The following is a 115343-nucleotide window of genomic DNA, read 5'->3' on the forward strand; positions in this document are numbered from 1 at the left end:
AAACTTGAGCGTTTCTGCATGGTTTTGTGACTATTAACACAAGCCAAACTCAATAAAATCTATGGTCAGCCAGAACTTTGCAAGCACAATTTACTGATGAATAATGACTTTGAAGCCTTGCTCTAATCTATTCGGATTCTGTTGGACTCAATAGCCCGATCCTTGATGTGAGCCGCTCCTGACGATCCTTAAAAAGCCCACAGTCTCATGGACTGTTTTTATTGCCAGGTTAGTCGTCAGGCCGTGGGGCCGCTTGTCTTCATCAGTGTCTGTCTTGCGCAAAGGCAGGCTTCACTCACCGCCGGTTCTGCCGGCGGTTTGTTTTTCATGCAAGGTCCGCGGGTGCGGGTGATACTCGTCCCCTGTGGCGAGGATCGCCCACACCACGCGGGCCAATTTGTTGGCGACCGCACACGCCACTACATTGCCGTGTCGCCGCACCATCAATTCTCGCGTCCATTCGGCGATCGCACTGTTCCAGCGTGTCGCGTTGAGCATGATCACGTGCGCGCACTGCACTAACAATCGTCGCAACGACTTGTCACCTCGTCTGCTGATGCCCAATAGTTTGGCTTTGCCGCCCGTCGAATGCTGCCGCGGCACGAGGCCAAGTGAGGCAGCAAAATCCCGTGCTTTGCCATATCCTTTGGCGTTGCCCGCATCGGCGGCGAGTTGGCTGGCGGTGATCGGACCGATGCCGGGTATCGTCATTAAACGTGTGGCGACATCATTGCTGCGTGCCTCAGTGGCAATCTGCTGGTCGAGCACCTGAATCAGGCGTTCCAGCAACAGCACGTGCTCGAACTGCTGCAACAAGATCTGCCGCACCATCACCGGCAAATCATCGGATGGTGTGGCGAGCAAGGTGGGCACTTGCCGGATACCACGCATGCCTAGCGGCAATGTGATGCCAAATTCCAGTAGCAAAGCATGGATCTGATTGGTGGTTTGAATCCGCTCGGCCATGCGGGCTTCGCGCATTCGATGCAAGCTCGAAACAGCTTGTTGTTGCATTGATTTGATCGCGACATAGCGCATTGAAGGACGACAAGCGGCTTCGCAGATGGCGTGTGCGTCGATGAAGTCGTTCTTGTTGCCTGTGACGAAGGGGCGAATGTACTGAGGGGCAATCAGCTGGGCGTGATGTCCGAATTCGATGAGTTTGCGCGCCAGCCAGTGCGCACCGGCGCACGCTTCCATCACAATACGGCAAGGTGGATGCGTCGCAAGAAACTCGATCAAGCCTGTGCGGGTGAATTGGCGCTTGTAGAGAACGTGCCCTGCCACATCCTGTGCGACAGCGTGAAAAGTGTGTTTGCCAATATCAAGCCCAATCAAAGTTGCAGTTGCCATGATGATCTCCTCGCCAGAAAAGAAAACAGCCCCTACAGCTTACGCCTGCAGGGGCTGGTTCTGGCTGACCATCACATTAAGCCCCTTGCGGGGCTTTTTATTGGTCGATCAATTAATTATTGACCATATGTTTCTTTGTATTCACGACCGTAGAAGCTATCGAGCAATACCTGTTTCAACTCAGTGATCAATGGGAAGCGTGGGTTAGCACCGGTACATTGGTCATCAAACGCTTCTTCCGCAATGCGATCAACTTTAGCCAAGAAGTCAGCCTCGTTCACGCCAGCATCTTTAATTGAAGCTGGAATATTCAACGTCGCTTTCAGCTCATCAACCCAAGCAATCAACGCTGCAACTTTCTGGTCGTCATTTTTGCCTTGCAGGCCCAAATGTTCGGCGATGTCAGCATAACGGCATTTAGCTTGTGGGCGATCGTATTGGCTAAACGCTGTTTGTTTAGTCGGGATATCAACCGCGTTGTAGCGAATCACGTTGCTGATCAGCAAGGCATTGGCCAAGCCGTGCGCCAAGTGGAACTCGGCACCGATTTTGTGCGCCATTGAGTGACACACACCCAAGAAGGCATTGGCAAACGCCACGCCAGCGATCGTTGCTGCATTGTGCACACCTTCACGTGCAGCAGGGTCTTTCGCGCCATTGATGTAAGCAGAAGGCAAGTGCTCTTTCAGTAATTTCAAGGCTTGCAGCGCTTGTGGATCGCTAAATTCATTCGCCAATACCGACACATAAGCTTCTAGTGCGTGTGTTACCGCATCGATACCACCAAAGGCAGTTAGCGATTTTGGCATATTCATCACCAGATTCGGATCGACAATCGCCATATTTGGCGTCAATTCGTAATCGGCGATTGGGTATTTCATGCCTGTTTTTTCGTCGGTCACTACCGCAAATGGCGTTACTTCTGACCCGGTACCTGAAGTGGTTGGAATTGCGACCAATTCAGCTTTTACGCCCATTTTCGGGAATTTATAAATCCGTTTACGGATATCCATAAAGCGCAATGCCAAGTCTTCAAACGCTACATCTGGGTGCTCGTACATCACCCACATGATTTTCGCCGCATCCATTGGCGAACCACCGCCCAGAGCAATGATCACGTCTGGTTTGAAGCTATTGAGCATCGCCACGCCTTTACGCACCACGGCCAGCGTTGGATCGGCTTCAACTTCGTGGAAAACTTCAACTTCCAAGCCGTTTTGTTTTAGGATTCGGATGGTTTCGTCGACGTAACCATTGTTGAACAAGTAACGGTCGGTCACGATCGCAGCGCGTTTTTTGTTTGACAGCTCTTCAAGAGCAACTGACAAACTGCCACGGCGGAAGTAAATACTTTTTGGAAGTTTATGCCACAACATATTTTCAGCCCGTTTAGCGACAGTTTTCTTGTTGATCAAGTGTTTTGGACCCACGTTCTCAGAAATTGAGTTGCCGCCCCATGAACCACAACCCAAAGTCAGAGAAGGTGCCAGTTTGAAGTTGTACAAGTCACCGATACCGCCTTGTGAAGACGGAGTATTGATCAAAATACGTGCCGTTTTCATTTTGTCGCCAAAGTAAGCAATGCGCTCGCCTTGCAAATCTTGGTCGGTATACAGTGATGAAGTGTGGCCAATGCCGCCCAATGCCACCAGCGCTTCGGCTTTGTGAACCGCATCAAAGAAGTCTTTGGCGCGATACATCGCCAGAGTAGGGGAGAGCTTCTCGTGCGCAAATGCTTCTTCTTCGCCCACCGAGCTCACTTCACCGATCAACACTTTGGTGTAAGGCGGCACTTTAATGCCTGCCATATCTGCGATTTTCAGTGCAGACTGACCAACGATATTGGCGTTCAAATTACCGTCTTTCAAAATTACTTTACGTACGGCTTCGGTTTCTTTCTTGTTCAGAATGTAGCCGCCGTTTGCGTTAAAGCGCTCTTTCACTTGATCGTAAATGCTATCAACGATAATCACGGATTGCTCAGAAGCACACACCACGCCGTTATCGAATGTTTTTGACATCAGAATCGATGCAACCGCGCGTTTGATATCGGCAGTTTCATCGATAACAACTGGGGTATTGCCCGCACCGACACCAATAGCTGGCTTGCCGGAGCTATACGCTGCCTTAACCATGCCAGGGCCGCCAGTTGCCAAGATCAGATTCAGGTCTGGGTGTTTCATGAGGTGGTTAGACAATTCAACAGTAGGCTCGTCGATCCAGCCAATAATATCGCGTGGCGCGCCAGCAGAAACCGCGGCTTCCAGCACCAAACGTGCCGCTTCGCAAGTTGATTTACGTGCACGTGGGTGTGGGCTAAAAATAATGCCGTTACGAGTTTTCAGTGCGATCAGTGCTTTGAAGATCGCCGTTGAAGTTGGATTGGTCGTAGGAACAATGCCGCAAATAATGCCGATTGGCTCAGCGATGGTCATCGTGCCAAACGCATCATCCACCGACAAAATACCGCACGTTTTTTCATTCTTGTATGCGTTGTAAATGTATTCAGAAGCAAAATGATTTTTGATGACTTTGTCTTCAACAATACCCATGCCAGTTTCGGCAACGGCCATTTTAGACAATGGCAAGCGAGCATCAGCCGCAGCCAATGCTGCCACACGGAAAATCTCGTCAACTTGCTCTTGAGAAAAAGTAGAGAACAGTTGCTGTGCTTTTTTTACACGAGCAACCAGTGCGTCGAGTTCTTGTACATTAGTAACAGCCATTTTATTGCTCCTGACTTGCAATGTGAGTATCAGTGGTTGAGATGCTTGCCTGACGTTGATTTTTTTCAAACTGAATTTAATCGTCATCACGATGATAACTAAATCCAGAGAGAGTGTGACTACAGGCTGCAATCTTTTTCGATGTATGCATATTAAATGTACCTTAGCCGACTTTGTTTGATATTTCTCATGTTTTGGAACCTTCTTATACATAACATCGCATAATGTATATTATGTAAAGCTAAATACATAACCAGATGCACATTTACGAGCAATCACTCTACTTGATTAAGCCCAGCCCCCACCGCCTTATGTTCGACTCAATTCTCTCCGCAGCAAAATCGCCTTGAGTATTTATTTATTATGTAACTTACTTAGGCGTGCACATAAATCTTGTATGTGTTCAGGGGTTTCAAATAAATCGTGCAGATGTCGCTGCTCCAACTCAAGCAGGCGTGATTGCAGCGCTGAGATCAAAACATGAACGTCGGTACGATCTAGTTCCATGGCTTCAATGCCATAGAGTTTTTTTCTTCGACGATATGCCGCCTGCTTTTGTGCAGGGGTCATTGCTTTGCCCGTCTTTGGCCTGCCCCGTTTTTTTGGGAATGGCAGCAGATCTAGCGTGTGATTGTCTTCGAGTTGACGGGCCATGACGTGTGTGAAATTTGAAGCGGGCGGCATTTTAACAAAATTTGCGTAACAGTGTCTAAATACCCACGGCACCGCCCAAGCCAAAACAAGGTAAAATCTGGCACCTTTGACCCAAACGAACCAATTGATGACCGCGATTGATTTTGCCGCCTTGCAACTGCAGCGCTACCCAAGTAAACACGCCAAAGAATTACGCGCATGGGATGCCGCTGATGAATATTTGAGTGAGTTTTTGCCTGAAAATGACTCGGTTATTCTGTTAAATGATGCATTTGGCGCTCTGCATTGCGCAGCCGAAGCAAAGAATTCAGCAGAGATTTGGCACATCAATGACTCATGGTGTGCACGCAAAGCAATTGGTCAAAACTTGCAGTCCATTCAGTATCAGGATTTTGCCGGCCAATCAGCTTCGCTCGGTCTAGTTAAAATTCCAAAATCCATTTCACTGCTGCAAGCTCAAATGCTATCGCTGGCCAGTCAGATCACTACACCCATAACGTTATATTGTTCTGGCATGCAAAAGCACGTTAGCAATGGTCATCTTGATGTATTCAAAGCGTGTTGCGACGGAGTTGAATATCTCCCCACGAGCAAAAAGGCGCGCATGTATCGTGCCCTGCTAGCGCCGCAAAATAATCCAACCAATCTGCAAACCGTACCCGTACCAGAGTTAGGCATAGAACTTAAGAATATTGCTGGCGTGTTTGCCGAGCAAAAGATTGATATTGGTTCACGCTTTTTTATTGAGCATTTTCATTTGCTCCCCAAAGCCAGTAAGGTCGCAGATGTGGGTTGTGGCAATGGCTTACTCTCCTTAGCCTATCATCGCCTTCATCCTGACGCACAATTGTTTTTATATGACGAATCAATGGCTGCCGTGCAATCGGCGCAACTGAGCTTTGCGCACAATTTCCCCCAAGCTACCGTAACTATCCAGCACAACGATGGCCTATTGGATGTCAAAGAGCAATTTGAGCTGATTTTAATTAACCCGCCGTTTCATCAGCAAAATACCGTCACCACCGATATTGCCCTTAGCATGTTTGAACAAGCCAGCCACTCTCTAGTCCCTGGCGGCGCAGTTTGGATTGTTGCAAATCGCCATTTGGATTATTGGCAAGCACTACGGCGACGTTTTGCACGTGTCGATACGGTGGCGCAAAACGATAAATTTGTGATTTTACGTGCTAGTTTGCTTTAATATATTCGTGACAAGTCTCTAAATAATCGCAAAAATGGAAGATCAAACACCTAAACGCCGTGGGCGCCCTGCCCTGGGCTCAACTGCAATGTCGGTCGCCGAGCGCAAACGGCGTTCTCGCGCCTTGCAAGTCACCCGCGCCACCAAGGACCACAACGCGCGATTGCCCAAAGCCCTGTCGGTCGAAATCGACGCCAGCTTGCATCAACGCTTTCGTGATTACTGCCAGCAGCATGAATTAACACAAGCGCAGGGCTTGGAGCAATTGATCGCCAAACTTTGTAGTTAGGGGTATTTGCCTGTAGCTCTTATTTGAATTGATCCAAAAACACATACCCATTGTTTTTATTGACCAAATACTAGAGCGGGAAAGCCTGCTTCGATGTCTTCTTTGGTATTTAAGGTGCGAATCTGTTGAAACAGCACATCGGCTTCCGGGTAGTGGCGGCGCAGGTAATTCAGCCATTGCTTTAGGCGTCCGGCCTGATATTTTGGATAGCAATGCAGTAAAACCTGCTGCCAGAATACGACGAACAGTGGCGTTAATTCATCCCATGTAAGTTTTTTGCCGGTTTTAGCCTCGAGCGCCAAGCCGGGATTCGAAACAATGCCCCGCCCCAGCATAATGTCGTCGCAGTTTGAAATCTCGCGACAGCGATTAAACTCCTCCACCGTCCAAATTTCGCCATTGGCGACTACATTAAATTTCACGTTTTCTTTGATCGTCGCAATCCACTCCCAGTACGCTGGTGGTTTATAGCCATCCGTTTTTGTTCGCGCATGCACTACCACTTCGGCTGCACCAGCCGCTTCAATCGCCTGTGCACAAGCAATCGCGGGTGAGGTGTCGGTGTAGCCTAGGCGCATTTTGGCGGTAACCGGAATATGCGCAGGAACAGCGTCGCGTACCGCTTTTACAATCTGGTAAATCAATTCTGGCTCTTGCAATAGCACCGCACCACCGCGGTGGCGGTTGACGGTCTTGGCAGGGCAACCAAAATTCAAATCAATGCCATTCGGATTAAACGTCGCTAAACGGGCGGCATTTTCGGCTAGACATACCGGATCGGAACCGAGTAATTGCACACGCACTGGCACACCGGTTGCCGTTTTGCTCTCGGTTAGGATTTCAGGCGCGATACGTTCGAATGTACGGCTCGGTAATAGCGTACTGGTGACGCGAATAAATTCGGTGACGCACAAATCAATACCGCCAGCGCGCGTAATGACATCGCGCAACACGCAATCGAGCAGACCTTCCATCGGGGCTAATAAAATTCTCACGCCGCACTACCAATTCTGAGCAAAACGGCATTTTATCAGAGCCGCAATTTTGCTGCGCAAAGCAAAGCAGCTATTGACAAGGGAACGATCGTTCAATACGCTAACAGAACGAATGTTCAGCAAGGTAAAATCATGGCCAACCCCAATCGCGATCATGAATATTTAGGCAAACTGCAAGATTATTACGCCGATTATCGCAGCCTCCCCTCCTATGCCGTGATTGGCGAACTACTGGGTATGGCGTCCAAATCGGCCGTCTCTGCCTTGGTGAAGCGCCTAACACTGGCCGGATTTGTCGAAATGACCCCCGACAAACGCCTCGCACCGACCAAACGATTTTTTGAGCGCGAACTCGCAGACTTTAACCTGCCAGCTGGCTTACCTGCAGCAGCCAATGACGCGATGAGCGAATCGATTTCGCTCGATGAATTTTTAATGCCTCGCCCCTCTACGTCGATCATTATTAAAGTCCGCGGTGACTCAATGATGGATGCGGGCGTGTTTGATGGCGATTTAGCCGTCGTTGAGAAACGGCACGCCGCCAATGTGGGTGACTTTGTCGTGGCGATCATTGATGGCGAATACACGCTGAAAGAGCTGGGTCGCGACAAGCAAGGCTACTACCTCATTCCGCACAATCCCGACTTTAATATTATTCGCCCGAGCGAAAGCTTAGAAATCTACGGCGTGGTCGTGGGCTTGATGCGTAAATATCGCTAATGAGGTGAGCGAACTGCGCGGCAAAGGCTGAGGGTACTGCCGCATTGCGGTAGAATAAAGTCACCATAAGATAAACCACGAGACACCACCGTGACTGATACTCTCAACGCCGCGCAAGCCTCTCCACTAGGTAAAACGGTCAGCTACATTACCGAGTACGATCCAAGCCTATTATTTCCGATTGCCCGCCAGGGCAAGCGCGATGAAATCGGCATTGGTGCACAATTGCCCTTTATGGGCTTAGATATTTGGAATGGTTATGAAGTCTCATGGCTTAATCTTCGTGGCAAGCCGCAGATTGCGCTAGTTACCTTCCAAATCCCTGCCGACAGCCCCAATATTGTCGAATCAAAATCCTTTAAGCTATATCTCAATAGCTTTAATCAAACCAAAGTTGAATCAATCGACAAATTGGCCGAGATTTTACGCGCTGATATTGGCGCTGCCGTGGGTGCTGTGGTGCAAGTTAAGATCAGTGAGCCCGAGCAATTTGGCGCACTGAAGTTTGGTGAACTCAAAGGCTATTGCATCGACAATTTAGATATCGAGGTTGATCAATACTCGCCGCAGCCCGACATTTTGTTCTGCGATGAATCGGATGGCACGACGACCGAAATGCTCACATCCAACCTGTTAAAATCCAATTGTTTAGTTACAGGGCAACCTGATTGGGCTAGCGTGCAGATTCAATACGTTGGCAAACCGATTAACCGCGAAAGCCTGCTGCGCTATTTGATTTCATTTCGCAACCACAATGAATTTCATGAGCAGTGCGTTGAGCGCATTTTTGTCGACATCATGCGCGCGTGCAGCCCAATGAAATTGGCGGTTTACGCGCGCTACACGCGGCGCGGCGGCTTGGATATCAACCCATTCCGTAGCAATTTCAACGCCGAATTCCCAAGCAATTTGCGCGGTGCGCGCCAATAAGGACTAAACATGACTGAAATTGCAACTTTGGCTGGCGGCTGCTTCTGGTGTTTAGAAGCTATTTACCAACAGATTCGCGGCGTAAAATTGGTTCGATCAGGTTACATGGGCGGGCATGTCTCGCAACCTCAATACCGACAAGTCTGCGAGGGCAATACTGGGCACGCGGAAGTGGTGCAGATTGAGTTCGACCCGACGATTGTTGCTTATGCTGATTTATTAACCGTCTTTTTCGCCATTCACAACCCCACCACACTCAATCGGCAAGGTAATGATGTTGGGCCGCAATATCGCTCGGCGATTTTTTATCATTCGGATGAACAAAAGTTAGCGGCCGAACTAGCCATCAATGTGGCGAAACAGGATTGGCCAATGCCAATCGTTACTCAGCTCGAATCAGCCGCCACTTTCTGGCCCGCCGAGGCCGAGCATGATAATTATTACAACCTGCATCCATCGCAGCCGTATTGCATGGCGGTGGTTGGGCCTAAAGTACGCAAGTTTATGGATCACTTTGGTGATTTACTGGCTCAGCCTTAAACACGTACCAAACGAGTCATTGAAATTAGCGGAGCCACGCCTTGCTTGGCTCCGCAGAGCCAAAAAATAGCGGTATAATTAGCGTTTTCCCCTAGCAGACCGTGACATGTCGCCACGCCTAGAGCTCTTACACCCCTACCCGTTTCAAAAGTTGCGCCAACTATTCAGTGATCTAAGCCCCAATCCCGCGCTGAATCACATCAATCTATCAATTGGCGAGCCCAAGCACCCGGCCCCGCAATTGGTTAAAGATGCTCTAATGGACAATTTGGCGGGCCTATCTAGTTACCCTGCCACTTTAGGCTCTGACGAATTGCGCCAAAGCATTAGCCAGTGGATTGCGCAGCGCTACAATATTGCCGCACCAAATCCTGCGACCGAAATCCTACCTGTGAACGGCAGTCGCGAAGCTTTGTTTGCGTTTGCGCAAGCTGTGATTGACCCAAGTGCGGATAATCCGGTCGTTCTCTCGCCAAATCCGTTTTACCAGATTTACGAAGGTGCAGCGTTACTAGCGGGCGCTGAGCCATGGTATGTGAACTGCCTAGCGGAAAATCGTTTTCAGCCCGACTGGGATAGCGTACCCACCGAAGTATGGGCGCGCACGCAGCTAGTGTTTGTGTGCTCACCGGGTAATCCAACCGGCGCGGTGGCGTCGTTAGCCGATTGGGAAAGATTGTTTGCACTATCTGATCAATACGGCTTTGTGATCGCATCGGACGAGTGCTACTCAGAAATTTATTTCGGCGAAGAGCGACCACTCGGTGGCTTAGAAGCTGCGATTAAGTTGGGTCGCGACTTTACGCGCTTGGTGATGTTCTCGTCACTGTCAAAACGCTCCAATGTGCCTGGCATGCGTTCGGGCTTTGTAGCGGGTGACGCAGCGATCATGGCTAAATTTTTGCTCTACCGCACTTACCACGGCTGCGCGATGAGTCCAATGGTGATGGCGGCCAGTGCCGCGGCATGGCAAGATGAGGCGCATGTTGTTGAAAATCGCGCGCAATACACGGCAAAATTTAACGCGGTAACTCAGAAATTGGCTAGCGTTCTAGATGTTGCCTTGCCTGATGCAGCGTTCTATTTGTGGGCCAAAATTCCGACACGATTTTCTTCTGATGAAGAATTTGCTCGCCAATTGTATGCGCAAGAGCACGTCACCGTATTGCCTGGCTCTTATTTGGCGCGTGAGGCGCACGGTGTTAATCCGGGGCAAGGTTACATCCGAGTCGCGCTGGTTGCGCCGCTGGAAGAGTGCGTAGCAGCCGCTGATCGTATTATTCGTTTCTGTAATTCCCATTAATGGGTTTATGTTTTTCTATTGGAGTGATTATGAGTAATTTGCAAAACATCATCGAAACCGCATTTGAAAACCGTGCCGATATCACGCCAAGCAATGTATCTGCGGAATTGCGCGACGCCATCAACGAAGTAATCAACGCACTGGATAAAGGCCAACTGCGCGTAGCAGAAAAAACCAGCGGCCAATGGATGACGAATCAGTGGGTTAAAAAGGCTGTTTTGCTGTCATTCCGCATCAACGATAACGTGGTAATGGACGGCGGCTGCACTAACTACTTCGATAAAGTGCCTAGCAAATTTGGCGACTACACCGAAGCAGATTTTCGCGCTGGCGGTTTCCGTGTGGTGCCTAACGCAATTGCGCGTAAAGGCTCGTTCATCGGCAAAAACGTCGTACTGATGCCTTCTTACGTGAATATCGGTGCTTTCGTTGACGAAGGCACGATGGTTGATACTTGGGCGACTGTAGGCTCATGCGCGCAAATCGGTAAAAACGTTCACCTCTCTGGTGGCGTGGGCATTGGTGGCGTGTTGGAGCCACTGCAAGCAGGCCCAACGATTATTGAAGACAACTGCTTTATCGGCGCACGCTCTGAAGTAGTTGAAGGCGTAATCGTTGAAGAAGGCTCGGTCATTTCAATGGGCGTTTACATCGGCCAATCTACCCGCATTTACGATCGCGAAACCGGCGAAGTAACCTACGGTCGCATTCCAGCAGGTTCTGTTGTGGTGTCAGGTAATCTGCCATCGGCTGACGGCAAGTACAGTCTGTACTGCGCAGTGATCGTGAAAAAAGTGGATGCGAAAACACGCTCTAAAGTCGGTATTAACGAACTGTTGCGCGGCATCTAATGGGTATGTGGCTGCAGCTTAATTCAGTTAAGCTCTTCAGCCATATACCAACAAAAAGCCAGTCATTATGACTGGCTTTTTGTTTGACTTTAATTATTGGGAGGCGGTGATTAAAGTACTACGTCACGAGTGACGCCATAACGGCGCAAGATTCGGCGTAATTGATCCAGCGCTTCGATTTGGATTTGGCGTACGCGTTCACGCGTTAAATTCAAATTTGCGGCCAGATCTTCCAAGGTACAGATCTCGTAACCATTGAGCCCGTAGCGACGCTCGATCACCATGCGTTGTTTTTCGTTGAGTTGCTTCATCCACTCACGCACATAACGCTCCACTTCAGCATTTTGCAGTGTCGAATCCGGCCCTTCATGTTGCTCGTCTGGAATTGATTCGCCAATCGTTAGCATTGGATCGATATCGAGCGGTGCATCGAGTGACGCCACTCGTTCATTCAGACCCATCACGCGGCGAACGTCTTCGACATCTTTGCCAACCAAGTGCGCAATGTCTTCTAGGCTTGGGTCATGGCCGAGTGAGGCCTCTAGGTGGCGCTGTGCACGCAGATAGACGTTTAGCTCTTTGATTACGTGTACCGGCAGGCGTATGGTGCGCGACTGATTCATGATGGCCCGCTCAATGCTTTGTCGTATCCACCAGGTAGCGTAGGTGGAAAAACGAAAACCACGCTCGGGGTCAAATTTTTCCAGTGCATGCATCAAACCAATATTGCCTTCCTCGATCAAGTCCAGCAAGGTCATGCCACGATTGATGTAGTGTTTTGCTATGTTCACAACCAGACGCAGGTTGTGCTCAATCATTTTTTGTCGAGCATTGAAATCGCCTTGCACCACAAGGCGAGAAAGTGCTCGCTCTTCATCGGGTGTCAATAACTTGCACTGGCCAATTTCATTTAGGTAGATCTGGGTTACATCGCCCGTGCTTTCGCTGGTGTATCGTTCAGAATCTTCTTTTGCATCAGCCTCTATGTCATCAGATTCTTCGTCAGTATCTGCATCCGCTTCCAAAACTTCAATTTCATCTACGATGAGGTCTTGCTCAATGATTGGTTCGCTCATGATTTTATTCTGTCGCGATGAATTTCTCCGGATCTACTGGCTTGCCGCCTTTGCGCACTTCGAAGTGTAACTTCACATGATCTGCATCGGTTTTGCCCATCTCGGCGATTTTTTCACCTTTTTTAACGACATCTCCCTCTTTGACTAGCAATTTATCATTATGTGCATAAGCGGTGAGGTATCCATTGCTGTGCTGCAATATAACCATCTTGCCGTATCCGCGCAAACCCGCGCCAGCATAGACTACCTTTCCTTGTGCTGACGCAACAATAGATTGCCCATGTTTCCCTGTAATATCAACGCCTTTACTCTCTTCGCTAAATTTACGTGTAATTTTTCCAGCGGTTGGCATGCCAAACTCTACAGCGCTGGTATTCTTTGTAGTTGGTGATGATGCCACTACAGCCCCCGCTTTATTAGGGTTTGGCGATGTTGTTGCTGTGGCGATTGGGGTAACTGGTTTGACTGAAGATGCTGTCGTATAGCTTGCATTGGCTTGTTGCTTAATTGCAACTTCACTAGCCACTTTCGCTGTCGAAACAGTTTTAAACCCTTCAGAATAGACTTGTTTGCTGGCCTTTGGCGATGTAATGGTTCTTATTTCATTGGTAGTTGAACTTGCTGTGGGGCCATTCTCATCTTTTAGTGGTGTTATCGTTACGCCATTTACACCGAGCGGAGCAGCGACGCGCAGTGACTGTCCAATCTTGATATTGCTGTCCACAAGTTGGTTCCATGCCATTAGGTTTTGCGGCGAAACCTTAAATTCAGTGGCTATGCGATAGAGCGTGTCACCTTTTTTAACAGTGTAGACATCAATAGGAGTGGCACTTGCTGCTGGCGGCGTCGCCGCTGGTTGAGGACTGGCTATTGCGTGACCATCGATGATTGGTGCGGGCGTGGTGCGACTACTTGAGCAGGCCGAGAGTAGAATAGCCAACATCAAAAGAGGGTAATGATAAGCACGCACGCCAAACTCCTATTGCAAACTAAATGAATATTGATCGCGTCGCTACATATGACGCACAGCAATAGTTTACACGGGAAGTTGGGGTTATTAAGGTAAAAATTAATACCAGCAATACGGTTTAGCTTAGGCCTGGCAATAAGGGGACGAAATTAACTTTTTCGAGCCTACTTTCCAGGAAATCTTCACCATGGCGCTCAATCATTCTTAATTCTTGCTCTTGCGTACCCACAGGAAAGATGAGTCGGCCGCGATCAGCGAGTTGATCGATCAAACTTTCTGGCACGATAGGCGCTGCAGCGGTAATTAAAATTACGTTAAATGGCGAAAGCTCTTTCAGCCCATGGCTACCATCAGCGTGGCGCAATCGAGCATTATGAATACCAAGACGGCCCAATCGTTCGCGCGTATTTCTAAGCAAGCCCCCAACCCGCTCAATGGTATGGACGGTCTTAAATAATTTTGCCAAAACTGCTGTTTGATAACCACACCCGGTACCGATCTCAAGCGCACTTAGGCGTTCAGGAACCCCTGCTGCCAGCTCGCTCATGCGAGCAACAATATACGGTTGCGAGATAGTCTGCCCAAAGCCGATGGGCAAGGATGTGTCATCGTAGGCTTTATGGGAAAGCGCTTCATCAATGAATTCATGCCGTGGGATTGCCCCCATAACATTTAGCACCTCTTCATTGCTGATCCCCTGGGCGCGCAATCGTTCTACCAGTCGCGCCCTTGTTCTTGCGGAGGTCATTCCAGAGCCGAGACTTATCATGATTTGATCCATTCAGAAACAAATTCAAGCTGTGGATAGGCAGTCAGATCGACAGATAGTGGTGTAATAGAAACGTAGCCGCGCTCTATGGCATCAAAATCTGTGCCTTCGCTTGCATCCGCAATATCACCGATTGGACCTACCCACCAAATAGTGTCGCCACGAGGGTTTTGACTTCGGATCACAGATGCTGATTTGTGGCGCCGTCCCAGTCTGGTGATTAAAGTGCCTTTTAACTCTTCATAGGGTAGATCTGGCACATTTACATTCAACAATACCGCGCCACGAAACGGCTCACGCTTAAATCTTTGCACCAGTTCGCGAGCGATACGAGCTGCCGTCTCAAAATGTGTCGGATTACGGGATGCTAAAGAAATTGCTATCGATGGAATTCCAAGCAAAAAACCTTCCGTAGCGGCTGCTACGGTGCCAGAGTAGATTGTGTCATCACCCATATTGGCACCATGATTAATGCCCGAGACCACCATATCAGGTGGGGTTGGCATTAAACCAGTGGCGGCCAAATGTACGCAATCTGTCGGAGTGCCATTCACATAGTGAAATCCAGATGGCGAGGTGCGTACTTGCAAAGGACGATCAAGCGTTAAGGAGTTACTTGCTCCGCTGCGATCACGCTCTGGTGCGCACACCAAAGCCTCACCCTCCTCGCCAAGTGCCATTGCCAAAGCAGCAATACCAGGGGCGAAGTAACCATCGTCATTACTAATCAAAAAGCGCATGTTTTTCTCCGATAACGCATTCTATCTGGAACGGCTGACTCGGCAAATATGCAAGTTAACTACGTTGTACGCGCGTAGCACCCGCCCAGATCCCGGCCGTAGCGATGAGTACCATCCCAAATAGTGACAATTGCGATATTTGATTGCCCCAAATTAGCCAGGTAAATACCGTTGAAAACAAAACAGTTAAGTAAGCCAAGCTAACAATCACCAATGATCGACCCTTGCGATAGGCGCGGGTCATGCTCAGTTGCGCAACAGTGGCCGCAGCACCCATGCCAATCACCACGAGCCAATCGCGCGCACTAGGGGCATGTAGCGCAGCTTGCTGCAATAGCATCCATAACCCTGCACCTAGCGTGGAAACCAGAGAAAAATAAAACACCGTTCGCCACTCAGGCTCCCCTGCCTTGCCCAATTCACTGACATTTAAATAAGCAATGCTCGCTAGAACTCCGGACCCTAACCCTAAGACGCCAGCAAACCATTGTTCGCCAGTTAACGTTGGCTTAAGCAATAGAACAACGCCGATAAAGCCTAAAATCACGCTGCAAATTTGAGTGAGCTGCGGCCATCGCCTCTGATGCATAGTGGTGACGAGCACAAAAAAAATGGGGGACGTATAGTTCAGTGTGACTGCGGTGGCCAAGGGTAGATGGCTAATTGCATAAAAATACAGCATTAGTGCTATAAAGCCAGAAACACTCCGGCTCAGGTGCAGTTTTAAGCTGGCGCGACTAACTGCCAAAGACTTACCTTGTGGCAAAACAATGCACGCAATGCCGATCAAACCGGCTGCGCAGCGGTAAAAAACTAATTCAGCCGTTGAAAACGGCTCGCTTCCCAACTTAACAAATACGCCCATCACGGCAAAAGCCAATCCTGCCATAATCATCCAAAAGGGGCCCGATTGTTTGCAGTGCTCAATCCAATTATTCATCAATACCCTTATTGGTATAACCCTGTAACTTATATTCAACAGAACCTACAGAGCAATACCCAAAAATAAGAAAGGCGACTTACGTCGCCTTCTGCTTACGATTCTAGTGATTCAATCGCAGACCCTAATTCTCTACGCAAGAACTGGTGAAAGTGCCGCATGCCGTCTTCCATCGGGCTTTGATACGGCCCAACCTCGTTACGCCCTGCTTTATACAGCGCAGCACGCCCTTGTTCCATGCGATTTATAATTTCAACATCCTCTACCGCTGTTTCGTCATACGCTGCTTGCTCAGCGGCAACAAAATCCGGCTCAAAGTATGCAATGTCCTCTGGATAGTAAAACTCGACGACATTTTTATAACTACGCGGCCCTGTTGGGATAATCGTAGAAATGACCAAGGTATGTGGATACCACTCAACGGTGATATTCGGATAGTAAGTCAACCAAATCGCGCCGTACTTAGGTAGCTTGCCCTGATCGTAGCGCTTTACTTGCTCCGACCATGCTTCATAAGTTTTTGAGCCAGGACGCGCCAAAGCATTATGCACACCGACGGTCTGCACCGAATACCAATCGCCAAATTCCCAATTCAGATCGTTGCATTCAACGAATTTACCCAAGCCAGGGTGGAATGGCACCACATGGTAGTCTTCGAGGTAAACCTCGATAAACGTTTTCCAATTACCTTGGTACTCATCGACTTTAACGCTGTGCAGTACATATTTAGAAAAATCGAGGTCTTTTCGTACACCTAGATTTTTCAGATCGCCCTCAATATCACGGCCGTTATTCTCAAACAGCAGACCATTCCATTGAGTTAGCTCTGTTTCTGGTAAATGCAGACAGGGGTTGGCTGGAAAATGCGGCGCCCCCATGAGTTGGCCGTGTTGATCGTAAGTCCAGCGATGCAATGGGCACACAGTATGCGCAGCGTTGCCGCGCCCAGTAAGCATACTGGCTTGGCGATGACGACAAATATTCGAGAAAACTTTAACGCCCTGATCGGTGCGTTTTAGGTAGCGCGCGCCATTTTCCGCTTCGAGCACATGATAGTCGCCCTGATTGGGCACCATCAGTTCATGGCCGATATAGCGTGGGCCTTTGGCGAATAACTGCTCAAGCTCTAGCTGATACAGTTTTTCATCAAAATAGGCGGCGACAGGTAGTGGTGTTGTTAAATCCAGCGTCAGAATTTGTTCAAATGCTTCTGTTGCTGTAGCCAGATTGGACATAATCCAATACCCCCTGGGCTAGAAGGTCTTGCCACTTTGTACGCAATGTCCCGCGCAACGATGGGTGGGCAAGCCATCAAAACTGAAAATACCAGCACAAAAGGCTGGCCCGAAAAAGCCGAGCATTATTGCAGAGCCTTAGATTTTAGGCAATATTGACGCCAATTTCTTATTCTTTTTAATGGCTTATCGATGAGAAGCTATTTGATCCAGCCGATAGATTTTGCGGTCTCTGCCCCAATCAACACCGACGATAAGGACTTAGGAATTTGCGCCTCAGTCTCACTTATAGGAATACGCCCCGCCATAATTTCAGCAAATTGCTGTGGATAGCGCGGTTCTCGCTCTGCCTCGGCGTAGCCCTGTGGGAAAATTGGTAAGTTAGTGCGTGCATCATACAAATCATCCGCGCCATAAATATGCAATAACTCATGCGCTACAACCACTTGGTTGCTGCCGTGCATTTGATTGCTGGCAAAAATATGCGCCAAGCCTAATCTGGCTTTGGCAATCCCAATTGAATGTGGGAGTGCGACATTATTCTGAAGCGGGTGATAGAGCACATAAATCCGCGCATCAGGCTTGACCTTGGTTTCTGGCGTATGGCTCCAGGCCCACCAACGTAATTGCAGGCTCCACCACATCACACCCAAGGTGCCAGCGCCATTTGCTAGTTGCGGTGGTGCCTCCGTGACTTTAGGGCCCCAATAGACGCGAACCGGGCTGGTGAGATTAACACCATATTGCTCAGCTTCACGATTAAAAAACTGTTCAATATCGCGCCAATCTTCGGTGCTAACCTTTTCAGTGTATGCCAGGGTATTGGCATCCAAGCTAGCTACTATGGGGTATATGTAAATATACTGGCTACTCTTCCAAGCTTGTGCTTTGCTGTCTGTTCGCAGGGCATCGAGCGCCACCCACAGCAAAATCAACAACAAAACCACAATTCGTATTTTTTTAAACATTGGCATCTGCAATAAAAAAGCCCAACCTTAGGTTGGGCTATCGAGACAAACCCGCTTAAACGCTGGCCACCGGAATTTTACCGATTTTAGCTTGCCACTCTTTGGGTGCGATTGCGTGAACTGAGGTGCCGGTCGAATCCACCGCAACGGTCACCGGCATATCAACCACATCAAACTCGTAAATCGCTTCCATGCCCAAGTCTTCAAAGCCCACCACACGGCTACCTTTGATCGCTTTGGATACCAGATACGCCGCACCACCAACGGCCATCAAATACACCGATTGATGTTTTTTGATCGACTCACACGCAGCCGGGCCACGCTCTGCTTTACCGATCATACCGAGCAAACCGGTTTGCTCAAGTACTTGCTCGGTAAATTTATCCATCCGCGTTGCGGTGGTTGGGCCTGCTGGGCCAACCACTTCTTCACGTACTGGATCAACTGGACCCACGTAGTAGATAAAGCGGCCATTGAAATCAACTGGCAGTTTTTCGCCTTTATTGAGCATTTCCACCATGCGTTTATGCGCCGCATCGCGGCCGGTCAGCATTTTGCCGTTGAGTAATAATGTCTGACCTGGTTTCCAACTCGCTACATCTTCACGCGTTACATTGTTCAAATCAACGCGCGTTGCCGCTGCTGAAGGTGTCCAAGTTACTTCTGGCCAGTCTTCGAGTTTTGGCACTTCCAATTGTGCAGGGCCAGAACCATCGAGTGTGAAATGCACGTGGCGCGTTGCCGCACAGTTTGGAATCATCGCGACTGGCAAGCTCGCGGCGTGCGTTGGGTAGTCTTTGATCTTTACATCCAATACCGTTGCCAAGCCACCCAAGCCTTGTGCGCCGATACCAAGTGCATTTACTTTTTCGTACAGCTCGATGCGCAGTTCTTCAACGCGATTTTGCGGGCCACGCGCGATCAGATCGTGAATGTCGATTTCTTCCATCAAGGCTTCTTTGGCCATCACCATCGCTTTTTCAGCGGTGCCACCGATACCGATGCCGAGCATACCTGGAGGGCACCAGCCCGCGCCCATCAGCGGTACAGTTTTTAGCACCCAATCAACAATCGAATCGGATGGGTTAAGCATCACGAATTTGGTTTTGTTTTCCGAGCCGCCGCCTTTGGCTGCGATATCGATATCAACCGTACAGCCCGGTACGATTTCGTAATGAATCACCGCTGGCGTATTGTCTTTGGTGTTTTTACGACCGCCCGCAGGGTCCATCAGGATCGATGCGCGCAGTTTATTGTCTGGGTGCAGATAAGCACGACGTACGCCTTCGTTGATCATGTCGGTGACCGACATCGTCGCACCTTCCCACTGCACATCCATGCCCACGCGAACAAAGACCGTCACGATGCCGGTATCTTGGCAAATCGGGCGATGACCTTCGGCGCACATGCGGCTATTGGTCAAAATTTGCGCAATCGCGTCTTTGGCCGCAGGGCTTTCTTCAAGCTCATACGCTTTACCCAAGGCTTGGATATAATCTTTTGGATGGTAGTAGCTAATGTATTGCAGGCTGTCTGCAATGCTGGCGATTAGATCGTCTTGGCGAATCTTAGTCATGATCGAGCTCCGTGGCAGTAATGCTTATTGTCCCGCGATTGTAGCAAAATTAAGCGCCCTACCGCAGCTTGAACCATTTGAATGCAAGGTTTTGATCCATTTATGTCCAACTTCTGCGATTTAGCCAACCAATACCTCACCACTCTGCCCATTTTTAAGTCGCAAGGTTTGCTACGCCTTGCGATCAATGAGCGCGAAGCGGGCTGGCTGGAGCCAGATACGGCACGAGTTTTAACGCAATTAAACCCTGCGTTCGAGATGAGCGAGAGCCGCGTCACTTTGCGCGCAAAACCAGACACAATAGAAGCGCAAATGAGCGCAGCCGCTCTGCACTTACGTGAAGTTGGATTAATTAAAGTGTGGCGCAATGAGTGCTACGCTGTTCACCCACAAAATGCTCATGGCGAGCCTGATTTAACTTGTTCTTTGTTTAAACTTGAGCGCGGCGCATTTCGCCGCTTTGGTCTAACAAGCCAAGCCGCGCATATTAATGGCATTTGCACAGATGGCACGCTATGGATAGCCAGACGATCTTCCACCAAGGGTATAGACCCCAATAGATTAGATAATCTAGCCGCCGGCGGCATACCCTACAATGAATCGCCTTTTGACTGCGCCATTCGCGAATTGGCCGAAGAAGCTGGCTTATCTGACTTTACCAAAAGCCAGCTGCAATTAACTGGGCAAGTACACACGCGGCGCAACGAAATCGATGGCACGCACGATGAGATTTTGCACTGCTACGATCTAACGCTGTCGCCAAATGTGCAACCCGTAAACCAAGATGGTGAAGTTGCTGAATTTCTAAAACTGTCACCGCTAGAAGCCGCTCAAAGACTTTCCGAAATGACTTGGGATGCTGGTTTGGTGACGGCCAACTACCTTTTGCGCCAAAAACCACATATTTCATAGGGAAATTTTTGGTGGTGGCTAGTTTTTCGCCCTGCTGATTTGTTATAATCGCGCTAACCTATTGATCTAATGGCAAACAATTTGCCAGCCAACCTCGCCGATGTTTGCGGGGTTTTTTATTTGGAAACAACGATGTTAAAAGCCCCTGAACTTCTTTTACCTGCAGGCACGCTCGATCGGATGCGCGCCGCTTATGATTTTGGCGCCGACGCGGTGTATGCCGGTCAGCCGCGCTACAGCTTGCGTGCGCGTAATAATGATTTTGGCTTGGCTGAAATTGCACTTGGTATTGAAGAAGCACACGCGCGCGGCAAGAAATTCTTTGTCGCTAGCAATATCTTGCCGCACAACTCCAAGGTAAAAACCTATCTGGCCGACATGGAGCCGGTGATCGCAATGAAGCCGGACGCGCTGATTATGGCCGACCCGGGCCTAATTATGATGGTGCGCGAAAAATGGCCTGAGCAAGTGATTCACTTATCGGTACAAGCTAATACCGTGAATTATGCCGGCGTAAAATTTTGGAAGTCGCTTGGTCTTGAGCGCGTGATTTTGTCGCGCGAATTGAGCTTGGATGAGATCGAAGAAATTCGCCAATTGTGCCCAGATACTGAGCTTGAAGTGTTTGTCCACGGCGCGCTCTGTATTGCCTACTCAGGCCGCTGCCTCTTGTCTGGCTACTTTAATCATCGCGATCCAAACCAAGGCACATGCACCAACGCTTGCCGCTGGGACTACAAAACGCATGACACCGTTGAAGACGACGCAGGCGACGTGCAGCAAAAAGCGCAGGTCATTCAGTTTGACTTCAACAAAGCCATGTCTGAAGGCAATCAGAACTTTGCTGCCTGTGGCGGCGCTGAGCGCCACCCATTAGCCGACAAGACTTACCTGATCGAAGAAGGCAATCGCCCGGGCGAATTAATGCCGATCATGGAAGACGAGCACGGCACTTATATTATGAACAGCAAGGATTTACGCGCTGTTCAGCATATCGAGCGCCTAGTTAAAATGGGCGTGGATTCGCTGAAAATCGAAGGCCGCACCAAATCGCTGTATTACGTAGCACGAACTGCACAAGTGTATCGCCAAGCGATCGACGACGCCGTTACAGGTCGCCCGTTCAACCCAGCCCTACTCGCAGATTTGGATGGCCTTGCTAACCGTGGCTATACCGATGGCTTCTACCAGCGCCACTACACGCACGAAGCGCAAAACTATCTCGATGGTCACTCTAAAGCCAAGCGCAGCCAGTTTGTCGGCGAGATTATTGCCAACGAGGCGGGTTGGGCTCGCATTGAGGTGAAAAACAAATTCTCACTCGGCGACACGCTGGAAGTGATTCACCCTAGTGGCAATATCGAAGTCAAAATTGAAGCGATGCGCGACAAAAACGGCAAAGAAATAAGTGTTGCACCAGGCAATGGCATCCAAGTGCAAATCCCACTGGCCGCTCAGTACGATAAAGCGTTATTAGCTCGCTTGTTCTAAGTAAGACACACAGCAAAAAGCCATCCAAAAGGATGGCTTTTTTATACCCTACTGCGTATTACCCTGAAAACTATGTGGATGCTAAGTTTTTGGGCAATACTACATGCACGATCAAGCCGTGCGGTACGGCATCGAGGAGCTCAACCGTGCCGCTGTGCCGTTCAACAATTTCACGCACAATCGCCATTCCCAAGCCGCAACCATTGCCAGTTTGCTCACGACGGAAGAAGCGCTCGAACACGCGCGGCTTATCCACATCGGGAATGCCGTCACCGTTATCTTCAACGTCAACAATATACTGCGTGACGTTTTCGGTTAAGCGCACCGTGACGCTGCCGTCACGGGGAATATATTTAATCGCATTCTCAACCAAATTAATAAACAACTCTCGTAGTAGAGCCGAATTACCTTCGATCCATGCCTCCTGCACCAGACAGTCACAGCCCAAATCAATGCGCGCGGCCAAGGCTCGTGGAACTAATTCACTGGTTAAATCGCGGACCAAGCGCGCGAGATCCATTTTGACCTTGGGAATGCCATTAATACTACCCGGCTCTGAGCGTGCCAGTGTGAGCAATTGATTAACTAAGTGAATACTGCGTGTAGCACTGGTATGCACCATATTTAATCGTTCACGTAACCCTTCGGGGCTACTCTCTCGCATGGCAAGTTCAGTTTGCGATTTGAGTCCAGCCAAAGGCGTTCTAAGTTGATGCGCGGCATCTGCAATAAATCGGCGTTGACGACTAATACTTTCTTCAGTACTGGCTAGCAGTTGATTTAAAGCGCTAGATAATGCATCAATTTCTTCTGGCGCATTATCAAGTGATAACGGCGAGAGATCTTGCGCCTGGCGAGTCTCTACCATTTGCTTTAGAGCCAGCAACGGCCTAAGGGTGTTTTTGACACCATAGCCAATCAAGACGCTAGTGATTAGCATCATCAGCATTAAAGGCAGCGCCATGCGATATAGAAAGGCCCGGAGGGAGTTCGCCTGTTCATGCAGCTCTTTGCTGATTTCAATCCAGACACCGGGTGTGTTTTTGGTGGTGTTGGCTGGTAAATACAGCTTCAGAATTCGGTAGGATTTTCCGTTGCGCTCAATCGTCGCGAATGATTTAACCGCCTCAACGCTATTTAATTGCAGGTTGAACGCTTCTAAAGGTTTGCCGTGATTAAGAATGCCATTGCTGGTATCTATCGCATAACTCATTCGACCACTAGGGGCTGTCTTAAACAGCAGGCGAATTATTCCGTCTAATTCGGCTTCCGAGAGCGGCCGCTTATCGGCATTACTTTCGGCAACGGTTTGTTCAAGAACTTGGGCGATACGATTTAGATTTGCGTCGTTATTGTCATTAATGTAGTGAAATGTAACCACATAAATGACAGCTGCCCCTGCCAACCAAAGAGTCAACAAGGGCAACACTGTCCATAGCAGAATTTGACGCTGTAGTGAGCGCTTAGTTATTTGCATCCGCTGCCAATGGTTGTTGTTTTTCAAGCAAATAACCCAAGCCGCGAATAGTGCGGATTACCACTCCGCATGGCTCAAGTTTCTTGCGCAGACGGTGAACGTAAACTTCAATTGCATTCAAACCGACTTCAGCGTTCTCGTTACCCAATTCGCTCACGATTTGCTCTTTAGTCACAACACGGTCAATGTTAGACATTAAGATTTCTAATACGGTTAATTCACGGGCTGACAAGTCTAGTGGAGAATCGTTGCACCACGCACGTTGACCAGCACGATCTAAACGCAAATTGCCCAATTGCTGAACCGATTGAGGCAAAATTTGGCTGCGACGCAATAGTGCACGCAAGCGTGCTTCTAATTCTGAAAATTCGAAAGGCTTAGTTAAGTAATCATCCGCCCCCGCATCCAGACCAGCCACTCGCTCGTCAAGACCATCTAGCGCTGTCAAAATTAAAATCGGCAATGAAGGTTTGTGTTGACGCACGTTGCGCAATACAGTCAAACCATCCATGTTTGGCAGGCCAATATCAAGAACTACAGCATCGTAGTCATTGTGCAATAAAATTTGCAATGCAAGTGCACCGTCATTGACGCAATCACACTGAAACTCAGCTTGCGATAGGCTGGTTTTAAGTGCGTCCGCAAGGATTAAATCATCTTCAGCTAAGAATAGACGAGTCGCCATAGGGGTTCCCCTTTTTTGTAAGATTAAACTTACCGCAGAGTGTAGCGTTAATTTCTACAAACCCCAAGTTCATTTTTGTAAGAAAAAAGACTTGAATCGCATATCTCTTTGTTCCAAAAGGGAATTATTGTTTTTGTTACATTTACCGTTTGTCAGCCAGCCTGTCAGCTCGTGCTCAATAAAGTCAGAAAAGCCCGAAATCCATATTGATTTGTCATTTAGACAGGAAATATAGCGGTAGGATCTCCCGCCTGCGGCGATAAAATCATCCCGCCCCTCTAGCGCGATTTCTTCCAGTGTCTCCAAGCAATCGGCCACAAAGCCAGGGCAAATAACATCCAGCGTTTTAACGTTTTGTGTTGGCAGCTTATGAAGCACTTCAGAAGTGTATGGTTTTAACCACTCTGCTTTTCCGAAGCGCGATTGAAAGGCAACCGTATATTCCCCCTTCTCCAAAGCTAACGCTTCCCCCAATAAACGCCCTGTTTTTTGTGCATGACAGAAATATGGGTCACCTTTGTCAAGGGTGTACTTAGGCACACCATGAAAACTCATTAATAGGTGATCAGCCCTGCCATTGATTTGCCAATGATCTCGCACGCTTTGTGCTAAAGCTTGAATGTAAAAGTCTTCATCATAAAATGGCGGGGCCATACGCAAAGTCGGTTGAAAGCGTGTTTTTTGCAATACACGACTAACTTCGTCAAAGACACTTGCAGTCGTGCTGGCCGCATATTGTGGGTAAAGTGGCACCACAAGTAGATGCTGGCAATTCTGTGCTTTAAATTTCAGTATTTGTGACTCAATCGATGGGTTGCCATACCGCATTGCATAATCAACACTAATCTCGCCACGATATCGATCACCTAGCGTCCCCTTTACCAATTTGGTCAATTTGTCAGTCCAAACACGTAATGGAGAGCCGTCTTTGGTCCAAATGCTCGCATATTTCGCTGCGCTCTTTTTGGGGCGAATATTCAAAATGATGCCGTTCAAAATCACCCACCAAATGGGTCTTGGGATTTCTACCACTCGTGGGTCTGATAAAAATTGCTTCAAGTATGGCCGTACTGCTTTAGCTGTCGGCGCATCAGGGGACCCTAAATTGACCAACAATATGCCTATCCGACTTGGTGAACGATGTTCGAACTGGGGCTCTGCATAATAACGTGACATGTCACAAACCAATTAAATATTATTGGACCCAATCATAGTGCAATTAGCCCTGTTGTGAAAAATACTACTTAATCACACTCAAACAGTGCATAAACTTTAATCCGCGTCAGCTTCATTTCATAAAGACACGGTACAATTAGCCTTTGTTCAAACCACGTAATTGGGAAACCTATGGCCAAGCTATTTATTGAAGACCTCGATCTCGCAGGTAAACGTGTATTGATTCGTGTTGACTTTAACGTGCCAGTTAAAAATGGCGTGGTAGAGAGCGACAAGCGTATTCGCGCTGCGCTGCCAACCATTCGCTACGCGCTAGCGCAAGGGGCTTCAGTAGTTCTGATGTCACACTTGGGCCGCCCTAACGGCCAAAAAGTTGAAAAATACAGCTTGGCGCCGGTTGCAACACGTTTAGCCGAATTGCTCGGCAGCCCAGTTACCTTCTTGAACGACTGCGTTGGTGCTGAAGTAGAAGCTGCATGCGCGAACTTGGCTGCAGGACAAGTCGTTCTGCTCGAGAACGTGCGTTTCCACATTGAAGAAGAAGGCAAAGCCAAAGACGCGGATGGCAATTCAGTCAAAGCTGATCCAGCCAAAGTTGCGGCCTTCCGCGCTAGCTTGTCTAAACTGGGCGATGTATTTGTTAACGATGCATTCGGCACTGCGCACCGCGCACACTCTTCAATGGTTGGTGTAGATTTGCCACGCGCAGCAGGCTATTTGCTGAAAAAAGAACTCGACTTCTTGGGTGAAGCTGTAAATAAACCAGTTCGTCCACTGGTTGCCATCATCGGCGGCTCTAAAATCTCTGGCAAAATCGACGTTATTCAGGCTTTACTGCCAAAAGTTGACAAGTTGATTATCGGTGGCGGCATGGCGTTTACCTTCTTGAAAGCGCAAGGCTTTGAAATCGGTAAATCACTGTGCGAAAACGACAAAGTTGAATTGGCGCGTGAGTTGATGGCACAAGCGGGCGATAAATTGGTCTTGCCAAGCGACACCATGGTAACGCGCGCTTTGAATTTTGATGCTCGCACGCTCGATGGCTTGGTTGAAGTAGCATCCACTGCGATTCCTGCCGATCAAGAAGGCGTAGACATCGGCTCTAAAACTCGTGCCGCTTATGCAGAAATCATCAAATCAGCCAAAACCGTTTTATGGAACGGCCCAATGGGCGTGTTTGAAATCGACGAATCTGCGCAAGGTACTTTCGCTGTAGCACACGCTTTGGTTGACGCAACTGCTAACGGCGCGATTACTGTGGTCGGCGGTGGCGATTCAGTGGCTGCGGTGGAAAAAGCTGGTTTGGAAGATAAAGTAAGCCACGTTTCGACTGGCGGTGGCGCTTCACTTGAATTCCTTGAAGGCAAGGCATTGCCAGGCGTTGAAGCTTTAAGCGATAAATAATCTTAGGATTGGTTAGATGGTAAAAAAACCTCGCCACGGCGAGGTTTTTTGTTGGGTATTCACTTAAAAACCAATTGAGAATTACCTTGCAGGGCTATACCCATTTAACAGCAGAATATCCCTTTGGCGCGGAATTGCTCACGTACGCGGTGTACAACTTCGGTGCTCGGTGGCTTGGTTTCGCCTAGCTCGTATTTCAAGCCCAGTTCTTCCCACTTGTTCTCACCCATTTTATGAAACGGTAGCACTTCGATTCGCTCGAGCACGTCAGGGTAAGAGCGATTCATCTGATCAAGGTAATCAGCCAGTAATTGCACATCGGCTTCGTCATCTGACCACCCTGGTACCAGCACATAGCGCAACCAGATCTTTTTGCCCATTTTGAACAGTCGCTCGGCAAAATCGAGCGTTGGCTGCAATGGTTTGCCCGTTAGCGCTTCATAACGCTCAGGGTTCATTTGCTTAATATCGAGCAAGACCAAATCGATATTGTCGAAATATTCATCGGGCAAATGTGCAGCTAAAAAACCTTGCGTATCGAGCGCAGTATGAATGCGTAAATCGTGCTTAGCGCGGCGGAAAATCTCGCCGATAAAGTGCGCCTGCATCAAGGGCTCGCCACCCGAAATGGTTAAGCCCCCTGCCACACGTAAAAAGCTCGCGTACTTACCAATCTCGGCCACAATCGCGTCTACCGTCCACGCCTTGCCCGCGTGCAGCTTCCATGTATCTGGGTTGTGGCAATACAGGCAACGAAACTGACAACCACTGACAAACAGCGCGAAGCGCATTCCAGGGCCATCAACGGCAGCACCCGTTTCAATCGAGTGGATATAGCCAATTTGATTGCCATCTGCATCAAACGCAGCAGGAACGATCTCGCCAGCTGGTTTCGCTTGTTCTTGAGCCATGCTCGAATCCAAAAGAGTTAAAAGTGTTTAAAGCAATATCAAGATAATACCTTGCCACATAGAAAAACGGACCGCTGGCAAGGCCTTGCGATCCGTTTTTTATCCGTACAAAGGCAATTTAGCACTTATCGTGGAAGGTCCGATTAATCACATCAAGCTGCTGCTCACGCGTCAATTTAACAAAATTAACGGCATAGCCAGATACGCGAACGGTCAATTGCGGATATTTATCCGGATTTTCCATCGCGTCTTCTAGCGTTTCTTTGTTAAGCACATTCATATTCAGGTGAAATAACTGAGCCATGATTAATCCTTGTGGGTATATGACTATAGGACTCTATTTGACTGACCTACCCAGCAATACCCTTTTGGAGTATTGCTGGGCTTTAGCCTGTTAGCACTTCGCGTGGAAAGTACGGTTGATCACGTCCATTTGCTGCTCACGCGTCAACTTAACAAAGTTAACCGCGTAGCCTGAGACACGAATCGTTAATTGCGGATAGTTTTCTGGGTGCTCCATCGCGTCCAGCAAAGTATCTTTGTTCAAGACGTTCATGTTCAGATGGAACAATTGATCTGGACCTTCTTCCAGCTCAGCCAGTTTTTGATCCACTTTGTCACGGCTTTCGCACATGCTGCAATCTTCACCGTGCGGTCCAAACAAACCGTCAATCGACGCTGCCAGCGTTTTCACGCGATCCGCTGCATTGTGACCCAGTGCGTCTGGCGTCATCGACGCAGTCCAAGACACGCCGTCCAGCGCTGATTCATACGGAATCTTCGATACCGAAAAGCCAGCGGCAACGAAACCATTGGTGTCACGACCATTCATTGGGTTTGCACCTGGCGAGAATGGCGCGCCTGAGCGACGACCGTCTGGCGTGTTACCCGTTTTCTTACCGTAAACCACGTTCGACGTGATCGTCAGCACTGATTGCGTTGGCATTGAATCACGGTAGAACACAGGCTGCGCTTTGATTTTTTCCATAAACGCAGTCGACAACCACACCGCGATGTCATCCGCGCGATCATCATTATTGCCATACGCTGGGTATTCGCCGTCAATCACATAATCCACCGCCAAGCCCGCCTCATTGCGTTTGATATGCACTTTGGCGTGTTTCACGGCCGACAAAGAGTCCGCAGCGACTGACAAGCCAGCGATACCACACGCCATCGTGCGCAAGATGTCACGATCGTGCAGTGCCATCTCGATACGCTCGTACGCGTATTTATCGTGCATGTAGTGAATTGAATTGAGCGCAGTCACGTAGGTTTTTGCGAGCCAATCGAGCATTTTGTCGTATTTGGCCATCAATTCGTCGTACTCAAGTACGTCGCCTTTGATCGGCTCAAAGCCTTTGGCAACCAATTTGCCGGTTTTCTCGTCCACACCACCATTGATGGCGTAAAGCATGGCTTTGGCCAAATTCACACGAGCACCAAAGAACTGCATTTGTTTACCCACGCGCATGGCGGATACACAACAAGCGATGGCGTAATCGTCACCCCATTTCGGGCGCATCAAATCGTCGTTTTCGTACTGAATCGCTGAGGTGTCGATCGACACTTTCGCGCAGAACTCTTTAAAGCCTTGTGGGAATGAAGTTGACCACAGCACAGTCAAGTTTGGCTCAGGCGCAGGTCCCAAGTTGTACAGTGTGTTTAGTACGCGGAAGCTTGATTTGGTCACCAAAGTGCGGCCATCTTCACCCATGCCACCGATCGATTCAGTCACCCAAGTTGGATCACCTGAGAACAAATCATCGTATTCTGGTGTACGCAAGAAGCGCACAATACGCAGCTTCATTACGAGGTGGTCGATGTATTCTTGAGCTTGCGCTTCAGTGATGCGGCCTTCTTTGATATCGCGCTCGAAATAAATATCGAGGAAAGTCGAAATCCGGCCAATCGACATCGCAGCGCCGTTTTGCTCTTTTACCGCAGCCAAGTAGCCAAAGTACAGCCACTGCACTGCTTCTTGCGCGGTTGCCGCTGGGCGACTGATGTCAAAGCCATATTTTTTGGCCATGACTTTCAATTCGTTCAGCGCTTTGATTTGCTCAGCCAACTCTTCACGCAGACGAATGACGCTTTCAGTGAAAGCAACGTCGTCAAGTTCAGCTTTCTCGCGTTTTTTATCGGCAATCAAGAAATCGATGCCGTACAGCGCAACACGACGGTAGTCACCGATAATACGGCCACGGCCATAAGAGTCTGGCAGACCAGTAATTACACCTGAGCTACGGCAGGCCATGATTTCTGGCGTGTATGCATCAAACACGGCGTTGTTATGGTCTTTACGGTATTTGGTGTAAATCTCTTCGATTTGTGGATTCATTTCGAAGTGATAGGCCGCCAAACCGTTTTGCACCATACGCAAACCGCCATTCGGCATAATCGCGCGACGCAAAGGTGCATCGGTTTGCAGACCAACAATCGTCTCAAGATCTTTGTTGATATAACCCGCATCGTGCGCGGTAATGGTCGAGCCAAACTGAGCCGAAACTTCCAGCACGCCACGTTTACGCTCTTCTTTGAGTAAAACCGACAACTCGTTCCACAATTGGGTAGTGCGCTCAGTTGGGCCAGCCAAGAAACTGTCATCGCCTAAGTAAGGGGTGTAGTTCGCTTGGATAAAGTCACGGACTTCAACTTTGGATTGCCACTCGCCGGCGGCAAAACCACGCCAAGCGTCTAGTTGAGATTGATCCAAAGATTTATCGATGGGGGCGTTCATGTGAATCTCCTTGTGGCGATGTCGGCTGGACATCATGAGCCAAAACAGCTTTTGGCGTGTTTTACTGTGTATCGCTCTTATTTGATTGGCCTAGAGCGATATTAATAATGACATCAAACTATCGTAGCAACTTGCCTTGAAATAAAGTTGATATAAGTCAGTATTCCAGATTTGTTGCGATTGAATTTGCACTACAAATTTGATCAAGCCTATGGGCGGCGAATATGTAAACTCGTAGCGATTCGTAATCACGCTGAAGTTATCATACCCTTTGTTTTCAAACGACGAAATGCAAAAATAAGTACTTTATAAGGCAAATAATTACGTCATCGGCATAATCAATTTGAGTCCCCTAGTCATCCATATCCTGATGCTCGTAAACACCTTTGCCGACATAAACAATATGATCTTCAGCATGAAGTTGGTTGTATAGCTCTTCTAACTGTTCGGGCTTTAGTTGATCTAAGAGTTTGGCAATCGCGACTTTGACCTGCTCAGCATTCATTGACATGAGACTCTCCTATCACTTGGATAAAAGAATTATAGAAATTTCACGCCGCTAGCGATAAGAATCCGACAAACTAGCAGACCGATGAGCGCACCCAGTCCGTTGGCCACCATATCGAGCACATCAAAGCTGCGCCAACTTGTCAGGGACTGCGCTAGCTCGACTGTGACCCCCATGCCAGCAGCAAATAACCAAACGCGTAGTAAACCTGGTTTTAAACGGAAAGCAAAAAATGCCAATATGGCGTAAGCAAAGAAATGCTGGAATTTATCGCCATTCTCAACCGTTGGGGGTGGCGATGGCATAAGTGAACCTATCCAAATTGCCAGCGCCCAGACAATTAAGCAAACCCTTTTGAATTTGGCGTCGTTGACAAAATTCATAAATGTTTTTTCCTTGATTTAAGTAATACTAGTACCGCGCCAGAACAACCCTGCGTCGGATTGGCTTGTGTAAAAGCAAGCACTTCCTCGCGTTGTGCCAGCCAGTTTTTTAGCTTTAGTTTTAAGATTGGCACACCCTCTTTCGAACTCAGTCCTTTGCCGTGGATGATGCGCACACAGCGATATTGTTGCTCAATTGCTTGCGCTAAAAAATGAACCACTTTATGTCGTGCAGAATCGACTGTTTCTCCATGCAAATCTAATTGGTCATCGATTGACCATTGACCTTTTTTGAGTTTCTTTAATACATCCAAGCGTAAGCCAGGCTTCATGAACATTAATTGTTCTCCCGGCCCCAGTTCATCCCAGGGCCAAAAATCACTCATGTTTTCATGCGTCTCGATGTGCTGCATAATTTGTTTGCGTGGCCACGGGCTAATAGGATCTAGGACGTGAGTTGCCTCTCGCGTAGCTTTCAATAGGGGCGTAACACCGTGCATCGCTTGTAAAAACAAATCGTGCTCACTAATTTGCCTTGCCGACGGCTTCAAGGTTTTTTTGAGTTTTGACGTTTCAGTCAGGCCCTTGCGAAACTGTTTCAACATGCTGAGCGATTTTTTATCCATAGGTAGAAACCGTGCAGGTGAGGATAATGTGGAAAATTGGAGTGAGAATTGGCTGAAAAAGTACGTCTAGATAAATGGCTGTGGGCGGCTCGATTTTTTAAAACACGCTCTATTGCCATCGCAGCTATTGATGCGGGCCATATTAACCTGAATGGCGAGCGTGTTAAACCCGCACGCGGGGTAACCGTGGGGGATAGTCTAAGAATCCATGCCCCACACGGCAATTTTGAAGTAGAAGTTCTTGGGTTGAGCGAACAGCGCCGATCTGCAGAGCTTGCTCGCAGCCTCTATAGTGAAACAGAAAGAAGTGCTGAAAAACGCAAGCTAGATCAATTTGCAAAAGCACTTGAACCACAATTTGATCATCCGCATGTCCGCGGTCGACCAACAAAAAAATGGCGAAGAAAATTAGATGCGCTAGACGTTCACAATCCGAACAATAGCTAAAGGAAAATATGTCTATTTTTGCTAAAAAGCTGGTCTATTTCGTCTCCCCGAAACTGGAGCTGTTTCAAGAATTAGCTCGGCAACTGCAGTTTTTCGGATTTGATTTTCGTGCCTTTGATCGTAACAGCTCATTATTGGCTGCCCTGTATACCGATAAGCCATCGATCATCATGCTTGACGAATCTGGCACGTCTGATGTTACGGCAAGTCAATGTCTACCCTTATTGACGAAGCTATTTAAAGGCCCAATTTTCTTAGCTAACTATGGGTTTGATCTCGCCAAGCAGTTAGAATATTTGCGTCTTGGTGTCACTGATTTTGTTTCTCACCCTATAAGCCTGCAATCGCTGATTGATCGGCTTGATCAGCAAGAAGAAAAAGAGCTCGTTCGCCCCTACAAAGTGCTCTTGGTCGACGATTCGGAGACCGTGGCAAAGTGGGCTCATTCTGTTCTGAATGGTGCCGGAATGCTCTTTAAACACCTTACCGACCCGCTTCGCGTCATAGATTCACTAGAGAGTTTTCAACCCGATATTCTGCTACTCGACGTATACATGCCCCAATGCAAAGGGGATGAAATCGCTAAATTAATTCGCCAGCGCCCTCAATTTGATTCAATCCCCATTGTATTTCTATCGACTGAAACGCATCGCGGTCGCCAGTTGATGGCCCGTAGCATGGGAGGAGATGATTTTTTAGTGAAAAATATGGAGGCGGATGAGTTAATTGCCGCGGTGGGCATTATTGCCGAACGTTACCGTACATTAAGACGCTGGATGACGCGTGATAGCCTTACAGGGCTACTAAATCACACCAATATTGTTGAATCACTGAGCCGTGAAGTTACACGTGCACACAAAGAGTCACGCCAACTGGCCTATGCAATGATCGACATTGATTTCTTCAAGCAAATCAATGACAAATATGGCCATCCGGTCGGAGACAGGGTTATTAAAAGTTTATCTCGACTCCTCAAAGCCTCGATGCCAAATCCCGATGCAGTGGGTCGCTATGGCGGTGAAGAATTTGCTTTAATTTGGACCGATCATACTCAAATTCGAGCTGCGCAGCGCACAGACGAGTTGCGTATTCTGTTTCATGAACTTGCACACTCGAATGAAAACGGCCATTTTAATGCCTCATTCAGTGCGGGTGTGGCGCAACTAGAAGATGGCATGACAGCACAAGACTTAATTGATGCAGCAGACAAAGCCCTATACCAGGCAAAAGCCGCGGGTCGAAACCAAGTAGGTCTAGCCTCCAAACAACCTTAACAATTTCATACTTATGTCAATTTATTATCAAATTTCAATATTAGATGCTGCCACACACCGCTTTGCAGTCAAACTCACGATCAACAACCCTGATCGCAACGGCCAACAATTACAGCTACCCGTCTGGATTCCTGGTAGCTATTTGATTCGTGAGTTTGCACGTCATATCGTGCAGCTAACTGCTACTTCAGTCGGAAAGAAACTTCAGGTTACAAAAGTAAATAAATCGACTTGGCAAGTATCGCCAAGTGAGCACCCAATTGTGGTTGAGTATGAGGTTTATGCCTTTGATTTATCAGTGCGCGGCGCCTATCTTGACCAGACTCGGGCGTTTTTTAATGGCACAAGCGTGTTTCTTGCGGTACAAGGTCAATTAGATAGCCCTTGTGAGGTATCTATTTGCGCCGCCGATTTTTACAGCGAGTTGGATTGGAAAGTGGCTACCGGCATGACCGCCATAACTGTTGACTCGTCAGGGTTTGGTCTTTACCGCGCAGGAAATTACGACGAATTGATTGATTGTCCTGTTGAAGTGAGTGATTTTTCTTTGCTGGAATTTGAAGCATGTGGCGTTCCTCATAAAATGGTTATTTCAGGCCGTCATACTGCTGATTTGGAGCGACTGGTTAAAGATCTCAAGCCCATTTGCGAATATCAAATTCGTCTATTTGGTGAGCCTGCACCATTTAAACACTACCTATTTATGACCGTAGCAGTTGGTGATGGCTATGGTGGGCTTGAGCATCGCAATTCCACGGCCCTAATATGTAGCCGGAATGACTTACCACAACGAGGCGACCCCGCACTGAGTGCTGGTTATCGTCAATTTTTGGGCTTATGTAGCCACGAGTACTTTCATAGCTGGAATGTAAAAAGAATCAAACCGGCTGCCTTTGCGCCCTACGATTTACAGCAAGAAAACTACTCCACATTATTATGGGCCTTTGAGGGGGTCACTTCGTATTACGATGACCTTTGCCTACTGCGCGCGGGAATAATTAATATCGATGAGTATCTTGAATTGCTAGCTCAAACCGCCACCGCAGTTCAGAGGGGGTATGGGCGCATAAGGCAGACACTAAATGACTCAAGCATTGATACGTGGGTTAAGTATTATCGGCAAGATGAAAACAGTCCGAATGAACTAGTAAGCTATTACACAAAGGGTGCACTCGTAGCGCTATGTTTAGATCTCTACATTCGGACTGAAACTCAAAATCAAAAAGGGCTTGATGATGTCATGCAAGCGCTTTGGTTACGTTTTGGCAAAGACTTCGACCAGTATGGCAAGGGGGTTGGCGAGCAAGAGTGGGAATTGATCGCAAGCGAAGTGAGTGGCCTAGATTTGCGAGCATTTTTTGATTTGGCCATTCGTTCCACGCAAGACTTGCCAGTCGCACAATTACTACAAAAAATTGGAGTTGAAACTCAACTACGACCAAGTGCTGGGGCAAACGACAAAGGTGGTTGGATGGATACACTACCAAAACCTTGTTCAAGTTTTGGCATGCGCTATCAGTCAGAGCCTGCAGGGCTAAAAATCACCCATGTATTAGCTGGACAAGCCGCAGCCCAAGCAGGTTTAGCCGCTGGCGATTTGATTCTAGCAATTGATGGGTTGCGAGCCACTTCTGCGAGCCTAGAAAAAATCACTGCGCAAACTTCTTTCAACGAACCACTCCAAATTCACGTGTTTCGACGCGATGAATTAATGAGTTTTAATTTATCCCCCTTACCTAGTCCGTGTGATACCTATGGATTTAGACTGCAGAAAGATTGCAAAGAATTAAAATTCGTTTTGCTGGCTTAATGTTTACATGTAAATTGCGCATCGCACAATATTGGACTAAAACTAACTGTCGGCTCATCAGGTGCACAGTTGGTAATGGCTTCCCGCCTCGCAAAATTTAGCATTCACATGATCCGCAGCACCCGCGCCAAGGTGCTGCTGATCTTGCTGCTTATTAATTTCCTCATCTGCCTTGCATTGACTGCTAGCATTTACCGAGAACTATCGACTGCTCTTTTTGCAGAAATTGATGGGCGATTAAAAACGGCGGCAAGTGCGATCCCTTACATTTTGCCTAATCAATACATCGAACAGGCTTTAGCTAAACAACCCATTCTACTTGGGGATTACATCGAAAATACACGGCGCCTTGATCAATTTGCCCGCCGCAGTGGTTTGCGCTATTTGTATGTCTTGGCGTTGCACCATGATGAAGTCATTTACTTGGCCGACTCTGCATCTGAAACCGAAATTGCCTCGAATAAATTTGGCCATTTTTATCAGCCTTATCATGATGAGGCCGGCTATACCTACGCCGCACTGCAAAGCGGAGAAAGCCGTTACGGTGCTCTCAATGATGAGTATGGACAATTTCGTTCGCTATCTTTGATTGAGCAAACTGACTCAAAGCAGAAATATCTACTAGGGGCAGATATAGACGCGAATCATGTGCAACAAGAGTTGCGGGATGTTTTTTTGCAAACGCTCTGGTTGGGTTTAGCTTTGCTACTTTTTGGTTCTATTGTCTCTTGGATCTTGGCCGCCAAACTGACTAATCCGCTGCGCCGTTTTAGTCATGCAGTTCAGAGATTTACTCTAGGTGAGTTTGATTTGCGCATGCCAGTTAAATCGCATGATGAACTTGGAAATTTGGCGACCGCTTTTAACGCAATGGGGGATGCACTTAAAGCTCGGGAGCAATTATTGCGGCAACTGGCGTTTGTCGATCGGGTGACTGGTTTACCTAATCGAGCCAGATTTTTAGAACTTGTTGATCAATTCATTCAAAAAGAAAACCGTACTTTTGCGGTCGCGATGATGAATATTGCGGATTTTCACTATGTGAATGACTGCTTTGGCTTTGCCGAAGGCGATAATGTACTGCGCTGCGTTGCGGATCGTTTGAGCCAACTTCAGCCGCATCTTTTGCACGCAGTGGCACGAGTATCGGGTAATGCTTTTTTATTATTAATTCCCTTTGATTCGGATAAGCAGCTCAGCGAACTCATCCGACAAGTAGAGGCGGAAACATCGAATGTGATTGCCATTGATGATCACAAGATTAATCTGGCTGTCCGATTTGGCTTAAGCTGCTTTCCCGCGCATGGATACGATGCGGATTCTTTGCTCAGGCAGGCAGAAATTAGTATTTTTGCGGCGAAGGAAGAGTGTCAATTTTGCGTAGTCTATGACCCAGTGCGTGAAGTTGATCGCCAAAATCAATTTACACTGATGGGCGATTTACGGGAAGCAATCGAACAGAATCAACTGATTGTGCAGTACCAGCCTAAAATTTTGCTGGCTGATTTGAATGTTCATAGTGCCGAAGCCCTTGTGCGCTGGCAGCACCCAACTCGAGGTTGGATTTCACCAAACCTATTTATCACCTTTGCCGAACAATCTGGAAAACTACGCGCGATTACTGAATGGGTGATTCGGGATGTATTAAGACAGCAGTTGATTTGGCAGGCGAACGGTATTCATCTCTGTATTTCGGTGAATGTGGGAGTGGGTGATGTTGAAGATAGCGAATTTGTAGAATTCATCGCCCAACAAATCAGAGATTATCCTGGCCAAGTAAATCTATGTCTTGAAATCACAGAAACTGGGGTTATGCGCCAGCCCGACTTAATGCTCAAAAATCTCAACCGTTTGCGTCAACTTAATATCAAATTATCCATCGATGATTTTGGCACAGGATATTCATCTTTTTCCTATTTGGCTAAGATGCCGATCAATGAACTGAAAATAGATCAAACATTCGTCATGGCGATGAATAGCACTTTTGAAAGTATCTCTATCGTCCGATCCATGATTGAATTAGGCCATATCTTAGGCTTAACTGTGGTGGCTGAAGGCGTAGAAACTTTGGCTTGCTGGCAGGCATTGTCGGTAATGGGATGTGACGAAATTCAGGGCTACTTTATCGCTAAGCCGATGAATACCCATGAATTTACTACCTGGTTACAGCATGGCGTACAGCTACTACAGCTAAGCAGCTTGCCAAATATGGCTAACCGGCTCTAGAAACTGCTTACTGCAAAGCCACAAGCCAGTTAATTACGAAGCCGTTTGTAATTGATTACTTTATACTGCCAGCCATTCAATCAAAGATTAGAGGTACTCATGCGCGCATTCGATCGCACACCGCAGCAACTTCGCAAGATCCAATTGACACGTCGGTATACATGCCATGCGGAAGGTAGCGTACTCGTTGAGTTTGGCAATACCAAGGTTATTTGCACGGCCAGTGTAGAGGAGAAAGTTCCTCCTTTTTTGAAAGGTAAAGGTGAAGGCTGGGTTACCGCAGAATATGGCATGCTCCCTCGTTCAACCGGCTCACGAATGAAACGTGAGGCAGCCGCGGGTAAACAAAGTGGTCGCACACAAGAAATTCAGCGCTTGATTGGGCGTAGCCTGCGTGCGGTGGTTGATCTTGCCGCACTGGGAGAGCGACAAATTACAATCGACTGCGATGTTATTCAAGCAGATGGTGGCACCCGTACTGCAAGTATCACAGGGGCGTTTGTTGCGTTAACTGATGCAATTAATGGCTTAGTTGCCCAAGGAAAACTCACTAGTTCGCCAATTAAAGAGGCGGTCGCGGCTGTTTCAGTCGGGATTGTAGAGAAAGTACCATTGCTAGATCTTGATTATGAAGAAGACTCTGGCTGTGAAACCGATATGAATGTGGTAATGACAGCCAGTGGCAAATTCATAGAAATTCAAGGCACAGCAGAAGGCGAGGCTTTCAGTCGCGCAGAAATGAATGAACTCCTCGATTTAGCGCAACTTGGCATTGAGCAATTGATTGAGCTGCAACACCAAGCCTTAGCGCAGTAAACCAGACAGGCGATTACTACAAGCGATATTGATCTAGTAAAATATTCAAGCGCCCAATTGCCTCTTGCATCAGGGCGCTTGAGCAGCCGAAATTAATTCGTATCCAGCCAGGCAAACCAAAGTCCGCTCCCTCCGATACGCCTAAGCCGTAGCTTTCAAAAACGGCAGCGGGCTGGTGTGGGTGGACTGCCCGTGCATCGACCCAAGCTAAATAGGTGGCCTCAGCAGTGCTGAGGTGTAATTGGGTGTTTGCGAAGGCGTTAACTAGTAGTTTACGATTATTTCGTAGAGTTGAAATTAGATTCTTGTGCCAATCACTCGCATCGCGGTAGGCGGCCTCTGCTGCAACATACCCCAAAACATTCACAGCAGGCACTAAGCCACTCATTTCTCGGCGAAAGCGTGCTCTCAATTCGGGGTTGGGTATCACGGCAAAGGCACAACCCAACCCCGGTAAGTTCCAAGTTTTTGATGGGGCAAACAAGCTAATTGTTCGCTCGAGAAAATCCGGATCTAAATTGGCAAATGGCAGATGTTTCAAGGTGTCATCAAGCAATAAATCGCAATGTATCTCGTCTGAGCACACAACCAGATTATGACTCTTGGCGATGCCTAGCAGGGTATTTAACTCATCTCGTGACCAAGCTCTGCCAACTGGATTGTGAGGATGACAGAGCAATAACAAGCGGGTAGCCGGTGTAATCGCCGCCTCGAGCATCTTAAAGTCCCACATCCATCGACCGCCCTGCTCTATCAGTGGAACGGTAATTAAGCTTCGCCCCGCTAAGCTAGGTGCGCGCAAAAATGGGGGGTAAACGGGGGTGGCGGTAATGACTGCATCGCCCTGCTGCCCCACAGCTCGACAAGCAAGATTCAGACCTTGCACTAAACCTGGCAACCAAACAATCCAATTAGCGTGAATTTCCCATTGATAGGTTTGTTGAGCGTAATGCAAAACAGCATCAATTAAAGAATCAGGGGGATTGGTATAGCCAAAAACCCCATGCTTGATTCTTTTATGCAGAGCCAATAAAACAGAATCTGGAGCTGCAAAATCCATATCTGCCACCCAAAGCGGTAAAATATCTTGCCCACGATATTTATCCCACTTCAAACTGCTAGTGCACTGTCGATTAATTATCGTCGAAAAGTTCATCAAATATTCCTATTGGGGTAAATTTAGCTGCTTCTGTTAGGGGTACCACTGACTGACTGCCTTAATTTTGCAATCTTATTTCAAATCCACAGCAATTATTCCTAGTTATATAAAATCGAATCAAAAAAAGCGTCATTACAGAGTTTTGTTAATGGAATGGACGCCCCTTCCTAAACCGGGGATGCCGGTGCCAGACTGAGAGCGGCAACGTACAACTCTAGAGGGGTGACATCATGAACATCGCGACCATCGGGCTGGATCTAGCCAAGCAAGTTTTTCAACTTCACGGTGTGCGCACTTCTGGACAAGAAAGCTAGAATCGTTTGGCCATATAGTGAAGCTGATGGCGCCTCAGTTTGTGAAGCCCTATGTTAAAGGCAGTAAAACAGATATGGCCGATGCAGAGGCGATTTGCGAAGCAGTAACTCGGCCAAATATGCGTTTTGTGGCAATCAAATTGCCCGAGCAACAAGCCATGCTCGCAGTACATCGGACTCGTGCCAGTTTTGTCAAAGCCAGAACTGCTCAAACCAATCAAATGCGAGGGTTGTTGGCTGAATTCGGCATTGTGATGCCGCTGGGGTTATCCACATTGCGCCGCCGTATTCCCGAAATACTTGAGGATGCCGAAAACGGCTTACCTGCAATGGTGCGCGACTTAATCCAGCGACTTTTCAATCACTTGAATGAATTGGATCAACAAGTACTTGAATACGATAAGGTTATTTTGCAGTGGCATCGTCTGAACGAATCATCGCTACGGATTGCAGCACTGCCAGGCGTGGGTCCCATTACCGCAACAGCGATTGTTGCGAGCGTCGCCGACGCGAAATCATTTGAAAATGGTCGGCAGTTGGCTGCTTGGCTTGGCCTCGTTCCACGACAGCATTCCAGTGGCGGTAAACCGGTATTGCTGGGCATAAGTAAACGGGGTGATGTTTATCTTCGCACCTTGCTCATTCACGGTGCTCGCGCCATCATCGCGCATTTTGAACGTCAACGCGAACGAGCTGACCCGTGGCTGCAACGCATGCTTGGGCGCTGTCATCATAATGTTACTGTCGTTGCGCTCGCCAATAAGAATGCTCGGATCATTTGAGCCCTGCTAGCCAAAGATCGTCGGTATGAGGCCGATTACCATGCGGTTTCACCCGTCGCAACACATTAGGCTAGGCTAAACACCGTCTACAAGAAAAACCGTTTCCTTCGATTGCACAGGCAATCATGACATTGACGGCGATATAGGTCAGACCGTGATTGAGCGAACCTGATTTGTGCTTGGCACTTCGAGTGCGCTTTGTTGTTTAGGACTCAATCAGCGGAAATCCATCAGGGACAGAGGCAATGCCTCGTTAAAGTCCGGATATATGGCTGCAATCGACTTTGTATCTCATCGATGAATTGAATGCTTGGCAAAGTGGGGGCGTCCATATATGCACAAATCAGCAGCGCAATGCTGCTGGTAAAATAGCAACATGAGCCCCCCCCCCATCCAACAAGTACAAAACCACCAACTGGTCGTCTTATCACGCTGCGTTAAAGTCACGTGGCGCATTGATGATTTGGCTCGATCCAACCCTGAAATGGGCTGCCGAGCCCACTGGCAAACGCGGAAGAAACCTCACTTTCAGCGACGTTGCCATTCAATTTTGCCTCACTATCAAATGCCTATTCGGTCTAGCATTACGCCAAACTACCGGCATGGTGGAAAGCCTGCTTCGACTCGCCAACTTAGATTGGATCGTCGCCGATTCGAGTACAATCTCTCGTCGACAAAAAACACTCAAAGTCATTATTTCTGCCCGTCAAAGCCAAGGCGGTTTGCATTTATTAGTCGATAGCACGGGTATCAAAATGCTCGGTGAAGGCGAATGGAAAACCAAGAAACATGGTGCCGAATATCGTCGGCAATGGCGCAAAGCTCACCTCGGCATTGATGCTGAAACCCTTGAAATTCGTGCCATTGAGGTCACCGACAATAAAACCGGCGATGCATCTATGCTACCGGAATTGTTGAATCAGATTCCCTAGTCTGAACAGATTGCTGCGATTTACGGTGATGGCGCCTACGACACCAAAGAATGCCACAATGCCATTGCGGCTCGTGGTGCGGCTGCGATTATTCCAACGCGCAAGAATGCTCAGTTTCGGAAAGAAAATACGGCGGGTGCACGAGCTCGCAATGCGATTTTGCATGCGACCAAGTACTTGGGGCGGGCGATCTGGAAAAAGTGGTCGGGCTACCATCGACGCAGCTTGGTGGAAACCAAAATACGTTGTTTTAAATTATTAGGTGAGCGGGTGATGGCGCGGGACTTTGATCGTCAGGTGGCGGAGTTGCAAGTGCGTGCTGCGATCTTAAATCGCTTCACGCAACTGGGTAGGCCGACGATGGTGAGTGCGGGATAAATCCATATGGTTTTTGGGGTAAATCGCTTTCAGGCTGATTTGTGCAACAAAGCCACCGAAAGGCAGAATTACCACAAAAACATGACTTCCTGAACTATTGCAGCGAGCTTCTTGACCGGTCAATAGAATTGCCTGGGTACCAATTTCTGTTTCTATGCGATGAAATCGCATCCATGCTGCAAATGGTACACTAGGAATGGGCATAAACAAAAAAGCCCTGAAAAATCAGGACTTTAATATAAATTCTTGGCGGAAAGAGGGGGATTCGAACCCCCGATAGGCTATTAACCTATACACGCTTTCCAGGCGTGCGACTTAAACCACTCATCCATCTTTCCGCGAGGAGGTCGAATCATACGCATTGCTGTCATACTTGACAAGCCTCGCCCTACCCTCGTGCACCCTAATACATAAAACGGGTTTGCATTTCTTCCAAGTTTAATTCTGCCAAAATCTGCGTCATACGCTCTTTTGCTTGCTTTTTGGGTGCATTCGGAGACTTGCTAGCGATGATTAATTCATTTTTCATCGAATGCTCCCAGCCGACCAATTCAGTAACGGTAACTTGATAGCCTTTCGATTGAAGCAGTAAGCAACGTAGCACATTAGTAATTTGGCTTCCAAATTCACGAGTATGAATGGGGTGGCGCCATAGTTCGGCCAATGGCGTTTTGGCCAGCGATTGGCTTTTATGTTTACGCAGCACGCTAGCTACCTCAGCCTGACAGCACGGCACCAACACCATGTGTCGCGCATTTTTATCTAAGCCAAAACGAATTGCGTCGTCGGTAGCGGTATCACAGGCATGCAAAGCCGTTACGACATCAATTTGGGCAGGCATTTCTTTGGCGCTCGCGGCCTGCTCGACCAGCATATCGAGGAAGGTCATCCGCTCAAACCCACATTGCTGCGCTAAGTCACGTGATTTTTTGACTAATTCGGCCCGAAACTCAGTTCCATAGATGTGGCCGGCATTTTTAGTTTTGAAAAACAGGTCGTAAATAATAAAACCGAGATAGGACTTTCCCGCACCATGATCGGCGAGCGTGACATTCTCATGCTGCGACAAAACGTCATTGAGTAAGGGCTCGATAAAATTGAACAGGTGATAAACCTGCTTCAACTTGCGCCGACTATCCTGGTTTAATTTGCCATCACGGGTCAAAATATGCAGTGCTTTAAGCAATTCAATTGATTGCCCTTCGCGAATTTCTGGAATCTGATTCATAGGCCACTTTCAGAGGTATATGTCGCAAAGCTTTATTTCGATTAGCCTACGACCAAATACTTAAGATAAAGAAGTGAATAACCACTGCTACGCAGCAGTTAACGCTTAAAATATGTAAAAAATACCATCGGTAAATTAGCACTCGTTCGTTAAAGTGCGCACGGATGTCTTGATGCTGTGGAATATAGCATTATGGCGCCTAGCGCTGCGATACGTGAACATTAGCTAGACTCTGCCGCCAAAGCCTTAAAAGAAGGGTAAGCCATTGTTAGATAATGGAAATTTGCCATCGCAACTTTTTCTGTTAGTCTAGCGCCAAGCCGAATTAGAGATACAGTATGTCGCACATTTTACCGCAAAGCCCTACCGAGCAAGGGCAAAATTTAGCCAGCAAAACTAAGCCTTCACAGTTTGCCAGCTGGCAACGCCAGCACCTGCAATGGCTGGCGGCGGCCTTGATTTTACCAATGGGCATGACACTCACGGCTTACGGCGTAGTGGAATTTGGCCCGCAGCTCAAAGCAGACGTTCGCACCGTTACTGAAACGTTACCCACCCCAACACTCAGCGATTCAAGCGGGCAAAGCCAACACAGTCGCCTTGAAGTCATCCGCAGCGGTGACACCGTAGGACGTGTACTCGCACGGATGGGTATCGTCGATAATACTTTGCAGCAATTCATTAAAGATGATGATACTGCACGCAAATTATTCGATCTGAATCCTGGACGACTGCTGCACGCCCATAGCGACGCCAATGGCGATGTAACGCAACTTAGCTACGTCAACAACAACGGCGAAGAGGTAAAAATCAGCCGACAGGATAATCAACTGCACGCCAGCGCGGGGCCTGTTGCCACCCAAAAACAAACATTCATGAAATCCGGGGTCATTAATAGCTCCTTTTTTGCAGCCACAGATGCCGCAGATCTACCCGAGGCGATCACCCAGCAATTAATTGATCTATTTTCAAGTCGGGTCGACTTTCATCACCGACTACAAAAGGGTGACCAATTCTCTGTCATCTATGAGGCGGAAACACACCAAGGCACTTTGGTAAAACCCGGAAAAATCATTGCGGCCAAATTCATCAACAAAGGAATTACGCACGAAGCCATGTGGTTTCAGGATGGAAGCGAAACTGGCAACTATTACGCCTTTGATGGCACTAGCCTTAAACAAGGGTTTATTAACAACCCGGTGAAATTTTCCCGTGTAAGCTCTGGTTTTGCGATGCGCTTTCACCCGGTACTTTTTACTTGGCGCCAACATCGAGGCGTAGATTATGCAGCACCAATCGGTACCGACATTCAAGCGACAGCAGATGGCGTTATCACCAAAATGGCGCATGAATCCGGTTACGGCAAAGTGATTGAAATCAAGCATGATGGCAAATACAGTACGCTATACGCCCATATGTCAGCTTTTGCCAAAGACTTAAAACCAGGATCAAGCATAAAACAAGGGCAAGTGATTGGTGCGGTTGGTGCGACGGGCCGCGTCACAGGGCCGCACTTGCACTATGAATTTAAGATTAATGGCGTGCAAGTTGATCCAACCACCATCGCCATGCCGCAGGGTAAAAAACTAACGGCACAACAAATTAATGCGTTCACGCCGCTGGCCAGCGCCATGAAACGTCAACTTTCTTTAGCAGGACAGGTAGAATTAGCGCAACTTGACTAAGACATCGACGGTGATTCCGCATGAATGACTACGCCCTGCCCGCTTATTACATCGGTTTAATGACGGGCACCAGCCTAGATGGCATCGATGCGGTTCTCGTTGATTTTGTCGGCACCAAGCCACAACTCGTCGCCAGCCATACCGCAGCTATGCCAGCGCCGCTGCGCGAGCAGCTTATGCGCTTGCAAGCGGCGTCGGATGATGAACTACATCTAGCGCAATTGGCGGCCAACGCCCATAGCATGGCCTGCGCCGACGTTGTCAATCAACTACTCGCCCAAGCGAAAATCAAACCCGAGCAGGTCGTCGCGATTGGCAATCATGGCCAAACTATTCGTCACCGCCCTGAGCTGGGGTATACACTGCAAATCGGCAACCATGCTTTATTGGCGGAACATACTGGCATTACTGTGATTGGAGATTTTCGCTCCCGCGATGTGGCGGCCGGCGGGCAAGGCGCTCCGCTGGTGCCCGCTTTTCATCAGGCACTGTTTGCCAAGCCCGCAGAAAATCGCGTTTTACTGAATATTGGCGGCATCGCCAATTTAAGCTGGCTAGCCGCCGACGGCCAAGTGTTAGGTTTTGATAGCGGCCCAGGCAATGTGCTGATGGATTTGTGGATTCAGCGGCATTGCGGGCTAGCCTACGATGCCGACGGCAACTGGGCGCGCAGCGGCCGCCCGCACCCTACTTTGCTGGCAGCGTTGTTATCTGAGCCCTATTTTGCGATGCCCGCGCCCAAATCAACCGGCCGCGATTTATTTCATCAGGCGTGGCTAAACGCGCATTTGCAGTCGCTTAGCGAAGCCATTACCCCGGCGGACGTACAAGCCACTTTATTGGAACTGAGCGCGCGCAGCATCAGTTCTGCGATCTTGCTGCAAGGAGAGCCAAGCGAGATTTTTGTCTGCGGCGGCGGCGCGTATAATTCATTGCTGCTTGAACGCATTGCCGATCTAAGTGGTACACCAGTAAACACCACAAGCGAACTAGGCGTAGAGCCAAACTGGGTCGAAGCTTATGCTTTTGCATGGCTAGCAATGCGCTGCATGACGGGCCAAACAGGCAATCTGCCCACCGTAACCGGCGCCAAGGGGGCGCGCATTTTAGGCGCGATTTACCCGCACTAAATTACTAGTAAATTTCCCCAGGCGTTCTTCATCTTTGCAATACATTCAACCAAGTGCCGCCTGGCGACTATTCCTGCTTTTTGCCCGAAAAATAGTAAATATTTGTCACGATAATGAAACCTTTCCGGCTTAGCTACGCCTAAGCCGCTTCGCAGTCAAAATCTCATTAGTTGACAATATGAATCACAAACAAATCGACACCATCCACAAGGCGGCCAATTCGGGTCGTGTTGAGCTGATCCGGCTCGGCATCGCCTTGCTCTTTATTGTGGGCATCGTGCTCTACACCGCAGCACGCGGTACCACTCCTAGCTTAATGTTGATCGTTGCCGCCGTCGTTGGCGCATACATGGCGATGAATATTGGCGCCAATGACGTAGCCAATAACGTTGGCCCAGCGGTAGGCTCCAAAGCTCTCACCATGGGTGGCGCACTGGTTATTGCCGCTATTTTTGAGGCAGCAGGCGCCATTATTGCCGGCGGCGACGTGGTTTCCACCATACGCAGCGGCATTATTGACCCGACACTGATTCCAGACAAACAAACCTTTGTCTGGATTATGCTGGCTGCGCTATTAGCAGGCGCTTTGTGGCTCAATGTGGCCACTGCCATTGGCGCGCCGGTTTCAACCACACATTCAATTGTCGGCGCTATTTTGGGCTCTGGCGTTGCCGCCGGCGGCATGAGCATTGCCGATTGGGCACAAGTCGGTACCATTGCCGCTAGCTGGGTGATTTCGCCACTACTTGGCGGTATTTTTGCGGCGCTATTTTTATACCTCATCAAACGCACGATCACGTATCAAGAAAACATGATCGCTGCCGCAGCGAAAATGGTGCCCTTGCTCGTTGGCTTAATGGCGTGGACGTTCACTACTTACTTAATGCTAAAAGGCCTAAACCGCATCTGGAAAATCGAATTCTGGACCGCCACTGGCGTAGGTTTAGTCGTTGGTATTGCCGTTTGCTTGATCCTAAAACCAGTGATTAAATCTCGCGCTAGTTTGGTTGAAAACACCAAACAAAGCGTTAACAACTTCTTTACCATCCCACTGATTTTTGCGGCAGCCCTACTGAGCTTTGCGCACGGCGCAAACGACGTGGCCAACGCTATCGGCCCATTGGCAGCGATTAACGATACGCTGATGAGTAGCGATGCATCGCTACACGATAAAGCCAGCATCCCAATGTGGATCATGATTATTGGTGCGATCGGTATTTCTTTGGGTCTAGCGCTCTACGGCCCCAAAGTAATTCAAACCGTGGGTTCGGAAATTACCGAACTCGATCAAATGCGCGCTTTCTGTATCGCTCTAGCGGCAACGATTACCGTTATCGTCGCCAGCCAGATGGGCCTGCCAGTGAGCTCAACTCATATTGCAGTGGGTGGCGTATTCGGCGTTGGCTTCTTGCGTGAATACCTCAAAGCCAATCACGCACGCATGCTCGATGAAATCAAAGCGCACCATCCTGAAGGCGATCAAGCTGCAATTGATGCGTTTATGGTTCGCTTTAATAAAGCCAGCGCGACTGAAAAAGGTGTGATGCTGCAAGAGCTGAAAACGCGCGCCAAGCAACAGCTAGATCCCGCGCACTTCTCGAAGATGGAGCTAAAAGGCTTGAAGAAAGTGTATCGCCAAGAACTAGTAAAACGCTCTCAGATTATGAAAATTGCCGCAGCTTGGGTCGTTACCGTTCCGATCTCTGCGATTTTGTCTGCCATGATCTACTTTATGTTGCGTGGCATGCTGTTACCAGCTTAAACACAATCCCGTATGTAAAAGGCCTTTGCTATGCAAAGGCCTTTTTTCTTGCCGCTTACTTGCTTGCTAGCCAGGATATTCTTCCTCAGGACCAATAGTTTAGATTTCAACCGAGAGCTGTTGATATAAGAAAACCAAGGCTCGCGCCAAATCTTGCGCTATTTCCTGCTGACTAGTTTGTCCCATATGGCCACCAACTTGTGACTCACAAAACCACACCACATGCCCAGCATTAGCGAGTTTGGCCGCCATTTTGCGGGCGTGCGCAGGATGTACACGATCATCATTTGCTGCCGTGGTGAGCAATACACTGGGGTAGTGTTGCTCACTAGCTGTCTTGATGTTGTGGTACGGCGAATATACCCCGAGGATATCTGCGTGCTTGACTGGATCGCCGTATTCCGCCATCCAACTGGCACCAGCGCCTAGCTCATGGTAGCGCAGCATATCGAGCAAAGGCACTTCGCAAACAACGGCGGCGAATAATTCAGGGCGCTGTAACATGCTAGCGGCAACCAACAGCCCGCCATTGCTACCTCCTTGAATCGCCAGCTTTTGCGGTCGCGTTACACCTCGTGCGATTAAGTCTTCCGCCACCGCGATAAAATCATCAAAACTATTTTGCCGGCGCTCGCCCCGCGCTGCTTCATGCCAGGAGGGACCAAACTCGCCGCCGCCACGCACATTCGCCACAATATAGGCGCAGCCTTGTTGTAGCCAATGCTGGCCTAAATTATCCAAGTAATTAGGCAGCAAGGGCACAGCAAACCCACCGTAGCCATACAATAAACAAGGGGTATTACCATCTAAAGCAATATCTTTGCTGGCTACCATAAAATACGGCACCTGAGTACCATCTTTAGACTTGGCAAAAAACTGCTGCACTTGCAATGTATCGGCGCAAAATGCAGGCGGTTGGCTACGAAGCAACTCAGACGTTTGGTGATTGCCTAAGGTAGTGCGGCACAATTGTGCGGGCTGTAAAAAGTGATGAAAAAGGTAAAACAGCTCGTCGCTTTGCCAAGGTTGCGCGACAAAATCAATTACGCCATCGCGCGGCAAGGTATTGCTGCTTGGCTGCCAAGCACCGTGGCAATGCTCGAACGTCAAAACGCGACTTGTCACATTATCTAACGCCAGCACAAATAACCCGTTTAAATTGGCCTCCAGCATCTGCACCGACTGCGTTGCCGTTGGCGCAAATAACAACTGTGAGCGTCCCAGCTCGCCGGTGTGGGCATCGCACGCGATCGCCAGCAAACTGCCGGCCTTAAAGTCTTGCTGCTGATCTGCTTGCCGATAAACCCAATCAACGTCAATTTTGATGATTAAATCGCCGTGCGTATACGCTTCCAGCGTACAGCGCAGCGGCAAACGCAAATGAATGGGCTCAGCGGCCTCGCCTAAACGCGCGTCCAGCAAGAAATAACTGCGGCGATAAAAATCCTGCGCCGCTTCAATGACATCGAAAGCCGTGCCATCCCCATCCAGAAATCGCCATGCCGAGGCTTTTAAAATATTGGCAGGTAACACAATCATCGATGCGGCATCACCCCAGGCTTGGCCGCGGCGATACAGCACCACCTCGGCCGAATAACCGACTTCAGTGATCTGATCTTCATCCCACGCCGGGCAAACAAAAACGCTATCGGGGTCGCGCCAGCTGACTTGGCTTTTGCTATAGGGAAACTCAAATCCAGCGGCGACAAATTGGCGCTGCTGCAAATCATATTCGCGAATCACGCAGCGATCACCGCCACCGATACTCAGGCTAAGTAGGCAGCGAGATGGCATCAGCGTGCAATGCTCAACACCGCTTAAATACCAATCAACCTGCTCCGCCTCGGCCAAAGCGTCCAAATCCAGCAAAACCTGCCATTCGGTGGCGGCTTGGCGATAACTGTCTAACGTTGTTGAACGATAAACGCCGCGCGGATGCTGCTGATTTTGGAAAAAATTGTATAAAACACCGTCATGCACTGAAAACAGTGGGATTTGGGCACTGTTTTGAATGTTATTTAGAATATCTTGGCTAAGCGGGGCAAAGCGCGGATCGGCATCAAGCTGAAGTTGCGTTTTTTTATTTTGCGCCGTAACCCATGCGCACGTTTGCGCCGAGGTCGAATCTTCCAGCCAGAGATAAGGGTCGTGCGAGGTTAGCGCCATAGGTTCAAGCTCAGTAACACCACGCTGCGTGGCATTATAATTTTTCGAGCGCGGATTATAGCGCCCTGCAACGAAGCGGCTGACTTATTCTGTTTTGATTTTGAAGTCGACGCCCTGCGCCAGCGGGAGCTGCGCGCCGTAATTAATGGTATTGGTGCTGCGGCGCATATAGTTTTTCCACGCATCCGAGCCCGACTCACGCCCTCCGCCCGTTGCCTTTTCGCCGCCAAATGCGCCGCCAATCTCAGCGCCACTAGTGCCCACATTGACGTTGGCCAAGCCGCAATCTGACCCAAGCGCACTAATAAATATCGCCGCCTCGCGCTGATCTTGCGTAAAAATCGCCGACGATAAGCCTTGAGGTACCGCGTTATTGAGTGCAATGGCTTCATCTAGAGTTCGATAGCTCAACACAAACAACAGCGGCGCAAAGGTTTCTTCCATCATTACTCGCGTTTGGCGCGGCATTTGAATAATGGCGGGCTGTACATAATGCCCAACAGGCACGCCAACACGCACCTGCCCGCCAGTCAGCAAAACACCCCCATCGAGTATAGCCTCCTCAATCTTATTCTTCATATTCTGCAGCGCAATACCATCGATCAATGGCCCGACTAATGTGGCTGCATCGCGCGGATCGCCAATCACCAGCGTTGAATAAATTTGGCATAATTGTTGGCAGACCTGCTCAATTAGACTGTGATGCACAATTAAGCGGCGCAAACTGGTACAGCGCTGACCGCACGTACCAACAGCCGAAAAGACAATCGCAGGCAAGGCCAACGATAAATCAGCGCTCGGCGCAACGATAAGTGCGTTATTGCCACCTAGCTCAAGAAGGCTACGGCCAAAGCGTGCTGCAACTTGGGGGGCAATAGCTTGCCCCATCCGCGTAGAGCCGGTTGCCGAAACCAGTGGCACCAATGGGTTTTGCACCAAAGCCTGCCCTACCGTGGCATCACCTTGCACCACGCTCAACAAACCAACTGGCGCGCCGTGTTGTTGCAATACTTGGCTCACTAAATGCACACAGGCCAAAGCACACAATGGTGTTTTTTCAGATGGCTTCCAGACCACCGCATTACCGCAAATTAAGGCCAACATCGCGTTCCACGCCCAAACAGCAATGGGAAAATTAAATGCAGTAATTACGCCCACGACACCCAGCGGATGCCATTGCTCGAGCAAATTATGCGATTCACGCTCGCTGGCGATCACCAAACCATGCAATTGCCGCGACTGCCCCAGCGCAAAATCACACAGATCAATCCACTCTTGCACCTCACCGCAGGCCTCGGTTTCGATTTTGCCGGCCTCAAGCACAATCAGGCGCGCCAATGCATGCTTCTGGGCTGCGACCTGCTGCGCTATCGCCTTGATGACCAATCCTCTTTTTGGCGCCGGCCAAGTGCGCCAAGCCAAGAATGCCTCATGCGCAGCTGTAACAGCAGCGTTCACTTCGACGGTACAGGCCAATCCCAAATGTCCATGCGATACGCAATCAATTGGCGATGAAACAGCAAGGTAATGGCTGACATTGTGACGGGCGTGCCCTGCAATATAAGCAGCCGGCCAAAACTCCTCGCGCTGAAACTGATCAATATGCAAATCGCTGGCGACTTGATTGAGCCTATACCCAGTATTTTGTGCACTCATACTGGCACCTCTTGCGCGAAGCGATCAACTGCATAGTACTGCCCGAAGCGATTGCTCAGTAACGCATGCAGTGCAATAGAATCCTGACTCACAAAACCGCGGCTCGGTAACTGCCCAGTTAGATGTAGATCGATCGCCGTTGCCGCAGCCGCTGCGGTTGTCAGCTGTATTGCGCTCCAGACTTCGCCATGGATGGTTTGATGATAAATTTTTCTGGCATCAGTAATTTGGCGGAACTGCCCCTGTATATAGCCTGTGGCAGTTACAAAAATCAGTACGACATCTTGCAAGGTAATCGGCAGTGCATCTTCTAAAATGTGTTTTAGCTGCCGACGTTTTTCTGGTGTAGCACCCATCCGCAAATCGTTAATCACAAAATCCATTAAATCACGGTGACCAATGTACCGGACCGTTTTGTAATCCATATTATTGACCTGCCCAGCCCAAGTTTCGCACAAAGTACCCAGCCCACCGGAGGTGTTAAAGGCTTCGTACTCCAAGCCATCGAGCGCAAAATGCTCTAGCCCCTCTAGCGCTTGCAGATTGATCGAGCGCCCATGATGAATCGCCTCACAGGGGTTGCAATATTCATTAATCAAGCCATCGGTAGACCACGTTAGATTGTATTTCAGCGCATTGCTTGGGTATTGCGGCAAAGCGCCGACGCGCATTTTGACCGTATCTACTTGCTCAAATCGCCGCGCAATATCGTGCGCCAAAATACCGATAAAACCTGGGGCTAAACCGCATTGCGGCATAAATATTTGCCCGTCAGTGGCGCCCTGCGCGATTTTACGTACCGCCCGGGTGGTGGCGACATCTTCCGTTAAGTCAAAATAACTTGCACCCGCGGCCAAGGCTGCGCGGGCAATATGGTGGTTTTGATCAAATGCAGTGGCAGCCATTACGGCTTGCTGCCCCTGCAAAAAAGGCAGCAGATCGTCATCCGCCTTGATTTGCCGTGTTATTACTCGCACTTTTCCATTTAGTGCGGCGAGAGCACGCTCATTGGTATCGAGCACAGAAACCTGATAATCAGGGAAATTAGCCAGTAATTTGGCAATACTGCCGCCAATTTTTCCAGCTCCAACGATGGTAACTTGATTCAGCGCTCGCATAATGTACTCCAGAATTGCAATTAGCTCATCGCATTGGTGGATTCGAAAATGCGGCTAGCACTAGCGGCAACAAAACCCTGGTACAGTTGCCCATCTTGCTTGTAAAAACGTTCGGCAAATTCGTAATAGCAGCCTGGCACGGCGTACTGCTGAACATCGGCCAAATCAATCTTGACGTTTTTCGCCATAGTTGATGCCTGCATCAGCAATTCTTTTTCACTTCCCTTGATTAGCCCACCAGCAGAATTGAGTACGTATCCCATTGAACTCAGCTTATCTACGACATTGGCAAGAGATACCCCAAGTGAATGAACTGCAATTGTAAAGTGGTTAGCATGAAAACCATGTACGGCTAGCCACGCAGCATATTCACTACAGCTAGCCAGTGCTTGATATTGCGTCAAGCTTGGCGCGGGCCATAATCGACCAGAGTAGAAAACCTCTGCTCCATGTACGCTTGGCGAAGGTAAATCGTGCAACAATTCATTCAATATTCCTTGCGCTTGCTCCGGCAATTGCTGGATGTGCAATTGGCTAAGAAAAATCAAGGGATCGCTTAATCTTGCCGGCACGTAACCCCAGGCGCTAAGGTGTTTATCCGCAAACTGATATGGCGTGTCACGTCGATACCCCAACTCCAACAAAGGCTGCTCTAGGACCGACAAATTAATAGCCGGATGATCAAAGGTGCGAAAAGCAACATGGTCGTTTTGTACACTGGCACCACCGAATAAACCACGAATCGCGTCAGCCTCTGGCGCCAAAAGACAATAATCATCCCATAGCGCAGCAAAAAAAGTATCGATATCCATGATGGCACCTTACAAATCGTACTTACTGCAACATAGAGGTTATAGCTGGTGTGCGACTGCAACAAGCCGACTAGCGGTGATAAATACCTTGCTTTTTTGCCGTTGATACTGATAAATCCATGTCGCAATACACGATTTCAATTAGACTTTGCCTACCTCAAAACACAGAGCGCCAAGAATGAGCCAGCAGCATCAGGACAACCAATTCGATTTATTCAAGCAACGTCGTTTTATGCCCTTGTTTGTTACCCAATTTATGGGCGCATTTAACGATAATTTATTTAAAAATGCTTTTTTGGTTTTGGTGACATTTCATGGTCTGTCGATGATGGGCATGAATGCGCAAACCATTGTGAACCTCAGCGCAGGCATCTTTATGTTGCCGTTCTTTTTGTTTTCCGCGCTGGCAGGACAGCTGGCAGAAAAGTACGACAAAGCCGTTTTAGCTCGCTGGATTAAGATTTTAGAAGTTTGGATTATGCTCGCAGCGGGCGCTGGTTTTATATGGCATAACGCCTCTTTATTGATGTTCTGCTTATTTTTAATGGGTGTGCATTCAGCGTTATTTGGGCCGCTAAAATACTCAGTACTACCACAATATCTAAAAGAACAAGAACTATTAGGTGGCAACGGTCTAATTGAAATGGGCACATTTATTGCCATTCTGCTTGGGCAAATTGCTGGCACCATGATCGTTCAAACTGGTGATCATGGCGAAAAACTCATTGTATTTGCATGCGTCGGCGTGGCTATCGCTGGCTATTTAAGCAGTCGAGCCATGCCCAGCGCCCCTCCGACCGCGCCAGACATTAAAATCAATTGGAATGTCTTTGCCGAAACCATGTTGATTATTCGCCATGTAAAACACAACAAAACTGTATTTAATTGTTTATTAGGCATTTCTTGGTTTTGGTTTTTTGGCGCAGTTTATCTAACGCAATTCCCCGATTTCGCCAAATCGGTCCTGCACGGCAACGCCGATATTTATACCCTACTGATGGCCATTTTCTCGCTAGGCGTTGGCATCGGCTCAATGTTGTGTGAAAAACTATCAGGTCGCCAAATCGAACTAGGCTTGGTGCCATTTGGCTCGATTGGTTTATCTGTGTTTGGCGTGGATTTGTATTTTGCCACCGCTAATTTGGTGCAAACTCAATATACACTAAGCACCTTTATGGTGGAGATCCAGCATTGGCGAGTCCTTGCAGATTTACTTTTAATTGGTGTGTTTGGCGGTTTTTTTATTGTGCCGTTGTATGCTCTGATTCAAGCTCGTACAGAGCGTGAATTCACCTCGCGCGCAATCGCAGCAAATAACATTCTGAATTCACTATTCATGGTAGTCGCTTCTATTATGAGTATTGCCTTACTCAGTATGGGTGTAGAACTCCGTGAGCTACTGCTGATTGTGGCCGTAATGAATATTATTGTTGCGATTTATATTTATTCGCTCATCCCTGAATTTTTAATGCGCTTCTTGGTATGGATTTTAACACATACACTTTATCGTGTTAAAAAACAAGGTTTAGAACATATCCCGAATGAGGGTCCCGCTGTATTGGTTTGCAATCATGTGAGCTATATGGATGCTTTGGTGATTGCAGGCTCTATACGCCGCCCGATTCGGTTTGTTATGGACTACCAAATTTATAAATTGCCCGTACTCAATTTCATTTTCAGAACAGCAGGCACCATTCCGATTGGTACCGCCAAAGAAAATCCAGAAATAAAAGATGCAGCATTTGCACTAATTGCTCAAGCACTTAATAGCGGCGATTTAGTTTTGATTTTCCCTGAGGGGCGTATCACCCGCAACGGGGAAATAAATCGTTTTATGCCTGGCATCGAGCGGATATTGAAAGAAACCCCCGTTCCTGTGATCCCAATGGCGCTACAGGGACTTTGGGGTAGCTTTTTTAGCCGTAAAGATGGCGCCGCGATGATGAAATGGCCGCGCGGTTTGTTTAGCAAAATTGGCATTATCGTCGATCAAGCCATCGGCGCGAACGAGGCAGACCGACAGGCACTCGAAGACAAGGTGCGAGAACTACGCGGCAACAAGCTCTAGTCATAAAAAAGGGAGCGCATCGCTCCCTTTTTCTTCGACAAGAATCATTTATTTACAGTTCTTCTCTATGAAAGCCTGTTTCTCCGCAATTTCTTGGCGTTTTTTATCAGTCTCTAGAAACTCTACCGAGCCTTTTTCGTTGATTTCTTTAAACAGCTTGGCGTTAAGCAAGAAAGACAGGCGCTTCTGCGCCGCGCCACAAGCCGCCTCATCACGCGGAGGGTTCACCACCGCTTGCGCCGGCGTGCTGGCTGCAGGGTTGGGGACAACAGCAGATGCAGCTGATGCATCACCCCGCTTCTGTGTTGCCACACTGGTGACCGCCGTATCGCGAACATTTACTTTTTTTGATTTCGCAACACCTGCCGGTGGCGGTTGATCGGAATACACGACGCGGCCCGTTGAATCAACCCATTTATAAACTTCAGCCTGAGCCGCCATCGATAAACAAGCTGCTGCAATGATGATACTTGTGCTTATACGCATTATTCCAATCTCACCGAATCTAACTTACTCACAATAACACATCCTGCCTATTTTGCTCTGTGAGCGCCTTCTCGACAGAAGGCGCTTTGCCGCTTGATTAACGCTGACAGAGCAGGCTTTCAACGTAGCGTTTCACGCCCTGCTCGACGGTCAAGAATTTTTCTTGGTATCCCGCTTCGCGTAGTAGCGTTAAATCAGCCTCGGTAAAGCATTGATACTTGCCTTTTAGAGCTTCTGGAAATTCGGTGTACTCCAAAATGCCCTGCGCCAGCATCTCGTCCAATGTCAGGACTGGCTTACCTTCGGCAATACGGCACGTGTTGACTGCAGTAATCGCGATATCGTTAAACGGCTGTGAATGACCGGTGCCCACGTTGTAAATTCCGCACACTTCTGGGTTTTCGAGGAACCATAAATTCACTTTAACAATATCTTCCACAGACACGAAATCGCGCGTGTGGCCACCAGCAGGATAGCCGCCATACTCGCCAAACAATTTCACCTTGCCTGTGGCTTGGTATTGATTGAAATGGTGAAAAGCAACCGATGCCATTCGTTCTTTATGCCATTCACGAGGGCCGTAAACATTGAAATAGCGAAAACCAGCTACTTGCGCCGTAATTTCGCCTGAAGCAATGCGTTGGCGTAGCACTTGATCGAACAATAGCTTTGAGTAGCCATATACATTCAACGGCTTTTCGCAATCTGGCGTTTCAATAAAGCCGTTATCACCATTGCCATAGGTTGCCGCTGATGAAGCGTATAAAAACTGTGCCTCTTCGGCCTGGCACCACTCAAACAAGCTCAAGGTGTACTGATAGTTATTATCCATCATGTACTTACCGTTGTGCTCCATCGTGTCCGAACATGCACCTTGGTGCAAGACCGCAGTCACCATGCCATCGAATGTGCCGGACGAAAGCTCTTCGATAAAATCGTGCTTATCGAGGTAATGCGCAATCTGCAAATCCGCTAAATTGCGAAATTTATCGCCGCGCGTCAAATTATCGACAGCGATGATGTCGGTTTCGCCGCGCTCGTTCAACGCCTTGACTAGATTCGAACCAATAAAGCCCGCTGCGCCAGTTACGATAATTGCCATTTTTTACCCCTTATTGATTCAAACTTGCCGTTGTCGCGATACGTGTGCACAGCGCTAAATAAAGCCAAGCTGCGTGCGGCATCCATTGTTCGGTCCAGCGCCAGCTATTGGCCATCGTTGCCACTTCGGATGGACGAAAATCGATATCGCTTTCGTCATCAAGCCCACTGGTAATGCCGTTACAAACACCGCCAGCAGCGTTAAAAAAGCCCGGCTCGTAACGTGGATTGTTGCGACCCCAACCTTGCAGCATACACGCATCGTATGGGTTATTGCCCAATACCCAATCGAGCGCAGCTTGCTCGTATTTTTTTAGTTGCGCGACAAATTCAGCGTCGCCGCTAAATAGTTTTTGCGCGCGAGATGCCGCCGCGGCGATCGACCCCAAGCGGGCATTTTCACCCTGCCACCAGTAGCCAGTACCATTATCGTGCGGAACAAAGAACTGGGTATTGCCCGCAGAGCTATTATTCTGAACGTATTGGCGCGGATACCCAAAGGGGTTATTCACTTCAGCAAAGGTAATCTTTAACTCATAATCGTACGCTTTACGCAAAGCTGCCTTAATCTCGGGCAGCAAGGCATGCTGCGGAGCCACTTCAATAAAGCGCATCAGCGCGATATACGGTAAACCGGCTTCGGCGGCGTGAAAGAAGCTACGCTGGCCCAGATGGTCGGCCATAAACCAGCCTTCAGATTGCTGGCGTGCAAGTAGCGCTGTAACACGACGCTCTGCCGCCGCCAAATACACCGTATCAGGCGCAACTGCGTACAACTCACACGCCGCAAGCAAGGCGCAGTAGTCATCGATAATATTTTCTACGCTGTCTTCGAGGTAAGAAATATTATTGGCCTCAAGATCGCTAAACCCTTTTTTCGCCGCTGCCAAATAGTCGGCGCGGCTGAAATCGCCATCGCGACCGAGAGTTGACGCACGCGCCAATGCCGCAATCGCTGAACCGCCACCTTGGCGATACGCCGATTGATACGTCGCGTATTTATCGCCTTTATTGGTTTTATATTCACACAATGAACGACGCGCTGGGTCTTTACTCCATTGATCAAACTGCGTCATATAGAAAAAGCCCTGCTCGTCTTGCATGCGCACTAAAAAGTCCGCGCCATGACAAGCTTCATCGGTGATACGCTCGTAAAACCATTTGTTAAAGAACGCAACGCGCTCGTCTTCGTTTGGAATCAGGCCCAAAGCAATGTGGTCTTCGATCCAGACTGGGCGCGCTGGAAATTGTCGCAAACCATCGATCAGATTCCACACGATTTGTGGTGTTTGCTGTGGGTTCATGTATTGCGCAAACGACAGGTGCGACATGTATTTCGACGTATCGCCGGAAGCGTCATACCAGCCGCCGTGTACATCACGCACTTGATCCGACTCAACCACCGGCGCAGCACGATCGGCTTGATCGAAAATCCCCGTGCAACGCTGGCCCTTAATGTAATGAACAATATCTGAAATCAATAATTCACCAAGCAAATGCTCGGCAATTTTAAAGGTGTGCGACACAAGCGGCGGCTGCACATCATCCACCACTAAAAAATATTCGCCGATTTGGGTTAACTCAGAAAAGTCAGCCTGCCAGTAGTGGCGTTTTTTGCCTTCAGACGTCCAATTAGCAACTGAGCCTTGAGCCAAAACCGCACCACGACATACCGCTTGGCGCGTTTTCGCGTGATATACCGTGAACGATTTGCCAGTTAATTGATCTGGTGCTGCCTCAATTGTTGCCAACTTTTGATTTGCAGGCTCGAAACCTAAATGGTTAAAAATAATTTTCAAAATTTACTCTCTAAATTCAATAATTAAATGCTGTGCTCAGCAGTCGCCAACTCACTCGCAGTGACCTACGATGAGCGATAGGTATTGAGCCAATTTTTAACCGCCCCAATCATGCCAGCATGATTGCCCGCACTAGCTAAAACGACTTCGCTCATATTTTTGAAATCGGGCAACAGGACAGCCTGTAAAGCTTGTTGCAACTGAGTGAGAAAAACCTCCCCTCGCGCAGTAATGCCGCCACCAATCACCAACCGCTCTGGGTTGATGGCGTATATCAAATTTGCCAAGCCTGTTGCCAGTAAGCGAAACCAATGTTCAACAACTAGCTTAATTTGCTCGTCGCCTTGATCATAGCGCGCAAAAATAGCTCGACCATCTAAGACAGCATCTGCCTGTAGGTGTGCGGCCGCAGCTTGCAGTCCACGCATTGATGCGTGATCTTCCCAAATCACACCATCAACGAGCATATAACCCCACTCACCCGCCGCCGCACGGTGGCCGCGGTAAATCCGATTATTGATAACGACCCCACCGCCAATGCCGGTGCCGATGGCAACGGCAATATAGTTTTCAACGCCCTGCGCGGCGCCGCGCCAACCTTCGGCAATCGCTACGCAATTTACATCGTTATCTATTGCCACTGGCAATAGCAACGCAGTTTCAAGCTCTAGCTTCACATTCGTGCCGGTGTAACCTGCGATGGCTTCAGCAGCGCCCAACACAATACCCGTTTTCGCATCAATCAGGCCAAAACTACTAATGGCGATACCCGCAGGTTGATACTGTGTAATTAAAGGCTGAGCCAAAGTAATCAATACTTTGATCAAACCTGAGCCACCTTCGAGCTTGGGTGTATCGCACAACTGAGCGCTCAATACCTGCCCCGCCTCATCAACGATGCCGTACTTAATTTGTGTTCCGCCAATATCAAAAGCAATTAAATTCATTGAAATTCCAGCGTTAAGCACTCGCCCAATCAATAGGCGTTTTTTGATTTTCGATTAGATACGTATTGGCGGAAGAAAAATGTTTGCAACCAAAAAAACCACGATACGCGGACAATGGCGATGGATGCGCAGACTTTAATACACAATGCTGCGTTGCATCGATCAGCTCGGCCCGTTTATGGGCATGCGAACCCCAAAGCAAAAACACCAACCCTTTTTGTGTAGTTGCTAGGTGTTGAATAATTGCATTACTAATCAAATCCCACCCTTGTTTAGCGTGCGAGCCAGCGCAATCTGCCCGCACGGTCAACGACGTATTCAACAACAAAACACCTTGCGCGGCCCAGCCCATCAGATTGCCGTGCCCAGGCGGAGTCACCCCCAAATCACTTGCTAATTCTTGCCAGATATTGCGCAGCGATGGCGGCGTTTTAACGCCATGCGGTACAGAAAAAGCTAAGCCATGCGCCTCACCAGCTCCGTGGTATGGGTCTTGCCCTAAAATCACCACCTTGATCCGCTCGGGACTAAGCCCATCAAGCGCAGCAAACCAATTTGCTTGCGCTGGAAAAATGGTTTCAGTCTGCAATTCTTGCTGTAAAAAATTTTCTAGTTTCGTAATTTGCGGAAGATTTAGCGTTGGGGCCAATGCTTCGCGCCAAGCTGGCGGGATTTGTTCGGATATATTCATGTTGCTGCTTGTCTTGATTGTTGTATGGCGCGTCTATGGTAACGAAACACCGTTTGCTCAAAATGATCTTGCAACTGCGGGCTCATCGCGCACAGATCAGCAACAAAGCACTTTGTATCGTTACCTGAGGAGTCAACGCTTGCAATTTTTGCCTTCAACGACAGCAATAAAGGAAATTGCAGAGAAAGACACAAATTAATAACCCCCACTTCCCCTTCCGATAACGACTGCGTGCCTTGCCATGTAATTTGATTCATGCCAACACTAATCAATTGAGTGTTAGGCAAATCGATAGTCTGACTTTTCGCCAGCCACAGCAAGAGCAAATCTTGCTTAGCTTGCGCTAACTCAATGCTCTCATGCCCTTGTTCAAAATCAGCCAGAACCATTAAGTAGCGCAACACTTCCCAGTCGCCATGCCGAGGTTCTGCGTCATGCGATTGCCATGCAAATGGCAACTTAGCAGTAAAACTGGGGCCTAAAATGCTATTCATCACGGACGCACGCGAAAAAGATTCGCCAATTATAGCGTTGAACACCACCATCGGGCGCGAATTGAACTGGAAAAATTGGCATTTAAAATTTTGCCGCAGCTAGAATGTAGCAACACCATTTAAAAGGCAGAACAAGATGCGACTCACCCACAGCTTTAGCCTCATCACCTGCGTTTTGCTATCACATTCAATAGCGATGGCCAGTAGTAGCACGCACAGTAAAACAAAGCATACGGCACCTCATGATCCGTCGCACTGGAGCTATGAAGGTAGCACCGGCCCTGAGCAATGGGGCAATATGAAACCCGAATTTGCCACCTGCAAATCTGGCACGCAACAATCACCCATTAACATCAGCGAAACCTATTCACAACCGTTAGAGCGCATTCAATTTAGCTATCAAGCCAGCAAGCTAAACATCCAAAACAATGGCCATACGATACAGCTCAATTACGACCCCGGTAGTTTTATCACCATCGGAGCAGATAAATACCAGCTATTGCAGTTTCACTTTCACACCCCCAGCGAAGAGGCGATTGGTGGCAAACGCTACCCAATGGTGGCGCATTTAGTACATAAAAGTGAAGCTGGGCAATTAGCCGTTGTCGCACTACTGATCAATCAGGGCAAAGATGACAACCCGCTGTTTAATCAATTCTGGGCCAAGCTACCAACCGAGCACAAAGAGACGCGTATTTTCGATGACATCAGTTATAACGTAGCGACACTGCTACCCGGCAACCAAAGCTATTGGACCTTTATGGGCTCACTCACCACGCCACCCTGCTCTGAAGGCGTACGCTGGTTTGTATTAAAAAATCCGCTCAATATTTCTGCCAAACAAATTTCTCGCTTTAAACGAGAATTTGCGATGAATGCCCGCCCATTACAATCGCTATTTAATCGCGCAGTGCTCGATAGCAATTAACATTAGGTATATCTATCCACACCAAACAAGTATTGACCCACAGGTCAATACCCATAAAAAAGCCCCGCATCGCGGGGCTTTTTATTTATATCAAATCAGCATTAGGCTTGAACTGAATCAGCCTCAGCTTGGTATGACTCGATTTGGTTGAAGTTCAGGTATTTATAAACTTCAGCCGATTTCGCATCGAGAACACCAGCATCAGCCATGTACTCTTCAACCGTTGGGATGCGACCCAGACGGGAAGCGATCGCAGCCAATTCAGCAGAGCTCAAGAACACATTGGTGTTTTTACCCAAACGGTTCGGGAAGTTACGCGTTGACGTTGAAACGACAGTCGCACCTTCACGAACTTGTGCTTGGTTACCCATACACAATGAGCAGCCTGGCATTTCTGTACGCGCACCTGCCGCGCCGAATGTGCCGTAGTAGCCTTCTTCGGTCAGTTGTTGAGCGTCCATCTTCGTCGGTGGCGCGATCCACAATTTAGTTGGCAGATCACGTTTGCCTTCCAGTAATTTACCAGCCGCGCGGAAGTGGCCGATATTGGTCATGCAAGAGCCGATGAACACTTCGTCAATTTTCGTGCCAGCCACTTCAGACAATACTTTCACATCGTCCGGATCATTCGGGCAAGCCAAGATTGGCTCTTTCACGTCAGCCAAATCGATTTCGATCACTGCTGCGTATTCAGCATCAGCATCTGGTTCGATTAGTGTTGGGTTAGCCAACCAAGCTTCCATGCTCTTCACACGGCGCGCCAATGTTTTCGCGTCACCGTAACCGTTTGCGATCATTGATTTGAGCAAGACGATATTTGATTGCAGGTATTCAATGATTGGTTCTTTGTTCAGGCGAACTGAACAACCGGCAGCCGAGCGCTCAGCAGAAGCGTCAGTCAACTCAAACGCTTGCTCAACTTTCAAATCTGGCAGACCTTCGATTTCGAGGATACGGCCAGAGAAAATGTTTTTCTTACCAGCTTTAGCAACAGTCAACAGACCTGCTTTGATTGCGTACAAAGGAATCGCGTTCACCAAGTCACGCAATGTGATACCTGGCTGCAATTGGCCTTTAAAGCGAACCAATACTGATTCAGGCATATCAAGTGGCATCACGCCAGTCGCCGCAGCAAACGCTACCAAGCCAGAACCAGCAGGGAATGAAATACCGATTGGGAAGCGTGTATGCGAGTCGCCTCCAGTACCTACTGTATCTGGCATCAACATGCGGTTGAGCCATGAGTGAATAACACCGTCACCTGGGCGCAGAGAAACGCCGCCGCGGTTGCGGATGAATTCTGGCAGTGTATGGTGGGTTTTCACATCAACTGGTTTTGGATACGCTGCAGTGTGGCAGAACGATTGCATTACCAAGTCAGCCGAGAAACCCAAGCACGCCAAGTCTTTCAACTCGTCGCGCGTCATTGGGCCAGTGGTATCTTGCGAGCCAACCGAAGTCATTTTTGGTTCGCAGTAAGTGCCTGGGCGTACGCCTTGGCCTTCTGGCAAACCACATGCGCGACCGACCATTTTCTGCGCTTGAGAGAAACCTTTGCCAGAATCTGCTGGATCTTGCGGCAGACGGAATACAGTCGATGGCGCCAAGCCCAAAGCTTCACGCGCTTTAGACGTCAAACCACGACCGATGATCAAGTTAATACGGCCACCGGCGCGTACTTCGTCGAGCAATACGTCAGTTTTCAGGCTAAAAGTGGTAACCACTTGGCCGTCTTTTTCTACTTTGCCTTCGTATGGGTAGATCGTGATCACGTCGCCCATATGCAGGTTGGTTACATCAAACTCGATTGGCAATGCGCCAGCGTCTTCCATCGTGTTAAAGAAGATCGGAGCGATCTTGCCGCCAACGCAGTAACCGCCGAAGCGTTTGTTTGGCACGAATGGAATGTCTTCGCCGGTCCACCACAGAACAGAATTCGTTGCTGATTTACGCGAAGAGCCAGTACCTACTACGTCGCCCACGTAAGCGATTGGGTGGCCTTTCTTCTGCAGCTCAACGATTTGTTTCATTGGGCCAACTTGGCCTGGCACGTCAGCAACGATGCCTTCGCGCGGGTTTTTCAACATGGCCAAGGCGTGCAATGGAATGTCTGGGCGCGACCAAGCGTCTGGTGCTGGCGACAAGTCGTCGGTATTGGTTTCGCCAGTTACTTTAAATACGGTCACAGTCACTTGTGACGGCACTTCTGGGCGGCTAGTAAACCACTCAGCATCAGCCCAAGATTGCAGCACGGCTTTCGCGTTGGCATTGCCTGCGTCTGCGAGTTCTTTTACGTCATGGAAGTAATCGAACATCAACAAGGTTTTTTTCAGGCCTTCAGCGGCAATGCCACCTACTTCAGCGTCGCCCAACAAGTCGATCTGTGGCTTGATGTTAAAACCACCCAGCATCGTGCCAAGCAATTCAGTCGCTTTAGCGCGAGAAATCAAAGCACAGGTTTCGGTGCCAGCAGCCACCGCAGCCAAAAATGCAGCTTTAACCTTCGCCGCATCATCCACACCCGCTGGAACGCGGTGCGTGAGCAAGTCAACCAAAAAGGCTTCTTCGCCTGCTGGTGGATTTTGCAATAAAGTGATCAGATCCGCAGTTTGCTGCGCAGACAGTGGTAGTGGTGCAATACCAAGCGCAGCGCGCTCAGCAACATGTTGACGGTAGGCTTCTAACACGGCGATACCTTTTTAGGAGTGTGAAGGGTAGTGATTCTTTGCAGTTCTTATTGATATACAGCAAATCTTGTGCATTTTAACGCGATGTGACGATGCTGTGAATCGCAATAGACGTCCGTTTGTAATTGTTTCTTGTGCACTACACAAAAAAGCCCGCATTGCGCGGGCTTGAAACGTTTTAATATGCGATTGAGTCTGAGTCATAAATCACGGGTATACACCTGAAGCACTTAACAAAAAAAGGTTTCAATCACATACCCCAAAGAGCAATTAATTCATTGCTTCAATCAGTGCAGGACTTTCATCCCCCTCTAACCTCACTTGCTCAATTTCATTAAAGCGGCGCGAGATTTTGTCGCTAGTGATACTCACCTGCTGTACATCATCATGCGCTTGGCGAATATGCGTCGCCAATTTCTTCATTCGGTCGTCAAAACGATTGAACTCTTGCGACAATTTGCCAAGGGCTTCTTTAATAATGTGCACCTGCTTGCGCGTTTCAACGTCTTTAATCACCGCCCGCGCCGTATTGAGCACCGCCATCAAAGTCGTTGGCGACACAATCCAAACGCGGCGCGCCATCGCATGCTGCACCAACTCAGGATGATAAGCATGGATTTCTGCGAACACCGCTTCAGCCGGAATAAACATCACCGCGCCGTCCGCAGTCACATTTGGCACAATATATTTATTGGCAATGTCGTCGATGTGTTTTTTAACGTCGGCTTTAAATTGCCGCGTCGCTGCCACTTTATCGAGCTCACCATTAAACATACGGTGATAGTTTTCGAGCGGGAATTTTGAATCAACCGCAACCGTGCCAGTCGGCTCAGGCAGTTTCAACAAGCAATCAACACGCACACCGCCCGGCAAGCTCGCTTGCAATTCGTACACCTGCGCTGGCAACACATTACTGATTAAGTGCTCCAACTGAACCTCGCCAAAAGCGCCGCGAGAACGTTTATCACCCAACAACTCTTGCAAACTCACCACATTGGTCGTTAAGCCATCAATTTTCTTTTGCGCCTCGTCGATCGTCGCTAAGCGCGCCATGACATTGCTGAAGGTTTCATTGGTTTTCTTAAACCCCTCATCAAGGCGTTCGGTGACTTTGCCCGAAATCTCACCCAACCGAGCATCGGTCGCCTTAGTTAATTCAACCACACTCGCGGTTAAGGTTTGTGTGGACTGCAACAGCGCCGCTTGCAATTGCTCCATTTCGCGCTTGGATTGCTCAGCGAGCATCGTTGAGAGTTTAAGTAGCATATCTTCACGCAAGGCATCTTGTTTGCTTTGCAGCGCGGCAGAAATATCACCTAATTGCTTGAGCATTTGCTCGCGCGTTTCGCTTAAGCTCGCGACTAAAGACAGACGCAAGGTCGCCAGCGCATCGCTTTGCGCGCTTTGCAATCGCGCCATTGCTTCACGACTTTCTTTCATTTCTTGCGCCACACCGGTGCGCAAACGCTCGAATGATTCACTCATGCCATCGCGCAGCCGATCACCAGAACGATTGACCGCCTCGTGCAACAAGGCACCATGCTGGGTTAAACCGCCGTGCAAAGCCTCAGCTTGCTTAGTTAAACCCTGATGCAGATCGGACAACATTTCGCGATGTTTGGCTTCCATATCCTGCGTAATGGCTTCAAGCACTTCACGCTGGCTGCTGGCCAATTGCTGCAAACGCACCACCACTAAAACCCCAGCCAACAACACGACCAAGGTCGAAATTCCAAACAGCAATTCCAACATTACGAAAACCTAATTCAATAGCAAAAAGACGATTGTAGGCGATCGCGCACAATGCGCCTATAATTTGCGCATGCAAAAGACCATCACCGCCCTATTGCTGCTCGCTTTGAGCACTGCAGCCTTCGCCGCCCCCGCCAAGCAAGACTTAAACTTGGTGCAAAAAGAGCTTGAAAACTGGCTGGATAACGCACTCGCCAATAGTCCTGGTACGCCGTCGTACACCATCGCCAAACTCGATTCGCGCCTGCAACTCGAACCTTGCGCGGCGATCGAGGTGAGTTTGCCGGCAGGTTATCGCCTGATTGGCAAAACGATGCTGCGCGCCAAATGCATTCAAGGCGCGAGCTGGAGCATTAATACCCCAGCGCAAATTTCGATGCTGGTGAAGTACGTCGTCGCGGCTCGACCTGTCGCAGCAAATCAAACCGTATCAGAAGCGGATATTATGCTGCAGCGCGGTGACTTAGGCTCTTTACCTGGCTCGGTGATCTTGGATAGTCAGCACGCCATTGGCAGCACGCTGAATTCGGCACTCGCCGCAGGTCAAGCCATTCGCAAAGAGCAATTGCGCGCGGCCACCGTCATCCAGCAAAACCAACGCGTTAAAATCCTCTACCGCGAAGACGGCATTGAAATCCACAACGAGGGTATTGCTCTGGGGAACGCTGCAGAAGGCGCTGTCGTGCGAGTACGAGTAGGGAGTAACATTATCCTTAACGGCATCGCCAATGCCAACGGCGTGGTAGAAGTTAGCCCATAAGGCAAGCCGCAACACTAAGCGAGCGATGGTGCTGAAAAAATGCCGTCGCTTGGCGCGGGATTAATCTGACAAGCGCAGGTTCAGACGTTAGAATAGCCGATTGCTCGGCAGCCCAATTAGCCGCCGAATTTCGTTTAACTCCCATGGTTTGCAAGAGCCCTTATTGAGCATGCAAGTTTTTCGCGGCACTCCGCCATCCCCACTTCCCAGCTCGGCACTGACGATCGGCAACTTTGACGGCCTGCACTTAGGCCATCAAGCCATGCTGTCTCGGCTACAGCAAGCAGCCACAGAGCGCGGGCTGGCAAGCGTCGTTATGACGTTTGAGCCGCATCCACGCGAAGTATTTACACCGGACTCGGCCCCTGCTCGCTTAACCAGCTTGCGCGAAAAAATTGAATTATTGCAAAACGCGGGCGTCGATTATTTAATCGTCCAGCGCTTTAACCGCCAATTTGCCGCCTGTAGCGCCGAGCATTTTCGTGATCATTTAGTTGCGCAGCAAATCAACGCCAAATACGTTTTGGTCGGCGACGATTTTCGTTTTGGCGCCAAGCGCGCGGGCGATTTTAATTTATTGCGAGATCAAACCGCATTTGAGTGCCACAGCCTGCCAACGCAAGACTTTGCTGGCGAGCGCGTATCCTCAACTGCAGTGCGCACCGCATTGCAGAATGGCGAGATGGTTCACGCTGCGCAACTACTGGGGCGACCCTATTCGATTTCTGGTCGCGTTGTTGGCGGCGATCGCCTTGGTCGTGAGTTTGGTTTTCCAACGGCCAATATTCAGTTAAAACACAACCGCCCGCCACTTCTTGGTATATTCGTCGTTGAAATTCACGGTTTAGAGCGCAGCTACCAAGGCGTAGCCAGCTTAGGTTTCCGCCCCACGATTCACGGTGGCGACCCTTACCCGAAATTAGAAGTGCATATTTTCGACTTCGATCGCGAAATTTACCGCCAGCATTTACGCGTCGATTTTCTCGCCAAGTTGCGTGACGAAGAAAAATACCCCGATTTTGATGCGCTGATTGCCCAAATCGGCGTTGATTGCCAGCAAGCCAAAGCTTGGTTTGCAGCAAACAAATAAACCATTGAATTATTTGAAATTAATATAAGTTGAGACTGCAATGAGCGACAAGCCTGCGAATAAATACCCAGTCAATTTGTTAGACACCCCATTTCCAATGCGCGGCGATCTAGCCAAACGCGAACCTGGCTTTTTAAAGCAATGGCAAGACGGCCAGATTTACCAAAAATTGCGCGCGAAATCTAAAGCGCAAAACCGTCCAAAATTCATCCTGCACGATGGCCCTCCGTACGCGAATGGCGACATTCACATCGGCCACGCGATGAATAAAGTCCTCAAAGACATCATCTTAAAATCAAAATCGCTTGCGGGTTTTGACGCACCTTACGTGCCCGGCTGGGATTGTCACGGCATGCCGATTGAGCACCAGATCGAAAAGCTGGTGAAATCAGATAAAGACGCGATCAAAGCCAACCCAGGCATCCACAGCCGCATCGTTGAATACCGCAAAGCCAATGGTTTGGATGAAAAAGAAATCCACTTACCAAGCAGCTTTATCCGCGAATTGTGCCGCGAATACGCCGCAATTCAGGTTGAGCGCCAAAAAGTCGACTTTATCCGCTTGGGCGTTTTGGGAGACTGGGACAACCCATACCTGACGATGAACTACAAAACCGAAGCCGACATCGTGCGTACTTTGGGCAAAATTCATAACAATGGCTATTTGGTGAAAGGCCAAAAACCCGTTCACTGGTGTGTGGACTGTGGCTCGGCATTGGCTGAGGCTGAAGTTGAATACGAAGACAAAGTATCGGCTGCGATCGACGTTGGTTTCCGCGTACTCGATACAGCAGCACTGTCAAAAGCCTTTGGTGGCGTTAATGTTGGCGATCAAGCTGCATTTGCCGTGATCTGGACGACGACACCTTGGACGCTCCCTGCCAACCAAGCTGTATCGGTTCACCCTGAATTGACGTATGACTTAATCACAACCGAACGCGGATTGCTTATTCTTGCGCGTGATTTGGCCGAAGCAGCACTGAAACGCTACGACATCGACGTCAACGAAGTGATCGCACAAGCCAAAGGTAGCGCGCTCAATGGCCTGATGCTGCAACACCCATTCTTAGCCCGCCAAGTACCTATTATTTGCGGCGAACATGTCACCGCAGATGCTGGTACTGGTCAAGTTCACACCGCACCTGCACACGGTTTAGAAGACTACCAAGTGGGTCTGAAATACCACTTGCCTGTCGACAATCCGGTGGCCAACGATGGTCGCTATATTTCGACGACCGAATTTTTTGCCGGTGAAACGGTTTGGAAAGCCAACCCGAAAGTCGTTGCCCTGCTCGAAGAGCGCGGCGCTTTACTGGCAAACAAAAAGTTAGAACACAGCTATCCACACTGCTGGCGCCATAAAACGCCGCTAATTTTCCGCGCGACCACGCAATGGTTTATCGGCATGGACAAGCAAGTGGGCAGCGAAACGCTACGTGATAAAGCCAACCGCGCAGTTGAGGCGACTGAGTTCTTCCCAGCTTGGGGTCGCGCCCGTCTGGAAGCCATGATTAAAAACAGCCCAGACTGGTGTGTATCGCGCCAGCGTACGTGGGGCGTGCCGATGACGTTCTTTATTCATAAAGAAACGGCCGAATTGCACCCACGCTCTGGCGAGCTGCTCGAGCAAGTAGCCAAACGCATCGAGGCTGAAGGCATTGAAGCTTGGTTTAAGCTTGATGCGACTGAATTACTCGGCGACGAGGCGAACCAATACGAAAAACTAAAAGACACCATCGACGTGTGGTTTGACTCAGGTTCAACACACTTTGCCGTGATCAAACAACGCGAAGATCTGAACCACGGTGATGAGTCCCGCCCTGCTGCTGATTTGTATCTGGAAGGCTCAGACCAACACCGCGGCTGGTTCCAGTCTTCACTAAAAACCGCCTGCGCAACGGTTGGCCACGCGCCGTACAAACAGTTGCTAACGCACGGTTTTGTCGTTGACGGCAAGGGCATGAAAATGTCGAAGTCCAAAGGCAATGTCGTTGCGCCACAGCAAGTGATCAACCAAATGGGCGCAGACATGTTGCGCCTATGGACTGCGAGTACAGATTACTCTGGTGAGGTATCGATCTCTGACGAAATCTTGAAGCGCACTGCAGACGCATACCGTCGTATTCGTAATACTTTACGCTTCTTGCTTGCCAATTTGAGCGACTTTAGTGCTGCCAATGCAGTTGCGCCGGCCGACATGGCGACGCTAGATCGTTATGCCTTGGTGCAACTGGCCGCGTTCCAAGACCGTGTAACCGCGTTCTACGACAAATATGAGTTCCACTCAGCGGTACAGGAAATCACCGCGTACGCCTCGGAAGAATTGGGTTCGTTCTATCTGGACATCATCAAAGATCGCCTGTACACAATGGGCGCAGACAGCCAAGGCCGTCGCTCGGCACAAACTGCGTTGTGGCACATTACACAATCTTTGGTGCGCCTGCTCGCGCCGATCACTTCGTTTACCGCGCATGAAGTATGGGAAGTGCTGAACGGTAAAGACGACAGCGTATTCTTGGACGCTTGGTACGGCGTACCTAGCGTTGCCGATGCCACGGCATTGAGCGCGCAATTTGCTTTGGTGCGCGAAGTGCGTGCCCAAGCGCAAAAAGACATCGAAGTGTTGCGTGCAGCTGGCGAATTGGGCTCTAGCTTGCAAGCAGAGATCACCATCAGCGCCGAAGGCGAGCAATTCGCCGCGCTTAATGCACTGGGCGATGAGTTGAAGTTTGTGATGATCACCTCACAAGCAAAACTGAAACAAGGCGCATTTGGCATCGATGTATCGGCCTCTAGCGAGCAAAAATGCGAGCGTTGCTGGCACTACCACCCTACCGTATCTACGGTAGCGGGTCACGAAACTTTGTGCGCGCGCTGTGATGACAACCTGCATGGTACTGGTGAGGTTCGCTCGCATGCCTAAGCAATTCAAAGGCTATCTAGGCCTGGCTTTGATCGTGTTGCTACTTGATCAGATCACCAAACACTGGATCGAATTCGTGTTTGAGATGCATCAGATCAAACCGGTGATTCCAGGCTTTTTTAACCTCACGTTGGCGTACAACCCCGGCGCCGCGTTTTCCTTTTTGGCTGACGCGGGCGGCTGGCAGCGGCATTTCTTTACTGGTTTAGCACTGGTGGTCTCGGTTGTGATCGTGTTTTTGCTCAAAAAACACGAGGCCGAACCGCGCTATGCCACATCGCTGTCGCTGATTCTGGGCGGCGCGCTGGGCAATGCGATTGATCGCATCGTGTTTGGCCACGTGATCGATTTCTTGCAGTTTTACTATCAAAATTGGTACTACCCATCGTTCAATATCGCCGATTCAGCCATCTGTATTGGTGCGGTACTAATGGTCTACGACAGCTTTAAAAAGGAACAAAAAGCATGAGCATGAATATTATCCTCGCCCAACCGCGTGGCTTTTGTGCTGGTGTTGACCGAGCGATCGCGATTGTGGAAAAAGCGCTCGAGAAATTTGGCGCACCAATTTATGTGCGCCACGAAGTCGTTCACAACAAGTTTGTCATTGAAGACTTAAAAGCCAAAGGCGCGATTTTTATCGAAGATCTAGCCGATGTACCGCCGGGCAATACTTTGATTTTCTCTGCGCACGGAGTGTCTCAAGCGGTTCGTGCTGAAGCGGCTGAGCGCGGCTTGCATATTTTTGATGCGACATGCCCTTTGGTGACCAAGGTTCACTCGGAAGTGAAGCGTCTACGCGAGCAAGGCTTTGAAATCATTATGATCGGCCACAAAGGCCACCCCGAAGTGGAAGGCACGATGGGTCAAGCCAATGGCGGCATGTATTTGGTTGAAGACGAGAAAGATGTACTCGCCTTGCAAGTCAAAGACGAAAACCAGCTGTCTTATGTCACGCAAACCACGCTATCGGTGGATGACGCCCAAGTCGTGATCAACGCTTTACGTGCGCGCTTTCCTAATATCGTCGGCCCGAAAAAAGACGATATTTGCTACGCCACGCAAAACCGCCAAGACGCTGTCAAACAGCTCGCCAAAGACATTGATATTTTGATTGTGGTGGGCTCGCCAAATAGCTCTAATTCAAATCGTTTACGCGAAGTGGGCACTGGCCTCGGCATTGACGCCTATATGGTCGACAATGAAACTGAATTAAAAGCCGAGTGGTTTAGCTCTAAAGCCAAAGTCGGCATTACAGCGGGCGCTTCAGCACCGGATGTATTGGTTCGTAGGGTCATCGCTAAGATTGAAGAATTTGGCGCAGACTCAATCGAATCCATGTCGGGTGTTGAAGAAAATGTCATCTTCGCGCTCCCTAAGGGCCTTGTTTAAATCGCTTAGCATTTCATCCAACGCCACTTCGAGTGGCGTTTTTTTATCTGCATATTTAGACCTATACTTCCCCTAATTCGTGTTTTGAGCATTACGTCATGGAAAAACTCAGCAACCCAACCGACATCGCTCGCGAAACATTAAAGCAACTTGCGCTTAGACGAATCGTGCCGTCGCCGGATCACTATGAAGCGATTTATCATGAAATTGCCCAAACGAGCGAAGCCGAGCGATTACACGCAGGCTTAAAGGAGTTAATTCAGGGCTTGGAAGCCATCACACCACAAACACCTGAATCTAAAAGGCAACTTGAACAGCTCAAGCGCATTATTAAACGTGAAGAGTGGAGTGGGCTATACGATCAAATCGTTCGCTGTTTTAACTCACAAAGCAATCAATCCCAACTAAGTAAAACTTGGGCCGAATTGATCAAGGACCTGATTTTGCAATGGGATCTGCGCAATCCCGCGTACCCCCCGAGCCGCAAGAAAGATGCACTCGACAGAGTACTCGCCAATTTTGGCAGCAATGCCACCGAATTAAATAGCAAACTCGTTGGACTCATTAGCTCGTGGTCTGAAACAGGGATAGACACCGCAATTTCCAGCCTTAATGATGCATCACCTAGCGTTAGTGCTAGCGAGCACGAAGCCGCAAATCAATCCGACATCGATTGGAAGCTTTGGCGAGATTCGACTGTATCAGCGCTCGAAGTAGGTTTAGCCGCACGTTTAATGCACAACCCTGAACTTCAAGCCGAGACGTTTCAAATGGCCAATGAAGCTAAGGCGGTGAGTAATTTAGCCGAAATGGAGAAATGGCTTCCTAGGTTGCGAAAATTTTGGTTCAAATTGGAATTACAGAACGACCAAGAAGATCGCCTTTCAGATGGCCTGATGCGACTATTGCGGCTTTTGACCGACAACATGGTCGAAATTGTGATCGATGATGATTGGGTGCGCGGGCAAATCGCGGTTATTCAAGCAATTATGTCGCAACCATTGGATATGCGCGTACTTTACGATGCTGAAGCAGGCTTAAAAGAAGTCATGTTTAAACAAAGCCAAGTCAAGCATAACTTAATCGAAGCACAAGCCGCTTTAAAAAATATGCTTGCTTCATTTATCGATCGACTTGGTTTGATGTCGCAGAGCACTGACAACTATCACAACAAAATTACCAACTATGCTGAAAAAATAGCGCAAGCAAATGATCTAGTGAGCATTCGACATGTGATGGAAGACTTAATGCAAGACACTCGCAGCATGCAAATTGATGTGCAACGCTCACGAGATGACTTAATGGAAGCTCGCAAACAGGCGGACTTTGCACACTCAAGAGTTATCGAGCTTGAAAAAGAGCTCACCGCACTCAGTGATAAAGTCCGTGAAGATCAATTGACTGGCGCGTTGAATCGCCGTGGGCTTGAAGATGCCTACCAAGTTGAAGTCGCACGTGCACTGCGAATGAATCAAACATTTGCAGTAGCATTACTGGATATAGATAACTTCAAAAAACTGAATGATAGTCTTGGACATGCAGCCGGTGACAAAGCGTTGCAGCACTTAGTCTTGGTTGTCAAAGAATTACTACGCCCAACTGATACCGTTGCTCGATACGGCGGTGAAGAATTTGTTATTTTGATGCCTGGCACCTCGATTGAAGATGGAATGTCAGTCATGCAGCGCGTTCAAAGAGAACTAACAAAACGCTTCTTTATGCATGAGAACGAAAAAGTCCTCATCACTTTTAGTGCAGGATTAACCCTTGCTCAACCTGAAGAAGCAAGAGACGCTGTCATTAGCCGCGCGGATACAGCAATGTACAAGGCCAAAAAGAGTGGAAAAAACCGCGTAGAGACTGCATAAAAAAAGCCAAGCAAAAGCTTGGCTTGATACTTGAACCAATTGCGGCTTAAGAGAACAATTCCTCGGCCGTAGCGACTGCAGTACCCACCTTAGCAACAACAATACCTGCAGCCTTATTGGACCAATCCATTGCCTCAGGCAAGTCAAGTCCCGCCGCCAACATTAAACCTAGAGTGGCAATCACCGTATCTCCAGCGCCAGACACATCAAACACTTCTCTTGCTTGAGTTGGTTTATGAACAATTTCGCCATCGCGAAATAAACTCATCCCTTCTTCACTACGAGTAACCAGTAACGCAGTTAAATTGAGTTCATTGCGCAACTGAGCTGCCTTAGCTTCAAGCTCTTTTTCAGTTTTCCAACCCCCAGCAACTTGCTTAAACTCACTGCGATTTGGCGTCAGTAATGTTGCACCTGAATAATGGGAATATTCATCACCTTTCGGATCAACCAAAACAGGCTTTCCCACCACATTGGCAGCCTGAATCATCTGCTGGACATGAGTCAGACTACCTTTACCGTAGTCAGACAAGATAACCACATCGATATCTTGCAAAGAAGCTTTAAAATCATCGAGCTTTGCCGCAAGAATTTCGTGACTTGGCGCATTTTCAAAATCAATACGCAAAAGCTGCTGCTGCCTTGCTAACACACGCAACTTTACGGTGGTAGATATTTCCGAATCACGATGAAACGAAGCATCAACACCAGCCTCAATCAATAGGTTCTCTAGGCTACGCCCTGCCTCATCATCACCCACAACGGAGAGTAATTTTGCCTGGCCACCCAACGCAACAATATTGCGGGCCACATTTGCTGCACCACCTGCTCGCTCGTCAGTTTTATTAATTTTTGCGACCGGCACCGGCGCCTCAGGGGAAATCCGCTCTACATCGCCAAACCAGTAGCGATCGAGCATGACGTCGCCAACGACGAGAACTCGGGCCGATTTTACGCTTTCTTTTAAACTCATTTACACCTCAAATCTATACGGCCAAACTGACATTAATCGCGTGCAATGTAGCAATCGGGTCTGCACTTTGCGTAATTGGACGACCAATGACTAGGTAATCAGAGCCGGCAGCAATAGCCGCCTCAGGCGTCATGATTCGAGTTTGATCATTCACGGCAGCATCTGCTGGGCGAATGCCAGGTGTAACTAATTTAAATGCTGAACCGCAAGCGGACTTGATCATGCTCGCCTCTTGCGCTGAACACACAACACCATCCAAGCCGCAGGATTGTGTCAATCGAGCCAATCGTTCAACTTGCTGAGCGGCAGTCACATTTAAGCCCAACTCAGACAGCTCTGCGTCGCCCATGCTAGTTAATACGGTAACGGCAATCAAAAGGGGACGCTGAGGCAGTTTTTCTAAGGTCTCTCGCGTCGTCTCCATCATCTTGCGACCACCGGACGCATGAACGTTCACCATCCATACCCCCAGCTCTGCGGCCATTTTGCACGCTTGCGCTACAGTGTTTGGAATATCGTGAAATTTAAGATCTAAAAACACGTCAAAACCCATAGCAACGAGATTCTCGACAAGTTTAGGGCCAGATGCAGTAAAAAGTTCTTTCCCAACTTTCAAGCGGCACAGAGATGGACTTACAGTGCGGGCGAATGCAAGCGCAGCATCCGCAGTTGGATAGTCAAGAGCTACAACAATACGTGGATTTAAAGACATTAATGTTTTCTCAAATTTATTCAGCGTGTTTTCTTTTCTTGCCACGAATCGGCGAGTACGTTTCCCAGCCGTTACAACCTGGGCAGTGCCAGAAGAATTGACGAGTTTTAAAACCACATTCTCGACAATAAAACATTGTGTGCTCACGCGTATTATCGTGCAGCAGCTTACCAATTAACTCAATTTCAGGCTTTTGGTCATCAGGCGCGACCAGCAAATGAGCTTCTAATAATTTACGTAAACCAGGCATTGATGGTGCATCACGCAAGCGCTCACGAACAAATTGATGCGCAGCATCAACACCTTGCCGTGCAATGATTTGCTCATAAATCAGGTCCACAACATCAAGCTCAGGATAGCGCTGCAAAAAGCGCTGCAGCAAATCGATGCCTTCATTAATTCTGCCCAATTGCTCATAGGCATTGAGTAAATGACGCGCGATTAGTGAAATACAAGCCTCATCTTGCGCTTCTATTTGTAGCCACTGATCGATTGCAGCTTGATATTGCTGTTGTCCGTAAAGTATTTCACCAAGCATAATACGTGCACGAACGCATTGGCGATGCGTGTTCAGAGCATTCTCCAAATAAGCTTGTGCTTGGTCTTCTTGTTTTCGTACCAGGGCAGCAGCGGCAAGTTCACAATTGAATTGAGCAATCTCGTGCTGATAAGTATGGCTTTCATCACGCAATTGTTCCGCAATTTCAATGGCTTTTTGCCATTCATGTTCTTGCTGATAAATGGCGAGCAGCTCTACCCGAGCCTCTTTGGCGGCATTCGTTTGCGACAATTCATGCAATAAATTTTCCGCACGATCAAACAGCCCTGATTTTATAAAATCAACTGCAAGTTCTAACTGGGCATGTTCTTTTTGACTTTCAGTTAAATCGCGACGCGCCAACAACTTTTGGTGCATACGAATAGCGCGCTCAAGTTCACCACGGCGGCGGAAAAGCAATCCGAGTGTAAATTGCAATTCAATGGTTTCTTCATTGTTTTTTGCAATATCGACGTAAACTTCAATCGCCTTATTCGTTTCACCTGCAAGCAAATGGTTTAGCCCTTTAAAATAGGCTGAAGGCAATGATTTGCTCTGCGCAATGACATGCTTAATATCAACTCGTGCAGCTAGCCAACCAAGTCCAAAGAACAGTGGTAATACTACTAACCACCAAAATTGAATTTCAATCATATTTAAATCGCATCTTTTGGTGGCTCAATAATCATATCTTCCGTAGCCGGCTTGCTTGTGGCGCTAACTTTAAGCTCCTTACGCAATTGAACAAGTTGCCTGCGTAGTTTAAATACCTGACCGAAGCTCGCAAGCAAACCAAAAACCGCGCCTAAAACAAAAAAGACCAATAAGATCATGGCCAATGGGGCATTCCATTTGTAACCCAAGAAAAAGTACAAATCTATAGGTGCCGCATTATGCATGGCGAAGCCAAATAAAACTACGAAAACGACAAATTTGATAAACCAGCTTAGGTAGTGCATAGGTTTGCTCCATTTGATTTGCCATTATTGTAGCGTAATTTTCTTTTATCCTTGTTGTGAATAGGTAATAAAAAAGGCGACTCCCAAAGGTGTCGCCTTTTTGTCTAGCACTAGCGTTTACGCTTCAGAATCTACACGTTCACGCAGTTCTTTACCCGCCTTAAAGTGTGGCACAAATTTCTCAGGCACCGATACTTTGGTACCTGATTTTGGATTGCGCCCCACACGAGGTGGGCGGTAGTTCAGGTCGAAGCTGCCAAATCCGCGGATTTCGATACGTTGACCCTGTGCAAGGCTACGCGCCATTGCATCGAGCATCGTCTTCACGGCTAACTCCGCATCTTTGGCTACCAGCTGTGGATAGCGTTCGGCCAGTTTTGCGATGAGTTCTGACTTGGTCATATTCTACTGCAATCCTTTTAAGACTTATTCAGCAGAACCTGACAATTTAGCTTTCAACAATGCGCCCAAGCTAGTAGTACCAGCATTGCCTTCGATAGAAGAAGACAATTTGCTCATCGCTTCAGATTGGTCAGCAGAGTCTTTCGCTTTGATCGACAAGTTGATAGTACGAGTTTTACGATCAACGTTGATGATTTGCGCCTCAACTTCATCACCTTCTTTCAGAACGGTGCGGATGTCTTCAACGCGATCACGAGAAACTTCAGTCGAACGCAAGTAACCTTCAACCTCTTCAGACAATGTAACTACAGCGCCTTTAGCGTCGAGGGATTTAACGATACCCTTAACGATTGCACCTTTGTCTGATTGAGAGATGAAGTTGTTGAATGGATCACCTTCCATCTGTTTGATACCGAGGCTAATGCGCTCCTTCTCAACGTCGATAGACAGTACCATTGCTTCAACTTCGTCGCCTTTCTTGAAGTTGCGAACAGCTTCTTCACCTGGAACATTCCAAGACAGGTCAGACAAGTGAACCAGACCGTCGATACCACCAGCCAAGCCAACGAACACACCGAAGTCAGTGATCGATTTGATCGCGCCTTTCAGTTTATCGCCTTTCTTGAAGTTAGCAGCGAAATCGTCCCATGGATTAGCCATGCATTGTTTCATGCCGAGGCTGATACGACGTTTGTCTTCGTCGATATCCAGGATCATCACTTCAACTTCGTCGCCCAAAGATACAACTTTAGATGGGTGAACGTTTTTGTTTGTCCAATCCATTTCAGAAACGTGTACCAGGCCTTCGATGCCTTGTTCGATTTCTACGAATGAACCGTAGTCAGTGAGGTTAGTCACTTTACCGAACATGCGAGTGCCCGATGGGTAACGACGTGACAGACCCACCCATGGATCTTCGCCCAATTGTTTCAGGCCAAGAGATACACGGTTCTTGTCTTGATCAAATTTCAGAACTTTAGCTTCAAGTTCATCACCCACTGCCAATACTTCAGATGGGTGTTTAACACGGCGCCATGCCAAGTCGGTGATGTGCAACAGACCATCAATACCGCCCAGATCAACGAATGCACCGTAGTCAGTGATGTTTTTAACGATACCTTTAACGATCGAACCTTCTTTCAAGGTTTCGAGCAGTTTCTGACGCTCTTCGCCCAGAGAATCTTCCAGAACGGCGCGACGAGAAACAACCACGTTGTTACGTTTGCGATCAAGTTTGATTACTTTGAATTCAACTTGTTTGCCTTCGTAAGGAGTCGTGTCTTTAACTGGACGAATGTCAACCAGTGAGCCTGGCAAGAAAGCGCGCAGACCGTTAACCATCACAGTCAAGCCGCCTTTAACTTTACCGGAAATAACGCCAGACATGATTTCGCCACGTTCCAGGCAGTCTTCCAATTCGATCCAAGAAGCCAAACGTTTGGCTTTTTCGCGAGAAAGCTTAGTTTCGCCGTAACCGTTTTCGAGGCTATCGATTGCAACTGGTACGAAATCACCGATCTTAACGTCAACTTCACCGTTGTCGTTTTTGAACTCTTCCAGAGGAATCAGTGATTCAGATTTCAGACCTGCATTTACAGTAACAAAGTTGCTGTCGATACCTACAACCTCGGCAGTAATCACTTCGCCCGAACGCATTTCTTGACGGGTGAGGCTTTCCTCAAACAGGGCTGCAAAGCTTTCCATAGTAGCGGTAGTCATTAGTGGATAAATTCCATTTGCTGAGTCACTCAAGCTTAGCCAAAGCTCGCTTAAGGCACAGCGGGTTAGTTAGTAAGAACCAAAACACAAGTGGCGTTTTGATTGAGTTTTCCACCATCAAGCGATGGCAGAGCATCTAATTTAGCAAAAGCTAAACTGGAATTGGAGCATTTTAAAGATTTTTTACCAATTGATCAAGTGCTTAGGTATTGTTTTATTTATGCTTTTTTCGCCCACCACGCCACCACCTGATTCACCGCCTCATCAATCCCCATTGCGGTTGTATCCAACAGATACGCATCTGGCGCTTGCGCCAGTGGCGCAACGCTGCGGGCACGATCGCGCGCATCGCGCGCCTCTAAATCCGCCGTAATCACGGCCAAATCCGCCACTTCACCACGACCAATCAACTGCTTGTAGCGCCGCTCGGCGCGTGCGGCTGCACTAGCGGTCAAAAACACCTTTAGTTGTGCGGCGGGAAAAACCACGCTCGCCATGTCTCGCCCATCCCCCACCAAACCAGGCATTTGCGCAAACGCTTGCTGACGCGCCAACAAAGCGGCACGCACCGCAGGCAAGGCCGCCACTTGCGAGGCTCCTGAGCCAATTTGCTCACTGCGAATAGCCGCACTCACATCCTCGCCCGCCAACAGTATGCGTTCACCTTCGAATACTACATCTAGGTATTGCGCTACAGCAGCTACTGCTTGTTCATCAGACCAAGATACCCCTTGATTCTGCGCAGCCAGTGCGGTTAAACGATAAATTGCACCCGAATCTAAATAATGAAAACCCAAACGTTCTGCCACTATTTGCGCCACAGTCCCCTTACCGGACGCCGACGGACCATCAATGGCAATTACTGGAACATTTAACATAACAACCCCAAGAAAATACAAAAGCCGCCTCGTGGCGGCCCTCTAAAAATCTACCCGTATTAATTTTGCTGCAAAATCGCTTCAATCTGCACCAGCTCAGTAGGAGTAAAGTCTAAATTAGCCACTGCGCCAACGTTTTCTTCAATTTGCGAAACACGGCTAGCGCCAATAATCACCGATGTCACCGTCTGCAGAGCCCACGCCAAAGACATTTGCGCCAACGATTGCCCACGCGCCACGGCGATTTCATTCAGCGACTTAATCTGGGCCAAGCGCAAATCTACTTTATCCGTTGTCAGGAAATGGTTTTGCGCGTCGGCAGCACGAGAATCGGCCGGAACGCCATTCAAATAACGATCCGTGAGTAAACCCTGAGCCAGTGGACAAAACGCAATACTGCCCATCTTGGTTTCCCGCAGCACATCGGTTAGACCATTTTCAATCCAACGATCAAACATCGAATATTGTGGCTGATGAATAATACAAGGCGTACCCAATTCTTTCAGCACCTTCGCCGCCACGGCAGTTTCTTCGGCCGAATACGATGAAATCCCGACATACAAAGCCTTGCCTTGACGCACTAAGCTATCGAGCGCGCCCATTGTTTCTTCGATTGGCGTTTCAGGATCAGGGCGGTGCGAATAAAAAATATCCACGTAATCTAAGCCCATCCGTTTCAGGCTTTGATCGCAACTAGCAATCAGATATTTACGACTACCATGATCACCGTAAGGGCCGGGCCACATTTCCCAACCAGCTTTGCTACTAATAATCAACTCGTCGCGATAGCCTGCCAAATCAGTTTTCAGCAAGCGCCCCATTGTTTCTTCGGCAGCACCTGGCTTAGGCCCGTAATTATTGGCCAAATCGAAGTGGGTGATCCCCAGATCAAACGCCTTGAGTACCATTGCACGGCTATTGTCATACGGCTTATTGTCGCCAAAGTTGTGCCACATCCCCAAAGAGATCGCTGGCAATTTCAAGCCACTGGCTCCACAGCGACGGTACGGCATGACCTCATAGCGATTGGCGGCTGCTTGGTAGTTCATATTTTTCCTTTATTTTTGCGCACTTATTTATTGGCTCGTTTTTTACCCCAAGCACTGCGTGCTTGACTGGCCTGATTAATATAATCCGTTAAATCATCGGCGTTTTTCGCCTCGATCAAGCCAATTAAGCGCTGCATTTGCGCTACATTGGCCTTCAAATCATGCAAAATCGCTTGATGATTAGCCAAGGTAATATCCCGCCACATTTCCGGATGCGAACCCGCGATGCGCGTGAAATCCCTAAAGCCTGTTCCGGCAAAATCCAAGCACTGCTCGGCATTATCCTTAGATAAAACCGCATTCATATACGCAAAAGACACTAGATGCGGCACATGACTAACCGAAGCAAAGACACCGTCATGCGTTTGGGCATCCATCTCGTACACAATCGCACCACAAGCTTGCCATAGCGCTCGTACTGTTTCGAGTGCTCCAGCAGAAGTTTCAGCCAGCGGCGTTAGCACCGTGCGGCGGCCTTCGTAAAGCCCATAAGTTGCGGCGCTCGCGCCCGACAAATCTGAACCCGCAATCGGATGACCAGGCACGCAAGTCGCCAATTGCTGCGGCAAATACTGGCGATACAGCTCGCACACATCCTGCTTGGTCGAGCCGCCATCGGTCACAATACAATCAGCGGCGAGATGCGGCGCGATTTGCGCCATTAACGCGCCCATTTGCCCAACGGGAGTTCCTAAAAATACCAAATCCGCGCCTTGCACGGCTTGCGCTGCATCATGATTGGCCACATCAATCACGCGCAAATCAATCGCGCGATTTAAATTGGCTGCATTACGACCAACCCCGACCACATGATCAACCAGCCGTGCGCGCTTTAAAGCCAGGGCAAATGAGCCACTAATGAGCCCCGTTCCCAACAGTACTAGTTTTTTTATTTTCGGTGAACTCATTGGCTTGAAAGCACTTTGACCAAACTAGTTTTCAGACTAGAAGCATCTGCTGGCGGGTTGGCAATTTTCTCTTGGCGAATCTTCAGCTTATAGCTTTTACCCTGCTCCCACTCAAAACCGTCAATGGCACCGTAAAAATTCATCCATTGCCCATTGGCACTGGTTTTATATTGAAGACACTGCGTTTTCATCACGCCCGCAACACAATCTTTCTTTTCTGGCCCCACCCAGATTACTTTCTCAACTGCCTTAGTGCTCATTTTAAAAATGAGTTGCTGGTTATTTGCGGTGCTAACAACTAATTGCTTATCGGCGTTACGCTCAATTGCAGTCAACCCTTCGAGTGCAGCCAAATAGTTGTGCTCAAATTGCATAATGGGTTCAGGGCACATTTTACGCGTGCTCGCGATCATACCCATTGCCAGCGGTGATGCTTTGATTGCGCTTTGAAATTGGTTACATCCGGAAAAACCAGTCACTTTGCCACCACGCGACAAAGATAAGGTGATCGGCTTATGGTTTGGCAGATTCACCGATTGACCAGCCGACTTAAATTCAATCAACTCATAATCACCCAGCCAACTCGTTTGAGCCTGTGGGGTAGCGGCATGAGCAATACCCACCAAAGCTGACGCTAAAACGATTATTTTTTTCATATCCACTCCCTTTTCAAATTTACAAGTTACGGCCCAGCGCTTGCGCGATGGCACCTAAGGTTTGCATTAACTCTGACAATTGCGCACTCGAAAGCGCCTGATCTGCATCGCACCATGCCTCGGCCGGATTTGGGTGCATCTCGATTAACAAACCATCAGACCCCGCTGCCACGGCCGCCTGTGCCAAGGCGGGCACCATCCACGCTTTACCACCGGCGTGACTTGGATCGACGATGACCGGCAAATGCGTTTCGCGCTTTAAAACTGGAATTGCGGTGACATCGAGCACATTGCGATACGCCGTTTCAAAGGTTCGAATGCCGCGCTCGCAAAAAATAATATTGTGATTACCACCGGCGGCGATGTATTCGGCCGCCATTAACCATTCATTTATCGTGGCCGACAAGCCACGTTTTAAAATAATCGGTTTATTGACGCGCCCGACTTCTTTTAGCAAGTCGAAATTTTGCATATTGCGCGCGCCAATTTGAATCACGTCGACGTCGTACTCCATAAACGTGTCGAGCATGCGCACGTCCATTAACTCGGTCACGATCGGCAAATTGTGGCGTTTGGCCGCAGATTGAAACATTTCCAAACCTTCAACACCCAAACCTTGAAACGCATACGGACTAGTTCGGGGTTTGAATGCACCACCGCGCATCAGCCTACACCCTGCAGCCGCGACGCCTGCCGCTGCCTCGTCCATTTGCGCCTGAGTTTCAATTGAGCACGGCCCGCCAATGACTTGAATTTGCTTGCCGCCCAAGGGAATGCCACGAATTTGAATCACCGAGCCAGCTGGATGGCTATCGCGCGACACAATTTTGTATTGCTTCATAATCCGCGTCACGCGCTCAACGCCGGGCAAGATTTCAAACCGCGATGCGTCGAGCAGGTCTTCATTGCCCATGGCACCAATAATCACCAATTCAGAGCCGCGCGACACGTGCTCTTTTAGCCCTGAATCGCGAATCAGATTCACCACGGCAGCGACCTGTTCATCGGTCGCCGAGAGTTTCATCACAATGATCATTTCAACAGCCCTTCATCTGATTATGCAACAAGCGTATAAGCCATGAGTCTAGACCGAATAAGCGCAGCAAGCCAATACCCTAGGGTGGTAATTTTAGTTCTTTGGTAAATAGCGCCAAGCAATCAAAGCACCGAGCAAACACGATAGCGCGGAAGCACTAAAAACCCACGCGCCACCCCACGTCTGCCAGACTAGGCCAGATAAAATACCGCCTAAACTCCCGCCAATACCAAATGACATCGCAATATACAAGGCTTGACCTTTGGCTTGGTGTTTACCGGCAAAATAGCGATGGATATACGACATATTGACAGCGTGATTGCTGCCAAAGGTAAACGCGTGCGCTATTTGCGCCAGCAATAAAACCACTAGCGAACCCATTAACCAACCAATCGCGGCAAAACGCCATGCGCCAATTAGCAAACCAAACAATAAAATGGCTTTTTGGCTAAAACGTAAATTCAGTCGCGGCATCAACCAAAAAATCAAAATCTCGGCCAAGACCCCCAAAGTCCAAAACCATGCGATGGTGGTTTTGCTAAAACCGTGATCGGCCGCATAAATGGAATAAAAGCTGTAATACGGGCCATGCGCCAGCGCCATCAAAAAACACGAGGCAAACAACGCCAGAACTTCTGGCCGCCGCACAATATCGAGAAACCGTCCTTGTTGCGCTACCTGTTGAGCTACCTTGGGCGCCTCTGGCACCCACCAGCAATACAAAGCCAAACTCGCCATAATCGCCAGCACCGACAGCGGCAACACGGTGACGCCTTGCGCCTCAATTAAATAGCCCGCGCCCATGGTGGCGACGACAAAGCCGATTGAACCCCAAATTCGCAGACGTGAATATGCGCCAGAATCGCCTTTAAGCAGGCTCATCGCCGTGGCTTCAACCAGCGGCAGCGCGGCGCTCCAGAAGAAGCTGCCGATTAAAACGGCAATCAAGATCGGCCAGAACGTCGTGGCAAATAACAGCGGAATAAAAAACGCAAAGCCGCAAATACCCGCCACGCGTAAGATCAACTGGCGACGACCGGTTTTATCGGCCAAATAGCCCCACAACGCGGGCGCGTAGATGCGATTAATTTGCGTCAAACTGGTCAAAATGCCAATTTGCCACGCAGGGAAAGCCATTCCCGCCAGATACAAACCCCAGTACGGCGAGAAAATGCCATTAAACGCAAAATAGAAAAAATAAAAGCCGGCAATTGCCAGCAAAGCTGCATTCTTCTTCATTAAATACCCTAAAGGGTATAGCGCCAAACACTAGACAAGAAAAAGCCCGCCGAAACATACATCAAGGCGGGCTGAGAGTAATTAATGGTTTTTAAATTGCTCAGCGGCAACGCGTAGGTAGTAGAACATCGACACAATCGTCAAAATACCTGCCACATACAGCGCCAGCGTTCCCAGCAATGGCGTTGAAACGCCGGGGATAATTGGCACCCACCATAGCAACAACAAGATCGCGACCATTTGCGCCGTTGTTTTAAGCTTGCCGATCATATTCACCGCCACGCTTTTCGACTTACCGAGCTGCGCCATCCATTCGCGCAAGGCAGAAATGGTAATTTCGCGACCGATGATAATCACCGCCAGCCAAGATGGCGCACGATCGATTTCAACCAATAAAATCAAGGCCGCAGCGACCATCAATTTATCAGCCACCGGATCGAGAAAAGCGCCGAACTGGCTCGTTTGGTTCCAGCGGCGCGCTAAAAAGCCGTCAAACCAATCGGTAATCGCCGCCAAGGCAAACAAGGCCGTGCCAACGATGTTTTGCCACAACAAAGGATATTCCGATTGCGGCAGGTAAAACACGCCGACAAACACCGGAATCAAGGCCACACGCAGCCACGTCAGAATAATAGGTAAATTTAACGGCATTACTCAGCCAACACAGTAGTTTTAATTACCAAGCAGTATTTGCCCCTAGCCCATACTGGATATGGACTATGGGCCTATACCCATTATTTTTTTGCAGCCAAACGTTGGCGACGTGTTTCGGACAACACAATGCCTGTCGCCACCGACACGTTCAAACTTTCTACCGAACCAAACATCGGAATTGACACCAAGGTATCGCACAATTCGCGCGTCAGACGGCGCATGCCATCGCCCTCGTTACCCAGCACCCAAGCAATCGCGCCGGTCTGGCCGTAGTTATACAAATCGCACGAGCCTTCTGCGTCGGTACCAACAATCCAAATGCCGCGTTCTTTCAAATCGCGAATCGTGCGCGCCAAATTGGTCACCATTACGTACGGCACCACTTCCGCCGCGCCACACGCCACTTTGGAAACCGTCGCGTTTATGCCGACGCATTTGTCTTTCGGCGCGATCACGGCGTGCACGCCCATCGCGTCGGCCACGCGCAAGCACGCGCCCAAATTATGCGGGTCGGTAATGCCATCCAAAATCAGCAAAAAGGCAGGCTCGTCCAAATCATCGAGCACGTCTTCAATCGACAAATAGCTTTTATCGGCGTCGATCATCGCCGCAACGCCTTGGTGGCGAACATGGCCAGCGATGCCGTCAATGCGTTCCGCCGACAATTGCGTCACTTTTTGGCCGGCGTCTTTGGCGGCTTTGAGCAAATCCTTCATCCGCGGATCGTTGCGCTCGCTACTAACGTACAACTCCAAAACGCTATCGGGAAAACGACGCAAGCGCGCAGTGACAGCGTGAAAGCCGTGGATGATTTTTTTTTGCATAGCCAATACCAACATTCAAAGGCGCAATTTTACGGGTTTTTAATAAAAAAAGCCCAAGTATTCTGCTTGGGCTTTTCGATTAAACTTTACCGAATGTACTAATTAGCGCAAATCCGCTTAGAAACCTTGCTGCAAATCGTGAATTAAATCGCCTACGTGCTCCAAACCGACCGAAATACGCACCAAACCATCGCCAATGCCCGCCGCAGCGCGCGCCTCTGGCGTCAAACGACCGTGCGAAGTCGTCGCTGGATGCGTGATGGTCGTACGTGTATCACCCAAATTGGCGGTGCGGCTCATTAACTGCACTTTGTCGATCAGCGCCCACGCCGCGTCTTTACCACCAATGAGATCAAACGACACAACACCGCCCGCGCCAGTTTGCTGGCGCTGCGCCAGTTCGTACTGCGGGTGAGATTTCAAACCGGGGTAATACACTTTCGCCACTTGCGGCTGCGCCTCCAGCCAAGTCGCCAATTCCAATGCTTTTTCGCAATGCGCTTTCATGCGAATACCCAAGGTTTCCAAACCTTTAAGCATCACCCACGCATTAAACGGCGACAAAGTTGGACCTGCGGTGCGCAAGAACAAATAAATAGGTTCAAGCACCGCATGACTACCGAGCACCGCGCCACCTAACACGCGACCTTGGCCGTCGATGTATTTGGTCGCTGAATGCACGACGATATCCGCGCCCAACTTGATTGGCTGCTGTAAGGCGGGCGAACAGAAGCAATTATCAACCACCAGCAAAGCATTGTGGCTGTGCGCCACCGCCGCAATCGCTGCTACATCGGCAATTTCGGTCAGCGGATTGGACGGCGTTTCTAAGAAAAACAATTTGGTATTCGGGGTAACTGCCTGCGCCCAAGCATCCACGTCGGTTGGCGAGACATACGTCACCGTTACGCCAAATTTGCCTAAGTAATTATTGAATAACTGAATCGTTGAACCGAATAGGCTATTGGACGAGACAATATGGTCACCCGATTTGAGCAAGCCCATACATAGCGACAAAATTGCACTCATACCTGATGAAGTTGCCACACAACGCTCAGCGCCTTCCATTGCGGCTAAACGCTGCTCAAACGCTGTTACCGTTGGATTGGTGAAGCGTGAGTAAATATAACCTGGCACCTGACCGGTAAATTTAAGCTGCGCCTCTTCGGCTGAACCTACGACAAAGCTAGAAGTTAGATGCATGGCGTCGGAATGCTCACCAAATTCAGTCCGCATCGTACCGGCACGAACGGCCAAGGTATCGGGGTGCAAATTGTCGAAATCCAGCATCTTCTTTCCTTTTGTCTTTCCAATTATCCAAATAAAAACGGAGGCCTTAGCCTCCGTTGTGCCAATGCCTAATGACAGTGGTCTTGATTAAATCAAATTTTGTTCAGCAACGCCAATATTCAAATCGATCACCGTACCCGCCGCATTGGTCTTGGTCGACAAGGGCGATAAGCGCTTGGCCTCCAACTCATCCAAATAGGCATCGGTAATATCTCCGGTGATGTAATGACCATCGAAGCACGACGTTTCAAACTGAGTGATCTTGCCACCGCTGGCATCCGAACAAGCTTGAATCAAGGCCGACAAGTCTTGGTAGATCACACCATCAGCGCCGATTTCGGCGGCGATTTGTTCCGCGTCGCGGCCGGTTGCGATCAGCTCATTACGCGTTGGCATATCGATGCCATAAACGTGCGGGAATTTGACTGGCGGCGCAGCGGAAGCCAAGTAAACTTTCTTCGCACCCGAATCACGCACCATCTGTACGATTTCTTTCGAAGTCGTACCACGCACGATGGAATCATCAACCAGCATCACGTTTTTGCCACGGAACTCAACCGCGATTGGGTTCAGTTTTTGGCGCACTGATTTTTTACGGCTTGCTTGACCCGGCATAATGAAGGTACGGCCAATATAGCGATTCTTCATAAAGCCTTCGCGATACGGCAAGCCTAGCGCATCGGCCAATTGCAAGGCCGAATCACGGCTGGTGTCGGGAATAGGAATCACCACATCGATATCGAGCGCAGGCACTTGTTTGCGCACTTTTTCAGCCAACTGCTCGCCCATTTTTAGACGCGCTTCGTGCACCGAAATACCGTCAATCACCGTATCAGGGCGCGCAAAGTAAACGTGCTCAAAAATACAGGGAATTAAAGTCGGATTTGGATGGCATTGCTGGCTGTAAAACTCGCCTTCAAACGTAATATATACCGCCTCACCTGGCGCGATGTCACGCACGAATTTAAAGCCCAGCACGTCATGCACCACGGATTCACTAGCTACCGTGTATTCTTTGCCTTCTGCCGTATCATGCTCACCCAGCGATAATGGGCGAATACCATGTGGATCACGGAACGCCACCATACCAAAGCCAGCAATAATGGCCACGACCGCATAAGCGCCTTTGACGCGACCATGCACCGCAGTGATGGCTTCAAACACCGTCTTCGCATCCAGCTGCGGGCCGTTAACACGGCGCGACAACTCGTGGGCAAATACATTGCACAAAGCTTCGGAATCTGAATTGGTATTGATATGACGCAGGTCAGTGCGATACATATCTTCTTTGAGTTGCTTATCGTTGGTTAAATTGCCGTTATGCGCCAGCACGATACCGAACGGGCTATTTACGTAGAAAGGCTGCGCCTCAGCTAAGCTCGAAGCTGAACCAGCTGTTGGATAACGCACATGGCCAATACCCACATTACCCATCAAAGAGCGCATATTACGGGTACGGAATACATCGCGCACCAGGCCTTGCCCTTTATGCATATGCAGCACTTGCTGCTCTGCAGTTACGATACCGGCTGCATCTTGGCCGCGGTGCTGCAGCACCAACAGACCATCGTACAACATTTGATTAACCGGCGTTTTGGCGACCACACCTAGAATGCCACACATGGTTCAGACCCTATAGACTTGCAAAAATTATTCAAACTTGACGCGTGACGCCAACACAGCTGGCAGCCACGGCTTAACGATTTCAGTGCTTTGCTCAAACAACGGGCTAAACATCGCATTGCGCCAAACATCACTTTTCGGATAACTGGTTAAGCTGGCCAACATGACCAATGTCAGAACCAGTAAAAAGCCGCGCAAAGCACCAAATGCAGCCCCCAATACCCGATCAACAGGCTTTAAACCGGTTGCGGTTATAAATTGATTGATCGTAACTCGTACAATAGCTGAGAGCAGCCAAACCACAAAAAACACCACAACAAAGGCTGCAATATAACGAACAGAATCAATTGGCAAGCTAGACTCTAACCACTTAGCCATGGCTTCAGCAAAATGAGTAGCCGCCCAAAATGATAAAACCCACGATAACAGCGCGAGTACTTCTTGCGTTAAGCCCCTCATCACCGACAGCAACATTGACAGACCTAGAATGGTCAAGACAATGTAGTCAAACTGCGTCATTGGGCTGCCTTCACAACAAGCGTACCTGGCACTCCCAACGCGTCCAGTCTTTGCAACCAAGCTTTTGCTTTTGCCTCGTCACTGCCCGGGCCAATACGCACTCGGGTCAGCTCACCTTTAGCGGTAGTTACTAATTCACTCCGAGCTGGAATACCTGCATCCTTTAATTTTTTCAGTGTTTGGGCTGCTTTATTCGGATCTGCAAAGGCGCCAATCTGGATGTAATAAATTTTATCCGACTTCTTCTCTTCAACTGATGTTTGCTCCAAACTTCCGTTGAGGATGGCTTTTGGATCACTTGTTTTAACAGGCTTGGCAGTTGGTCTGATGCTTGGCAGCGGCTTTTCAGTTGGCTTCACCACAGGCTTTGCCGTCGCTACCGGCTTGCTTGTAGGCTTAGTAGTTGGCCTTACCGTTGGGTTTGCCACAACCTGTTCAACTGGCAACGGCTCCGACTTTGCCACTGCAACAGTTTGACTAGAGGCTGCAGCAACAGCCTGTGGTGCCGTACTTTGATGCGTAATCAATTTGCCTGGCAAAGCAACTGGGGCAACACGTGAAGCCTCTGGCTCTGGCGCCACAACAGGTGCCGCCACTACCTCCGAGGCTACTGCTACTTGAGAGGCTACAGCACCCACCGCTACAGGAGCTAAACTGACGACAGACGATAATGCTGGTGCGCTAGAGATAATTTCAACAGTCTGATTTTCGAGAAGCGATTTTGGTGGCTCACCATCTAACGCAGTCCACAATACAGTTAATGCAAATACAACAAGGGCTATTGCACCGACCAAACGACGGCGCGCACGCTTTCTTAATTGCATTAGCTCTTCGCTAATATTTGCCATAGGTTTTATTGTCCACGTGCCTGCATTACTTCAGCCACGGTAAAGAATGAGCCAAAGACCAAGATTCTATCAGCTTCGTTCGCACCCTCACAGGCTGCGGCGTAGGCTTTTTCGACCGAATCATACTGAAAAACCTTAGCACGCGGTGTTTGTGCCAAAACTATTTCAGACAAAACGGTTGGATTAGCAGCGCGGGGCAACTTGGGCGCAGCCAAATGCCATACGTCGATGCGGTCAGCCACGAATTTTATGACGCCTTCAATGTCCTTATCCTGCATCATCCCCAATACGGCATGTGTCACCGGATGAAAGCCCATATTATCGAGTGAGGCACGAAATACTGCAGCTGCATGGGGGTTATGCGCCACATCAAGCACCACTACTGGTCTACCGGGCAATACCTGGAAACGTGCCGGCCATTCCACTTCAAGCAAACCACGTTTAATGTCGCCTAGCGTAACTGGCAACTGCTCTTTCACCGCTTCAAGCAATCCCACAGCCAAAGCGGCATTTGCCATTTGATATTTGCCGCGCAAAGCCGGAATCGGCAAGGCGTTTTTACGTACGCCAGCCTTATGCCACCACACCCACTGTTGCCCTTCTGCCTGCATTTCAAAGCCAAAGTCCTGGCCTATTAATTGCAGATTTGCGCCAATTTGCTGCGCAGTATCAATCAGCGTTTGAGGCGGCCGTGGGTCGGCGCACAAAGCGGGTTTACCCGCGCGATAGACGCCTGCTTTTTCAACCGCAATCGCTTCGCGTGTATCACCCAAATAAGCTTGGTGATCAATACCGATCGTGACGACAGCCGAGGCTGTCGGCTCAAATATATTGACCGCATCTAAGCGGCCACCGAGCCCCACTTCGAGCACCATCACATCCACATGCTGCGCCATAAACTGATGAACCGCAGCCAAAGTGCCAAATTCAAAATAGCTAAGCGAAATATCGCCGCGCACAGCTTCGATCGCCTCAAAGCTGGCGACAATTGCATCGTCCGCAACGGGGCTGCCATTAATGGCAATCCGCTCGTTGTAATGCAGTAAATGCGGCGAGGTGTATGTACCTACTTTGTAGCCAGCCAGTGAGAGTATTCGCGTCAACATCGCGCACACAGAGCCTTTGCCGTTGGTACCCGCCACCGTAATCACGGGACAAGTCGGAAAAAGCGCCATCCGTTCTTGCACTGTTTTGACGCGACCTAAACCCATATCGATGGCGATAGGATGCAGGTTTTCCAAGTAACTAAGCCACTGGGCTAAGTCTTTTTGCTCACCAGCTACTACAAAATCAGCCATTAATTTACCGCAGATTGATTATTTAACAGTGTCAGCACGTCAGCCAAACGCTGGCGCAATTCGCGGCGGTCAACGATCATGTCGATCGCGCCTTTTTCCAGCAAAAACTCCGAACGCTGGAAACCTTCAGGCAGCGTTTCACGTACCGTTTGCTCAATCACGCGTGGACCAGCAAAGCCAATCAAAGCGCCAGGCTCAGCCATCACCACATCACCCAAAAAGGCAAACGATGCTGACACGCCGCCCATGGTTGGGTCGGTTAGTAAGGAGATGAATGGCAGTTTTTTATCGGCCAACTTGGTCAAAATCGCATTAGTTTTGGCCATTTGCATCAAAGAATTAAGGCCTTCCATCATCCGGGCGCCACCCGAAGCTGAGACGCAAATGAATGGCAAATCGTTCTCGATCGCCACTTTAACGCCACGCACAAAGCGCTCGCCAACGACCGAACCCATCGAGCCGCCGATGAATTTATATTCAAATGCTGCCACCACCACCGGCACCGACAAAATGCTACCTTGCATCACGACCATGGCATCGTCTTCACCCGTTGCAGCGGCAGAAGCGGTCAATTGATCGCTGTAACGCTTATTGGCCTTGAACTTGAGGATGTCGACTGGTTTTACTTCAGAACCGATTTCGTAGCGACCTTCAACGTCCAGCAATTGATTCAAGCGCGCACGCGCTGGTACGGCATTATGGAAGCCGCATTTAGGGCAAACTTCGAGATTATTTTCCAAATCTGAACGATACAGCACCGCGCTACACGCCGAGCACTTACTCCACAAGCCTTCCGGCACAGCAGATGCACCTGGATTGCTGCGGCTTTTAATTTTTGGGGGTAGTAATTTTTGTAACCAACTCATTTATTTCTCCTCTGCCCATACGCGCTGGGCATTGATTCTTTCGCCAAGCATTAAGCTCGGGCACTATCCATCGCAGCGCGTACACCAGACAGAAAATCGGTTAGGCGTTCAGCCAAACCTTGTTCACCTTGTTCAACTTCTTGCACCAAACGCGAGCCAATCACCACAGCATCGGCAATTTTGGCCACGTTTTGCGCGGACGCAGCATCACGAATTCCGAAGCCTACGCCAATAGGGATATTCAGATACTGTTTCAAAAATTCGAGTTTGTTTGCTACATCAGCCACATCGAGGTTAGCCGAACCAGTCACGCCTTTGAGCGATACGTAATACACATAACCGCTCGCTAAGCGCGCCACTTCTTTAACGCGCGATTCGGGTGTAGTTGGCGCCAACAAGAAAATCGGATCCAAACCATGACGCTTAAACACCGTTACCGATTCTTCCGCTTCTTCAGGTGGCATATCGACAGTGAGAACACCATCAACCCCCGCAGCAACAGCGGCAGAAGCAAAAGCTTCATAACCCATCGCCTCGACAGGATTGGCATAACCCATCAACACCACTGGCGTTGCGGTATTGCTTTCACGGAATTTGGCCACCAAGGCCAACACATCGCGCAACGATACTTTATGCGCTAAAGCACGCTCGGAAGCACGCTGAATTACCGGGCCATCAGCCATTGGGTCAGAAAAAGGCACGCCCAATTCTAAAATATCCGCACCGCCATCAACCAAGGCATGCATCAGCGATACCGTGCATGCTGGGTTTGGATCACCGGCGGTAATAAAAGGAATCAAGGCAGAACGATTTTGCGCCTTGAGGTTTTGCATAACCAATTCAATACGTGACATAGGGTATATCTACCAAAGCAATACTGAGATTGACCTGGAGGCAAATACCCCCAGGACACATTTAGAGTTGAATGCCGAGTTTTTTCGCGATCGTCGGAATATCTTTATCACCACGGCCTGACAGATTCACCAGCAGCACTTGATCTGGGCTCATTGTGGCGGCCATTTTTGACGCTTGCGCGAGGGCGTGGCTTGATTCGAGCGCAGGGATAATGCCTTCGTATTTGCACAAGTCATGAAAGCCTTGCATCGCTTCATCGTCATTAATTGCGACATACTCAGCGCGGCCAATATCTTTCAAGTAGCTGTGCTCTGGACCAACGCCAGGATAGTCCAAGCCGGCAGAAATCGAGTGCGTATCGGAAATTTGGCCATTTTCATCGTGCATCAAGTAAGAGCGCTGACCGTGCAGCACGCCCGCTTTGGCATTCGACGTTAACGGCGCAGCATGGCGACCAGTTTCCACCCCATCACCACCCGCTTCAACGCCAATCAATCGCACGCCAGGTACTTCGATATATGGATGGAAAATGCCAATCGCGTTCGAGCCGCCACCAACACAGGCAATCACCGCATCCGGCTGGCGACCGAGCATTTCTTGCATTTGAACTTTGCACTCTTCACCAATCACAACTTGGAAATCGCGCACCAATTGTGGGTATGGGTGAGGACCAGCTGCTGTGCCGATGATGTAGTAAGTTGAGTCGACATTAGTTACCCAATCACGCATCGCCTCGTTCATCGCATCTTTTAGCGTGCGAGTGCCCGACTCAACCGCCACAACTTTGGCGCCGAGCAACTTCATCCGAAACACGTTTGGTGCTTGACGCGCAACGTCTTCGGCCCCCATGTACACCACACATTCCATGCCATAGCGAGCAGCCACCGTTGCCGATGCTACACCATGCTGACCAGCGCCAGTCTCAGCAATCACGCGTTTTTTACCCATGCGGCGCGCCAATAGGGCTTGGCCGATGGTGTTATTCACTTTATGTGCGCCAGTGTGATTTAAGTCTTCGCGTTTTAGATAAATTTGCGCGCCACCGATGGCTTTCGACCAGCGCTCAGCATGGTAAATCGGGCTTGGACGGCCGACATAATGTTTTAGATCGTGGCGATACTCAGCCATAAATGCGGGGTCTTTGATGGCAGCCTCAAATTCGTGCTTGAGTTCTTCCAAAGCAGGAATCAAAGTTTCAGCGACATAAATGCCGCCATGCTGACCAAAATGCCCACGAGGATCCGGTTGCTGATATTTATCGTTCATCTTTATCTCACACTATGTACGGCATTAATAAATGCTTGAACCCGCTGTAAATCTTTAACGCCCTTACTGCTTTCTACGCCGCTAGATACATCAACAGCCCATGGTTTCACCAAACGGACCGCGTCAGCGACATTCTCAGCATGCAAACCACCCGACAAAATCAGCGGCAGAGGTAGCTGCGCTGGCAGCAATCGCCAGTCAAAAGCTTCGCCCGTTCCACCAGGCACGCCATCAACCCAAGCATCAACTAAAATACCGCGACACAAAGGGTGCTGGTAGCGTTGCGCGTATTCTACCAAATTTATGTCAGGTTTAACCCGAATTGCTTTGATAAAAGGACGGCCAAATTGCGTGCAGTCTTCCAGCGATTCATCACCATGAAATTGCAGCAGGTCAATAACGGCAGAATCAAGCACAGAGCGAACAAATTCACGCTCAGCATTCACAAACAAAGCCACCGAAGTCACAAAAGCTGGCAACTGGCGGGTTAATTGCGCAGCAACTTCGATAGAAACATTGCGCGGGCTGGGCGGATAAAAAACAAAACCTATGGCATCGGCGCCATAGGCTATTGTTTGCATCACAGTTGCTCGATCGCGCAAACCACACACTTTTATTTTTGGAGCTGGCATTAAAACCTCAAATTAAACCAAATCTTTGCGTCGGCTCGGTCGCGAGCGCGTACTTTTCAGGGTAACTTACGCCGGTCAGATAAAGCCCATCAGGCATAAATGTTGGCGGCGCAACACTGCGATTTTGCTGCGCTATCAGCCACGTCATCCAATCGGGAGACTCGTTACCTTTGCCAATATGCAATAAAGCACCCATGATATTACGCACCATATGATGCAAAAAGGCCGTCGCACTAAAATCAAAATAAATCAGATCACCTTGACATCCGATCTCAATTTTTAAAATCTGTTTTACTGGTGATAAGGCCTGACACTCTGCGGCGCGAAAACTACTAAAATCATGCTCGCCCAATAAATGACGGCTAGCAGCTTCAATCTTTACAAGATCCAACGAGTTATGAATCCAACCTACCTGTCCCGCCAATAAGCTAGGTCTAATCGGATGCTGCAGCAACAAATAACGATAATGGCGCGCTGTTGCAACAAAACGCGAATGAAAGTCATTCGGCACTTCTTGCGCCCACAACACCGCCACACCCGGCGGCAAAAAACTATTAACCCCGCGCACCCATGCCGTAATCGGGCGATTTACCTCAGTATCAAAATGAACAATCTGTCGCGTTGCGTGCACGCCCGCATCAGTACGCCCAGCCGCATGCACGCGCACAGCGTGGCCGGCCATTTGGGAAACAGCACGCTCCATTTCGCCCTGCACTGTCAAGGCATTGGGCTGTATCTGCCAGCCTTTAAATGGGCGACCATCATATTCAACCGCAAGAGCGTAGCGTTTTAATTCCAAAACAGTTCTTTCCCAAACCAAGCCGTTAGCAAGATTAATACTACTTGAAGCAACAATACAATCAGCTGCACCACCCGCAAACGCACCAACTCAACCCCCAAGGGCACAGAAGATGCCACCAAAGGGCTCATCAAAGCTTGTAGCAACTGCGAAAATGAGTGCTTTTGCTCCAGCAAGGACTCGGCATCATCCATAGTTAGAGACAAACGCATTGCCGCTCGCTCTGGATTTAACCCCAAAAGCCTAAACGGCTGCAGCATATAGTACAAAGCCGAGACTATAGCTTGCTTATCCAAAAACGTCAGCATGATTTGCAAGCTTGCAGCAACAATCGACAAGCGCAAAACCTGCGCAAGACCCAATTCAACGCCGTTTTCGGTTGGAGAAAACCAATATGGGAGCAAATACAAGCCCGGTGTTGTCCAGGAATAAATGATAAAAACAGCCAGCAATAGCCATTTCATTCTCGGCAGGCTTTTCAGCAAACGCTGCCGAGCAAAAAAATAAGCCAACACAAACACCAACAGCCAAACAACAAAAAGCAAATGGCGCTCAAGCCATGGCAAACTGCTTAGTAGCCACAACCAGAGCGCCAAAAAATTGACTGCGTGAAACTTAAAAGACAAATTAAATTACAGCTCAGCCAATAGTGATTTCGCAGTTTGTTGCTGAGCGTCCGACCCCTCTTGCAATGCCTCTTGCAAGATTTCGCGCGCACCTTCCACGTCACCCATATCGATATATGCTTTTGCCAAGTCGATCTTAGTCTGAACAGGATCATCCGCCGCAAAGTCCAACTCACCAGCTGCAGCCGCCTCCGTCAAGTCGAGGCTTATATCACCAAATGTAGCATCAACATCAAAGGATGAACCCTCTGATTCAGGTGCCGCATTTGGAGCAAAATCACTTGCCTCGATAGAATTACCCAAGTCAAAATCAAAATCCAACTTGAGGTCGTCATCCGACTGCGCAACAGAACCCAAAGCCGCTACAGTCTCAAGCGATGAAGACTGCTGCACATCCTCTTCTAATTGCGGCAGATTTAGGCCATCACCCAGCGATTCAGGCGTAGCCACTAGGTCAAGATCACCCAAGTCCAAGTCATTCACCACAGCCGGCTCACCAAAGGAGCTATCCAGATCAATTGGCAAATCCAAGGACATTAGACCATCGGCAGCACCTGAGTCTTCACCACTAGGCGCCACCTCAGGGAGCTGAAGATCCACATCAAGATCAAAACTCGCATCAGCACTCTCATCGAGGGATGACGCCAAACCATCATCAACAGCTGCCACATCAAGCTCTGGCACAACACTAGTTGCAAATGGTTCAGCAACGATATCCTCTGCTGGTGATTTAACTTGAGCAACTTCGGAATCGAAATCCAATTCAAAATCTAGCTCATTACTCGTCAATTGCTCTACATCTGGCGCCGTTGGCTCATCCAAGGCGGCAGCAACCACTTGAGGAGCAGCAACTGCAGCTGCAGCAGCGACTGCAACTGGCGCAACTAGACTTGTATCAACAACACCGGCAGGCTCTTTGCGGTACAGTGGATTTTCTGGATCTATGGCACGCCCATTGATTGCTGCATCACGCCAGAATTCACCCTGCCCATTCGTTACCGCAAACAAAGCAGAAGCATGCTCTTCATAAGAAGTCACATCTTTGCGAGCAGAGTAAATATCCAACAATTTCATACGAATTTCATGACGAGTAGGGTCTTTATGCAAGGCGTCTTTTAGAATTTCTTCAGCCTGCGCATCACGCCCATAAGCCATATACACTTCAGCCTCGGCAATGGGATCTACTTCATCGGTATCAATAGTACCCAAGCCTTGACGACTAAAATCAGTCAAAAATGAGTTTTCTGTCGCCTGGGTGCTAATAACTCCGCCACCAGTGCTTCCCAGCACTGTGTTCGCCTTTAAATCGCCACCAGTAATAATGCTATCCTCAAAGACCCCAGGATTTTTACGGCGACGGGACCACCAAAGACCAACACCTCCCAACAAGACAGCCAGCGCACCACCACCCAGTGTAAGTGGATTACTCAATAGATCATCGACGAAGCTAGTTTCTTCTACAACAGGCGCTTCAACCTGAATCCGGCGCTTAGGTTTTGCAGTCGCCGCTACAGCGCTGGCAGGCTCTGATGCCGCAACAGCAGATGCCGTAGATGCCTCAGAAGCAGCTACGGGGACAGCAACCGCCAATGAAGCACTCGCAGACGCAGCCATAGAAGCGGAACTAGCTGCCTTTAATGCCGCCAACTTCTCCATATCAGACAAATTCTTTTGCAAGGCTGCAACACGCTGATTGGCTTCGTCGAGTGCTTTTTGACGTGTAGATATTTCCTCTTCGAGGGCTTGCAACTTAGCTGTATCACCTGATTTTTTCGCTGCATCAGCAGCTTTAGATAATTTCAGAACATCTTTATTTGCATCGGCGGCAGTAGCCCCCTGATCCTGAACCTTAGCCGAAATTTTGCCACCAGAACCTTGATCCGATAGTGATTTCGCAGGCGCTTTGGCTGCTGAATCAGCCAATTTGCCACGATATGCATTCCAATCGGCTGACTGAACTTGAATCTCTTTTGCAGCCTCAACCTTAGAGGTTTGCTGGAGCTGAGCGGCCTCGGGAACTTTCAAAATCTTGCCACTTTTTAGGCGATTCATATTGCCTTCAAAAGCAGTAGGATTAGCGCGATACAAGCCTACCAACACCTGCTCAAGGCTTACACCCGCAGGCTGAACCTGGCGCGCTATAGCACCTAAAGTTTCACCTGACTTAACTTTATGACTAGAAGATCCAGCTGATCCACCACCATCCATTGACGAAGCTTGCGGCGCAGGTTTAGTTGATTCCGCATTTTGGTTAGCCTCTACCGCAGACGCCTTCGTTTTTTTAGATTTGACGCCTTTTATGGCACCTTTATTTTGGGTTCCAGGCAGGACAGTCGAAGCATAACGAGAAGACTCTTTGACACCACCCGAGTAGTCTGCGGGGTCAATCAGTGCAGTGTATTCGCGCTGTATGCGGCCCGCCGCCCAATTTAACTCAACCAATAAATCCAAAAAGGGCTCAGTAATAGGCTGGCTGGAATTAACCACAACATAATACTGCCCGTTTGATCGCTTCTCGATATTAAACCGCAGACCTAAAGAAGCTGAAGGATATGCAATCTGCGCATTACTGTAACTCTCTGGTGGCGCCAAACTAACCACCAAAGAATCTGACTCACTAGGCTGAACAGAGACCAGATCGATCTCGCCTCGAAATGGCTGACCCAAGCCAGACATTACATTCAAACGACCCAAACCAGCGGCCTGACTAAATAGTGGCATCGCTGTTAGAGCCACAGCCAACACACAAGCTTTAAATCGAGGTGATCTTTGCACAAGCAATCTCCGATATTCACTGCCTAATTTGATTTTTGGTTACACTGCTTGACTATCAAGCAGAAAATCCCTTTCAAACAAAGAAAGTAGCAGTCATAGCACGCATTTAATTCGCGCATTTATTCAACAATAAATCCAATAATACGGACATTTCAATCCATTACAGAAATTTATATTCAAAATTCTGCCCAAGCGTAACAGCTACGCTACGTTTTGGAGGAATCAATCCCGAATGCCAATGGGTTTTTGCCCACGCCCATAATTCAGCCAAATCGGCGCGACGCAATTCAGCAGGTGGATTTTGCCACAACAAATACAAGGCATCCCACAATTGCTGAACCTCATCACCTTCACGCAAGGTGGGCGCCAACGTTTGTTTGCTAAATTTCTCGCCTTGCGCATTTGAAATCACAGGAATGTGCATGTATTCAGGATGCGAAAATGCCAAGACAGATTGCAAGTAACGCTGCCTGGGCGTTGAGTCTAACAAATCAGCGCCACGAACAATATGAGTTACCCCACTATCAGCATCATCAATCACCACCGCTAGCTGATACGCCCAAAAACCATCCGCCCTACGCAAGACAAAATCCCCCAACTCTTGCTGCAAATTTTGGCGCACAAACCCCTGAATGCCATCAAGAAAATCAATCTCCATGTCAGGCACTTTCAATCGATATGCAACCTGCCCATTATCCGGCAAAAACGAATCACGACAGCGCCCTACATACCTAAAGCCATCAATCCCTCGAAGACCATCAGCCAGCAGCACCTTCCGAGTACACTGACAGCGATAGACTTGCCCGTTCTTTAATAACTCAGCCAAAACTTCCGCATATCGCTCAGAGCGGCGACTCTGATAAAGGACATCACCATCCCAAACGAAACCAAATCGACTCAAAATCGACAAAAATGAGGCTGATGCCCCAGCAACCTCTCTCGGGGGATCCAAGTCCTCAATCCTTAGCAACCACAAGCCATTACTTCTCTGCGCCTCCAGAAAGCTAGCCACCGCAGCCATCAAAGATCCCATATGAAGCAAGCCTGTTGGACTAGGCGCAAAACGCCCCACATATCTGCTTTGCAAATCGCCACACCTCAAATCAAATTTATAACAGCACCAAGCATCTGGCCGAGCTCTGCTAGAATATCGAGCTAATTTTACTTTCTTTCAGCCCAAGGACAAGCCATGACCTATGTTGTGACCGACGCTTGCGTCAAATGCAAATACACAGATTGTGTCGACGTCTGCCCAGTTGACTGCTTCCGGGAAGGCCCGAATTTTCTAGTTATCGACCCTGACGAATGCATTGACTGTACTTTGTGCGTCGCTGAATGCCCCGTCGAAGCCATTTACGCGGAAGATGAGGTGCCTGAAGCGATGCTAGACTACATCCAACTTAATGCCAGCCTTGCAAAACAGTGGCCGATTATCATTCAAAAGAAAGACCCACTCCCAGACCATGAAGAATGGGCGGGCGTTTCAGGAAAAATCGATCAAATCGAGCGCTAAGACTACAAAACCTTGATCTAATAATAAAAAACCGCTAGTATCGCGGACTCTTATCCCTTGCTTGACCGTGGTCGCTAACGGCAGGCTGTAAACCACAAGGAGCAACACATGCGACATTATGAAATCGTATTTATCGTGCACCCAGATCAAAGCGAACAAGTTCCAGCAATGATCGAGCGCTATAAATCACTGATCACAACTGGTGCTGGTTCTATCCACCGCTTGGAAGATTGGGGCCGTCGTCAATTGGCTTACCCAATTCAAAAAATCCACAAAGCACACTATGTTTTGATGAACATTGAATGCAGCCAAGAAACTTTGGAAGAAATCGAACACGCATTCAAATTCAATGATGCCGTTCTTCGCCACCTGACTTTGAAAACAGACGGCGCTGTAACTGAAGCATCTCCGATGATGAAAGAAGAGAAATCAAAATCTCTGACTCAAGGCGCTGACGTAGCAGCTGCTTAATCGGAAAAATTGAATCAAAGAAACCATTTTTTAGTTGAAGGTCAGTTACTGATCACAGACAGCCTTCGCCGGACCCCTGCTGGCATTGCGATGATTGAAGGATGGATTATTCATCAATCTACGCAAACCGAAAGTGGCATAGAGCGTAAAGTTGAATGTGAAATGCCTTTTGTTGCTCTTGGTGATATTGGTGAGAAATTGCTAAAAACACCAAAAACACAAGGCATTAAATGCAAAGGTTTTTTAGCCGCGCGCAGCAGTAAATACCGACAGAGCATGGTTTTGCATATCATCGCTTTTGAATATTTGAATTGAGGATTAGACAATGTCTCGCCAACTCTTCAAGCGCAGAAAGTTCTGCCGCTTTACAACTGAAGGTATCGCTCAAGTTGACTACAAAGACGTAGCAATCTTGAAAGATTTCATCTCTGAAAACGGCAAGATTATTCCTGCGCGTATCACTGGCACTAAAGCTAAATATCAACGTCAATTGTCGACTGCCATTAAATTGGCTCGCTTCTTGGCTTTGTTGCCTTACACTGATCAACACTAAGACGGACGGGAGAAACTTATTATGCAAATTATCCTGCTCGAGAAAGTAGCGAATCTGGGTCAATTGGGCGACATCGTTAAAGTTAAAGACGGTTACGCTCGCAACTTCTTGATCCCACAAGGCAAAGCTAAGCGTGCAAACGAAGCCAACATGGCTGCATTTGAAGCTAACCGTGCGGCTCTGGAAGCTAAACAAGCTGAAATCTTGGCTGAAGCTCAAGCGCGCGCTGCTAAGCTGGAAGGCGCTGAAATCACTATCGCTCAAAAAGCGGGTGTTGACGGTCGTCTGTTCGGTTCAGTAACTAACCACGACATCGCTGAAGCCATCACTGCTTCTGGTGTTGCGGTTCAAAAATTTGAAGTGCGTCTGCCAAATGGTCCATTCAAAGCAATCGGCGAATACGAAGTTGCTTTGGCTCTGCACCACGACGTAGTTAGCACTGTTAAATTGCAAGTTGTTGCCGCTGCTGCTTAATTAGCAATCAGGCATATGAAAAAGCCACGATTAAATCGTGGCTTTTTTTATTTGTGCGCCAAATATTTCAACACCCTAGAAACCGCAACAAAGCCGAAGGTGGCCGTCACCGTTACGACCGCACCAAAACCACCCGCACAATCCAAACGCACGCCCTCCCCCACCTGCGGCTTGGACGCACAAACCGAGCCATCCAACTGTGGATAAACCAATTGCTCTGTCGAATACACACATTCAACGCCCATTTTTTTGCCATTTTTGGCAAAATTAAAATCGCGCCGTAATAAGTTTCTCACCTTTGCGGCCAAAGGGTCTTGAATCGTGCGACTTAAATCATCAACCTTAATTTGCGTCGGATCAATTTGCCCACCCGCTCCACCGACGGTAACAATTTTAATTTTATTACGTCGACAAAATGCAATTAAAGCCGCTTTGGTCTTTACGCTATCAATGCAATCAATAACATAATCATGACCTAGCAAATAATCCTTAAAATTATCTTCGGCAATAAAATCCTCAATCGCTCGAATTTCAATTTCCGGATTAATCGCACGCATACGATCCGCCACCACCGCCACTTTCATGCGACCAAACTGCCCTTCTAAGGCTGGAAGCTGGCGATTAGTATTGGAGATACACACATCATCCAGATCTATCAAAGTTACCCGACCAATACCTGAACGCGCCAAACTCTCGGCCACCCAAGACCCCACACCACCAATACCAATCACGCAGATATTCGCAGTGCCAAAGTTTTTCAAACCCTGCACCCCGTAGAGTCGAGCAATGCCCGCAAAGCGACGGTGGTAGTTACTTTCCAAATCTAGCGACAATTTATTTCCTTTAAAACAATTCAGCCCCAAATGGGGCTGAAGACACAACTATGGGTATTGCTCTCAAAATCAATACTCTAAAGCGCTAGAGAGCAATACTATTCAGCGACTTTTTTAGTAGCCCGCTTTCTGGGCGCGGGTTTTTCGACCTGAACTTCGGCCTGCTCAACTTCCATCGTTGGTGGCGGCGCTGTAGGATGCAAGGCATCTGCACCTTGTGGCGCAGATTTAGGACCACCAGGCATACCAAAACCGGTGAATAAATGTTTAGCACGCTCTTGCAGCTGCTGCTGCATTTCGACAAACATATTGGTGCTGCTTTCCAAATAATTACCCATCATATTCTGAATCGCAGGGCCCTGAAATTTCATAAACTCGCCCCACAGATTGGCATTACTAAACATTGGGTTATCAGCCCCCAAGCTTGACTTCGTTTGGTCTTGCAAGCGTGATTGCATTTCAGCAAATAACTGCATATTTTTTTCTAAGTAATTTCCCATCAGACCCTGCATTGCATGCCCGTAGAAACGGATAATTTGTGTCAAAACATCGTACGAGAACATCGGCATGCCGCCCGCCTCTTCTTCCAAGATAATTTGCAGCAAAACACTGCGGGTCAGATCCTCGTTTGTTTTCGCATCTTGAATGGCGATATCGATACCATCTAGCACCAACTGCTTCACATCAGCGAGCGTGATATAACAGCTTGTAGTCGTATCGTAGAGACGACGATTTGGGTATTTCTTAATGACCCGCTTTTCCATACTCAACCATCCTTTTCGTCGATTTTGTGCATAGCTATATTATCTAGCGAGAAGCAACACAATGCCAGCACAAAACACATGCCGCAGTGCAGCAAAATAGATTTGACAACACCCAAACCCTGTACCAAAATAGTTTTGCATTGTGCAACGCACCATACAACCGGATCCCCCGGTTAGCTTTACCACCAAACCTAGACTTGGAGATTTCGACATGACTACAGCACAACAACAATACACCAACTTCGCCACTGAGCAAGTTGAAACAGCCCTGCGTTTCGCTCGTATTTCACTCGATTCTTTAGACCGCCTGGCTAAATTACAAGTTGAAACCGCTAAAAATGCTTTAGAAGAAAATGCTAAAACCTTAAAACAACTTAGCGCCGTGAAAGACATTCAAGACGCACTGTGCACTCGCCAAAAATTAACCGACAATGCAATTGAACAGGCTACTCTGTATTCACGCAGCCTGTACGAAATTTCATCGCAAGCTCAAGCTGAATTTTCAAAACTGATCGACGAGCGTAATGTCGATTTCAATAAAAACGTAGTTTCAGGCTTAGATCGTTTCGTAAAAAATGCGCCAGCCGGTGCCGACGCAGCGGTAGCTGCGGTTAAATCTACCGTTCAAGCTACGGCAGCAGCAGTAGACAGCATGACTAAAGCAGCCAAACAAGTTGCTGAATTTGCCGATGCGTCAGTAAAAGCCGCTTCTACCGCAACTGCTGACGCAGTTAAAACCGCAGCCAAAAAAGCTAGCACAGCCAATGGCAGCAACGCTTAATTTACTTCGCTTGCAATAAGCAATAAAAAAGGCACCTTACGGTGCCTTTTTTATTGCCGGCCAAATATTATTCAGCCGCAGGTGCTTCTTCTACCGCCGGAGCAGCCGCTGCCGCCTCATCGTTCAAAACTGCCTTAATCGACAAGCGAATACGACCTTTCTCATCTTGCTCGATCACTTTCACGCGAACGATTTGACCTTCTTGCAAATGGTCAGCAACATTAGCGATACGTTCATTCGCAATTTGGCTAATGTGAACCAAACCATCTTTACCTGGCATGATAGAAACGATCGCGCCAACGTTTTTGTCGAGGATCTTAACTACCGGGCCTTCGTAAACACGGCCAATTTCAACTTCAGCTGTGATTTCTTCGATACGACGACGCGCTTCAGTAGCGCCCTCTGCCGAGACAGAAGCAATCGTAATCGTGCCATCTTCGCTGATATCGATTTGCGTGCCGGTTTCTTCGGTCAATGAACGAATTACCGCGCCGCCTTTACCGATTACATCACGAATCTTCTCTGGATTGATTTTCATCGTGTACAGACGTGGCGCATGCTCGCTCACTTCTTCACGAGCGCCATCCAGAGCGCCTTTCATGATGCCGATGATATGGATACGGCCTTCTTTAGCCTGATCCAAGGCAACCGACATGATCTCTTTGGTAATGCCAGTGATCTTGATGTCCATTTGCAGCGCAGTAATACCGTTTTCTGTACCTGCCACTTTAAAGTCCATATCACCCAGATGATCTTCGTCACCCAAGATGTCCGACAATACCGCGAACGCGCTGCCTTCTTTGATCAAGCCCATTGCGATACCCGCAACGTGGTTTTTCATTGGCACACCCGCGTCCATCAAGGCCAAGCACCCGCCACATACCGACGCCATTGAAGACGAACCGTTTGATTCAGTAATTTCAGACACCACGCGCATTGAGTACGCGAAGTCTTCTTTACTTGGCAACATTGCAACCAAGGCACGTTTAGCCAAACGGCCATGACCGATTTCGCGACGTTTTGGCACGCCTACACGGCCCGTTTCACCCGTCGAGTACGGTGGGAAGTTGTAATGCAGCATGAAGTTATCAGTGTAACCACCATGCAATGCATCAATCTTCTGCTCATCCAGCTTGGTACCCAGCGTTGCAGCCGCAATCGCTTGCGTTTCACCGCGAGTAAACAACACCGAACCGTGTGCACGTGGCAATACGCCAGTGCGGATAGAAATTGGGCGTACAGTGCGGGTATCACGGCCGTCGATACGCGGCTCACCATTCAAAATTTGGCCACGAACGACTTCAGCTTCCAAGCCCTTGAAAATTGATTTGATTTCATTAGCTTCGAGCGTACCGGTTTCTTCAGTAATCAACGCAGCTTTTACCAAAGCCCAAGTTTCGTTAATTTTCTGAGTACGGGCTTGTTTTTGGCGAATCTTGAACGCTTGCGCAACGCCTTCAGCGGCGATGGCGCGTACTTTAGCGATCAACTCTTCGTTCTTAACTGGCGCATTCCACTCAAGCAATTCTGGGTTAACTTCATCAGCCAACTCGTTAATTGCATTGATCGCCACTTGCATTTGTTCGTGACCGAATACCACCGCGCCCAACATAATGCTTTCAGACAATTCGTTGGCTTCAGACTCAACCATCAATACCGCTTGACTAGTACCTGCAACAACCAAGTCCATTTGGCTATTTGGCATTTCAGACAAGTCTGGACACAATACGTATTCGTCGTTGATGTAACCCACGCGTGCAGCGCCGATTGGGCCGTCAAATGGCACACCTGACAAGACCAGCGCGGCAGAAGCACCGATCATCGCAGGGATATCTGAATCAACTTCAGGATTAATCGACATCACCGTCGCGATGATTTGGATGTCGTTATAGAAACCTTCAGGGAACAGAGGACGGATAGGACGGTCGATCAGACGACTCGTCAGAATTTCTTTCTCGCTAGGCTTACCTTCGCGCTTAAAGAAGCCCCCAGGGATTTTACCAGCAGCATAAGTACGCTCTTGGTAATCAACGGTCAACGGGAAGAAGTCTTGACCTGGCTTCACATCACGCGCAGCAACCACAGTCACCAGAACGCAAGTGTCGTCCATGTTAACCATAACCGCGCCAGAAGCTTGACGTGCGATTTCACCAGTTTCGATGGTGACGTTGTGTTTACCAAAGGTAAAAGATTTGCTGAATTTATTGAACACGTTCTGTCCTTTTTCAATGTATCTGCGACCAAGATAATGTTTTATTGCTGCGATGGGGGTCAGCCATAGTCTTCATACTGCCGATGACGATGCCCAAGGCCGATTCCGGCACAACTAGCCTTTGCCCCACCGCCGGAATCGCTATTGGGTGAAAGCAAAGAATTTGAATTGGATTAGAAAAACAGGGAGCAGAAATGAAAAAGTCGCAGCTTTAGGCTGCGACTTTGAGCTGAATTACTTACGCAGACCCAGCTTAGCAATCACGTTGCGGTAGCTGTCTACGTTAGTGCGTTTGAGGTAGTCCAACAAACGGCGACGACGAGAAACCAATTTCAACAAACCACGACGAGAGTGGTGATCTTTTTTGTGTTCTTTGAAGTGAGGCGTCAGATCGTTGATGCGTGCAGTCAACAATGCGATTTGAACTTCAGAAGAACCAGTATCGCCAGCAGCGTGTTGGAACTCTTTAACGATTTCAGCTTTTTGTGCAACAGTTACAGTCATTTTACTACTCCATAAAAGGCAGCCAGATGGCCACCATAGACAAGCTAAATTGAGCATGACCCCAACAAAGCTCCATTAGCTGCTTCAGGACGCAACTTGCGCCGTAGACAGCAGACGTTTGGATCGCAGCACGCCATCAGCGCCCACTTCACCCAAACCGATAAACCGTGCATTATCCTGCTTTTGCGCGGCGCCGTAAAGTTTTACTTCACCCCGCACGTCGGTCTTGGCATCCCGCACAGGCATGCCGTGACAGATTTTTTCGACCTGCTCGTCACTTAAATTCATGCTCGGTAGATTGCTCAATAAAGAATCGGCGGACAAGAGCAATTGCTCACGCGCATCCATTTCCAACGCAATGAACTCATCCAGCGAAATCGCATCTTCGAGTTTAAATCCACCGGTCAGCGTTCTGCGCAAACCTGTTAGGTATGCACCGCAACCCAAAGCCTCACCTAAGTCCTGAGCCAATACCCTAATGTACGTACCTTTCGAGCAACGCACATCGATCACTAAGTCAGGAGCTTGATACGAAATAAGCTCGATATCGTAAATCGTAATCTCGCGTGATTTACGCTCCAACTCGATACCCTCACGGGCATATTCGTACATCGGTTTACCAGCAACCTTGAGCGCGGAATACATCGGTGGAGTTTGCTGAATTGGACCAATAAACTTGGCAATCGCCGCCTTAACCGCATCAATAGAATCAGGCGCCACACCAGTTACGGTAATTTCACCTTCGGCATCCAAGGTCGTCGATGTCTCGCCAAATCGCACATGAGCACGATAAGCCTTATCCGCATCCAACATGCGCTGGGCAAATTTAGTCGCCTCGCCAAAACACAGCGGCAACAAACCCGTGGCATACGGATCGAGCACGCCAGTATGGCCGCCTTTTTCTGCCTGCAGCAACCAGCGGCATTTATTCAAAGCGCCAGTACTACTAAAACCAAACGGCTTGTCGAGCAGCAAAACGCCGTCGAGTTTACGCTTGGCCATCGTCGTCTTGCGCCTTTGGCAAATCGTTTGCTTCTTGAATCTTGCGCGCCAAATTCATGCCGTATTCAATCGACACGTCATATTCAAAGTGCAACTCAGGCATTTTGTACAAAGAAATACCGCGTGAAATTTGCGCGCGCAAAAAGCCTTTTGCACGCAATAGCAAAGCAGCGATTTCGTCACGCAAAGCCTCATCACCCATAAAGGTGTAGAAAATCTTAGCGTGCGAGTAGTCGCGCGTCACTTCAACGTCGGTGATCGTGATTAGCGATGCTTGTGGATGATCCAACTCAGCACGAATCACTTGCGCCAAATCGCGCTGGATTTGCTGCGCCACGCGATCAGCACGGGTAAATTGCTTATTAGCCATATTTTTCCGCATATTTTAGGCGCCGCATCGTTTCCAAATACCGACTTAGCGCGCGGTTTATAAAATGCAAAAAGCGCAAGCACCGATCGTTTGATCCGCCTTGCGCTATATCAGCGGAGCCAGCTCAGCTAACTCCGCCCTTTTCACCGATTACAATGTACGAGCAACTTCGATCACTTCGAAGATTTCCAACTGGTCGCCCACTTGCAAATCGTTGTAGTTCTTCAGCTGCAAGCCACACTCAAAGCCGGCTTTAACTTCTTTCGCTTCATCTTTAAAGCGCTTGAGGTTTTCCAACTCGCCAGTATGGATAACGGTGTTGTTGCGCAGTACGCGAACGCCTGCTGAACGTTTCACCAAGCCTTCCATTACCAAGCAACCTGCAATCGTGCCGACTTTAGATACGGTGAAGACCTGACGGATTTCAACCATACCCAAGATTTGCTCACGACGCTCTGGCGCCAACATACCTGACAAGGCCGCTTTCACGTCATCAACCGCATCGTAAATGATGTTGTAGTAACGCAGATCAACGCCTTCAGCTTCAGCCAGCTTGCGCGCAGCCGCGTCAGCACGGACGTTAAAGCCGATAACCACAGCTTTCGATGCCAAGGCCAAGTTAACGTCAGACTCAGAAATACCACCCACCGCGCAATGCAGAACTTGAACGCGAACTTCGGCGGTCGATAGTTTTTGCAAGCTTTGCGCCAAAGCCTCTGAAGAGCCCTGTACGTCGGCTTTGATGATGATAGGCAAGTTTTGTACTTCGCCTTCGGCCATCTGAGCAAACATGTTTTCCAGTTTTGACGCTTGCTGGCGAGCAAATTTCACATCACGGAATTTACCTTGACGGAACAAGGCGATTTCACGTGCTTTCTTCTCGTCAGCCAAGACCATTGCGTCTTCACCAGCGGCCGGCACTTCTGACAAGCCCAAGATTTCCACTGGAATTGAAGGGCCTGCTTCGTTAATTTGCTTGCCGTTTTCGTCGAGCATCGCACGAATACGACCGTAAACTTGACCTGCCAATACAGTGTCGCCCTTGCGCAATGTACCAGACTGAACCAGCATCGATGCAACAGGACCACGGCCTTTATCCAGACGAGCCTCGATCACGATACCTTTAGCTGGGCCATCAACTGGCGCAGTCAATTCCAATACTTCAGCTTGCAACAAGATTGCGTCGAGCAACTCGTCAATACCCAAACCTTTTTTCGCCGAAACTGGCACGAACTGGGTTTCACCACCCCATTCTTCTGGCACAACTTCTTGCGCCACCAGTTCTTGCTGAATACGCTCAAGATTGGCTTCAGGCTTATCGATCTTATTGACTGCAACCACAATCGGCACACCCGCCGCTTTCGCGTGGTGGATCGCCTCAATTGTTTGCGGCATTACGCCGTCGTCGGCCGCAACCACCAAGACCACGATATCCGTCAATTTCGCACCACGAGCACGCATCGCGGTAAACGCTTCGTGACCTGGCGTATCGAGGAAGGTAATCATGCCCTTGCCGGTTTCAACGTGGTAAGCACCGATATGCTGAGTAATACCACCCGCCTCACCTGCAGCCACTTTCGCGCGACGAATGTAGTCAAGCAGCGATGTTTTACCGTGGTCAACGTGACCCATCACAGTAACAACTGGTGCGCGCGAAATTTGTGCGTGATCTGATTTCTCTTCGTCGCCCAAATAGGTCTCAGGATCGTCCAGCTTCGCCGCTTTCGGAATATGGCCCATTTCTTCAACGACGATCATCGCTGTTTCTTGGTCCAGCACCTGGTTGATCGTCACCATCATGCCCATTTTCATCAGCGTTTTTACAACTTCAACGCCTTTAACCGCCATCTTGTGCGCAAGATCAGCTACAGAAATGGTTTCTGGCACATCAACTTCATGCGTTACTGGCTCAGTTGGGGCCTGGAAGGCGTGAGCATTATTATCATGCTGCTGCGACTGTTTTTTGCCGCCTTTTTTACTCTTCCAATCATTACCCGTATCGCCGCCACGCGTTTTGATACCTTTTTTATTACGACCATCGTTCCAGCCGCCTTTTTCATCCTTCTTCGGAGAATTACCAGCTTTTTTATCGGCTGGTTTAGCCGCAGCCGGTGCTGGCGCAGCTTTTTCTGGCGCTTGCATTGGCGTGTCTTTCGGACGTCGGAAATCTACGCGCGCACCGATACGTGGGCGATCATTCTCATGACCTGGCTTCACATGTGGCTTCACCGCAGGCTTAGCAGCGGGAGCAGGCTCAGCCTTCACTTCTGGCTTGGCTTCTACTTTTGCCTCTTCCTTCGCTTCAACTTTAGCCTCTGGTTTTGGCTCAGCTTTCGCTGGCGCTGGCGCAGCTTCTACTTTTGCTTCAACTGGCGTAGCAGCAACTTCAGCCTTAGCTGGTTCAGCAGCTTTGGCTTCGCGATTTTGCTTGGCGCGCATCTCGGCAGCTTGGCGCTCAGCCAATTCGTTTTGGCGTTTCGCTTGCGCTTCACGAGCTTGGCGTTCAGCCTCATCAATCACAGGGGCTGATGGCGCAGTTGCAGCTGGCGCAACAGGTGCAGCTTGTGCTGCTGCCATTACTTCAGGCGCAACAACACGCTTTTTGCGCACTTCAACTTGAATTGTTTTGGCTTTACCAGTCGCGTCGGTTTTGCGAATTTCAGTCGTTTCTTTGCGTGCAATTGTGATTTTCGGTTTATCACCAGCAGCGCCGTGCTTTTGTTTCAAATGATCCAGCAAACGCGCCTTATCTTCAGCCGTCAATGTATCTTCAGCATTGCGTTTTTCAACGCCAGCCGCACGCAATTGCTCGATTAACTCTTGCGTCGGCATTTTTAATTCAGCAGCAAATTGGCTGACTTTGGGTTCACTCATAGATTACTCTCCCGCGCCTTAAGCGAACCAATGTTCGCGCGCTTTCATGATTAGTTGTTTGGCGGCTTCTGCGTCGATACCTGTCATTTCAGTTAATTCATCGACAGCCAACTCTGCCAAATCATCACGGGTATGTATGTCGTTCTCAGCCAATGTAGCAGCCAAGTCTGGCGTCATACCTTCCAGCGTTTTCAGGTCTTCCGACTGGTGCTCCAGTTTTTCTTCACGCACAATCGCTTGCGTTAGCAAAGCGTCACGTGCACGAGAGCGCAGCTCGTTTACGGTTTCTTCATCAAACGCTTCAATTTCCAACATCTCGTTCAACGGCACATACGCCACTTCTTCTAGCGTATTGAAGCCTTCCTGAACCAGTACATTGGCCACATCTTCATCAATATCGAGCGCTTGAACAAACAAGGCACGCACTTTGGTGAATTCTTCTTCGTGTTTTTGCTCGGCCTGATCCACGGTCATGATGTTCAGTTTCCAGCCAGTTAGTTCGGCTGCCAACTTCACATTCTGACCACCACGACCAATCGCCATCGCTAGATTGTCTTCATCAACCACTACATCCATGCTGTGATTGTCTTCATCAACGATGATCGAGTTCACTTCGGCAGGTGACAACGCGTTAATCGCAAACTGCGCTGCATCGCTCGACCACAACACGATATCAACGCGCTCGCCAGCCAATTCATTGCTAACGGCATTGACACGAGTGCCGCGCACGCCGATACATGTACCTTGTGGGTCAACACGCTGATCGTTCGACTTCACAGCGATTTTGGCACGCATACCAGGGTCGCGCGCAACGCCTTTTAGCTCGATCAGGTTGTTTTCGATTTCTGGCACTTCCAATTCAAACAACTTGGCCATAAATTCAGGCGCCACACGGCTCAACACCAATTGTGGGCCACGACCCATGCGGTCGATACGTAACAAGAACGCTTTAATGCGATCGCCAACGCGCAAATTTTCTTTTGGAATCATCTGATCGCGCGGCAAAATGGCTTCGAGCTTACCCATCTCGATAATGGCATTGCCACGTTCGATGCGCTTAATGCTGCCAGAAATAATGTGCTCACGGCGCTGCAAAAAGTCGTTCAGATTTTGCTCGCGCTCAGCGTCACGGATTTTTTGCAAAATCACTTGCTTAGCCGCTTGCGCGCCTATGCGACCAAATTCGATAGGCTCTAACTCAACTTCCCACACATCGCCGACTTTCAAGTCTGCGCTGTAGTCTGGCGCATCAGTAATAGCGATTTGGCGAGAAGGCTCTTCGTGATCGTTATCTTCAACCACTTCCCATACTCGGAAACTGCGATGCACGCCGGTTACACGATCAATCGAAACGCGAATTTCAACTTCTTCTTCGTAACGTTTTTTTGTAGCAGAAGCCAGCGCCATTTCTAATGCGCCAAAAACAACTTCTTTTGCAACATTCTTTTCGTGCGCAAGTGCTTCAACGAGCACTAGAATTTCACGATTCATTGATATTTTCCTCCGGCGTCATGCTGTGCCAAATAGTCGGGCAAACTGAAAAACTGCGGTGTAAAGCGAGCGGCCATTGAAATTGCAGCGGGATTAAAACTGCGGCTCAATACGCACACGATCAATCTGTGACAGTGGCAGATTCAAGACCTCACCATTCACATCAACCACCACACACTCATCGACCAAACCCTTAAGCTGGCCAACCAAATTGCGACGGCGATCCGGCAGCGGCAAGCGCAGCTTTACTTTCACCATCTGTCCGGCAAATCGTTCAAAATCAGCCGGCTTTTTAATTAGACGATCCAAACCTGGTGACGACACCTCCAAGCGCTCGTAAGGGATTTCTTCCACCATAAACAAACGCGTCAAGTGATTACTCACTGCAACGCAGTCGTCAATGGTTACGCCGCCATCTTTGTCGATGAAAATGCGCATCAAGCCATTTGCACCGAGCTCAAAATCGACCAGCTCGTAGCCCAAACCCGGCAGGGTGCTATCCAACACTGTCTGTAAATTAACCGCCATGTATCTTTTTTGCTCCAGAAACAAAAAATGGGCTGCAATACCTGCGCCCATTTGTAAGCACTCCCCAGCCCGCGCACTAACACGGAACTATGAGATTTTTTTCGATTCTAACAGAAACTCTCAGCTAACGAAACACCACTTACTCGCAAATCAGTTGAATTAAAACGCCGTTTGCCCCTACATTAGAAAAGTCGCAAGG

Annotated in this window: 102 protein-coding genes, 1 tRNA gene and 3 pseudogenes; 34 read left to right on the forward strand and 72 right to left on the reverse strand. The window is 48.8% G+C overall.

Annotated elements, in window-relative coordinates; all coding sequences use genetic code 11:
• Nucleotides 1-291: 291 nt before the first annotated feature.
• The 3 genes from NT239_01015 to NT239_01025 form a co-directional block, all read right to left on the reverse strand.
• Complete coding sequence (locus tag NT239_01015) at nt 292-1353, reverse strand: IS110 family transposase (protein XGA71451.1); 1062 nt, start codon at nt 1351-1353, stop codon at nt 292-294.
• A gap of 116 nt (nt 1354-1469) precedes the next feature.
• On the reverse strand, nt 1470-4079 hold the full coding sequence (gene adhE / locus NT239_01020) for a bifunctional acetaldehyde-CoA/alcohol dehydrogenase (GenBank protein ID XGA71452.1): 2610 nt from the start codon (nt 4077-4079) through the stop codon (nt 1470-1472).
• Between the two features lie 354 nt (nt 4080-4433).
• Nucleotides 4434-4649 carry a hypothetical protein gene (locus tag NT239_01025; GenBank protein XGA71453.1) on the reverse strand — a complete coding sequence of 72 codons (216 nt, stop codon included), beginning with the start codon at nt 4647-4649 and terminating at the stop codon, nt 4434-4436.
• Nucleotides 4650-4860: 211 nt separating this feature from the next.
• On the opposite strand from NT239_01025, the gene NT239_01030 reads away from it, so the two are divergent.
• Nucleotides 4861-5934, forward strand: coding sequence for a methyltransferase (locus NT239_01030; protein ID XGA71454.1), 1074 nt, complete (start codon nt 4861-4863; stop codon nt 5932-5934).
• A gap of 34 nt (nt 5935-5968) precedes the next feature.
• Nucleotides 5969-6223, forward strand: coding sequence for a hypothetical protein (locus tag NT239_01035; GenBank protein ID XGA71455.1), 255 nt, complete (start codon nt 5969-5971; stop codon nt 6221-6223).
• A gap of 56 nt (nt 6224-6279) precedes the next feature.
• Here NT239_01035 and NT239_01040 read toward each other — a convergent pair whose 3' ends face one another.
• A complete protein-coding gene (locus NT239_01040) occupies nt 6280-7218 on the reverse strand; it encodes a tRNA-dihydrouridine synthase (GenBank protein ID XGA71456.1) in 939 nt (312 codons plus the stop codon).
• Nucleotides 7219-7350: 132 nt separating this feature from the next.
• Here NT239_01040 and NT239_01045 point away from each other — a divergent pair, with 132 nt between their 5' ends.
• The 5 genes from NT239_01045 (at nt 7351) to dapD (ending at nt 11562) form a co-directional block, all read left to right on the forward strand.
• Nucleotides 7351-7938, forward strand: a complete 588-nt coding sequence (locus tag NT239_01045; GenBank protein XGA71457.1) for a LexA family transcriptional regulator — start codon at nt 7351-7353, stop codon at nt 7936-7938.
• A gap of 90 nt (nt 7939-8028) precedes the next feature.
• A complete protein-coding gene (queF, locus tag NT239_01050; GenBank protein ID XGA71458.1) occupies nt 8029-8868 on the forward strand; it encodes an NADPH-dependent 7-cyano-7-deazaguanine reductase QueF in 840 nt (279 codons plus the stop codon).
• Between the two features lie 9 nt (nt 8869-8877).
• Nucleotides 8878-9408, forward strand: coding sequence for a peptide-methionine (S)-S-oxide reductase MsrA (msrA, locus tag NT239_01055; protein XGA71459.1), 531 nt, complete (start codon nt 8878-8880; stop codon nt 9406-9408).
• A 106-nt stretch (nt 9409-9514) separates the two neighbouring features.
• On the forward strand, nt 9515-10711 hold the full coding sequence (dapC, locus tag NT239_01060) for a succinyldiaminopimelate transaminase (GenBank protein XGA71460.1): 1197 nt from the start codon (nt 9515-9517) through the stop codon (nt 10709-10711).
• A 29-nt stretch (nt 10712-10740) separates the two neighbouring features.
• On the forward strand, nt 10741-11562 hold the full coding sequence (gene dapD / locus NT239_01065) for a 2,3,4,5-tetrahydropyridine-2,6-dicarboxylate N-succinyltransferase (protein XGA71461.1): 822 nt from the start codon (nt 10741-10743) through the stop codon (nt 11560-11562).
• Between the two features lie 110 nt (nt 11563-11672).
• Here dapD and rpoS read toward each other — a convergent pair whose 3' ends face one another.
• From rpoS to NT239_01105, 8 genes are all read right to left on the reverse strand, one after another.
• Nucleotides 11673-12638 (reverse strand): RNA polymerase sigma factor RpoS, encoded by a 966-nt coding sequence (rpoS, locus tag NT239_01070; GenBank protein XGA71462.1) that lies wholly within the window; start codon nt 12636-12638, stop codon nt 11673-11675.
• Nucleotides 12639-12642: 4 nt separating this feature from the next.
• Nucleotides 12643-13608: a peptidoglycan DD-metalloendopeptidase family protein gene (locus NT239_01075; GenBank protein XGA71463.1), complete on the reverse strand. Its 966-nt coding sequence runs from the start codon at nt 13606-13608 to the stop codon at nt 12643-12645.
• 118 nt (nt 13609-13726) lie between these two features.
• Complete coding sequence (locus NT239_01080; GenBank protein XGA71464.1) at nt 13727-14389, reverse strand: protein-L-isoaspartate(D-aspartate) O-methyltransferase; 663 nt, start codon at nt 14387-14389, stop codon at nt 13727-13729.
• The gene (gene surE / locus NT239_01085) at nt 14374-15117 is read right to left on the reverse strand and encodes a 5'/3'-nucleotidase SurE (GenBank protein ID XGA71465.1); all 744 of its coding nucleotides are present in this window, start codon (nt 15115-15117) and stop codon (nt 14374-14376) included. The genes NT239_01080 and surE overlap by 16 nt, the downstream gene beginning before the upstream one ends.
• 55 nt (nt 15118-15172) lie before the next feature.
• Nucleotides 15173-16057: a DMT family transporter gene (locus tag NT239_01090; protein XGA71466.1), complete on the reverse strand. Its 885-nt coding sequence runs from the start codon at nt 16055-16057 to the stop codon at nt 15173-15175.
• A 95-nt stretch (nt 16058-16152) separates the two neighbouring features.
• On the reverse strand, nt 16153-17292 hold the full coding sequence (locus NT239_01095) for an aromatic ring-hydroxylating dioxygenase subunit alpha (protein ID XGA71467.1): 1140 nt from the start codon (nt 17290-17292) through the stop codon (nt 16153-16155).
• A 200-nt stretch (nt 17293-17492) separates the two neighbouring features.
• The gene (locus NT239_01100; protein XGA71468.1) at nt 17493-18260 is read right to left on the reverse strand and encodes a hypothetical protein; all 768 of its coding nucleotides are present in this window, start codon (nt 18258-18260) and stop codon (nt 17493-17495) included.
• A 55-nt stretch (nt 18261-18315) separates the two neighbouring features.
• Nucleotides 18316-19836 (reverse strand): fumarate hydratase, encoded by a 1521-nt coding sequence (locus NT239_01105; GenBank protein XGA71469.1) that lies wholly within the window; start codon nt 19834-19836, stop codon nt 18316-18318.
• An 81-nt stretch (nt 19837-19917) separates the two neighbouring features.
• Here NT239_01105 and NT239_01110 point away from each other — a divergent pair, with 81 nt between their 5' ends.
• Together NT239_01110 and yegQ are read left to right on the forward strand one after the other, a co-directional pair.
• On the forward strand, nt 19918-20748 hold the full coding sequence (locus NT239_01110) for a DUF4743 domain-containing protein (protein ID XGA71470.1): 831 nt from the start codon (nt 19918-19920) through the stop codon (nt 20746-20748).
• A 132-nt stretch (nt 20749-20880) separates the two neighbouring features.
• Nucleotides 20881-22239, forward strand: a complete 1359-nt coding sequence (yegQ, locus tag NT239_01115) for a tRNA 5-hydroxyuridine modification protein YegQ (GenBank protein ID XGA71471.1) — start codon at nt 20881-20883, stop codon at nt 22237-22239.
• A 70-nt stretch (nt 22240-22309) separates the two neighbouring features.
• On the opposite strand, the gene NT239_01120 is transcribed toward yegQ, so the two are convergent.
• From NT239_01120 to hemH, 3 genes are all read right to left on the reverse strand, one after another.
• Complete coding sequence (locus tag NT239_01120; GenBank protein XGA71472.1) at nt 22310-23659, reverse strand: sensor histidine kinase; 1350 nt, start codon at nt 23657-23659, stop codon at nt 22310-22312.
• Nucleotides 23660-23702: 43 nt separating this feature from the next.
• Entirely contained in the window at nt 23703-24401 is a 699-nt protein-coding gene (locus tag NT239_01125) for a response regulator transcription factor (protein ID XGA71473.1), read from the reverse strand.
• A 69-nt stretch (nt 24402-24470) separates the two neighbouring features.
• Nucleotides 24471-25577, reverse strand: a complete 1107-nt coding sequence (gene hemH / locus NT239_01130) for a ferrochelatase (GenBank protein ID XGA71474.1) — start codon at nt 25575-25577, stop codon at nt 24471-24473.
• A 171-nt stretch (nt 25578-25748) separates the two neighbouring features.
• Here hemH and NT239_01135 point away from each other — a divergent pair, with 171 nt between their 5' ends.
• Complete coding sequence (locus tag NT239_01135) at nt 25749-26981, forward strand: phosphoglycerate kinase (GenBank protein ID XGA71475.1); 1233 nt, start codon at nt 25749-25751, stop codon at nt 26979-26981.
• Nucleotides 26982-27085: 104 nt separating this feature from the next.
• Here the strand turns inward: NT239_01135 and pflA are convergent, their stop codons facing one another.
• The 6 genes and pseudogenes from pflA to NT239_01165 form a co-directional block, all read right to left on the reverse strand.
• Nucleotides 27086-27892, reverse strand: a complete 807-nt coding sequence (gene pflA / locus NT239_01140; GenBank protein ID XGA71476.1) for a pyruvate formate-lyase-activating protein — start codon at nt 27890-27892, stop codon at nt 27086-27088.
• A 118-nt stretch (nt 27893-28010) separates the two neighbouring features.
• Nucleotides 28011-28181 (reverse strand): annotated as a pseudogene (locus NT239_01145) (autonomous glycyl radical cofactor GrcA).
• A 105-nt stretch (nt 28182-28286) separates the two neighbouring features.
• Nucleotides 28287-30632 (reverse strand): formate C-acetyltransferase, encoded by a 2346-nt coding sequence (gene pflB / locus NT239_01150; protein XGA71477.1) that lies wholly within the window; start codon nt 30630-30632, stop codon nt 28287-28289.
• Nucleotides 30633-30984: 352 nt separating this feature from the next.
• Nucleotides 30985-31143, reverse strand: coding sequence for a hypothetical protein (locus NT239_01155; protein ID XGA71478.1), 159 nt, complete (start codon nt 31141-31143; stop codon nt 30985-30987).
• Nucleotides 31144-31172: 29 nt separating this feature from the next.
• Nucleotides 31173-31445 (reverse strand): VanZ family protein, encoded by a 273-nt coding sequence (locus tag NT239_01160; protein XGA71479.1) that lies wholly within the window; start codon nt 31443-31445, stop codon nt 31173-31175.
• A 74-nt stretch (nt 31446-31519) separates the two neighbouring features.
• A complete protein-coding gene (locus tag NT239_01165; GenBank protein XGA71480.1) occupies nt 31520-32149 on the reverse strand; it encodes a Smr/MutS family endonuclease in 630 nt (209 codons plus the stop codon).
• Nucleotides 32150-32197: 48 nt separating this feature from the next.
• Here NT239_01165 and NT239_01170 point away from each other — a divergent pair, with 48 nt between their 5' ends.
• The 5 genes from NT239_01170 to rph all read left to right on the forward strand — a co-directional run bounded on the left by NT239_01170 (nt 32198) and on the right by rph (nt 38722).
• The gene (locus NT239_01170; GenBank protein ID XGA71481.1) at nt 32198-32596 is read left to right on the forward strand and encodes an RNA-binding S4 domain-containing protein; all 399 of its coding nucleotides are present in this window, start codon (nt 32198-32200) and stop codon (nt 32594-32596) included.
• Between the two features lie 8 nt (nt 32597-32604).
• Complete coding sequence (locus NT239_01175) at nt 32605-33870, forward strand: diguanylate cyclase (GenBank protein ID XGA71482.1); 1266 nt, start codon at nt 32605-32607, stop codon at nt 33868-33870.
• Between the two features lie 13 nt (nt 33871-33883).
• A complete protein-coding gene (locus tag NT239_01180) occupies nt 33884-35680 on the forward strand; it encodes a PDZ domain-containing protein (protein ID XGA71483.1) in 1797 nt (598 codons plus the stop codon).
• Nucleotides 35681-36265: 585 nt separating this feature from the next.
• The gene (locus NT239_01185; GenBank protein XGA71484.1) at nt 36266-37906 is read left to right on the forward strand and encodes an EAL domain-containing protein; all 1641 of its coding nucleotides are present in this window, start codon (nt 36266-36268) and stop codon (nt 37904-37906) included.
• Nucleotides 37907-38005: 99 nt separating this feature from the next.
• Nucleotides 38006-38722 (forward strand): ribonuclease PH, encoded by a 717-nt coding sequence (gene rph / locus NT239_01190; GenBank protein ID XGA71485.1) that lies wholly within the window; start codon nt 38006-38008, stop codon nt 38720-38722.
• A 16-nt stretch (nt 38723-38738) separates the two neighbouring features.
• Here the strand turns inward: rph and NT239_01195 are convergent, their stop codons facing one another.
• On the reverse strand, nt 38739-39878 hold the full coding sequence (locus tag NT239_01195) for a PatB family C-S lyase (protein ID XGA71486.1): 1140 nt from the start codon (nt 39876-39878) through the stop codon (nt 38739-38741).
• Between the two features lie 233 nt (nt 39879-40111).
• On the opposite strand from NT239_01195, the pseudogene NT239_01200 reads away from it, so the two are divergent.
• Together NT239_01200 and NT239_01205 are read left to right on the forward strand one after the other, a co-directional pair.
• Nucleotides 40112-40977 (forward strand): annotated as a pseudogene (locus NT239_01200) (IS110 family transposase).
• A gap of 368 nt (nt 40978-41345) precedes the next feature.
• Nucleotides 41346-42287: pseudogene (locus tag NT239_01205) on the forward strand (IS5 family transposase).
• Nucleotides 42288-42534: 247 nt separating this feature from the next.
• Here the strand turns inward: NT239_01205 and NT239_01210 are convergent.
• A tRNA-Ser gene (locus NT239_01210) sits at nt 42535-42625 on the reverse strand.
• Between the two features lie 65 nt (nt 42626-42690).
• Nucleotides 42691-43515, reverse strand: a complete 825-nt coding sequence (locus tag NT239_01215; GenBank protein XGA71487.1) for an SAM-dependent methyltransferase — start codon at nt 43513-43515, stop codon at nt 42691-42693.
• Between the two features lie 338 nt (nt 43516-43853).
• Here NT239_01215 and NT239_01220 point away from each other — a divergent pair, with 338 nt between their 5' ends.
• The 3 genes from NT239_01220 (at nt 43854) to NT239_01230 (ending at nt 48092) form a co-directional block, all read left to right on the forward strand.
• Entirely contained in the window at nt 43854-45200 is a 1347-nt protein-coding gene (locus tag NT239_01220) for a peptidoglycan DD-metalloendopeptidase family protein (GenBank protein XGA71488.1), read from the forward strand.
• Nucleotides 45201-45220: 20 nt separating this feature from the next.
• Nucleotides 45221-46330: an anhydro-N-acetylmuramic acid kinase gene (locus NT239_01225; protein XGA71489.1), complete on the forward strand. Its 1110-nt coding sequence runs from the start codon at nt 45221-45223 to the stop codon at nt 46328-46330.
• Nucleotides 46331-46508: 178 nt separating this feature from the next.
• Nucleotides 46509-48092, forward strand: coding sequence for an inorganic phosphate transporter (locus tag NT239_01230; protein ID XGA71490.1), 1584 nt, complete (start codon nt 46509-46511; stop codon nt 48090-48092).
• 99 nt (nt 48093-48191) lie between these two features.
• On the opposite strand, the gene NT239_01235 is transcribed toward NT239_01230, so the two are convergent.
• From NT239_01235 to NT239_01250, 4 genes are all read right to left on the reverse strand, one after another.
• Nucleotides 48192-50258, reverse strand: coding sequence for a prolyl oligopeptidase family serine peptidase (locus tag NT239_01235; protein XGA71491.1), 2067 nt, complete (start codon nt 50256-50258; stop codon nt 48192-48194).
• A gap of 84 nt (nt 50259-50342) precedes the next feature.
• Nucleotides 50343-51914 carry an aldehyde dehydrogenase family protein gene (locus tag NT239_01240; protein ID XGA71492.1) on the reverse strand — a complete coding sequence of 524 codons (1572 nt, stop codon included), beginning with the start codon at nt 51912-51914 and terminating at the stop codon, nt 50343-50345.
• Nucleotides 51911-53032 carry a saccharopine dehydrogenase NADP-binding domain-containing protein gene (locus tag NT239_01245; protein XGA71493.1) on the reverse strand — a complete coding sequence of 374 codons (1122 nt, stop codon included), beginning with the start codon at nt 53030-53032 and terminating at the stop codon, nt 51911-51913. The genes NT239_01240 and NT239_01245 overlap by 4 nt, the downstream gene beginning before the upstream one ends.
• A 20-nt stretch (nt 53033-53052) precedes the next feature.
• Nucleotides 53053-53844 (reverse strand): DUF1338 domain-containing protein, encoded by a 792-nt coding sequence (locus NT239_01250; protein XGA71494.1) that lies wholly within the window; start codon nt 53842-53844, stop codon nt 53053-53055.
• 178 nt (nt 53845-54022) lie between these two features.
• Here NT239_01250 and NT239_01255 point away from each other — a divergent pair, with 178 nt between their 5' ends.
• The gene (locus NT239_01255; GenBank protein XGA71495.1) at nt 54023-55912 is read left to right on the forward strand and encodes an MFS transporter; all 1890 of its coding nucleotides are present in this window, start codon (nt 54023-54025) and stop codon (nt 55910-55912) included.
• Between the two features lie 48 nt (nt 55913-55960).
• Here NT239_01255 and NT239_01260 read toward each other — a convergent pair whose 3' ends face one another.
• From NT239_01260 to NT239_01285, 6 genes are all read right to left on the reverse strand, one after another.
• On the reverse strand, nt 55961-56398 hold the full coding sequence (locus NT239_01260) for a DUF4124 domain-containing protein (protein XGA71496.1): 438 nt from the start codon (nt 56396-56398) through the stop codon (nt 55961-55963).
• A 97-nt stretch (nt 56399-56495) separates the two neighbouring features.
• On the reverse strand, nt 56496-57500 hold the full coding sequence (gene rfaD / locus NT239_01265; GenBank protein XGA71497.1) for an ADP-glyceromanno-heptose 6-epimerase: 1005 nt from the start codon (nt 57498-57500) through the stop codon (nt 56496-56498).
• A gap of 10 nt (nt 57501-57510) precedes the next feature.
• Nucleotides 57511-59298, reverse strand: coding sequence for a glycoside hydrolase family 9 protein (locus tag NT239_01270; protein XGA71498.1), 1788 nt, complete (start codon nt 59296-59298; stop codon nt 57511-57513).
• A 65-nt stretch (nt 59299-59363) separates the two neighbouring features.
• Nucleotides 59364-60245: an ROK family protein gene (locus NT239_01275; protein XGA71499.1), complete on the reverse strand. Its 882-nt coding sequence runs from the start codon at nt 60243-60245 to the stop codon at nt 59364-59366.
• 13 nt (nt 60246-60258) lie between these two features.
• On the reverse strand, nt 60259-60936 hold the full coding sequence (ung, locus tag NT239_01280; protein ID XGA71500.1) for a uracil-DNA glycosylase: 678 nt from the start codon (nt 60934-60936) through the stop codon (nt 60259-60261).
• Entirely contained in the window at nt 60933-61337 is a 405-nt protein-coding gene (locus NT239_01285; GenBank protein XGA71501.1) for a PilZ domain-containing protein, read from the reverse strand. Before NT239_01285 ends, ung begins: the two co-directional genes overlap by 4 nt.
• A gap of 289 nt (nt 61338-61626) precedes the next feature.
• Between NT239_01285 and NT239_01290 the strand changes: the two genes are divergently transcribed.
• On the forward strand, nt 61627-62358 hold the full coding sequence (locus NT239_01290; protein ID XGA72839.1) for a carbonic anhydrase family protein: 732 nt from the start codon (nt 61627-61629) through the stop codon (nt 62356-62358).
• Between the two features lie 101 nt (nt 62359-62459).
• Here the strand turns inward: NT239_01290 and acnB are convergent, their stop codons facing one another.
• Together acnB and rmuC are read right to left on the reverse strand one after the other, a co-directional pair.
• Nucleotides 62460-65045, reverse strand: coding sequence for a bifunctional aconitate hydratase 2/2-methylisocitrate dehydratase (gene acnB, locus NT239_01295; GenBank protein ID XGA71502.1), 2586 nt, complete (start codon nt 65043-65045; stop codon nt 62460-62462).
• Nucleotides 65046-65315: 270 nt separating this feature from the next.
• A complete protein-coding gene (gene rmuC / locus NT239_01300; GenBank protein XGA71503.1) occupies nt 65316-66797 on the reverse strand; it encodes a DNA recombination protein RmuC in 1482 nt (493 codons plus the stop codon).
• A 70-nt stretch (nt 66798-66867) separates the two neighbouring features.
• Here rmuC and flgA point away from each other — a divergent pair, with 70 nt between their 5' ends.
• The 6 genes from flgA (at nt 66868) to NT239_01330 (ending at nt 74830) form a co-directional block, all read left to right on the forward strand.
• Nucleotides 66868-67557, forward strand: coding sequence for a flagellar basal body P-ring formation chaperone FlgA (gene flgA / locus NT239_01305; protein XGA71504.1), 690 nt, complete (start codon nt 66868-66870; stop codon nt 67555-67557).
• Between the two features lie 169 nt (nt 67558-67726).
• The gene (locus tag NT239_01310; protein ID XGA72840.1) at nt 67727-68647 is read left to right on the forward strand and encodes a bifunctional riboflavin kinase/FAD synthetase; all 921 of its coding nucleotides are present in this window, start codon (nt 67727-67729) and stop codon (nt 68645-68647) included.
• Nucleotides 68648-68687: 40 nt separating this feature from the next.
• Nucleotides 68688-71570: an isoleucine--tRNA ligase gene (gene ileS / locus NT239_01315; GenBank protein XGA71505.1), complete on the forward strand. Its 2883-nt coding sequence runs from the start codon at nt 68688-68690 to the stop codon at nt 71568-71570.
• Nucleotides 71563-72039, forward strand: a complete 477-nt coding sequence (gene lspA, locus NT239_01320; protein XGA71506.1) for a signal peptidase II — start codon at nt 71563-71565, stop codon at nt 72037-72039. Before ileS ends, lspA begins: the two co-directional genes overlap by 8 nt.
• The gene (gene ispH, locus NT239_01325) at nt 72036-72962 is read left to right on the forward strand and encodes a 4-hydroxy-3-methylbut-2-enyl diphosphate reductase (GenBank protein XGA71507.1); all 927 of its coding nucleotides are present in this window, start codon (nt 72036-72038) and stop codon (nt 72960-72962) included. Before lspA ends, ispH begins: the two co-directional genes overlap by 4 nt.
• 98 nt (nt 72963-73060) lie before the next feature.
• Complete coding sequence (locus NT239_01330; protein ID XGA71508.1) at nt 73061-74830, forward strand: diguanylate cyclase; 1770 nt, start codon at nt 73061-73063, stop codon at nt 74828-74830.
• A 46-nt stretch (nt 74831-74876) separates the two neighbouring features.
• Here NT239_01330 and rfaE1 read toward each other — a convergent pair whose 3' ends face one another.
• From rfaE1 to gluQRS, 27 genes are all read right to left on the reverse strand, one after another.
• Nucleotides 74877-75803, reverse strand: a complete 927-nt coding sequence (rfaE1, locus tag NT239_01335; GenBank protein XGA71509.1) for a D-glycero-beta-D-manno-heptose-7-phosphate kinase — start codon at nt 75801-75803, stop codon at nt 74877-74879.
• Between the two features lie 13 nt (nt 75804-75816).
• On the reverse strand, nt 75817-76515 hold the full coding sequence (gene pyrF, locus NT239_01340) for an orotidine-5'-phosphate decarboxylase (protein XGA71510.1): 699 nt from the start codon (nt 76513-76515) through the stop codon (nt 75817-75819).
• A gap of 16 nt (nt 76516-76531) precedes the next feature.
• A complete protein-coding gene (gene lapB, locus NT239_01345) occupies nt 76532-77707 on the reverse strand; it encodes a lipopolysaccharide assembly protein LapB (protein XGA71511.1) in 1176 nt (391 codons plus the stop codon).
• A gap of 2 nt (nt 77708-77709) precedes the next feature.
• Nucleotides 77710-78012 (reverse strand): LapA family protein, encoded by a 303-nt coding sequence (locus NT239_01350; protein XGA71512.1) that lies wholly within the window; start codon nt 78010-78012, stop codon nt 77710-77712.
• 117 nt (nt 78013-78129) lie between these two features.
• Entirely contained in the window at nt 78130-78414 is a 285-nt protein-coding gene (locus tag NT239_01355) for an integration host factor subunit beta (GenBank protein XGA71513.1), read from the reverse strand.
• 24 nt (nt 78415-78438) lie between these two features.
• On the reverse strand, nt 78439-80133 hold the full coding sequence (rpsA, locus tag NT239_01360; protein XGA71514.1) for a 30S ribosomal protein S1: 1695 nt from the start codon (nt 80131-80133) through the stop codon (nt 78439-78441).
• Between the two features lie 218 nt (nt 80134-80351).
• A complete protein-coding gene (gene cmk / locus NT239_01365) occupies nt 80352-81011 on the reverse strand; it encodes a (d)CMP kinase (protein XGA71515.1) in 660 nt (219 codons plus the stop codon).
• A gap of 59 nt (nt 81012-81070) precedes the next feature.
• Nucleotides 81071-82060: an aldo/keto reductase gene (locus tag NT239_01370; GenBank protein ID XGA71516.1), complete on the reverse strand. Its 990-nt coding sequence runs from the start codon at nt 82058-82060 to the stop codon at nt 81071-81073.
• Nucleotides 82061-82083: 23 nt separating this feature from the next.
• Entirely contained in the window at nt 82084-82968 is an 885-nt protein-coding gene (locus tag NT239_01375; protein ID XGA71517.1) for a prephenate dehydrogenase/arogenate dehydrogenase family protein, read from the reverse strand.
• A complete protein-coding gene (locus NT239_01380; GenBank protein ID XGA71518.1) occupies nt 82965-83624 on the reverse strand; it encodes an META and DUF4377 domain-containing protein in 660 nt (219 codons plus the stop codon). The genes NT239_01375 and NT239_01380 overlap by 4 nt, the downstream gene beginning before the upstream one ends.
• Before the next feature lie 19 nt (nt 83625-83643).
• Entirely contained in the window at nt 83644-84660 is a 1017-nt protein-coding gene (gene aroF / locus NT239_01385; protein ID XGA71519.1) for a 3-deoxy-7-phosphoheptulonate synthase, read from the reverse strand.
• Nucleotides 84661-84753: 93 nt separating this feature from the next.
• On the reverse strand, nt 84754-85899 hold the full coding sequence (locus NT239_01390) for an MFS transporter (protein ID XGA71520.1): 1146 nt from the start codon (nt 85897-85899) through the stop codon (nt 84754-84756).
• Between the two features lie 81 nt (nt 85900-85980).
• Nucleotides 85981-86550 (reverse strand): CDP-diacylglycerol--glycerol-3-phosphate 3-phosphatidyltransferase, encoded by a 570-nt coding sequence (pgsA, locus tag NT239_01395; protein XGA71521.1) that lies wholly within the window; start codon nt 86548-86550, stop codon nt 85981-85983.
• Between the two features lie 83 nt (nt 86551-86633).
• Nucleotides 86634-87377 carry a 23S rRNA (guanosine(2251)-2'-O)-methyltransferase RlmB gene (gene rlmB, locus NT239_01400; protein ID XGA71522.1) on the reverse strand — a complete coding sequence of 248 codons (744 nt, stop codon included), beginning with the start codon at nt 87375-87377 and terminating at the stop codon, nt 86634-86636.
• 117 nt (nt 87378-87494) lie between these two features.
• Nucleotides 87495-88667, reverse strand: coding sequence for an O-succinylhomoserine sulfhydrylase (locus NT239_01405; GenBank protein XGA71523.1), 1173 nt, complete (start codon nt 88665-88667; stop codon nt 87495-87497).
• An 87-nt stretch (nt 88668-88754) separates the two neighbouring features.
• Nucleotides 88755-90290, reverse strand: a complete 1536-nt coding sequence (gene purF / locus NT239_01410; protein ID XGA71524.1) for an amidophosphoribosyltransferase — start codon at nt 90288-90290, stop codon at nt 88755-88757.
• A gap of 27 nt (nt 90291-90317) precedes the next feature.
• Nucleotides 90318-90809, reverse strand: a complete 492-nt coding sequence (locus tag NT239_01415; protein ID XGA71525.1) for a CvpA family protein — start codon at nt 90807-90809, stop codon at nt 90318-90320.
• On the reverse strand, nt 90806-91657 hold the full coding sequence (locus tag NT239_01420; GenBank protein ID XGA71526.1) for an SPOR domain-containing protein: 852 nt from the start codon (nt 91655-91657) through the stop codon (nt 90806-90808). The genes NT239_01415 and NT239_01420 overlap by 4 nt, the downstream gene beginning before the upstream one ends.
• Before the next feature lie 5 nt (nt 91658-91662).
• Nucleotides 91663-92955, reverse strand: coding sequence for a bifunctional tetrahydrofolate synthase/dihydrofolate synthase (folC, locus tag NT239_01425; GenBank protein XGA71527.1), 1293 nt, complete (start codon nt 92953-92955; stop codon nt 91663-91665).
• On the reverse strand, nt 92955-93821 hold the full coding sequence (gene accD / locus NT239_01430) for an acetyl-CoA carboxylase, carboxyltransferase subunit beta (GenBank protein ID XGA71528.1): 867 nt from the start codon (nt 93819-93821) through the stop codon (nt 92955-92957). The genes folC and accD overlap by 1 nt, the downstream gene beginning before the upstream one ends.
• A gap of 50 nt (nt 93822-93871) precedes the next feature.
• Nucleotides 93872-94675: a tryptophan synthase subunit alpha gene (gene trpA, locus NT239_01435; GenBank protein XGA71529.1), complete on the reverse strand. Its 804-nt coding sequence runs from the start codon at nt 94673-94675 to the stop codon at nt 93872-93874.
• 61 nt (nt 94676-94736) lie between these two features.
• Nucleotides 94737-95942, reverse strand: a complete 1206-nt coding sequence (gene trpB / locus NT239_01440; GenBank protein XGA71530.1) for a tryptophan synthase subunit beta — start codon at nt 95940-95942, stop codon at nt 94737-94739.
• Nucleotides 95943-95944: 2 nt separating this feature from the next.
• Nucleotides 95945-96574, reverse strand: coding sequence for a phosphoribosylanthranilate isomerase (locus NT239_01445; protein XGA71531.1), 630 nt, complete (start codon nt 96572-96574; stop codon nt 95945-95947).
• A gap of 7 nt (nt 96575-96581) precedes the next feature.
• Nucleotides 96582-97373: a tRNA pseudouridine(38-40) synthase TruA gene (gene truA / locus NT239_01450; protein ID XGA71532.1), complete on the reverse strand. Its 792-nt coding sequence runs from the start codon at nt 97371-97373 to the stop codon at nt 96582-96584.
• Nucleotides 97364-97999 carry an energy-coupling factor transporter transmembrane protein EcfT gene (locus NT239_01455; protein XGA71533.1) on the reverse strand — a complete coding sequence of 212 codons (636 nt, stop codon included), beginning with the start codon at nt 97997-97999 and terminating at the stop codon, nt 97364-97366. The genes truA and NT239_01455 overlap by 10 nt, the downstream gene beginning before the upstream one ends.
• A gap of 6 nt (nt 98000-98005) precedes the next feature.
• The gene (locus tag NT239_01460) at nt 98006-100720 is read right to left on the reverse strand and encodes a hypothetical protein (protein ID XGA71534.1); all 2715 of its coding nucleotides are present in this window, start codon (nt 100718-100720) and stop codon (nt 98006-98008) included.
• 214 nt (nt 100721-100934) lie between these two features.
• A complete protein-coding gene (gene gluQRS / locus NT239_01465) occupies nt 100935-101846 on the reverse strand; it encodes a tRNA glutamyl-Q(34) synthetase GluQRS (protein XGA72841.1) in 912 nt (303 codons plus the stop codon).
• Nucleotides 101847-101963: 117 nt separating this feature from the next.
• On the opposite strand from gluQRS, the gene NT239_01470 reads away from it, so the two are divergent.
• The 5 genes from NT239_01470 (at nt 101964) to rplI (ending at nt 103785) form a co-directional block, all read left to right on the forward strand.
• A complete protein-coding gene (locus NT239_01470) occupies nt 101964-102287 on the forward strand; it encodes a ferredoxin family protein (protein XGA71535.1) in 324 nt (107 codons plus the stop codon).
• A gap of 108 nt (nt 102288-102395) precedes the next feature.
• A complete protein-coding gene (gene rpsF / locus NT239_01475) occupies nt 102396-102758 on the forward strand; it encodes a 30S ribosomal protein S6 (GenBank protein XGA71536.1) in 363 nt (120 codons plus the stop codon).
• Between the two features lie 9 nt (nt 102759-102767).
• Nucleotides 102768-103073, forward strand: coding sequence for a primosomal replication protein N (priB, locus tag NT239_01480; protein XGA71537.1), 306 nt, complete (start codon nt 102768-102770; stop codon nt 103071-103073).
• A gap of 10 nt (nt 103074-103083) precedes the next feature.
• Complete coding sequence (gene rpsR, locus NT239_01485) at nt 103084-103311, forward strand: 30S ribosomal protein S18 (protein ID XGA71538.1); 228 nt, start codon at nt 103084-103086, stop codon at nt 103309-103311.
• A 21-nt stretch (nt 103312-103332) separates the two neighbouring features.
• The gene (rplI, locus tag NT239_01490) at nt 103333-103785 is read left to right on the forward strand and encodes a 50S ribosomal protein L9 (protein XGA71539.1); all 453 of its coding nucleotides are present in this window, start codon (nt 103333-103335) and stop codon (nt 103783-103785) included.
• 47 nt (nt 103786-103832) lie between these two features.
• Here the strand turns inward: rplI and tcdA are convergent, their stop codons facing one another.
• Both tcdA and phaR read right to left on the reverse strand, forming a co-directional pair.
• Nucleotides 103833-104618, reverse strand: a complete 786-nt coding sequence (tcdA, locus tag NT239_01495; GenBank protein ID XGA71540.1) for a tRNA cyclic N6-threonylcarbamoyladenosine(37) synthase TcdA — start codon at nt 104616-104618, stop codon at nt 103833-103835.
• Nucleotides 104619-104716: 98 nt separating this feature from the next.
• Entirely contained in the window at nt 104717-105382 is a 666-nt protein-coding gene (gene phaR, locus NT239_01500) for a polyhydroxyalkanoate synthesis repressor PhaR (protein XGA71541.1), read from the reverse strand.
• Between the two features lie 211 nt (nt 105383-105593).
• Here phaR and NT239_01505 point away from each other — a divergent pair, with 211 nt between their 5' ends.
• Complete coding sequence (locus NT239_01505) at nt 105594-106163, forward strand: phasin family protein (GenBank protein XGA71542.1); 570 nt, start codon at nt 105594-105596, stop codon at nt 106161-106163.
• A 67-nt stretch (nt 106164-106230) separates the two neighbouring features.
• Here NT239_01505 and pnp read toward each other — a convergent pair whose 3' ends face one another.
• The 7 genes from pnp to rimP all read right to left on the reverse strand — a co-directional run bounded on the left by pnp (nt 106231) and on the right by rimP (nt 115144).
• The gene (gene pnp / locus NT239_01510) at nt 106231-108375 is read right to left on the reverse strand and encodes a polyribonucleotide nucleotidyltransferase (GenBank protein ID XGA71543.1); all 2145 of its coding nucleotides are present in this window, start codon (nt 108373-108375) and stop codon (nt 106231-106233) included.
• A gap of 234 nt (nt 108376-108609) precedes the next feature.
• Entirely contained in the window at nt 108610-108879 is a 270-nt protein-coding gene (gene rpsO / locus NT239_01515) for a 30S ribosomal protein S15 (protein XGA71544.1), read from the reverse strand.
• 84 nt (nt 108880-108963) lie between these two features.
• A complete protein-coding gene (gene truB / locus NT239_01520) occupies nt 108964-109881 on the reverse strand; it encodes a tRNA pseudouridine(55) synthase TruB (GenBank protein ID XGA71545.1) in 918 nt (305 codons plus the stop codon).
• Nucleotides 109868-110251 (reverse strand): 30S ribosome-binding factor RbfA, encoded by a 384-nt coding sequence (rbfA, locus tag NT239_01525; protein XGA71546.1) that lies wholly within the window; start codon nt 110249-110251, stop codon nt 109868-109870. Before rbfA ends, truB begins: the two co-directional genes overlap by 14 nt.
• Before the next feature lie 150 nt (nt 110252-110401).
• Nucleotides 110402-113125: a translation initiation factor IF-2 gene (gene infB / locus NT239_01530; GenBank protein XGA71547.1), complete on the reverse strand. Its 2724-nt coding sequence runs from the start codon at nt 113123-113125 to the stop codon at nt 110402-110404.
• A gap of 18 nt (nt 113126-113143) precedes the next feature.
• On the reverse strand, nt 113144-114616 hold the full coding sequence (nusA, locus tag NT239_01535; GenBank protein XGA71548.1) for a transcription termination factor NusA: 1473 nt from the start codon (nt 114614-114616) through the stop codon (nt 113144-113146).
• A 93-nt stretch (nt 114617-114709) separates the two neighbouring features.
• Nucleotides 114710-115144: a ribosome maturation factor RimP gene (gene rimP / locus NT239_01540; protein XGA71549.1), complete on the reverse strand. Its 435-nt coding sequence runs from the start codon at nt 115142-115144 to the stop codon at nt 114710-114712.
• Between the last annotated feature and the right edge of the window lie 199 nt (nt 115145-115343).

The sequence above is a fragment of the Chitinibacter sp. SCUT-21 genome (assembly GCA_041874755.1).
GTDB lineage: Bacteria > Pseudomonadota > Gammaproteobacteria > Burkholderiales > Chitinibacteraceae > Chitinibacter.

Coding starts and splice junctions, on each gene's coding strand:
- NT239_01015 (XGA71451.1), bottom strand. CDS start 1,353: ATGGCAACTGCAACTTTGATTGGGCTTGATATTGGCAAACACACTTTT.
- adhE (XGA71452.1), bottom strand. CDS start 4,079: ATGGCTGTTACTAATGTACAAGAACTCGACGCACTGGTTGCTCGTGTA.
- NT239_01025 (XGA71453.1), bottom strand. CDS start 4,649: ATGACCCCTGCACAAAAGCAGGCGGCATATCGTCGAAGAAAAAAACTC.
- NT239_01030 (XGA71454.1), top strand. CDS start 4,861: ATGACCGCGATTGATTTTGCCGCCTTGCAACTGCAGCGCTACCCAAGT.
- NT239_01035 (XGA71455.1), top strand. CDS start 5,969: ATGGAAGATCAAACACCTAAACGCCGTGGGCGCCCTGCCCTGGGCTCA.
- NT239_01045 (XGA71457.1), top strand. CDS start 7,351: ATGGCCAACCCCAATCGCGATCATGAATATTTAGGCAAACTGCAAGAT.
- msrA (XGA71459.1), top strand. CDS start 8,878: ATGACTGAAATTGCAACTTTGGCTGGCGGCTGCTTCTGGTGTTTAGAA.
- dapC (XGA71460.1), top strand. CDS start 9,515: ATGTCGCCACGCCTAGAGCTCTTACACCCCTACCCGTTTCAAAAGTTG.
- dapD (XGA71461.1), top strand. CDS start 10,741: ATGAGTAATTTGCAAAACATCATCGAAACCGCATTTGAAAACCGTGCC.
- rpoS (XGA71462.1), bottom strand. CDS start 12,638: ATGAGCGAACCAATCATTGAGCAAGACCTCATCGTAGATGAAATTGAA.
- NT239_01080 (XGA71464.1), bottom strand. CDS start 14,389: ATGGATCAAATCATGATAAGTCTCGGCTCTGGAATGACCTCCGCAAGA.
- surE (XGA71465.1), bottom strand. CDS start 15,117: ATGCGCTTTTTGATTAGTAATGACGATGGTTACTTCGCCCCTGGTATT.
- NT239_01090 (XGA71466.1), bottom strand. CDS start 16,057: ATGAATAATTGGATTGAGCACTGCAAACAATCGGGCCCCTTTTGGATG.
- NT239_01095 (XGA71467.1), bottom strand. CDS start 17,292: ATGTCCAATCTGGCTACAGCAACAGAAGCATTTGAACAAATTCTGACG.
- NT239_01100 (XGA71468.1), bottom strand. CDS start 18,260: ATGTTTAAAAAAATACGAATTGTGGTTTTGTTGTTGATTTTGCTGTGG.
- NT239_01105 (XGA71469.1), bottom strand. CDS start 19,836: ATGACTAAGATTCGCCAAGACGATCTAATCGCCAGCATTGCAGACAGC.
- NT239_01110 (XGA71470.1), top strand. CDS start 19,918: ATGCAAGGTTTTGATCCATTTATGTCCAACTTCTGCGATTTAGCCAAC.
- yegQ (XGA71471.1), top strand. CDS start 20,881: ATGTTAAAAGCCCCTGAACTTCTTTTACCTGCAGGCACGCTCGATCGG.
- NT239_01125 (XGA71473.1), bottom strand. CDS start 24,401: ATGGCGACTCGTCTATTCTTAGCTGAAGATGATTTAATCCTTGCGGAC.
- hemH (XGA71474.1), bottom strand. CDS start 25,577: ATGTCACGTTATTATGCAGAGCCCCAGTTCGAACATCGTTCACCAAGT.
- NT239_01135 (XGA71475.1), top strand. CDS start 25,749: ATGGCCAAGCTATTTATTGAAGACCTCGATCTCGCAGGTAAACGTGTA.
- pflA (XGA71476.1), bottom strand. CDS start 27,892: ATGGCTCAAGAACAAGCGAAACCAGCTGGCGAGATCGTTCCTGCTGCG.
- pflB (XGA71477.1), bottom strand. CDS start 30,632: ATGAACGCCCCCATCGATAAATCTTTGGATCAATCTCAACTAGACGCT.
- NT239_01155 (XGA71478.1), bottom strand. CDS start 31,143: ATGTCAATGAATGCTGAGCAGGTCAAAGTCGCGATTGCCAAACTCTTA.
- NT239_01160 (XGA71479.1), bottom strand. CDS start 31,445: ATGCCATCGCCACCCCCAACGGTTGAGAATGGCGATAAATTCCAGCAT.
- NT239_01165 (XGA71480.1), bottom strand. CDS start 32,149: ATGGATAAAAAATCGCTCAGCATGTTGAAACAGTTTCGCAAGGGCCTG.
- NT239_01175 (XGA71482.1), top strand. CDS start 32,605: ATGTCTATTTTTGCTAAAAAGCTGGTCTATTTCGTCTCCCCGAAACTG.
- NT239_01180 (XGA71483.1), top strand. CDS start 33,884: ATGTCAATTTATTATCAAATTTCAATATTAGATGCTGCCACACACCGC.
- rph (XGA71485.1), top strand. CDS start 38,006: ATGCGCGCATTCGATCGCACACCGCAGCAACTTCGCAAGATCCAATTG.
- NT239_01195 (XGA71486.1), bottom strand. CDS start 39,878: ATGAACTTTTCGACGATAATTAATCGACAGTGCACTAGCAGTTTGAAG.
- NT239_01215 (XGA71487.1), bottom strand. CDS start 43,515: ATGAATCAGATTCCAGAAATTCGCGAAGGGCAATCAATTGAATTGCTT.
- NT239_01220 (XGA71488.1), top strand. CDS start 43,854: ATGTCGCACATTTTACCGCAAAGCCCTACCGAGCAAGGGCAAAATTTA.
- NT239_01225 (XGA71489.1), top strand. CDS start 45,221: ATGAATGACTACGCCCTGCCCGCTTATTACATCGGTTTAATGACGGGC.
- NT239_01230 (XGA71490.1), top strand. CDS start 46,509: ATGAATCACAAACAAATCGACACCATCCACAAGGCGGCCAATTCGGGT.
- NT239_01235 (XGA71491.1), bottom strand. CDS start 50,258: ATGGCGCTAACCTCGCACGACCCTTATCTCTGGCTGGAAGATTCGACC.
- NT239_01240 (XGA71492.1), bottom strand. CDS start 51,914: ATGAGTGCACAAAATACTGGGTATAGGCTCAATCAAGTCGCCAGCGAT.
- NT239_01245 (XGA71493.1), bottom strand. CDS start 53,032: ATGCGAGCGCTGAATCAAGTTACCATCGTTGGAGCTGGAAAAATTGGC.
- NT239_01250 (XGA71494.1), bottom strand. CDS start 53,844: ATGGATATCGATACTTTTTTTGCTGCGCTATGGGATGATTATTGTCTT.
- NT239_01255 (XGA71495.1), top strand. CDS start 54,023: ATGAGCCAGCAGCATCAGGACAACCAATTCGATTTATTCAAGCAACGT.
- NT239_01260 (XGA71496.1), bottom strand. CDS start 56,398: ATGCGTATAAGCACAAGTATCATCATTGCAGCAGCTTGTTTATCGATG.
- rfaD (XGA71497.1), bottom strand. CDS start 57,500: ATGGCAATTATCGTAACTGGCGCAGCGGGCTTTATTGGTTCGAATCTA.
- NT239_01275 (XGA71499.1), bottom strand. CDS start 60,245: ATGAATTTAATTGCTTTTGATATTGGCGGAACACAAATTAAGTACGGC.
- ung (XGA71500.1), bottom strand. CDS start 60,936: ATGAATATATCCGAACAAATCCCGCCAGCTTGGCGCGAAGCATTGGCC.
- NT239_01290 (XGA72839.1), top strand. CDS start 61,627: ATGGCCAGTAGTAGCACGCACAGTAAAACAAAGCATACGGCACCTCAT.
- rmuC (XGA71503.1), bottom strand. CDS start 66,797: ATGTTGGAATTGCTGTTTGGAATTTCGACCTTGGTCGTGTTGTTGGCT.
- flgA (XGA71504.1), top strand. CDS start 66,868: ATGCAAAAGACCATCACCGCCCTATTGCTGCTCGCTTTGAGCACTGCA.
- NT239_01310 (XGA72840.1), top strand. CDS start 67,727: ATGCAAGTTTTTCGCGGCACTCCGCCATCCCCACTTCCCAGCTCGGCA.
- ileS (XGA71505.1), top strand. CDS start 68,688: ATGAGCGACAAGCCTGCGAATAAATACCCAGTCAATTTGTTAGACACC.
- lspA (XGA71506.1), top strand. CDS start 71,563: ATGCCTAAGCAATTCAAAGGCTATCTAGGCCTGGCTTTGATCGTGTTG.
- ispH (XGA71507.1), top strand. CDS start 72,036: ATGAGCATGAATATTATCCTCGCCCAACCGCGTGGCTTTTGTGCTGGT.
- NT239_01330 (XGA71508.1), top strand. CDS start 73,061: ATGGAAAAACTCAGCAACCCAACCGACATCGCTCGCGAAACATTAAAG.
- rfaE1 (XGA71509.1), bottom strand. CDS start 75,803: ATGAGTTTAAAAGAAAGCGTAAAATCGGCCCGAGTTCTCGTCGTTGGC.
- pyrF (XGA71510.1), bottom strand. CDS start 76,515: ATGTCTTTAAATCCACGTATTGTTGTAGCTCTTGACTATCCAACTGCG.
- lapB (XGA71511.1), bottom strand. CDS start 77,707: ATGATTGAAATTCAATTTTGGTGGTTAGTAGTATTACCACTGTTCTTT.
- NT239_01350 (XGA71512.1), bottom strand. CDS start 78,012: ATGCACTACCTAAGCTGGTTTATCAAATTTGTCGTTTTCGTAGTTTTA.
- NT239_01355 (XGA71513.1), bottom strand. CDS start 78,414: ATGACCAAGTCAGAACTCATCGCAAAACTGGCCGAACGCTATCCACAG.
- rpsA (XGA71514.1), bottom strand. CDS start 80,133: ATGACTACCGCTACTATGGAAAGCTTTGCAGCCCTGTTTGAGGAAAGC.
- cmk (XGA71515.1), bottom strand. CDS start 81,011: ATGTTAAATGTTCCAGTAATTGCCATTGATGGTCCGTCGGCGTCCGGT.
- NT239_01370 (XGA71516.1), bottom strand. CDS start 82,060: ATGAACTACCAAGCAGCCGCCAATCGCTATGAGGTCATGCCGTACCGT.
- NT239_01375 (XGA71517.1), bottom strand. CDS start 82,968: ATGAGTTCACCGAAAATAAAAAAACTAGTACTGTTGGGAACGGGGCTC.
- NT239_01380 (XGA71518.1), bottom strand. CDS start 83,624: ATGAAAAAAATAATCGTTTTAGCGTCAGCTTTGGTGGGTATTGCTCAT.
- aroF (XGA71519.1), bottom strand. CDS start 84,660: ATGATCATTGTGATGAAACTCTCGGCGACCGATGAACAGGTCGCTGCC.
- NT239_01390 (XGA71520.1), bottom strand. CDS start 85,899: ATGAAGAAGAATGCAGCTTTGCTGGCAATTGCCGGCTTTTATTTTTTC.
- pgsA (XGA71521.1), bottom strand. CDS start 86,550: ATGCCGTTAAATTTACCTATTATTCTGACGTGGCTGCGTGTGGCCTTG.
- rlmB (XGA71522.1), bottom strand. CDS start 87,377: ATGCAAAAAAAAATCATCCACGGCTTTCACGCTGTCACTGCGCGCTTG.
- NT239_01405 (XGA71523.1), bottom strand. CDS start 88,667: ATGCTGGATTTCGACAATTTGCACCCCGATACCTTGGCCGTTCGTGCC.
- purF (XGA71524.1), bottom strand. CDS start 90,290: ATGTGTGGCATTCTAGGTGTGGTCGCCAAAACGCCGGTTAATCAAATG.
- NT239_01415 (XGA71525.1), bottom strand. CDS start 90,809: ATGACGCAGTTTGACTACATTGTCTTGACCATTCTAGGTCTGTCAATG.
- NT239_01420 (XGA71526.1), bottom strand. CDS start 91,657: ATGGCAAATATTAGCGAAGAGCTAATGCAATTAAGAAAGCGTGCGCGC.
- folC (XGA71527.1), bottom strand. CDS start 92,955: ATGGCTGATTTTGTAGTAGCTGGTGAGCAAAAAGACTTAGCCCAGTGG.
- accD (XGA71528.1), bottom strand. CDS start 93,821: ATGAGTTGGTTACAAAAATTACTACCCCCAAAAATTAAAAGCCGCAGC.
- trpA (XGA71529.1), bottom strand. CDS start 94,675: ATGTCACGTATTGAATTGGTTATGCAAAACCTCAAGGCGCAAAATCGT.
- trpB (XGA71530.1), bottom strand. CDS start 95,942: ATGAACGATAAATATCAGCAACCGGATCCTCGTGGGCATTTTGGTCAG.
- NT239_01445 (XGA71531.1), bottom strand. CDS start 96,574: ATGCCAGCTCCAAAAATAAAAGTGTGTGGTTTGCGCGATCGAGCAACT.
- NT239_01460 (XGA71534.1), bottom strand. CDS start 100,720: ATGCCACTATTTAGTCAGGCCGCTGGTTTGGGTCGTTTGAATGTAATG.
- NT239_01470 (XGA71535.1), top strand. CDS start 101,964: ATGACCTATGTTGTGACCGACGCTTGCGTCAAATGCAAATACACAGAT.
- rpsF (XGA71536.1), top strand. CDS start 102,396: ATGCGACATTATGAAATCGTATTTATCGTGCACCCAGATCAAAGCGAA.
- rpsR (XGA71538.1), top strand. CDS start 103,084: ATGTCTCGCCAACTCTTCAAGCGCAGAAAGTTCTGCCGCTTTACAACT.
- rplI (XGA71539.1), top strand. CDS start 103,333: ATGCAAATTATCCTGCTCGAGAAAGTAGCGAATCTGGGTCAATTGGGC.
- phaR (XGA71541.1), bottom strand. CDS start 105,382: ATGGAAAAGCGGGTCATTAAGAAATACCCAAATCGTCGTCTCTACGAT.
- NT239_01505 (XGA71542.1), top strand. CDS start 105,594: ATGACTACAGCACAACAACAATACACCAACTTCGCCACTGAGCAAGTT.
- rpsO (XGA71544.1), bottom strand. CDS start 108,879: ATGACTGTAACTGTTGCACAAAAAGCTGAAATCGTTAAAGAGTTCCAA.
- truB (XGA71545.1), bottom strand. CDS start 109,881: ATGGCCAAGCGTAAACTCGACGGCGTTTTGCTGCTCGACAAGCCGTTT.
- rbfA (XGA71546.1), bottom strand. CDS start 110,251: ATGGCTAATAAGCAATTTACCCGTGCTGATCGCGTGGCGCAGCAAATC.
- infB (XGA71547.1), bottom strand. CDS start 113,125: ATGAGTGAACCCAAAGTCAGCCAATTTGCTGCTGAATTAAAAATGCCG.
- nusA (XGA71548.1), bottom strand. CDS start 114,616: ATGAATCGTGAAATTCTAGTGCTCGTTGAAGCACTTGCGCACGAAAAG.
- rimP (XGA71549.1), bottom strand. CDS start 115,144: ATGGCGGTTAATTTACAGACAGTGTTGGATAGCACCCTGCCGGGTTTG.